The organism is Brucella sp. TWI559, from assembly GCF_039674265.1.
GTDB classification, from domain to species: Bacteria; Pseudomonadota; Alphaproteobacteria; order Rhizobiales; family Rhizobiaceae; genus Brucella; species Brucella chromiisoli.
On sequence record NZ_JBDJNE010000003.1, the window covers coordinates 169,935 to 285,277 of the forward strand.

Consider the following 115,343-nt stretch of genomic DNA (forward strand, 5'->3'; position numbering starts at 1 on the left):
TGCTTTTCAACTTCGCAGGCAATCTCGTGTTTTTCGATGATTTCAAAAACCAGCTTGGGCGCATTGCCGAGCACCTCAAGCAAACGGTCGCCATATTTTTCGCCCAGCACGCCCGGCAAGTCATCCGGCATAACCCACATGCCGGCATTAACCAGACCAACATTGCGGCCCGAACCGCCATAGCCGATCTCAATGCCTTCCAGCACGATTGCCTTTGTGCCTTTCTCGGCCAGATGCAACGCGGTCGAAAGCCCGGTAAATCCGCCGCCAACAATCACCACGTCGGCAGTCAGATCGCCCCTAAGTGCCGTGGTTTTCGGTGCAGCCGGTGCGGTCTTTTCCCAAAGGCCATGAGAGCGCGGATCATTAAGCATGGAGAGACAACCATTTCATATAACGAAAAACAAACGGCTTTTACCGTCCCAACTATTTCACGCGCCGGAAGTCTCAAGAACAGCAATATTTCTGCAACAATTCATGCCGGTTGGGAATGAACTACCCCAAAGCAATTGGGTTGCTCACCTGCCCCCCAATCCACTGGCAGAAAACCTGTGTCAGCGGATTTTCGAGTTTGCCTTCCGGGACAACGAGATAGTAATCATTTTCGGTCCGCATCGGCTGCTCGAAAAGCATGACCAGTTCGCCATTACGCAATTCCTGCTCGATCAGATAAAGCGGCAACAGCGCAAAGCCTAGACCTGCAAGTGCCGCCCCAATCACCATCGAAAACTGATCGAAACGGTGGCCACGATAAGCGGACTTGCCTTCAACGCCACAACTTTCAAACCATTGCGCCCACATTTTGGGCCGCGTTGCGAGATGCAGCAGCGGCTCATCTTCCAACTCTTCCGGCGTTGCCGGATGCCGTGCTTTAAGAAGACTCGGACTTGCCACAGGCACAATCACCTCTGAGCAGAGAAAAGTGCAGGTCGCATGTGCCCAGACCGGCTGACCATAATGGATAGCCAGATCAAACGGCTGTTCTTCAAAGTCGAAAACACCAGAGCGTGAAGCCACATTGATGGCAATGCCGGGATGTTTTTCGACGAAATCCGGAATACGCGGCATCAGCCAGCGTGTGCCAAAAGTTGGCAAAGTCGCTATGCTGAACGAGGATGTCGACTGTGCTGACGCCATGGCGCGCAGCATCGTGTCTTCCGTCTGGTTGAGCAGCCGCCGCACTTCCGGCAGAAATTTTCGTCCTGCATCCGAGAGAAGAATACGCTGGCGAATGCGCTCAAACAGCAGCACACCCAGCTGACTTTCAAGATCCTTGATCTGGCGGCTGACGGCACTTTGCGTGAGATTGAGTTCATGTGCGGCTTGCGTAAAACTCCCGTGACGGGCTGCACACTCAAAGGCTTGCAGCGTGGCAATATCAGGGATCAGTCTCCTGCTCAGCTTCATTCCAATCTCGCATTAACATAGTTGCTTTCGTCGCGATCATAACCCCAAAACGGCTGATATGATACATTTTCATCATAATCGCGGTATGTTTTTTGAAAATCGACATACCAGTTAAGCAGACGGTCCAACTTCTACGGAAGCTCTTGCAATGAACGCGCAGAAATTCGTTTCGCCGGACGCCATTCGCTCCGCCTTTTCGGCAGCCATGTCGGCCATGTATAAGGAAGAAGTGCCTGCTTATGGCACGTTGATGGAACTCGTCTCCGATGTGAACGCAAAAGTTCTCGCAGACGACAAGCATCTGCATGAGCGTCTGACGGAAACAGACTCGCTCGAACGCATTTCCGAAGAACGTCACGGTGCCATTCGTTTGGGCACTGCCGATGAGCTTTCCATGATGCGCCGCGCTTTCTCGGTCATGGGCATGTTCCCGGTTGGTTACTACGATTTGAGTGCCGCTGGTGTGCCAGTGCATTCCACCGCCTTCCGCCCGATCGACGATAGCGCACTCAAGCACAATCCGTTCCGTGTTTTCACCTCGCTCCTGCGCCTTGATCTGATCTCTGATGAGAAGCTGCGCGAAGAATCGGACGACGTTCTCGCGAAGCGCCAAATCTTCACGCCGGGCGCAATTGCGCTTGTCGAGAAGGCGGAAGCCAATGGCGGCCTTGATGAAGCTGACGCGAAGACCTTCGTTGCAGAAGTGCTCGAAACATTCCGCTGGCACGATCATGCCAATGTCAGCGCCGAGCTGTACCACCGCCTCCACGATGCGCATCGCCTGATCGCCGACGTTGTTTCCTTCAAGGGACCGCACATCAACCACCTGACACCACGCACGCTCGACATCGACGCCGTGCAGGCCCAGATGCCGGATCGCGGCATTAATCCGAAGGCAGTTGTCGAAGGTCCACCAACCCGCAAATGCCCGATCCTTCTGCGCCAGACCTCGTTCAAGGCCCTGGAAGAAGAAGTTTCGTTCGTCAACGCAGACGGTACCTGGACCCCAGGCTCCCATACTGCCCGTTTCGGTGAAATCGAACAGCGTGGCGTTGCCCTGACGCCAAAGGGCCGTGCGCTTTACGACAAGCTGCTCAACGACACCCGCGCCATTGTCCGCCCAGCGCCTGATGGCTCGAATTCGGCTGAATATGTTAAGGCACTGAGCGACACCTTTGCCGCTTTCCCGGATACATGGGCAGGCATTCGCGAAGAAGCGCTTGGCTATTTCGCCTATTCGGTCAAGGATGCCGCACGTCTTGCAGCTTTCAAACCCGATACCGATATTGAAACTCTGATCGAAGGCGGCGCAGTCCAGTTCGATCCGATCATCTATGAAGACTTCCTACCGGTCAGTGCGGCTGGTATCTTCCAGTCAAATCTGGGCGACGACGATGCGCAGGATTTTGTGGAAAGCCCGAACCAGAAGCGTTTCGAGGAAGACCTTGGCGCCAAAGTTCTTAATGAATTCGAGCATTATGCTCGCATCGAACGCGAATCCATTAGAGCTGTACAGGCCCGCCTGAGCGGTCTTGAAGCAGCAGAATAACTAAGCATTTCCAGCAAAAGTGCGAAGCGGTTTTGCGTCGGACAATGCGTAAATATAAACAACGAGAGCAGTAACTACGAACCCGCTCTAATTTAAACTGCTCTCGTGATTAAGCCGGTTAAGAGGATAAACATGAACACCACTGTTAAAAAGCTCGACGTGAAAAAAGAAGCCGCAGAGCTGCTTTCAAAGCTTGGCGTTGACGCAGCCCTTTACACGTCGGGCGACCTCGCTGGCTTCAGCCCGGTCTCCGGTGAGCAGATCGCATCGGTCAAGACCCACAGCAAGGACGATGCAGTCAAGATCATCGACAAGGCTGATGAAGCATTCCGCGCATGGCGCACCGTTCCAGCGCCAAAGCGTGGCGAACTGATCCGCCTCCTGGGTGAAGAACTCCGCGCTTCCAAGGAAGATCTCGGCCGTCTCGTTTCGCTTGAAGCTGGCAAGATCCCTTCGGAAGGCCTCGGCGAAGTACAGGAAATGATTGACATCTGCGATTTCGCAGTCGGTCTTTCGCGTCAGCTCTACGGTCTCACCATCGCAACCGAACGCGCTGGCCATCGCATGATGGAAACCTGGCATCCGCTTGGCGTTGTCGGCGTTATCTCGGCCTTTAACTTCCCTGTTGCTGTCTGGTCGTGGAATGCTGCGCTGGCCATCGTTTGCGGCAACTCGGTTGTCTGGAAGCCTTCGGAAAAGACTCTTCTGACCGCTCTTGCCTGCGACGCAATCTTCCAGCGCGCGCTCAAGCGTTTCGGTGAAGCGCCAGAAGGCCTTGCGCTGCTTCTGCTCGGCGACCGTGAAGTTGGTGAAGTCCTCGTTGACAGCCCGAAGGTTCCAGTTGTTTCGGCAACCGGTTCGACCCGCATGGGCCGCGAAGTTGGCCCACGTCTTGCAAAGCGTTTTGCGCGTGCGATCCTCGAACTCGGCGGCAACAATGCCGGTATCGTCTGCCCATCGGCAGATCTCGACATGGCACTGCGCGCCATCGCTTTCGGTGCAATGGGCACCGCTGGTCAGCGCTGCACCACACTGCGTCGTCTGTTCGTGCATGAAAGCGTTTACGACGCACTCGTCCCACGTCTGCAAAAGGCTTATGCCAGCGTTACCGTCGGTTCGCCACTTGAAACGACAGCTCTGGTTGGTCCATTGATCGACAAGATTGCTTTCGACAACATGCAGAAGGCGCTCAAGGAAGCAGCCGCTCACGGCGGCAAGGTACAGGGCGGCGAACGCGTCGAAACCGGCCATGAAAACGCTTACTATGTGCGCCCGGCAATCGTGGAAATGCCAAAGCAGGAAGGCCCGGTTCTCGAAGAAACCTTCGCACCGATCCTGTACGTCATGAAGTATTCCGACTTCGACGACGTGCTAGCGAGCCATAACGAAGTTGGCGCAGGCCTGTCCTCGTCGATCTTCACACTCAACCTGCAGGAAGCAGAACGCTTCCTTTCGGTTGAAGGTTCGGATTGCGGCATTGCAAACGTCAATATCGGCACTTCGGGTGCTGAAATCGGCGGCGCATTCGGCGGCGAAAAGGAAACCGGTGGTGGCCGTGAATCGGGTTCCGATGCGTGGAAGGGCTATATGCGCCGCGCAACCAACACCATCAACTACTCGAAGGCTCTGCCGCTCGCACAGGGCGTTTCCTTCGACATCGACTAATCGGTCTCACGATAGATAAAAAGAAACCCCGCTTTTGGCGGGGTTTTTTATTGAGCATAACCAATTTCTCATATTGTGGATAATACACAATAGTTGCATTGCAACAAGTCTGCGCCTCCCGAATAAGCACCAGCATGTTTTCTTATTCACTGCGGGGCGGCATGTCTAAATCGACTTTATCTCTTCTGCTTGGTATTTTGTTCGGCTCTCTTATTTTAAGTGGTTGCAATACCAGCTCGGACCCTACAGCGCTTAACAAAAGCGCGATTGAAAGCGCGCGCAAGACGGAGGGCTATGTCGCTGCGAAAGGTGCTGCAATCGTCGCTCGCGTGACGATTAATGGTAAAATATGCCATCAGGCGAACATTCAATTGCAACCACTGGAGAACGGCCTGTTGGTGCCGCATAATGTTACGAATATCGGGCAAAATTTCAGCTTCGCTGATCTTGGTAAGATTACTCTCAGGATGGCTACCTTGAACATTCCTGGTGTTTTCGACGTATTGGATAGTCAGGATATTCGCGTGTCATTCCAGCCGATAGCACCAGGCGAATATGGCATATCGCGCATCATCTGTAGCTGGGACGCCAATCATCGAAGCGTACTTGAAGCCAGCAGTCGCGGCTTCTTTGGACTGGGCGCGAAAAAATCGCTTGTACCATTGCAACTTGACGGTAAAATTTCGATAAAAAGGGGAGAGATTGTCGACGCTGGCGTTCTTAACATCATCTCCAGCAGCAAGGGACGCGCTATAATTCTGGCATCGCCAGCACCACAATCATATCGCGACACCATCAAACGAAATTTGCCGGAGCTGTATCCGAAAATCACATTCCGACAGTTTAGCCATTAAAGTCTAAACCGGACAATACATGAAAGCATTTCCAGCAGAAGTGCGCAGCCGTTTTGCTGGAAATGCGTAAAAACAATAAGATAGAGCGAGCCAGGCGATCCGATTAACCGCGGCACGCTCTAATCTATCATTTATAAGAGATTCCATCTGACCTTAAATTGATCCAACGCCAGTGCTCATCTCTTAACCCGAAACAGGGTGCCAACAGCCGTCATTAGACGAGTAGCACATACCACGCTCACCCGTCACATCATCATCGTTAGCTGCTTCACACTCGTCCTGTGAGCCATAAAGACATTGGCTATCGAAAGCTAAGTATTTATTTTTGCTGACGCAAAATTTCCATTATAAAGCACCCGCGATGCATTTATAGCTGATGTATTAAAAGTACTGGATGGCACTATGTGCGTGATATTTTCCTGATTCGCATAAACAGGGGTGGAAGCAATCAATGTCAACATTGAAACAATAGATAAAAAATAATTTTTCATAATTTCCTCTTACACATAACATAAATTTTTTATGAATTACTGCTCAAGACATCAATAACAATTTTTCTTCACAACTATTGTAAAAAACCTTCAATAAAAAAGCGACCTATTAGGCCGCTTTTTAAGAGTTATTCAGCTTGGATTTCACCCCACGCGCTCAGATGCGAACGACCCGGGGCTAGCCGGGAAGACGACGGTACGATTGCCGTTGAGGAATGAACGATGATGAATATGCGCGTGAACGGCGCGCGCCAGAACCTGCGCTTCGACATCACGGCCAATGGACACGTAATCGGCAGCACTTTGCGCATGCGTCACGCGCGCCACATCCTGCTCAATGATCGGACCTTCATCAAGATCGGCAGTCACATAATGCGCTGTCGCGCCAATCAGCTTCACACCACGCTCATAAGCCTGCTTGTAAGGGTTTGCCCCCTTAAAGGATGGCAGGAAAGAATGGTGGATATTGATGATCTTGCCCAACATTTGCTGGCAAAGCTGATCGGACAGAACCTGCATATAGCGCGCCAGAACCACCAGTTCCGTGCCCGTGCTCTCAACAATATCCATCAGACGCTGCTCGGCCTCTGGCTTGTTAGCTTTGGTCACGGCAATATGATGGAATGGAATGTCGTGATTAACAACGACCTTCTGATAATCGAAGTGGTTGGACACAACGCCCACAATATCGATCGGCAGCGCACCGATCTTCCAACGATAAAGAAGATCGTTAAGGCAATGGCCAAAACGCGACACCATCAACAGCGTCTTTGTACGGTGGGCATCGTCGTGAAAATCAAAATCCATTGCGAAGGGCGCGGCTATTGCTCCAAATCCTTCGCGCAAGGCTTCGAGTGCAACACCTTCTTCGGAAATAAAGCTGACGCGCATGAAGAAGCGGCCGGTGTCCAGATCGTCGAACTGGGCGCTGTCAATGATGTTACACCCCTTACCCGCAAGATAACCCGAAATAGCAGCAACAATACCGCGCGTGGATTTGCAGGTGACGGTCAAGACAAAATTATGCATCGGAATTCCTCTATTACGCAGGCATAACCACACCGTCCGTTCTACTGTACGATAAGGTGCCAACCATGCCAGAATGCGTAATGCACTGACCGGATTGCGCTATCAAGTCGATAATGCGTTAAGACCTCAAGAAGTGGAGTTAAACCGTCGATGTCACCTTGTTCAGATGACGCGGCTTATCTGGATCATACCCCTTGCGGCGCGTGACCGCCTCAACAATCCGATAATAATTAATGAGCGAAACCAGCGGATCAAGATGACCATTCCCGGTAGATGCAGAAGGCACCCGATGGCCCGGAACGTCGGCATCGCCGAATGAAACAAGGTTTGCACCAAAGGACTTAAGCCTGTTGAGGGCCTGAATGCTTGTTTCAAGCGCCTCATCCTGCGGTATGAACGATAGAATCGGAAAGCCTGGCTCCACCAGCCGCATCGGTCCATGCATCAGCTCTGCAAGCGAGAACGCCTCCGCGTGAATATTGGCCGTTTCCTTCGCTTTAAGCGCCGCCTCAAGCGAAATGGCATAGGCTGTGCCGCGTCCGCCCGTGAACAGTGATTTTGCCTCGACCAGCAAGTCTTCCACCACCGCACGGCCTTCCGGCCTTGTTGCAGCCAAGGCTTCCGGCAGGCGGCTCAAACCATCTTCCAGTCTTGTATCTTGGCTGGCTGCGGCCACCACACCCGAAAGGGCAGCAACAGAGGCAATGAAGGACTTGGTCGCCGCAACGCTTTTCTCTTCGCCCGCATGAAGAGCGAGCACAATATCAGCCCCTTTTGCAAGCGGGCTATCGGTCACGTTTACAACGGCAACAGTCGTCGCTCCTCCATGCTTTGCAGCATCCTGCACCGCAATGATGTCCGGGCTTGCCCCTGATTGCGACACAGTGAAATGCAGCCCCCCCTTCAATCTGAGTTTCGCGCCATAAACGGAAGCCACCGATGGCCCGACAGAGGCAACCGGAATGCCTGTGGCAATCTCCATCAGATACTTGAAAAATGTCGCTGCATGATCGGAAGAGCCACGTGCAGCCGTCGTAATGACTGCGGGCGATTTTTCAAATAGCCGTCCGATCTCAGCAAATGTCCCGGCCTCTGCTGCAAGAAGTTTCGCCACCACGGATGGCGACTGTTCGGTTTCTTGCAGCATCAGGGATGGAACAGTTTGCATGCTTATTCTCCGGATACGTCTTCAGACTCATATCAATGTTGTGGCTGCGGCCCCACCTCTGTTTGATCCGGTTCCTTGACGCGGAACCATGCCACGTAAAGGGCCGGGAGAAACAGAAGCGTAATCGCCGTCCCGGCAATGATTCCGCCCATCATGGCATAGGCCATAGGCCCCCAGAAAACTTCTCGCGCAATCGGAATGAGCGCCAGACTTGCAGCTGCAGCGGTCAATGCAATGGGCCGCATACGATGCTGGCTTGCCTGCACAACCGAATCCCACGGATGCATACCCTCGCTGATATGTTCTTCCACCTGCACGATCAGAATAACCGAGTTACGGATAAGAATGCCGATCAGCGCCAGCACGCCAAGAATGGCAACAAAGCCCAGCGGCTTCCCGCTCGGAAGCAAGGCTGCAACCACGCCAATCAGACCAAGAGGCGCAACTGCAACCACAAGAAACAAGCGCTGAAAACTCTGCAATTGCAGCATCAGAACTGTTGCCATGACAAACAGCATCAGCGGCACAACGGCGATAATCGGCCCCTGACTTTTGCCGCTTTCTTCCACTGTACCCGCCGTCACAATCGAATAACCCGCCGGCAGATTTTCGATGAATTTATTCACCGCAGGCTGCAATTCACTCACAATCGTATCCGGCATTGTATTGTCATTAATACCGGCAGCAACCGTGATGGTTGGAATGCGCGAACGGCGATAGACCACCGGCTGCTCCAGCTCATAATGGAAGTTGGCAATGGCTGCGAGTGGCACGGAGCTGCCGTTGCCGGTTGCGATTTGCAGGCTCTGCAATGTGTCGATGGAATCGCGTTCGTGTTCTTGCGCCCGCACGATGACATCAATCAGATAGATGGAATCACGCACCTGCGTAATCGGAATGCCACCCACCACGCCATTGAGCGTCGTGGCAATATCCTTGGACGAAATGCCAAGCTTGCGCGCCTTGTCCTGCATGACATCCACACGGATAACACGGCCGGGTTCATTCCAGTTGTAACTGACGACACCCAATCGCTTATCTGCATTCATGATGCCGGCAAAGTCCTGCGCGATACCACGCAATTTCTGAATATCAGGCCCGGAGATGCGATATTGTACCGGGCGCCCAACCGGCGGGCCCAGTTCAAGGAACTTCACATACGTATCCGTGCCGACATAATCCTTGCGCAAGGCCTCATCAAATTTTGCCTTTAAACGATCGCGCGCCTCCACGTCCTTGGCAACAACCACCATCTGCCCGAAATAGGGATTGGCAGGTTGCACATCGAAGGAAAGAATAAAGCGGATCGCGCTCTGCCCGATATAAGTGCTCCAGTGATCGACGTCCGGATTATCCTTGAGCATCGTCTGCTCAAAGCGCTCCATCTGCGCCTTGGTATCGGCAATTGAGCTGTTTTGCGGCAAGGTCCAGTCGATCACCAGTTCGGGACGGTCAGACTCCGGGAAGAACTGACGTTCAATAAAGCCCATTCCAAAAACCGAGATGACAAACAAGGCAATCGTCGTCAGAATCGTGATCCACTTATGACGCATCGCCAAAACCAGCGTCTTCGAAAAGGCCTCAAAGAAGCGGCCACGCTTTTCTTCATGGTGCTTCATCTTTTTGGGCAGGAAAGTCACACCCAGAAGCGGCGCAAACAACACGGCCACAATCCAGGAAACAATCAGCGAAACAGCAATCACGACAAAAAGCGTATATGTATATTCACCGGCCTGACTCGTGTTGAGGCCAATCGGTATAAAACCCGCAATCGTCACAAGCGTGCCTGTCAGCATTGGGAAGGCCGTATGCGAATAAACATAGGTCGCAGCCTTGTTGATGGGATCGCCATGCTCCAGCCGCGCTACCATCATCTCAACCGCAATCATCGCATCATCGACCAGAAGTCCCAGCGAAATAATCAGCGCCCCAAGCGACACACGTTGCAGCGAAATATCCATCAACGACATGACAAGGAAGGTGATCGCCAGCACCAGCGGAATGGAAAGCGACACGACAAAACCTGCACGCAGGCCAAGGCTGATAAAGCTCACTGCAAGTACGATGACAACGGCTTCAAACAGCGCTTTGGTAAAGCCGGAGACGGCATCCTGAACAACTTCAGGCTGATCGGCAACCTTGAAAACATTAACGCCAACCGGCAGTTCAGCTTTCACCTGTTCCATCATCGCATCAAGTTTTGCACCAAATTCCAGCAGATTGCCATTTGGTTTCATGCCGATGCCAAGACCAATCGCATCTTGGCCATTAACCCGAAAAATCGCTGATGGCGGATCGACATAGCCGCGCGTAATCGTCGCAACATCGGACAAGCGAAAGAAACGATCATTCACGCGCAGATTGACGGCTCGCAGATCATCTTCAGAGTTGAACTGGCCGCTCACCCGTACGCTGATGCGTTCTGGCCCCGCCTGCACGACACCAGAGGGCGTGATCGCATTCTGATCCTGAAGCGCTTTGAGAATTGCCTGCTGATCAAGACCAAGGGCTGCGACTTGCCGCGTCGAGAATTCGAGATAAATTGCCTCATCCTGCGCACCGATCAGCTCAACCTTACCGGCATTGGGAATGGTGAGGATTTTTGTGCGCACATCTTCGGCATAATCGCGAAGCTGCCGCATCGACAACCCGTCAGCGGTGAAGGCAAAAATATTGCCGAATACATCACCGAACTTATCGTTGTAATAAGGCCCATAAACGCCATCAGGCAAACTTGGCTTGATGTCATCGAGCATGTGCCGCACTTCAGTCCAGGCTTCTGCCACCTGCTTCTTGCGCACTGTCGATTTAAGAAACACAAACACAACCGACTTGCCAGCCGTTGTCACGCTGCGTGTGTAGTCAAGCGTATCAAGCTCTTCGAGCTTCTTTTCAAGCCGGTCTGTGACCTGGTTCATCGTCTCATCGATGGAAGCACCTGGCCAACTTGCCTGAACGACCATCGTCTTGACGGTGAATTCCGGATCTTCGGCGCGACCGAGGTCGAGATAGGACACAAGCCCCGCGACCAGAAACACCATCATAAAATACCACACCAGCGAGCGGTGGTTCAGCGCCCAGTCAGAAAGATTGAAACCTTTTTTCACAGGCTGCTTCCCCTTGCATCCAACTGGACTTTTTGACCTTCTTCAAGCTGGTGCACACCAGCCGTCGCCACATAGCTTCCCACCTCCACATTGTTTGCCAGAAAACTGTCGGCGCGGCGCTCGACAAGCTCAACCTCGTGAAGACTTACAGTTTGCGTTTTTGGATCAATTACCCAGATTGCAGTTTTTCCGTCTTTTTCAAACAATGCCTGTATCGGCAAAGTGACATGATCTTTCTGAGCGCTTGCAAGCCCTGCCCGAATTGTTGCGCCAAGGCGGAAACCTTCCGGCGGATTATCAAGCGCAATCCGAACACGGCGCGTGCGGGTCTGCGCGTCTGCTTGCGGCGCCACCTCGCGCACTCTGCCAAGACCTGTCACGCTCGGATCCGCCTGCAACTGAACATGAAAAGGCGTACCGGCCGCAAAATAATCACGCATACTGTCGGGAATATCGAGAACTGCTTCGCGAATATCGGGGCGTGCAACCGTCATCACGGCTTGTCCTGCGGCCACAACCTGACCAACTTCTGCATTGGTGGCAGAGACGACACCATCAAAATCCGGGCTCAAAACAGCATACCCACGCTGATCTTCCGCCTTGCGTAAGCCTGCCTGCGCTTTTTCAAGTCCGGCTTCAGCACTGTCACGCGCCTGCTTTGCTGCATCGTAATCGGCTTGCGAAATGTTATTGCCCTTAAGCAGAATATGCAGGCGTTCTTCGCTACCGGCAGCATTGGCAAACTGAGCCTGCGCGCTTGCAAGGTCGGCTTTTGCCGATTGCACCGCAAGATCAAGCGTCGCAGGATCAAGCATGGCGACCGTCTCGCCTTTTTTCACCAGATCGCCGATACTAACAGGCCGCGCAATGATGCGACCAAGCACCCGAAACGCCAGATTTATTGAATAACGCGGCTCAATGGAACCGGCAAAGCTGGTTTGCGTTTCAGGCTTTGACGCAGCAATTGTGTAAAGCACGGGACGAACAGGCTCAGTCCCTGCTGTTTGATCGTCCTCCTTGCCACAGGCTGCAATTGTCAAAAGTGCAGCGAAAAAAACGAAGGCGCAGCAGAGTTTCAGCATCGGTTTCATTGCGCGCCCGCTCCTTCCAGACCCTGCATGATCTCTGTCTGGGCACCAGAACGCAGCAATTGCGCGCCCTTGGTGACAACAAGGTCTCCGGCATTCAGACCAGATGCAACAATCACCCGCTCCTTTTCAAACGCCAGCACCCGAACAGGAGCCAGCGTTGCAAGCTTGGTCTTCTTGTCCACCCGCCACACAGCCGTTTTCCCGGCATCCGATGTCATCACGCTCCACGGCAAAATGAAAACCTGCTGACCATCCATATGAACCGTGCCGGTCACAATCGCGCCGAGTGCCATTTGCGCTGGCACCTCTGAGATACCAACCTTCACGCGCACAGTGCCTGTCTGCGCATCGACCACCGGAGAGATTTCACGAATACTTCCTTCGGTTTTAACATTTTCATCGGAAAGCAGGCCCAGTGTCACGCCCATGCCAATTTTGGCATGGTTGACCAACGTTTCCTGAACATCGAAAATCGCGTCACGTGCACCGTCTTCGGCAATTGAAAACGCGGTTTGTGCGGCCTGCACAACCTGCCCGCTCTCCACATTGCGCGCGGTTACAACACCGGCAGCCGGAGCGCGAAGCTCTGTGTAAGACAACTCGTCACGCGCATTGCTCAACTGGCTTTCAGCATTGGAAAGCGTACTTTGTGCCGTGCGTAAAACCTGTTGTGCCTGATCAAACTGGCTGCGCGTGGTAAACCCCTGCCCCAGCAAAGTCTGCTGACGTTTAAAACTGGCTTCTGCCTGAACGAGCTGCGCTTTTGCAGCATCCTGCGAGGCTTGTGCAACGCGCATATTGGCCTTTTGCTCGGCATTATCGATCCGGGCAAGAACCTCGCCTTTATCAACATGCTGACCAATCTCAACAAGGCGCTCGACAACCTGTCCATTCAGGCGAAAGGATACATTGACCAGAGAACGGGCAGCAACAGCCCCCGACAGCGTCAATTGCGGCTGGTAATCGACCAGCTTGCTTTCAATCACAGCGACCGGAATCGTTCCGCTCATTTCAGAATGCGCCACAAAGCCCGAAGCCAGAACCGCAGCGGCCGCAATAAGGACACGCGCGATTGCTTTGCACACCCTCCGCCCACCATGAACAAGGAGAAGAACTCTTGCGGCCATTTAACGATTCTCACTGTTTTTTCGCAGGCACAATGCAACCAAAAGGTTGCCGTTAAAAGCAGGCTTTATAAACATAATTAATGATAGAAAATTATAATTGCACCTCTTCGACAAGCCGGTGACCGACAGCGCTCAGCTCGTAACGGGTGCGTTGCGTTCGCTCGTCTCTTTGGCGGATGCGAAGAGAGCCGCCCTCTGCACCAAGCGTCACAAGCTCCCGCAACACAAGCGCATGCGCAACGCCAAATATCCGTGAAAAACTGCGGCTGTCCGATGCAATATCGCGTGCTGCGGCAGCAAGAATACCCGCGCCGAGCCGTGAAATTTTACCTGATGCCGCCTCAAGTGCATCGACCAGCGCCATATAATCGGCTTCTTCGCTCACGCGCGCACCGCCTGCACAGGACGAAATGACACGATAACCGATTTTGATGTCGGCGTATCGCTTCCGTCACCTGCACTGCCAAGTGGCACAAGGACATTCATCTCGGGATAATAACCGGCAATACAGCCACGCGGTATATCATAAGGCACAAAGCAGAAATTGCGCGCGACCCGTTCAATCCCATCATCAAAATCACCGACAATATCGGCCCGATCACCCGCTTCAACGCCAATATCCGACATATCGGCAGGGTTCATGAACACGACCTGTCGTTCGCCGTAAACGCCGCGATAGCGGTCATCCATGCCATAAATGGTCGTGTTATACTGGTCATGGCTGCGGAAGGTTTGCAGAACATAACGCCCCGGCTTATCACGTGCCTGCTGGTGCTCAACGGCTTCCGGCAGCGCACCGCTCCAGAATGTCGCCTTGCCTTTGGGCGTTGCCCATTCGAGTTCGCGCGCGCTGTTGCGCAAATGAAAGCCGCGCGGCACGCGAACGCGCGCATTGAAATCATAGAAATCAGGCAGCACCCGCGCTATATGATTGCGGATCAGATCATAATCATCAGCCAGTTCAAGCCAATTAACCGGCTTTGGCCCCAATGTTGCATTGGCCAGACCGGCAATGATCGCAACCTCTGAACGCAGCAACGGCGATGCGGGTTTATTAATGCCCCCCGATCCATGAACCATGCTCATGGAATCCTCAACAGTCACAATCTGCGCAACGCCTTTGGAATTGAGATCAATTTCCGTGCGTCCAAGGCATGGCAGGATAAAGGAATCCTCTCCCGGCACAAGATGCGAATGATTAAGCTTGGTCGCGATATGCACGGTCAGCCTTTGACCGGATAATGCCTTGGCAATCATCGGGCTGTCCGGTGTTGCGCGCGCAAAATTGCCACCAAGGCCGATAAATGCCTTTGCCGAGCCATCAAGCATCGCACCAATCGCGGCCAGCACATTGTGCCCCGGCGCACGTGGTGCGCTGAAACCAAATTCTTTTTCAAGCGCATCAAGAAACGCTGCTGACGGCTTTTCATTGATGCCAACCGTGCGATCACCCTGCACATTGGAGTGGCCGCGAACAGGGCAAAGCCCGGCACCGGGCTTACCGATATTGCCGCGCAACAGCATGAAATTGGTGATTTCACGGATCGTGATCACCGAATGGCGGTGCTGCGTAATGCCCATCGCCCATGTGCAAATAACCTTGTCAGCCTGCATATAAATGCGTGCTGCGTGTTCAAGCGACGGACGCAGCAAACCGGACTGGTCTTCAATTTCCTCCCAGGTCGTCGCATCAACAGCCTTGCGATAGGCTTCAAACTCTGCCGTATGTTGTGCGAGAAACGCCCGGTCGAGAACCGAAGGCTCTCCGGCGGCAAGTGCTATATCATCGGCGGCAAACACAGCCTTTGCCATGCCGCGGAATGCCGCAAGATCACCCCCAAGACGCGGTTGATAATAGTCGCTTGCAATGGCTTCGCTGCCGCCATGCATCATTTCAAGTTTGTCCTGCGGATCAGAGAACCGCTCAAGGCCACGCTCGCGCACTGGGTTGAACACCACAATCTGCGCACCACGCTCCGCTGCGCGACGCAGATCGCCCAGCATCCGCGGATGGTTGGTACCGGGGTTCTGGCCGACCACGAAAATCGCATCGGCCTGCTCGAAATCTTCAAGCAGAACCGTCCCTTTGCCAACACCAACCGATTGCGTCAGAGCCACACCGCTGGCCTCGTGGCACATGTTGGAGCAGTCGGGGAAATTATTGGTGCCATAAGAGCGCACAAAAAGCTGGTAGAGAAAAGCGGCCTCATTGGAAGCACGGCCCGATGTGTAGAATTCAACCCGATCAGGGCTGTCAAAGCTTTTGAGAATATTGCCAATGGCAGCAAAAGCCTCATCCCATTCAACGGCTTCGTATGTATCAGTCGCCGCGTTGTAACGCATCGGATGCGTAAGGCGGCCCGTGTTTTCCAGCGCATAATCCGTCCATGCGCGCAGTTCGGACACCGTATGCTCGGTGAAAAATTTCGGTGTTGTGCGCCGCTCCGTCGCTTCCCAAGCGACAGCCTTCACGCCATTTTCACAAAACTCAAAGGAAGAGCCGTGTTCCGGGTCGCCCCATGCGCAGCCGGGGCAATCAAAACCGTCAGGCTGATTGGCCTTGAGAAGGGCGCGCGCACCTGTCAGCGGTGCACCGCTGGCCAGCAATTGCTTGCCACAGCTTTTCAACGCACCCCATCCGCCGGCAGCACTCGACTTCTTGCCAATAAATCTGGTGTCGTGAGTTTTGCTCATTTTGCTATCCTCGACTGCACAGCGTTTCAGCCCAACCTTTTATGTACAACAATGCTATTTTTTTCAGGCTATTGACCTTCAATATGCGTCAAAAATGGCCGCTAATTCTCACAAGCTTATCTGTACGTCATAGCATATGGCATCGATATCTCAGTCACAAAAGCCAGTAGATAGTATAGTTGAAAGAGAGATGTGATCAAATAACCGAGAGTGAACAACCAACGCCTGTTGGATCGCTCTTGATTTCCCTGAAACAATCAGTCATTCGACTGGTAAACAAAACTGACCACAAAGGGAGAGACCATGCCCAACATCGTCGAGATCGCTGATCTGAAGCGACTTGCCAAGCGCCGCGTCCCAAAAATGTTTTTCGACTATGCGGATTCAGGGGCTTGGACGGAATCGACTTATCGCGCCAACGAAGCTGATTTTGCGAAGATCAAGCTTCGCCAGCGCGTGCTGGTTGATATGACCAACCGTTCGCTTGAAACGACGATGATCGGCGAAAAAGTCTCAATGCCAGTGGCAATTGCCCCGACAGGCCTCACCGGCATGCAGCATGCAGACGGTGAAATGCTGGCCGCACAGGCTGCTGAGGCTTTCGGTGTTCCTTTCACCCTTTCAACCATGAGCATCTGCTCAATCGAAGATGTGGCCTCTGTGACCAAAAAGCCTTTCTGGTTCCAGCTCTACGTCATGCGGGATCGCGAATTTGTCAAAAACCTGATCAGCCGTGCCAAAGCGGCTGGTTGCTCGGCTTTGGTGCTGACACTTGATCTGCAAATCCTTGGCCAGCGCCACAAGGACCTGCGCAACGGACTTTCCGCGCCGCCAAAATTTACCCCAAAGCATATCTGGCAGATGGCGACCCGGCCCGGCTGGTGCATTGGCATGATGGGCACACAGCGCCGGACCTTCCGCAACATCGCAGGCCATGCAAAGAATGTAACGGATCTGTCCTCCCTTTCTGTATGGACGAATGAACAGTTTGATCCCCAGCTCAACTGGAACGATGTTGCATGGATCAAGGAACAATGGGGCGGCAAGCTGATCCTCAAAGGCATCCTTGATGTGCAAGACGCACAGATGGCAGCCAAAACCGGTGCCGACGCCATCATCGTTTCCAATCATGGTGGCCGCCAGTTGGACGGTGCCGCTTCATCCATTTCCATGCTTAAGCCGATTGTCGATGCGGTCGGCGACAAGATCGAAGTGCATATGGATGGTGGCATCCGCTCCGGGCAAGATGTGCTCAAAGCGCGTGCGCTCGGTGCTCAGGGTGTCTTTATTGGCCGTCCATTCCTTTACGGACTTGGTGCCATGGGCAAGGAAGGCGTTACACTCGCGCTGGAAATCATCCGCAAGGAGCTCGACATCACCATGGCGTTGTGCGGCAAGCGCAACATCGATGATATTGATCATTCAATAATAAAATCGGCGGACTTCAAGTAAAAAATATAGACACCGTATTTTAAAAAAACATTTAAAAACAAACAGATAACGCGGCGGTTTGATTGCATCAGATCGCCGCTGCGAAACTTATTCTTTACAACCCGCACTACATATTTAGCACTCCCTAATAGAAAGTAACATTAACTTAAGCATATTCATTTACCATCTTCAGCTAACGGTTCTGGGGCCGACATTGGTTTATTTTGGAGTTGGTTAGATGAAAAATGTTTCCGCGATTGCGCTCATGGCATGTGGGATGCTGATCGCTGTAAATGGAGCGCACGCAGCTGACATTATTCTTGACGATCCGGTTGTTGCGCCGGCTCCATTGCCTGTCGCTGCGGGTTGGTACATTCGCGGTGATATCGGCTATAATTTCAAAAACAAGACTGACGGCGATTGGGCCTTCTGGAATCAGTTTGACCCACATTATCGCGGCATTGATGACAATCTGCGTTATGACGATTTCAAACTCAAAGGCGGCGCTTCATACGGTCTCGGTGTTGGCTATCGCTTTAATGAAATGCTGCGTACCGATGCCACACTGGATTTCTTCCGTGCCGGCATCAACGGACGGACCGCCTGCCCAAGCTACATCAAATCTGCCAAGGGCTTTAATCCCGTCGAAGACAATTGCAATTACGAAGATAACTCGACAGCAAATATCTGGACAGCCATGGCCAACGCCTATGTTGATCTTGGCAAGGTTGGCGGCCTGACACCTTATGTCGGTGCGGGGCTTGGCGCAGCATTCGTCAAATACGACACATGGAAAACCCATGAAGTTTGCGCGGGCTGCTCTTACACAAGCGATAAGGACGGACTGGACAGCTGGCGTTTTGCAATGGCTCTGATGGCCGGTGTCAGCTACGATCTCACCGACCAGCTCAAACTTGATGTTGGCTATCGCTATCTGCGTGTCAATGGCGGCAAAGCTTATGCGTTCGATGCGGCAGATCAGAGCACAAACCCTTACGGCAATGCGGTCGGCCCCGGCGCAACAGGCGCACAGGCACGCGATAACGGCTTTAACCTCCATACTGTCCGCGCCGGTCTTCGTTACGAATTCCGCTAAAACAAGCGTATGATCATCACGAAAAGCCCGGCCCTGCGCCGGGCTTTTTCATGCACGACTTGTGGGCGCTTTTGACAAAAGCACGGTGCGGATCGCAAAGCTCGAATGAATGCGCGCAACGCCGGGGAGCCGCGAGAGAATTTCCTTATGAATGACTTCATAAGAAGCCGCATTCTCTGCCTCAACCCGCAGAATATAGTCGGCATCCCCCGTCATGAGATAACATTCCTGCACTTCAGGATGGCGGCGCACCGCCTCTTCAAAGCGGTTGAGATATTCTTCCGTCTGCCGGTCCAGCGTGATGCGCACAATGGCGACAAGCCGCTCATCGCCGCCTGAAGACCCGACAATGGCGGTATATCCGCGAATGACACCGCTTTCCTCCAAAATCTGCACGCGCCTGAGACAGGCCGACTGTGACAGCCCCACTTCGCCTGCAAGCTGGCTATTGGTCATACGACCATCGCGCCTGAGAGAGCGGATGATATTGCGGTCTATGCTATCCAGTATGGCCATGCAGAATCTTCAACTCAAAAGCTAATAAGTGCGCAAATCATGCAAAAATTCGCATATTATGCGAAAAATTGCAAAAACATTCGAATAGTCTTCGACTATCATGATCGCTATTGTTTTGGAGGCAATCCATTATGGCCTTTGCTTTCCGCAACAATCAGCTTTTTGGGGGGAAGCGGATCAGTCCTGTTCATCCCGCAATCATTTGAGTGAACTGGAAATGACCGATATGTCGATGCATTTTTCCCAGACCGAACACGACCTTGCTGCGGGTGGCATATTAACGATCGACCTTGCGGCTCTGCGTCATAATTATTCGACAATTTCCAGTCGCATCGCCCCCACGCGCACCGCCGCTGTGGTGAAGGCTGATGCTTATGGCCTTGGTGCAAATCGCGTCGCACCGGCTTTTTATGAAGCAGGCTGCCGCGATTTCTTCGTCGCCCATCTGGGCGAAGCCATTTCGCTCCGGCCTTTTCTCAATCCGGATGCAACGCTTTACGTGCTCAATGGCCTTCAACCCGGCACAGAAGCTGCCTGCGCACGCGAGAAAATCCTGCCGGTTCTCAACTCGCTGGAACAGATTGAAAACTGGTCGGCACTGGCTGCAAGCTTGAACGAAAAACTGCCCGCTTTGCTGCAAATCGATACCGGCATGTCGCGTCTTGGCCTGTCGGCCAAAGAACTTGACCAACTGGTCAATGACCAGCATCTGCTCGACCATATCGATGTCAAATTTGTCATCAGCCATCTGGCGAGCGGCGATGAGCCGCAAAATCCGGCCAATGCCCGCCAGCTTGCAGCCATGAATGCAGCGCTCGCGCGTCTGCCAAAACTGCCCGTGGCATTTTCAAATTCCGGCGGCTGCTTCCTTGATCAGATTTATCACTTCAATCTCGCTCGTCCCGGTGTCGCCCTTTATGGCGTCGGCCCGGACGCCCGCGAAAATCCAATCCGCCCCGTGCTCGAACTATCCGCACGCGTCATTCAGGTGCGCGATATCGACAAGGGCGCAGCGGTCGGCTATGGCGGCACCTTTATCGCAGAAAAACCCATGCGCATTGCAACCATTGCAGTCGGCTATGCCGATGGCTGGTTCCGCTCTTTGAGCAACAAAGGATCGGCCTTTTATGATGACACGCACCTGCCGATTGTCGGGCGCGTTTCGATGGATTCCATCACGCTTGATGTCACGGCCCTGCCGGAAGACACGCTCAAGCTCGGCAGTCTGGTTGAACTCGTCGGCCCGCATCAACGGCTTGAAGATGTGGCGCGGGATTGCGACACAATTCCTTATGAAATTCTCACATCATTAGGCCACCGCTATGCCCGCGTTTACAACGATAGCGAAGCCGGCACACACGCATAATAATAAGAGGCGAACATGCATATCATCATTCTGGGCAGCGGCGTTGTTGGCGTCACAACGGCCTATTATCTGGCCAAGCTTGGCCACGAAGTCACTGTCGTTGACCGTGAAGAAGGCCCTGCGCTGGAAACAAGTTTCGCCAATGCCGGTCAGGTGTCGCCAGGCTATGCTTCACCTTGGGCCGCACCCGGCATTCCGCTGAAAGCCGCAAAATGGCTGTTTCAGAAACATGCGCCGCTGATTCTGCGCCTGAGCTCTGATCCAAAGCAGTATAGCTGGCTGTTGCAGATGCTCGCCAACTGCACAGAGAGCCGCTACAAGGTCAATAAAAGCCGTATGGTCCGCGTGGCCGAATATAGCCGTGATTGCCTTATCGCGCTGCGCGATGAGACTGGCATTCAATATGACCAGCGCATGCAGGGCACCTTGCAGCTGTTCCGCGAACAGTATCAGCTCGACGGCATCGGCAAAGATATTGAAGTGCTGCGTCAGGATGGCGTGCCGTTTGAAGTGCTCGACCGCGAAGACTGCGTGCGCATTGAGCCTGCTCTGGCGCGCGCCCGCGATAAATTCGTCGGCGGCCTGCGCCTGCCAAATGATGAGACCGGAGACTGCTTCAAATTCACCAATGAACTGGCGAAAATTGCCGAAGGCCTTGGCGTCAAGTTCCGTTTCGGCGTCGATATCAAATCGCTTTTGCTGACAGGTGGAAAAGTCTCCGGTGTCGAAACGTCGGAAGGCATTCTGACAGCTGATCGTTATGTTGTGGCGCTCGGCAGCTACACGCCCGCACTGGTCAAGTCGCTTGGCCTGAACGCTCCAATCTATCCGGTCAAAGGCTATTCGATCACCGCTCCGATCATCAATGAAGAACTGGCGCCGGTCTCGACCGTGCTTGATGAAAGCTACAAGATTGCCATCACCCGCCTTGGCGACCGCATCCGCGTGGGCGGGATGGCCGAAGTCTCCGGCTTTACCAAAGATCTGCCGGCAGCACGTCGCGCAACGCTTGATCTGTCGGTGAGCGACCTGTTCCCCGGCGGCGATCTCAAGGCTGCAACCTTCTGGTCGGGCCTGCGTCCCATGACGCCGGATTCAACGCCGATCATCGGCGCAACCCGCTACGAAAACGTATTTATCAATGCGGGCCACGGCACACTTGGCTGGACCATGGGCCCCGGCTCCGGCAAGCTTCTCGCAGATCTTATTTCCGGCAACAAACCGGACATTCAGGCCGACGATTTAAGCATCGCCCGCTACTCATAAGCTGAACACTATCAAAAACTTGGTGGTGTGCAGGCGCTCACCACCTCGCAAGCCACCGGTCCCACGCATTTGAACCGATGCGGTAGCTTGCTTGAGAAATAATAGGCATCACCCGGGCCAAGAATGCGGCGCTCGCTGCCGACCGTCACTTCGATGCGGCCGGAAATGACGATTCCCCCCTCCTCGCCTTCATGCATGAGCAGAACCTTGCCGGTATCCGATCCAGGTTCATAACGCTCTTTGAGGATTTGCAGCGAACGCGCAAAGAGGTGATCACCCACCTGCCGATAGGAAATCGGCCCCTTGCCGATCTCCACCAGCTCATCCGCCTGATAGAAAACCTTATGCGGCGCATCCGGTTCCAGCGCGAAAAATTCGGCCATTCCGATAGGAATTCCATCCAGAATGCGCTTTAATGCACCAACTGATGGATTGGACTGATTGGCTTCGATCAGCGATATGGTGGAATTGGTCACGCCAGCCCGTTTTGCAAGCTCTCGCTGAGACAGATTCTGCCGCATGCGCACATAGCGAAGCCTGCCACCAATATCGATGCTCATCGACACGTCCTCTTACTGTTTATGATGTTCGATATATCACAAACTTCCATTTCGAAGCACGAAATTTCAATGCTTTAATTTTCATAAGAAAAGGACTTGTTGCCTTCGAGAAAGCATGTCCTGTTGGTCGAAAATAGGAGGTTCTAATGCTTAACAACACCAACGCGCCAAGCCTTGATAACTTCTGGATGCCGTTCACAGCGAACCGCCAGTTCAAGGCCGCTCCACGCCTGCTCGCAAGCGCTTCGGGCATGTATTACACCGATGTCGACGGCAATCAGGTTCTCGATGGCACGGCTGGCCTTTGGTGCTGCAATGCCGGTCACGGCCGCAAGCGCATCACGGAAGCCGTCGAGCGCCAGATCTCGACCATGGACTTCGCGCCAACCTTCCAGATGGGCCACAACATCGCTTTCGACTTTGCTGAAAAGCTCGCAGCCATGGCGCCCGGCGGCCCGGATGCCAAGCTGGACCGCGTGTTCTTCACCAATTCGGGCTCGGAATCGGTTGATACCGCTCTCAAGATCGCCATCGCCTATCAGCGCGCCATCGGTCAGGGCACCCGTACCCTCGTGATCGGCCGTGAAAAAGGTTATCACGGCGTTGGCTTCGGTGGCATTTCTGTCGGCGGTCTCGTCAACAACCGCCGCGTCTTCCCGCAAATCCCTGCCGACCATATGCGCCATACGCTTGATGTTGGCCGCAATGCATTCTCCAAAGGTCTGCCGGAGCACGGCATTGAGCTTGCAGACGATCTGGAACGTCTGGTTCAGTTACACGGCGCAGAAAAGATTGCCGCCGTCATCGTTGAACCAATGTCCGGTTCCGCCGGTGTCGTTCTGCCACCAAAGGGCTATCTCGAACGCATCCGCGCAACCGCTGACAAGCACGGCATTCTGGTGATCTATGATGAAGTCATCACCGGCTTCGGACGCCTCGGCACACCATTTGCTGTCGATTATTTCGGCGTCAAGCCTGATCTCGTCACCACCGCCAAGGGCCTGACAAACGGCGCAATTCCAATGGGTGCTGTCTTTGCAAGCCGTGCGGTGCATGACGCATTGATGACCGGCCCGGAAAACGCCATCGAGCTGTTCCACGGCTACACCTATTCCGGCCATCCGGTTGCCTGTGCTGCCGGTCTCGCAACGCTTGAAATCTACGCCGAAGAAGGCCTGCTTACCCGCGGCGCTGAACTGGCCGAGCATTGGCAGAACGCACTTCATTCGCTCAAAGACGCACCAAATGTCATCGACATCCGCAACTTGGGCCTCGTTGGCGCAATCGAACTGTCGTCACGCGAAGGCGCCATCGGCGCACGCGCTTACGATGTCTTTGTCGATTGCTTCAAGAAGGGTCTCCTGATCCGCGTCACCGGCGATGTGATCGCGCTTTCGCCACCGCTCATCGTGGAAAAGGAACAGATCGACACCATCGTTTCCATGATTGGAGATGCGTTAAAACGCGCGGCCTGATCACCACCCAGATTAAGCCGCAACTTGGCCGCCGCTTTCCCCTGCGGCGGCTTTTTCATGAATCACATTCTTCGTTGAAGTCGATAAACCGTTCTGAAACCGATTATTTTAGCGCACCATTCTTAAAAGCAGGCCAAAGCTGAAATAACATTACGTTACATGCCTGTCTTTGGCTCTTTGGCGCTTTCCAAATTGCACTCTCACGCATGCCGCCAGTCGCCGGCCCCCCTCCTTGAAAACCTCACATCACCTGAAAATAGATGTTTCACTTGAAGCATTGAACGCATAAGAAATTGCTGCGATGTTGTTCGCAATTTTCCCATCTCAGGACAGACCATGGCTATTTCAGCAGCACTTGAAAACCGCATCGTTTACGTGAATGGCGAATATGTTGCCGCCCGCGATGCCCGTATTTCCATCTTTGACCGTGGCTTTCTCTTCGGTGACGGCATTTACGAAGTGACCGCCGTGCTTGACGGTAAGCTGGTCGATAGTGATCCGCATATGAAGCGCCTGCGTCGTTCAACCGGTGAAATTGGTATTCCGATGCCGATGAGCGAAGATGAGATCGTCGAGATCGAGCGCGAACTGATCCGCCGTAATAATCTGACCGAAGGTCTGGTCTATCTTCAGGTCACGCGCGGCGACGGTCGCGACCGTGATTTTGTCGCCAAGGGCTTGAAGCCATCAGTCGTCCTGTTCACTCAAGTTAAGGCCCTTGCCAACAGACCGGAAGTCGAAACAGGCATCCGCGTGCTGTCACTTGATGATCTGCGCTGGAAACGCTGCGACATCAAAACCGTCTGCCTTCTGCCGCAGGCGCTCGCCAAAGAAATCGCAAAGAATGCCGGTTGCGATGAAGCCTGGATGCTGGAGGACGGATTTGTCACCGAAGGCGCATCTTCAACTGGCTATATCGTCACGCAGGACGATGTCATCGTCACCCGCCCCAACTCCAATGCGGTGCTTCCGGGCTGTACACGCCTGTCGCTGTTGCAGCTCATCGCTGAAACCGGCATGACGCTCGAAGAGCGCGCTTTCACGCTTGATGAAGCCTATGCTGCGAAAGAAGCCTTCATGACCAGTGCGGGTACGTTCGTAACGCCGATCTCGTTTATCGACGACAAACCAATCGGTGGCGGCAAACCCGGTCCGGTGGCGCTCAAGCTGCGTGAGATCTATCTCGACCACGCGCGCCGCACTGCAATCTGAAAATCATAAATCAAGTTGAAAACAGATCGGGCCGGAACTGAGTTCCGGCCCGACTGGCTCACGCCTCCCTCTCCCAAAAGGGCGGAGCAAAAGCGCGAAAACGCGCTTTTTCTGAGCATTTTTCCGCGAAAAGCGACGTTCAAAATGTGATTTTCACGGCAAGCTCGTGTTCATAATATGGCCAATTCATGGCAAGCCCCTATTTTAGCGGCGTTGGTTGTAAACATCGATGCACACAGCGCCCAGCAGAACGATCCCTTTGATGACCTGCTGATAGTCGATCCCGATACCAAGAATCGACATGCCGTTGTTCATCACACCCATGATCAGCGCGCCGATCACAGCCCCCGTCACACGCCCCACACCACCATAAGCCGATGCGCCACCGATGAAGCAGGCAGCAATCACATCAAGCTCAAATCCAAGACCGGCCTTTGGTGTCGCCGTGTTCAGACGTGCTGCAAAAACCAGACCGGCAAGGGCTGCCAGCACACCCATATTCACAAATGCAAGGAAGGTCAGCCGCTCGGTCTTGACGCCCGAAAGCTTCGCTGCATGGCGATTGCCACCGACCGCATAAATCTGACGACCAATAACCGTGCGGCTTGTGAGAAACGCATAGGCCGCGATCAAAACAGCCATGATAATCAGCACGTTAGGCATGCCGCGATGCGACGAGATCAGCAGCGCCAGATAGGCGATGCCTGCAAAGAACAGAATATTCTTGACCACAAACAGGCCGAACGGTTCTGTCTCGACCTCATGCGCAATATGACGTGCACGCGAGCGTGTGTTCTGCCAGACGATAAAACCAGCAAGAACCAGACCAAGGATCAGCGATGTGAGATAAATACCGCCTGTCACACCAATGAATTCAGGAATAAAGCCTGACGAGAGCTTCTGAAACATCGGTGGGAATGGACCGACCGACTGTCCGCCGAGCACCGCCAGCATCAACCCCTTGAAAACCAGCATGCCAGCAAGTGTGACGATAAAGGACGGGATATTGAAATAGGCAACCCAGAAGCCCTGCATCGCACCAATAATTCCACCGGCAATCAGGCACAGAATGGCGGCAATTGGAAACGGAATTCCCCATCGCACCATCATCACAGCAGCCAGCGCGCCGATGAAACCACACACCGATCCGACCGACAAATCGATGTGCCCGGTCACAATAATCAGCAACATTCCAAGCGCCATGATGACGATATAACTGTTTTGTAACACGAGGTTAGTCAGGTTCAGCGGCTTCATCAGCACGCCGCCGGTAACAATCTGGAAAAAGATCATGATTGCAATCAGCGAGAGCAGCATTCCCGATTCACGCAGATTATTCTTTAAATAGCGCCCCACGCTGCTTGGCGCCTTCTGACCGCCCTGGATAACGTTCTCGCTCATTGTTGTTTTCCTTTGTTCTGCATGATGGCGCGCATGATGTTTTCCTGCGTTGCTGCCTCGCCCGCCACTTCGCCGACGAAAGCGCCCTCGTGCATGACGACAATGCGGTCGCAGATCCCGATCAGCTCCAGCATTTCGGATGAAATGACGACCACGCCCTTGCCGCTGTCAGCCAGTGAATTGATGATTGTATAAATGTCGTATTTCGCACCCACATCGATACCGCGCGTCGGCTCATCCAGAATGAGCACATCCGGTCCGGTGAACAGCCATTTCGACAGCACCACCTTCTGCTGGTTGCCGCCTGAAAGCGTGCCGGTTTCCTGATAAACATTGTGGCAGCGAATGCTCATTTGAGAGCGGTAGTCGTTCGCGACCTTCATTTCGCGAATGCTGTCGATCACCCCCTTGGGGCTGACGCCGCGCAAATGCGCGAGTGATATGTTGCGCGAAATATTTTCGCCCAGAACAAGGCCCAGCTTCTTGCGGTCCTCAGTCACATAGGCGAGACCCGATTTGATGGCGCGGGCAACGCTCGAAATATCAACCGGCTTGCCATGCATGCGCACATCACCGGAAATATTTGTACCCCATGAGCGTCCGAACAGGCTCATGGCAAATTCGGTACGACCCGCACCCATAAGGCCAGCAATGCCGACGATTTCGCCCGCTTTCACTTTGAACGACACGTTTTTAACCGAGTGACGTTCCGGGTGCAGCGGATGATAAACCGACCAATTGTCGACCTCGAAAATCACATCGCCGATCTTCGGATCACGCTTTGGATAGCGGCTTTCCAGATCACGATCGACCATCTTGCGGATAATGTCATCTTCCTCGACTTCGCCCGCATGACAATCCAACGTCGCAACCGCGCGTCCATCGCGCAGCACGGTAATCTTGTCAGCCACTTCGCGAATTTCATTGAGCTTGTGCGAAATCAGGATCGAAGTGATGCCCTGCGCACGAAATTCTTTCAGCAAGGCCAAAAGCGCCGCACTGTCGGTTTCATTCAGACTTGCCGTTGGTTCATCAAGAATGAGCAAGCGTACCCGTTTGGAGAGCGCTTTGGCGATTTCAACAAGCTGCTGTTTGCCAACACCAATATCCGTCACCAGCGTATCAGGCGACTCCGTCAGTCCGACTTTCTTCAAAAGCGTCTTTGTGCGCTGATAGACTTCGTTGCGATCAATCACACCGTAAGAGCCGGGTGGATTGACGAGAAAAATATTCTCGGCAATCGACATCAGCGGCACCAGTGCAAGCTCCTGATGGATGATCACGATGCCAAGCGCCTCGGAATCATTGATGTCGCGGAAATGCCGCTCCTCTCCGTCAAAGACAATCGAACCGTCATAACTGCCAGAGGGATAAACACCCGACAGCACTTTCATCAGCGTGGATTTACCCGCACCATTTTCACCCACAAATGCGTGAATTTCTCCCGGCATTACCGTGAAATTGACGTCACTCAACGCCTTCACAACGCCGAAAGATTTGCTGATGCCGCGCATTTCCAGCAGTGGTTTACCGGCACTATCCGGCTGTCCACTGTTCTGCTCAAGCGGGACAGAATTGGTTACGTTCATCGCTCGCTCCCATAACGAACCTGCCATGCCACCACTCCCAGTTTTATCGCCTTCAAAAAGACAACGCTGTCAATCTGTTGGCCTAACCCAGTTCGAAAACTGGGCGGCGGGGATGATGGCATTAGAGCAGGCATGCCGGACGCACTTGTTTTGCGGCGCGTCCGGGCACAAAATTTACTGGATCTGATCTTCTTTGTAGTAACCGCTATCGACCAGAACTTCCTTCCAGTTCGACTTATCGACGATCACCGGCTTGAGCAGATAGGACGGGACAACCTTGACGCCATTGTCATAGGTCTTGGTGTCGTTCACTTCCGGCTCTTTGCCGCTCATCGCAGCGTCAACCATATCAACGGTGACCTTGGCGAGTTCGCGGGTATCCTTGAAGATTGTCGAATTCTGTTCGCCAGCAAGGATCGACTTGACCGAAGGCACCTCCGCATCCTGACCGGAAACGGCAGGCATCGGCATGTCGCCGCTGCCATAACCAACGCCCTTAAGCGACGACAGAATACCAATTGAAATGCCGTCATAAGGTGACAGAACAGCGTCAAGCTTCTTGTCGGAATAAAAGGCCGAGAGGATTGAATCCATACGTGCCTGAGCGGTTGCCCCATCCCAGCGCAGCGTTGCGACCTTGTCCATACCGGTCTGGCCGCTGCCAACAACAAGCTTGCCGCTGTCGATGTAAGGCTGAAGAACGGACATTGCGCCATTATAGAAGAAATAGGCGTTGTTATCGTCAGGCGAGCCGCCGAACAATTCGATATAGAAAGGGCCTTCCTTGTTCTTGAGATCAAGTGCCTTTTCAATCGACTGTGCCTGCAACACACCAACCTGGAAATTATCAAAGGTCGCATAATAGGACACATTCGGTGTGTCGCGGATCAGGCGGTCATAGGCGATAACCTTGATGCCTGCATCATTGGCCTTTGCCAGAACATCGGACAGCGTGGTGCCATCAATTGATGCCACGACCAGAACCTTGGCACCCTTGGTGACCATGTTTTCGATCTGCGCCAGCTGGTTCGGAACATCGTCTTCCGCATATTGAAGATCGGTCTTATAACCGCGCTCCTGAAGCACCTTGACCATGTTATCGCCGTCAGCAATCCAGCGCGCCGACGACTTGGTTGGCATAGCAACGCCAACAAGACCCTTGTCCTCTGCCTGTGCAAAGCCGGTAAAGGCAAATGCAGCTAATGCTGCCGCCAGTGTGAATGATTTTATGCCTGCCATTGGTTCACTCCCATCGTAGGACAGGCTTTTAAGGCCTGCCATTCTCCCAAACTTCCGCTACCGCCATCTGGCTATGCGGAATTCCTCCAAAACAAGTCACAACAGCACTCAGCCTGCGATCTTGTCCCATGCCTCAACTGCACGCTGCGCGCGGTCGCGAACCTCAGCAGCAGTCAGTCCAGCCTTATAAAGACTGGAACCTAGTCCAAAACAGCGCACGCCCGCGCCGACATAAGTGGCAAAATTATCTTCCGATACGCCACCCACAGCACCCACCGGAATATCTTTTGGCAAGACTGCACAAATGGCCTTGATGCCATCGGCCCCCAGCACACTCGCCGGGAAGAACTTCAACGCCGATGCGCCTGCATGAATGGCGCTGAAAGCCTCAGTCGGCGTGAACACGCCGGGCATCGTCACCATGCCATGATGGGCCGCGCGGCGAATGACATCCGGCTCGACATTGGGGCTGACCAGAAGCCTGCCGCCGACATCATGAAGCCGATCCACGTTCTCAACCGACAGCACGGTGCCAGCACCGATCAGCACATTGCCCGGCGCGAGCTTTGCAGCTTTCTCAATGGAGACAAACGGCTCCGGCGAATTGAGCGGAATTTCAATCGCCTCAAAGCCCGTCTCAATCAGAGTGGAGACAATGGCTTCGGTTTCTTCCGGTCGAATGCCGCGCAGGATAGCCACCAGCGGATAGCGAAGCTTCGGCCATGCGATATGATCGATCATTGCGCACCTCCCGCAAATGCATGTCGGGCGGCCATGAACAATCCATCGCGCACGAGTTCATCGGCTTCGATGCGAACCACTGTCACACCGGCAATCTCAAGTGCAGAAGCATAAAGCGCGCCCATCATGCCGTCGGAAAGCAGCAGAACTTCATGAGGTTTTCCGAACAATGTGCGGCCACCGGCAACCTCCAGCCCGATCAGCAGACCCGACAGACGTGCAAGCTGATCGGTCGGCTTATAGTCATGCACCAGCCAGCCAGCACGCACCGTAAAGAGCGCGTTGGCGATAAGCTCCGGTGTTTCAAGCGAAGCTTTCACGCCTCTAGCAAAGGCTTCGCTCTTTGGGTCAACCGGTCCGGCCCCTTCAAGCGCACCGGAGAGAACCGACTTGTCTTTGAGAAGCGCAAACAATTCACCCGTCATGAAAGAGCGATAATCGTTGAGCTTGCCATCTGCAATCTGAACCCATTTGGCGTGCGTTCCGGGCATTACTACCACGGCATCCCGCGTACCGCGATGTACCAGACCAAGCAGCTTGGTTTCCTCGCCGCGCATCACATCCGGCGCATCGACGCTCCGCCGTGCAACACCCGGCAGCATGAGGACGGGGCGCTTTGCAGGCACGCGAACCGCAGCAGCAACGACGCCTTCAAGCCCAGCGGGCAAGCTCATATAAGGTGCTTCGATCCAGCCAGTGCGCGAACCCGCCATGCCGCAGATCACCACCGGCAGATCATCCGGCGCACCAAGCTTTGCCAGATGCTGTTCAAGCAGCGTTTCAAAGCCCGTTTCTTTTGCAGAGATCAGCCCGTCATCACCACGGCTTTCATTGAGCACGTTGCCATCAACATCCAGCGTCCAGAGGCGGAACCGGGTTGTACCCCAGTCCGCAACTGCCGCAAATGGTGTTTTCACTCCCAACATCAATGGTTATCTCGTGGCAGGCCACGCGTATGCGCAATGTCCTGATACTTGACCGCGTTTTCGAGAACCGCACCCGTTTCCATCTGACCAACAACCGCGCGCTGAATTTCCTGCCACGGCGTCTGGCTTTCCGGATATTTATAACCACCGGCAGCTTCCAAAGCCTTGCGGCGTTCGGCCAGCTCGTCATCCGAAATCAGAATATCCGCCGTACCACGACCAATATCGATGCGGACCCGATCACCCGTCTTGAGGATGGCAAGGCCACCGCCAGCGGCTGCTTCCGGCGACGCGTTGAGGATCGACGGCGAACCCGACGTGCCCGACTGGCGACCGTCGCCGATGCAAGGGAGCGAACTGATGCCCTTCTTCAAAAGATAATCAGGCGCGCGCATATTCACGACTTCTGCTGCCCCCGGATAGCCAATTGGACCCGCACCACGCATGAACAGCACCGAACGCTCGTCAATTTCGAGCGACGGATCATCAATCCGGTGGTGATAATCTTCCGGGCCATCAAACACAATCGCCTTGCCTTCAAAGGCATTCGGGTCTTTTTCGTCTGTGAGATAGCGATTGCGGAATTCTTCCGAAATAACGCTCAATTTCATGATCGCCGACGAGAAGAGATTGCCGCGCAGCACGCGGAAACCGGCATGTTTCTTCAATGGCTGGTCAAAGGTCTTGATGACATTGCTGTCTTCAATCGTAGCATTTTTGCAGTTTTCACCGATGGTCTTGCCGTTGACAGTGATCGCATCCTCATGAATGAGGCCCTGCCCCATCAGCTGATTGACGACTGCTGGCACGCCGCCCGCGTGGTAGTAATCTTCGCCGAGATATTCGCCCGCTGGCTGGAGATTGACCAGAAGCGGAATTTCCTCGCCATATTTCTGCCAGTCATCGACGCTCAGCTCCACGCCGACATGACGTGCCAGTGCATTGAGATGGATCGGCGCATTGGTCGAACCGCCAATCGCGGAATTGACGCGGATCGCATTGATAAAGGCTTCCTTCGTCATGATGTCAGTTGGCTTGAGGTCTTCATAAACCATTTCCACAATGCGGCGGCCGGTCAGATAAGCCACTTCCTGACGATCACGGTAAGGGGCCGGAATCGCCGCCGAACCCGGAAGCTGCATTCCGAGTGCTTCGGCAAGCGAATTCATCGTCGTGGCCGTACCCATCGTGTTGCAATAACCGGTCGATGGTGCGGAAGACGCAACCAGCTTTACAAAGCCCGCATAGTCGATCTCACCCTTGGCGAGCAACTCACGCGCCTTCCAGACGATGGTGCCCGAACCCGTGCGTTCACCCCGGAACCAGCCATTGAGCATCGGACCAACGGAGAGCGCAATTGCCGGAATATTGACGGTCGCAGCAGCCATCAGGCAGGCAGGCGTGGTCTTGTCGCAACCAATGGTCAGCACAACGCCATCCAACGGATAGCCATAAAGCACTTCAACGAGGCCGAGATAAGCAAGGTTGCGATCAAGGCCCGCAGTCGGACGCTTGCCGGTTTCCTGAATCGGATGGACCGGAAATTCGATCACGATGCCGCCCGCTTCACGCACACCTTCACGCACGCGATTGGCAAGTTCCAGATGATGACGGTTGCACGGCGAAAGATCAGAACCCGTCTGCGCAATGCCGATGATCGGACGACCGGATTGCAGTTCTTCCTGACTGAGACCGTAATTCATGTAACGCTCAAGATAGAGCGCCGTCATATCAACATTGTCCGGGTTATCGAACCATGCGCGTGAGCGAAATCTCGGTGCTTTCGGCGTAACGGGCTTATTCATTTCATTGTCCTGCATGGGTAAGAGACCGCCGCGCGGCCCCAATTCCTAGTCTTCAAAAGATTCAACGGCATGGCGCTTTCCGAGAAGGAAAGCATCGGCAACATGGGTCAGAGGTGCTAGGTCAACATCGCTCTGCCCTTCGCCAACCAGCTTCACAAAATTCTGGTAAAGACGCTGATATTCACGATCAGGCTCCGCCATTTTTTCCGTGCCTGCGATCGTCAGCCGACTGCCGCCATGACTGAGAAGCAGCGTTCCCTTGTCTGTCTCGACCCGAATATCCCATGTCTGCGGACCCGTCTGGCGCCAGTCGAGTTCAAAGGAAACCGGCACGCCGCCTTCCGTTTCAAACGCGAGATCAGCGGCAATCGGTGCCGCCCGATTTTCTGGAAAATAGAGGTCGGACTTGGTGAGAAAAAACCGTTCCGGCAGAATATGCGTCACGATTGAGAGCGCATTGATGCCCGGATCGAACACACCAAGACCACCCGGCTCCCAGATCCATTGCTGGCCGGGATGCCAGTGGCGCACGTCCTCTTTCCACGACACCGCAACAGATTTGATTGCGGCATCTTTCAGAAATCCGCGTGCCGGTTCAACGGCTGCGGCTTCGCGCGAATGCCAGGTCGCATAAAGCGTAACGCCCTGCTTTTCAGCAAAACGCGTCAGCGCCTGCACTTCCGAAATCGTCGCGCCCGGAGGTTTCTCCAGCATCACATGCTTGCGCGCCGCAAGGGCTGCATAAGCCTGATTGAAACGCCCCTGCGGCGGCGTGCAAAGCGACACCGCATCGATTGCAACATCACTCTCAAGCAGCTCTTCAATGTCATGGAACGACGGCAACCCATCAAGACCCGCATTGCGGCTGGCAATGGCTTTGAGTTCAATGCCACTCGTCGCTTCAATCGATGGCAGATGCTGGTCGCGGGCAATCTTGCCAAGACCAACAATTGCCAGATTGATATTGGACGCCACTGTCATCTCAAAGCGCCTTCACGGCAATATCTTCGGCTTTCGCCTGCGCCAGCCTGTTGACCAGCGGATAACGGAAAGGCTTTGCGGAAATTTCGAACTGGTCGCCGTTTTCCGTCTTAACACCTTCCGAAAACGACAATGTCGCCGTGCCGAAGAAATGCACATGAATGTCTCCCGGACGACGGAACAGTTCATATTTGAAATGATGATGTTCCAGATTGGCGATCGTATGCGACATGTTCGCTTCGCCCGACAGAAACGGCTTTTCAAAGATCACCTGATCGCCACGCTTGATCCGCGAAACACCCTCAACATGATCCGGCAGAGCGCCCACATAAAGCTCTGGCCCCAGCGACGCCTGACGCAGCTTTGAATGCGCCAGCCACAGATAATTCTGCTTTTCGATCACATGATCGGAAAACTCATTGGCGAGGCAGAAGCCAAGGCGGAACGGCGTACCGTCCGGGCCGATCAGATAGATGCCTGCGAGTTCCGGCTCTTCACCGCCATCCTCGGCAAAAGCTGGAGAGACGAGTTCACCGCCCGTCGCGACCAGCGCCGACCCATCGCCTTTGTAAAACCATTCCGGCTGAACGCCCGTCTCACCGCGCTTTGGTTTACCGCCTTCAACACCCATCAAAAACATGCGCATCGAGTCGGTCGGCTTTTCAGCGGCCTGTGCTGCCTTGTGCATCTTGTCACGACCATCCGCCGAACCAAGATGTGTGAGGCCTGTCCCTGCAACAATAAAATGCGCGGGATCTTCATGGGTAATAGGCAGGTCAACCTGACCATCAGCAAGTGCGGCATCAAGATCGACAGCTTCACCTTTGCCATTACGCTCAACCTGCTCAGCAAGGCTAATGCCCGCAGAGATCGCCGCCCATGCCAGTTCGTAAGTCGTCGTCACGCCATTGACGATATGGGCCGCGCCTTCATCATCGCAAGCGGCCACACGTGTTTCTCCGCGCAAGTCGCGGATTTGTACCAGACGTAACATTAAACCTCCCATTTTCCGCAAAACGCTTGCGGAACATTCTTCTCGACCGTTCAAAAACACAGGTATGCGGATGAACGGCTCCTTCTCATTAATATGACTATTTCGGCAAATACCCACTTGTCAAGCAAGGGAAACACAGCGCGCACCACCCCCATACCAAGACCATTGCCGCCCCCTTAATAAACGCATGATTTCACTATTAAATTCGCCATCATGCACGTTTGTCGCACCCCCAATTTTCAGCGAATATACGAAATGTACTTGCCATAAAGTAATATTATATGCTTCATAAACACGAAGGCTGGGAGAGCCTTTTTATTGGGAGGACTTAATATGAAACGCAGTCTGACGGCTCTGACAGCCGCATTTTCATTCGCTCTGATCTCAAGCGCATCCGCCGCTTCCCTGACGGTCGGCTTCTCGCAGATCGGTTCGGAATCGGGCTGGCGCGCCGCCGAAACAAGTGTAACAAAGCAGGAAGCTGAGAAGCGCGGCCACACTCTCAAATTTGCCGACGCACAGCAGAAGCAGGAAAATCAGATCAAGGCCGTTCGCGGCTTCATTGCACAAGGCGTTGATGCCATCCTGATTGCGCCGGTTGTTGCAACCGGTTGGGATGCGGTCCTGAAAGAAGCCAAGGAAGCCGAAATTCCGGTCGTGCTTCTCGACCGCCAGATTGATGCACCGGAAGATCTCTATCTCACCGCTGTCACCTCCGATCAGGTCCATGAAGGCAAGGTTGCGGGCGACTGGCTGGTCAAGGAAGTCGGCGACAAGCCTTGTTCGGTCGTCGAGCTTCAGGGCACGACAGGTTCTTCTCCGGCGATCAACCGCAAGAAGGGCTTTGAAGAAGCACTTGCAGGCCACGATAACATCAAGATTTCCCGCTCGCAGACTGGCGACTTCACCCGCACCAAGGGCAAGGAAGTCATGGAAAGCTTCATCAAGGCCGAAAATGGCGGCAAGGACATTTGTGCAGTCTACGCGCATAATGACGACATGGCCGTCGGCGCCATTCAAGCCATTAAGGAAGCTGGTCTCAAGCCCGGAACCGACATTAAGGTCGTTTCAATCGATGCCGTGCCGGATATTTTCCAGGCAATGGCCAATGGCGAAGCCAATGCAACGGTTGAGCTGACGCCAAACATGGCAGGTCCTGCTTTCGACGTCATTGAAGCACTCAAAGCCAATGGCACTGTTCCGCCAAAATGGATCCAGACCGAATCCAAGCTTTACACACAGGCTGACGATCCAAAGGCCGTTTATGAAGCCAAGAAGGGCCTCGGCTACTAAGCCTCAGATCACACCTTCATGCCTCCGGGCCGCTTCTCATCGCGGCCCGGAGCGGTTCTGCAAGATGCGAACGGAAGACTGCCATGGCTCGCCCCGACATCGCTGCGCGCGAGACGCCAGCAACGCCGCTTCTTGAAGCGCGCTCAATAACCAAATCCTTTCTCGGAGTAACTGCGCTTGATCACGTCGATTTCGTGCTCAATCGTGGTGAAATACACGCGCTGCTCGGCGAAAACGGGGCAGGAAAATCAACGCTTATCAAGATATTGACTGGCGCCTATCATGGCTTTGACGGTTCGGTTTTGCTTGATGGACAAGAAATTGCGCCAGCTTCCGTTTCAGAAGCGCAGACGCTTGGTATCGGCACGGTCTATCAGGAGGTCAATCTCTTGGAGAACCTGACCGTTGCCGAAAACCTGTTTCTGGGTCGTCAGCCACGGCGTTTCGGTTTCATCGACCGGCGTCGCATGGAGACCGACGCGGCCACCCTGCTCGCCCGTTACGGCCTCACCATTGATGTCGGCGCACCACTGTCCGCTTATTCGGTGGCGATCCGACAGATTATCGCAATCGCTCGCGCGGTGGATGTTTCCGGTAAGGTGCTGGTGCTGGATGAGCCGACCGCCAGTCTTGATGCCCGCGAAGTCGAGATGCTGTTTGGTGTGCTGCGTCAGTTGAAAGCCGAAGGCCTCGGCATCATCGTGATTACGCATTTTCTGGATCAGGTCTATGCCATTGCCGATTGCGTCACCGTACTGCGCAATGGCCGACTGGTTGGCAGTCGCAATCTTTCAGAACTACCGCGCACCGATTTGATCTCAATGATGCTTGGCCATCAGTTGCAGGAAACCGTCCGCAGACACCTGACGGAAGAAGCAAGCGATAACGGGACTGCCCCCATTCGCTTTTCAGGCTTTGGTAAAAAAGGCAGTGTTGCACCATTCGATCTTGCCATCAAGCCGGGTGAAGCGGTCGGCATTGCAGGCCTTCTCGGCTCTGGCCGGACAGAAACCGCATTGCTCATGTTCGGCGTCGATCAGGCAGACAGCGGTGCACTCACGGTTGATGGTAAAGATACAAAGCTGCCCTCTCCTGTTGCAGCCATTGCCGAACGCTTTGCCTTCTGCCCGGAAGAGCGCAAAACCGATGGCATCATCGGCGATTTTTCGGTGGCAGAAAATATCGCGCTCGCCATACAGGCAAAACACGGCTGGTCGAAGCCGATTTCCTCACGCGAAAAAGCAGCGCTTGCAGAGCGCTATATCAAGGCGCTGGATATCCGCCCCGCAGATCCAGACAAACCGATCAAGTTTCTATCGGGCGGTAACCAGCAAAAGGCCATTCTGGCACGCTGGCTGGCCACCGATCCGCGCCTGCTGATTCTGGATGAACCAACCCGCGGCATAGACATCGGCGCCCATGCGGAAATTCTCAAACTCATCGGTGAACTCTGCACCGAAGGCATGTCTCTGGTGATTATTTCATCCGAGTTTGAGGAGCTTGCAGCCGTGGCAAACCGCGTTGTCGTGCTCTCAGACCGCCGCCATGTGGCAGAACTTTCGGGCGCAGAAATCACCGCCGACAATATCGTGCGTGCCATCGCCGAGACCGGAAGCATAAAGGAAGATGCAGCATGATGGCGCGTATTGGCAAAAAACTGAAAAGACTAAGCCCACAGCTCGCAGCCCTTGCGCTCATTCTGATTGTAAACACCATCATATCACCGGGCTTTCTAGGTATTTCTTTTCAGAACGGGCGCCTTTACGGAAGCCTGATCGATATTCTGGTACGTGCTGCGCCCGTTGCCATTCTCGCCGTCGGCATGACACTGGTGATTGCGACACGCGGTATTGATCTGTCGGTCGGCGCGGTCATGGCAATCAGCGGCGCTGCGGCTGCATCGCTCATCGTTTCTGGCTATCCGCTGGCGATCGTCATTCCCGTGGCACTCGGCGTGGGTCTGCTCTGCGGTCTGTGGAACGGCTTTCTTGTCGCCGTTTTCGATATCCAGCCGATCATCGCAACACTGATATTAATGGTGGCTGGGCGTGGCATCGCGCAGCTTATCACCGAAGGCGCAATCCTCACCTTCAACAATGATTCCTTTGCAACTCTTGGCTCCGGTTCGTTTCTTGGCGTGCCGGTGCCGGTGCTGATCTGGATATTGGCAGGCCTTGTCGTCGGGCTTGTCGTGCGCTCGACAGCGCTTGGCTTCCTGATTGAAGCAACCGGCATCAACCGCCGCGCCGCCATGCTGGCAGGCGTGAAAGCCCGCTTTCTTCTGTTCAGCGTCTATGCAGTATCAGGCCTTTGTGCAGCGCTTGCCGGACTGATCGCAACCGCCGATATTCGCGGCGCAGATGCCAACAATGCCGGCCTCTGGCTTGAACTCGATGCCATTCTGGCGGTCGTCATCGGCGGCACATCATTGAATGGCGGACGTTTCTCGATCATGGCATCGCTGCTCGGCGCGCTGATCATCCAGTCGATCAATACCGGCATTCTGATGGCTGGGTTTCCGCCAGAATTCAACCTCATCATCAAGGCAGGCATTATCGTGATCGTACTCACGTTCCAGTCGCCTGCAATTGCTGGCTTCTTCACCTTCCTGCGCGCTGAACGCAAAGGCAATACAACCAATACAAACCAACATAGCCAACAGGGAGCACGGCAATGAGAGTGCTTCGCAATCTGCCTTTCGTCACAACGGTCGCGATTTTCCTGCTCGCCTATGCGGTCTGCGTGATCCAGTTCCCGAACATGCTGTCAACACGAGTGATCGGTAATCTTCTGACGGACAATGCCTTTTTAGGTATCGCAGCCGTTGGCATGACCTTTGTGATCATCTCCGGCGGCATCGACCTATCAGTCGGATCAGTCATCGCCTTTACCAGCGTTTTTGTGGCAGTCCTTGTAGGACATGGCGTGCATCCGTTGATAGCCTTTGGCCTCATTCTGGTGATTGCCGCAATGTTTGGCGCGTGGATGGGTATGATGATCCATTATCTCGGGATACCGCCTTTTGTGGCAACGCTTGCAGGCATGTTTCTCGCACGCGGAGCGGCATTCCTGATCTCGACACAGTCTGTGCCGATTTCGCATCCATTCATCGAAACCTTACAGGGCTTTTACTTCAGGCTTCCCGGTGGTGGCAGACTGACTTTTGTCGCCATGCTGATGCTGGCTGTCTTCATCATCGGCGGCATCATTGCGCATCGCACACGCTTTGGCGCAAACATCTATGCGCTCGGCGGCAATGCGCAATCGGCGGAACTGATGGGCGTTCCCATTGGCCGCACGACAATCGGCATCTATACGATGTCGGGCATGCTTTCCGGCTTGGCAGGCATCGTTTATACGCTCTACACATCATCCGGCTATTCGCTGGCAACCGTTGGAGTGGAGCTTGACGCCATTGCATCGGTGGTCATCGGCGGCACACTTCTCACCGGTGGCGCCGGTCTGGTGGCAGGTACGTTCGTCGGTATTCTGATACAGGGCCTCATACAGACTTATATCGTTTTCGATGGAACGCTGTCTTCGTGGTGGACAAAAATAGCAATCGGTATCTTGCTGTTCCTGTTCATTGCGCTACAGCGAGGACTTGTATGGTTTTCCGATATAAGACTCGCGCGTCAACGCATGAAGGAGGCCTGAATTGGGATTACTGGAAACGGCCATAACCGGACGCAAGCGCCATAACAGCCACGCCGTTGTCGTGGGTGAACTGGGGCGCGGCATCGTCGCAGGCACCATTCCCGAAGGCTCGATACTTCCGGGCGATAACGAATTGTCGCTGCGCTTTGGCGTTTCCCGCACTGTTCTGCGCGAAGCGATGAAAACGCTGTCTGCAAAACGCCTGATCGAACCAAAAGCCAAAGTTGGAACCCGTGTGCTCGGCGCAAGCAGCTGGAACTTTTTTGATCCTGACGTGCTGACATGGCGGTTTGAAGCAGGCTTTGATGAGGTCTTTGTCGATCATCTGGCGGAAATGCGCATGGCGCTTGAACCCGCTGCCGCCGCCGCTGCCGCAAAAAATGCAACCAGCGAGGAACTTGTTGAGCTTTATGCGCTTGCTGCGAAATTTGACGACCCCATGCATACGCCAGAATCCATCGCTAAGGTCGACCTTGAGTTTCATCTGGCAATTGCCCGCATGTCAGGCAATCCATTCATGCGTTCCGTGAGCAGCCTGATTGAAGCAGCGCTTGCAATTTCGTTCCAGTTATCGTCTCCGGCAAGTTCACCCGAAGGCATTGCAGAATGTGCCGCCAATCACATGCGCATTGCTCATGCAATTGCCTCGCGCGATCAGCAAAAAGCACGTGCTGCGATGGAAAGCGTGATCGCGCTTGGCGTTGACCGTATTCGCGAAGAAATCTGATTACGTGACGTTGAGATCGAACTTCGGATCGCCGCGCAACGTATTGCTGACGGTGCAGATTTGCTCGGCCACCTCTGCAAGACGATGCTTTTCATCTTCCGTGAGATCGCCATCGAAATGAAATGTTACAGCGAATCGTTCGATGCGTGACGGGCCTTCATGTGCCTTATCGCCTTTTACCTCCACCCGAACATGGTCAAGCTTTTCACGCAATTCGAGCTTGGTCGCAGCAACACGCGCGCTGAGCGCCATGCAGGCTGCAAGTGATGCATAGATCAGATCGAGCGGGTTAAAACCCGGCTGGCTGACGCTGGTGACAATCTCCACCGCGCCGCCTGTCGGCGTTGTGATTGTCGGCAGCTTGCCATGTGGCATTTCCGCAACCGCCCCGGTTTCGCGGGTTCTGAATTTCAGTTCACTCATCACAAAAGCCTCCAATACATCACACAACACCTATCATTTCAAACGATCAATCAAGGCCATTGCAGCTTGTGGGTTGTGCGCCTTATGGCCGCTGATGACATAAAGATAAACATCGCGGGCAACGTTATCGGGAAGCGGCGGCGTGATGGTTTTAAGACTATCGGGCACATGCCCAACCGCAATTGCTTTGGCCCGCTCTGCCCAATGGTCAAGATCCGCCTCGCTGTAGCCGAGCTTCTGGCCTTCCTGCGTACCCATGATGCGCAGATAGGCAAAAGGCGCAGTCATATCAGCAATTTCCACGAATTTGCTGTCGCCCGCAATCACCACCGCAACGCCATATTCCCGCAGCAGCGCGATGAAATCCGGCGAGTTGAAACTGTCGTGACGCACTTCGACCGCATGGCGCAGATCGCGCCCATCGACACGTTTTGGCAGAAGCTTGAGAAAAGCTTCAAAATCGGCTGGATCAAACTTTTTCGTGCCCATGAATTGCCAGTTGATGACGCCAAGCTTGTCTTTGAGTTCAAGCAGGCCACCGGTCACGAATTTCTCGATGCTCTCTCCCGCCTCGGCCAGCACCCGCCGATTGGTCGAAAAGCGCGGCGCTTTCAGCGAAAAAACGAAATCATCCGGCGTTCCATCATGCCATTTGGCAAAAGTCGTGGGCTTTTGCGGACCATAATAGGTGCTGTTGATTTCAATCGAAGTCAGCTTGCTTGATGCATATTCGAGCTGGCGTTTTTTGGAGAGCTTTTCCGGATAAAAACTCTTGTCCCACGCCTCAAAAGCCCAGCCGCCGATACCCACACGGATTCTGCCTGAATTTGTCTCACGCATTTCATCCATACCTTCGCGACATGAGTTCATCAGCTTTGCTCATCATATTTAGGCTGTTTTCACAGCCTCCGCTATGCTGTTATCACTTTGCTTTACTGGAGGAGTAAACAAATGTCGGAAACAAAAGATCCGATCGTTATCGCCAGTGCGGTACGAACACCGATCGGAAGTTTTCAAGGCGCGCTCAAGGGGGAGAGTGCAACTGCACTTGGCGCTGTCACAATCAAGGAAGCGGTTCACCGCGCTAATCTTAATCCTGATCAGATCGACGAAGTGCTCATGGGCTGTGTCTTGCCCGCAGGGCTGGGACAGGCACCCGGACGTCAGGCCACAATTCATGCCGGTCTCCCGCAATCTGTGCCCTGCTCGACCATCAACAAGGTTTGCGGTTCAGGCATGAAGACTGTCATGCTGGGGGCTGATCTCATTTCCGCAGGAAGTGCGGACATTGTGGTCGCAGGCGGTATGGAAAGCATGACCAATGCACCTTATTTGCTTGAAAAAGCACGCAGTGGCTATCGCATGGGCCACGGCAAAATCTACGATCACATGTTTCTCGACGGTCTTGAAGACGCCTATGACAAAGGGCGCGCCATGGGAACATTCGCGGAAGAAACAGCAGATCACTACCAGTTCACGCGTGAGCAACAGGACGAATTTGCCCTCCGCTCACTTTCGCGCGCACTCAAGGCAGCTGAGGCGGGTTCTTTCGCACAAGAGCTGGTCCATGTTGCAGCGCTTGACCGCGACGAGCAGCCAACCCGCGCAAAGCCCGAAAAAATACCAAACCTCAAGCCTGCCTTCCGCGAAGGCGGCACGGTTACAGCCGCCAATTCTTCATCGATTTCCGATGGTGCGGCATCGCTTACCCTGATGCGCCTGTCCAAAGCCCAAAAGCTGGGCGCAGAACCGCTTGCCATTATTCGCGGCCACGCAAGCCACGCACAACAGCCCTCGCTCTTCACCACGGCCCCGATTTTTGCGATGAAAAAACTCTTCGACAAAACCGGCTGGACTGCACGCGACGTTGATTTGTTTGAAATCAATGAAGCTTTCGCTGTGGTTGTTATGGCTGCAATGCAGGAACTCGACCTCCCCGCCGACAAGGTGAATATCCATGGCGGTGCCTGCGCTATGGGCCATCCGATTGGCTGCTCTGGCGCACGCATCATCGTTACCCTGCTTCATGCCATGAAGCTGAACGATCTCAAGCGCGGCATGGCTTCAGTCTGTATCGGTGGCGGCGAAGCAACAGCCATTGCTGTTGAAACAATATGAGGGGGAAAATGGATATTGAAGGAAAAATCGCCATCGTCAGCGGTGGTGCATCGGGCCTTGGTGCCGCAACCGCACGTGCGCTTGCAGCCAAAGGCGCGAAAGTTGCAATCCTCGATTTCAACATTGACGGCGCCAATACAGTGGCAGCCGAAATCGGCGGCATCGCCATTCAATGCGATGTTTCAGACGCTGCAAGTGCTGAGGCCGCATTCAAGGCAATCGGCGAAAAGCTCGGATCACCACAGATTCTTGTCAATTGCGCGGGCGTAGCACCAGCAAAGAAAATGCTGGCGCGTGATGGCAGCGTCATGCCGCTTGATGATTTCCGCAAAGCGGTTGAGATCAACCTGATCGGCTCGTTCAATCTGCTGCGGCTGTTTGCCGATGTCGCCTCCAAAAGCGAAGCCCTGCCAACGGGCGAGCGCGGCGTTGTCATCAACACAGCATCGGTTGCAGCCTTTGACGGCCAGATCGGCCAGACGGCCTATGCAGCGTCTAAAGGCGGCATCGTCGGCCTAACATTGCCTGCGGCACGCGAACTTGCCCCCCTTGGCATTCGTGTGTGCGCCATTGCACCCGGTATTTTTGAAACCCCCATGCTCAAAGGCCTGCCGCAGCCTGCACAGGATGCGTTGGGCCAGATGGTTCCTTTCCCCCCGCGTCTGGGTCGGCCAGACGAATATGCGGCACTCGCGCTGCATATTATCGAAAACAGCATGCTCAACGGCGAAACCATTCGGCTCGATGGTGCGCTGCGTATGCCTCCGAAATAGAGCGCATGCGCGCCAAAGTCGTTCAGACATTTTGAGAGTAGGGAAATGCATAAAACCTCAACAAACAGCAACATGCGGACCGGTGGCCAGATATTGGTGGATGCACTCGGCATTCACGGCGTTGACCGCGTTTTCTGTGTGCCCGGCGAAAGCTACCTTGCGGCGCTCGATGCTTTCCATGACGTCAGTGACCAGATCGATCTTATCGTCTGCCGTCAGGAAGGTGGGGCTTCTTACATGGCCGAAGCCTATGGCAAGCTGACCGGCAAGCCCGGCATCTGCTTTGTCACACGCGGCCCCGGTGCGACGAATGCCTCCGTCGGCGTTCATACCGCGTTTCAGGATTCCACACCGATGCTTCTGTTCATCGGGCAGGTTGCAAGCGATCAGGTGGAACGGGAAGCATTTCAGGAAGTTGATTATCGCCGCATGTTCGGCCAGATGGCCAAATGGGTGGTGCAGATCGATGATCCCGCCCGCATCCCGGAACTGGTCAGTCAGGCTTTCCATCGCGCAGTCAACGGACGCCCCGGCCCTGTGGTCATCGCTCTCCCCGAAGATATGCTGACCTCACACGCAACCGTCAGCGATGCGCCCGCTTACAAGCATGTCGAAATGCATCCGGGAAGCGATCAGCTACAGGACATGAAAGCACTTCTCGAAAAAGCCGAGCGGCCACTGATGATCGTGGGCGGCGGCGGCTGGAATAGCCAAGCGGTTCGCGACCTGCAAACATTCGCTCAAAACATGTCGCTGCCTGTTGCAGCATCCTTTCGTTGCCAGGATATGTTCGACAATCATCATCCACTTTATGCCGGTGAAATGGGAACGTCGATCAGCCCGAAACTCGCCGCCCGCGTCAAAGATTCCGATCTTTTGCTGGTGGTGGGTGCACGCCTTGGTGAAATGACCACGCAGGGCTATGAACTGATCAATATCCCTGTGCCAAAGCAGAAGCTCATCCATATCCATCCGGGTGCGGAAGAGCTTGGCCGTGTCTATCACGCTGATATTCCGATCAATGCCAGCATGGCTGCCTTCACCAAAGCAGCCTCAAAGCTTGAACCTATCTCTAACCCTCGGTGGAAAGCATGGGCTGAAAGCGCCAAAGCCGATTACCGTGACAATCTGAAAACGCCGACAATTCCCGGTGACGTTCAGATGGGTGAGATCATGGAGTGGCTGCGCGCACATCTCGCCGATGATGCCATCATCACGAATGGCGCTGGCAATTATTCGGCATGGCCTCATCGCTTTTATCAGTACCGCACCTATCGCAGCCAGCTGGCACCAACCAATGGCTCCATGGGCTATGGTGTGCCAGCTGCCGTTGCCGCCAAGCTGACCGCACCAGAACGCACAGTCGTCTGTTTCGCCGGTGACGGCTGTTTCCTGATGAATGGTCAGGAGCTTGCAACGGCTGCGCAATATGGAGCCAATGCGATTTTCATTGTGGTCAATAACGGCATGTATGGCACGATCCGTATGCATCAGGAACGCACCTATCCGGGCCGCGTTTCCGGCACTGGCCTTGCAAATCCCGACTTTGCAGCGCTTGCCCGCGCCTATGGCCTGCATGGAGAAACGGTGGAAAAGACCGCAGACTTTGCGGAAGCTTTCAAGCGCTGCGAGCAATCGGGTAAGCCGGGGCTGATTGAAATCCGCATCGACCCGGAAGCGCTTTCGCCCAAAATGACGCTAAGCCAGATGCGCGAACAGGGATTAGCCAAACAGAGATAACGAGTCTCTTTTGCTTTCGACTTCAAGCCGAGTTTTCACCATCATGAAAACTCGGCAAGATCCCGCAGGCGCCGATTCAATCCATTTAAATGGCGCGAATCCCCCTACCGTTCGGAGATATTGCCGTGATGTCACGTATGAACAGGTCTTAAAGCAGACAATACAACTTTAGTTTATATCGATACAATTTACAGTAGACTTCATCGCTCAAGTCGCACATAAACCGCCCGGGTTGCAATGGGAGGGGAAATTGCGAACACTTAATCTTTTTATTATTGGTTTTGGCTTTAGCGCACTTGTCATGACCTGCATTTATGCACTTGTTGGTGGATTACATTAAGATTGAAGAAGGCTCTCGCCTAAGAAGCTTGCCGAGGCTTCGCGCACTGCTCCAAGCATAAAATCACTGATCACTCTGATACGCGGTGCGGCCATAACATCGACATGGCAATTCATCCAATATTCGCGCTCAAGATACATTTCCTTTGGCAGAACCGGCACAAGTTCAGAATATTGGCTGGCAATGAAAAATGGCAACACACACAGCCCATAGCCTGTCAATGTTGCCACCAGTTGCGCATGAATGCTTGAGCCTTGATAATTGCAACGCTTTCCAGGCAAAATTTCACGCATGTAATCAAGACCGGGTGTAAACACCATATCGTCTATATAGCCGATAAAAGGATGCTGGGTCATATCTTCACGCGTTTTGATCGCTGAATGACAATTCAGATAATCGCGATGCCCATAAACAAACAAACGATAGGGCGTGAGTTTTTCACTGTGATAAGGCCCGGTACGCGGCATATGCAGCGTGATCGAAAGCTCCGCCTCACGCCGCGATAGCGACATGATTTGCTGGATCGTCACAACCTCCACCGAGAGGCTGGGATAGGACTGCGCCAGCACCGGCAGCCGATCCGCCAGAAAGAAATTGCCAAAACCTTCAAGAGTTGAAAGCCGCACCACACCCGACAATGCCGAAAAACTGCCCGTCGTCTCTGTCTGGAATTTCAGCGCCTCTCGCTCCATCACTTCCGCAGGCTCAACCAGTCGCTCGCCCATCGGCGTTAAAAGATAGCCGCGCGGATTGCGCTCAAAAAGCTTTGTTGCAAGCGCTTGCTCCAGACGATCAATGCGCCGCAGAACCGTAACGTGGCTGGTGCGTAATTGTCTTGCGGCAGTCGAAAGCTGGCCGGTGCGCGCGACCGCGAGAAAATATTGCAGATCATCCCATGAAAACTGCCGCAACGTTTCCTCCTTAAAGCTTCTGTACATTTTTGAACAGACACTGTTCAAAAATTGCTATTCTTGTACGCATTTGTCAATGCTACCGTCCATAGGACAAGCCCGCATGGAGGCCCTAAAGGAGGAACGAGCCGGGCGGAAGCATATGGGTGCCTAATCATGAGGAAGATTGGCCACCCTGTCTGAAAAGACGGCTTCAAATAAGCATTCCGTCCGACTTTGTCGCGACGATCATACGTTTTTGGGAGGAACACTGAATGAAACTTTTTGCACTTGCTACGGCTGCACTTTTTGCTGCAACCGCAATTTCATCCGCAGCGGAAATATCAGACGGCAAAGTCAAAATCGGCATTCTGAACGACCAGTCTGGCGTTTATGCTGACTTCGGCGGCAAATGGTCGTATGAGGCGGCAAAAATGGCTGCTGAAGATTTTGGCGGCACTGTGCTGGATGCGCCGATTGAAATCATCACTGCCGACCACCAGAACAAGCCGGACGTTGCAGCCAATATCGCCCGTCAGTGGTATGATACCGAACAGGTCGATGCCATCATGGAGCTGACCAGCTCCTCCGTGGGTCTCGCTGTTCAGGCACTTTCAAAAGACAAAAAGAAAATCACCATCAATACAGGTGCCGCGACATCGGAACTCACAGGCAAGCAATGCACACCTTACGGTTTCCACTGGGCCTATGACACCCATGCGCTGGCGGTCGGCACAGGTGGTTCGCTCGTCGAACAGGGCGGCGACACATGGTATTTTTTGACGGCAGACTATGCCTTCGGCTATTCGCTGGAAGAACAGACATCGAAATTCGTTGAATCCAAGGGCGGTAAAGTTCTTGGCTCGGTTCGCCATCCACTGAGCAGCACCGATTACTCTTCCTTCCTGCTACAGGCACAGGCATCGGGTGCCAAGGTCGTTGGCCTTGCCAATGCCGGTCTTGATACATCCAATGCGATCAAACAGGCTGCGGAATTCGGCATCGTGGCCGGTGGCCAGCGTCTTGCGGCTTTGCTCTTCACGCTTGCGGAAGTGCACGGACTGGGCCTTGACGCGGCACAGGGCCTGACGCTCACCGAAGGTTTCTACTGGGATCGCGACGATGAATGGCGCGAGTTCAGCAAGCGCTTTTTCGACCGCACCGGCCGTATGCCGAACATGATTCAGGCAGGCACCTATTCGGCGGTTCTTCAGTATCTGAAAGCCATCAAGGAAGCAGGCACCGACGAGACGGAAGCTGTCGCCAAGAAGCTGCATGAAATGCCGGTCAATGATGTTTTTGCCCGCAACGGCAAAGTCGGACCCAATGGCCGCATGATCTATGACATGTATCTCATGGAAGTGAAAAAGCCTGACGAAAGCAAGGCGCCATGGGACTACTATAAGGTGCTGGCCACCATCCCCGGCGATCAGGCTTACATGAAGCCGGAAGAAAGCGGCTGCCCACTGGTCACACAATAAGAGGCTAATGGGATGAACACAGCAACTCAAAATGCCACGGCTCTGCGAGAAGCAGAGCCGTCAGGGGCGGTTCTTTCGGCGCGCGGCCTGGGCAAGTCGTTTGGCGGCTTTCATGCGGTGAAGAATGTCGATCTTGATGTCGAGCACGCCCGCGTTCATGCGCTGATCGGGCCCAATGGCGCAGGCAAGACGACCGTTTTCAACCTGCTTACCAAGTTTCTCCAGCCAACAAGCGGCGAGATTACGTTGCTTGGCGAAAGCATCACCAAAACCAATCCTGCCAAAGTGGCGCGGATGGGTCTGGTGCGTTCGTTCCAGATTTCCGCAACTTTTCCGCATTTGACTGTGCTGGAAAACGTCAAGGTCGCGCTTCAGCGTCCGAGTGGTCTGGCCACGCAATTCTGGCGGCCTTTGTCGGCACTTGACCGGCTGGATGCACAGGCGGTTGAACTGCTGGAGCGCGTCGGTCTTGCCGATGCGCGTCATGCGCTGGCCGCCGATCTTTCTTATGGCCGCAAGCGCGCGCTTGAAATCGCAACCACACTTGCACTTGATCCGAAAGTGCTGCTGCTCGATGAGCCAATGGCCGGCATGGGGCACGAAGACGTGCACACAATTGCCGCCCTCATCACCGATGTCGCAAAAGATCGCGCGGTGCTGATGGTCGAACACAATCTCAAAGTGGTGGCCGACATCGCCCACCACGTCACGGTGCTGCAACGCGGAGAAATCCTCGCATCGGGCACTTATTTAACCGTTGCACAAGATGAGCGCGTACGCACCGCTTATATGGGAACCGAACATGAATAGAGGCCAACCCCTGCTTTCCGTGCGCGGGCTCAATGCCTGGTATGGCGAAAGCCATGCGCTGCACGGCGTCGATCTCGATATCTACCCCGGTGAAACCATCACGCTTTTGGGCCGCAATGGTGTTGGTAAGACCACAACGCTGCGTGCGATCATGGGTATTATCCGCAAGCGCTCCGGCACGATTACACTGGATGGCAAAGACATTCTGCGCGTACCGCTGCATCGCATTGCCCGCACGGGTCTTGGCTTTGTGCCGGAAGAGCGCGGGATCTTTGCAACGCTCAACGTGCATGAAAATCTGCTGCTGCCACCGGTTGTCGCCAAAGGCAGCGGCGCCATGTCACTCGATGAGATTTACGAACTGTTCCCCAATCTCTATGAGCGCCGCAACAGCCCCGGCACCAAGCTTTCGGGTGGCGAACAGCAGATGCTGGCCATTGCCCGCATCCTGCGCACCGGCGTGAAGGTGATGCTGCTTGATGAGCCGACAGAAGGGCTTGCACCCGTCATCATCCAGCGCATCGGCGATGTGCTGGTCGAGCTCAAGAAACGCGGCATGACCGTGCTTCTGGTCGAGCAGAACTTCCGCTTTGCCGCCAAGGTCGCGGACCGCTTTTATCTGATGGATCATGGTGTGGTGACGGAGAACTTTCCCACCGCTGAGCTGCCCGAACGTATGGCAGCCCTAAACGAAGCTCTGGGGGTCTGAACCAATGACAATGATCTTCGGCATCCCTGTTCAGGCACTTCTTGGGCAGTTGCTCGTGGGCCTTATCAACGGGTCTTTCTATGCAATTCTGAGCCTTGGCCTCGCCATCATCTTCGGGCTTTTGCGCATCATCAACTTTGCCCATGGCGCGCAATATATGCTTGGCGCCTTTGTCGGCTATCTGCTGTTGAGCGGCCTTGGCATCGGCTATTGGCCAGCGCTTATTCTGGCTCCGCTGATCGTGGGTCTGGGCGGCGCCATCATCGAGCGGGTTGCGCTTTCAAGGCTTTATAATCTCGATCCGCTTTATGGGCTGCTGTTTACCTTTGGTCTGGCACTCGTGATCGAAGGCACTTTCCGCTATTATTATGGCGCCGCCGGTCAGCCCTATGCCGTGCCGCCATCCCTTGCAGGCGGCAATAATCTCGGCTTCATGTTCCTGCCCAACTATCGCGCATGGGTGGTTGTGGCGTCACTCGTCATCTGTATCGGCACCTGGCTTTTAATCGAAAAAACCAAGCTCGGCGCTTATTTGCGTGCAGCAACCGAAAACCCCACACTGGTTAAAGCCTTTGGCATCAATGTGCCGCTGCTTCTCACCTTCACCTATGCTCTGGGCGCAGCCCTTGCTGGCTTTGCCGGAATTCTGGCAGCACCCATCTATCAGGTCAGCCCGCTGATGGGCTCCAACATCATCATCGTGGTTTTTGCCGTGGTCGTGGTTGGCGGCATGGGGTCGATCTTAGGCGCGATCATCACCGGCTATGTGCTCGGGCTGGCCGAAGGTCTGACCAAGGTGTTCTATCCTGAAGCCTCCAGCATCGTCATCTTCGTTATCATGGCTATCGTCCTTCTGGTGCGACCCACCGGACTGTTCGGGAAGGAGGCCTGATATGACTGATACCGCTCTTAAAGCAACGGCTGCACCGCACGCGGCAAAGGCACCCGCCCTCAACAGCCTCTCGGCGATCGTTTTGGCTGTAGCCCTCATCGGCCTGATCGCAGCCCCGTTCATGGTCTACCCGATCTTTCTGATGAAGATGCTGTGCTTTGCGCTGTTTGCCTCCGCCTTCAATCTGCTGCTTGGCTATACCGGCATTCTGTCGTTCGGCCATGCGGCTTTCTTTGGCGGCGCTGCCTATGTGACGGCCCATGCGGTCAAGGAATGGGGTGTCACGCCCGAAATCGGCATTCTGCTCGGTATGCTCACAGCCGCAGGCCTTGGCCTCATCATCGGCTATCTCGCCATTCGCCGTCAGGGCATCTATTCAACGATGATTACACTTGCACTGGCGCAGATGTTCTTCTTCTTCTGTCTGCAGGCGGCCTTCACGCATGGTGAAGACGGGTTGCAGGGCGTGCCACGCGGCTATCTGTTTGGCATCATTGATCTCAACCAGCCGATGAACATGTATTATCTGGTGCTGGCACTCTTCGTGATCGGAGTCTTTGCGATCTGGCGCATCATCAATTCGCCGTTCGGGATGATCCTCAAATCGGTGCGTGAAAACGAGAACCGCGCCGTGTCGCTGGGCTATTCCGTCAATCACTACAAGCTTGCAGCCTTTGTGATGTCGGCAGCGCTTGCTGGCCTTGCAGGCGGCATGAAGGCACTGGTCTTCCAGTTTGCAACGCTGACCGATGTGGGCTGGCAGATGTCGGGCGAAGTGATCCTGATGACGCTGCTTGGCGGTATTGGAACGCTGATCGGCCCAATCGTCGGTGCAGCCTTCGTGGTGGCTTTGCAAAACTACCTCGCAACCTCCGACTTCCCCGTCACAATCGTCACCGGCATCATCTTCATGGCCTGCGTTCTGCTCTTCCGCAGAGGCATCGTCGGCGAGTTCTATGCCTCGCGGCTTGGAAAGAAATTGTTCGGATAACCGACGGAGCCGCCTGTTCATAAGATAGCGGCTCCACTTTTTACTGGATATGAAATCATGACCGACACCTACGATTACATCGTGGTTGGCGCGGGCACGGCAGGGTGCGCGCTTGCGAACCGGCTTTCCGCAGATAAGAACCGCTCCGTGCTGCTGCTTGAAGCCGGTGGCAAAGACAATTACGCGTGGATTCACATCCCCGTCGGTTATCTCTATTGCATCGGTAACCCGCGCACCGACTGGTGCTTTACAACAGAAGCAGAACCCGGCCTGAACGGTCGTTCTCTGGGCTATCCGCGCGGCAAGGTGCTTGGCGGATGTTCCTCAATCAACGGTATGATCTATATGCGCGGACAGGCACGCGATTATGATTTGTGGCGCCAGGCCGGTTGCGACGGCTGGGGCTGGGACGACGTGCTGCCCGTCTTCAAAAAATCCGAAGACTATTTTGAAGGCGCGAGCGAATTGCATGGTGCGGGCGGTGAATGGCGCGTTGAAAACGCACGTCTGCACTGGGATATTCTGGATGCTTTTCGTGATGCAGCGGTTGCGGCCGGAATTCCAGCAACCGACGATTTCAATCGCGGTGACAATGAAGGCGTGTCCTATTTTAAGGTCAACCAGAAACGCGGTATTCGCTGGAACACGGCCAAGGCCTTTCTGCGACCGGCCCTTGACCGCCCCAACCTCTCTGTTGAAACCGGCGCGCATGTTCGCCGCATAGAGATCGAAGAATTACGCGCAACCGGCGTGACTTTCGATCAGAACGGCACAACCCGAACCGTCAAAGCAAAGCGCGAGATTATTCTGACGGCAGGCTCTGTCGGCTCGCCGCAGATATTGGAGCTTTCCGGCGTGGGACGGGGCGATGTACTGCAACAGGCAGGCATTGCGCCTAAACTCGAACGCAACCAGTTGGGCGAAAACTTGCAGGACCATCTGCAACTGCGCTGCGCTTATAAAGTGACCGGCATTCCAACGCTCAATGAAAAGGCCAGCAAGCTTTTCGGCAAAGCCATGATCGGCCTTGAATATTTCCTGCGCCGTTCTGGTCCCATGTCGATGGCACCCAGCCAGCTCGGTGCTTTCACCCGCTCAGACCCGTCCTATGAAACAGCCAATCTGCAATATCATGTGCAGCCATTGAGCCTTGAGAAATTCGGCGAGGCCGTTCACCCCTTCCCGGCCTTTACCGCATCGGTCTGTAATCTGCGCCCCGACAGCCGCGGCTCAATTCATATCAAGTCCCCCGATCATCGGACCCAACCGTCCATCCGCCCCAACTATCTGGCAACGGAAAGTGACCGCCGCGTTGCAGCCGACGCCATCCGCCTCACCCGCCATATCGTAGCACAGGCACCTTTGCAGAAATATCGCCCGGAAGAATTCAAGCCCGGTCCGTCTTACGAAACACAGGAACAGCTGGAGAAAGTGGCAGGCGATATTGGTACCACAATTTTCCATCCCGTCGGCACATGCCGAATGGGCGCGGATGCAGAAGCAATTGTCGATCCGCGTCTCAGACTAAAAGGCATTCAGGGGCTGCGCGTGGCCGATGCCTCGGTCATGCCCACGATCACCTCCGGCAACACAAACTCACCCACTTTGATGATTGCCGAGAAAGCGGCGCAAATGATTATCTCAGACAATCGTTAGAACCAGATTCTGGTCAATGCCGTGAGCGGAAATAGCAATCCGCTCACATGCCTGTGAACGCAATTTCAAAATCGCTGACTCGCACGAATCAGAAATAATTTTCCTTGTTTATTGCCGTACAAACAGGAATTATCGGCCTTAAGGTGGGCAGGGGGAGAAAGATCATCTAACATGATCACTTTCCGGGACCGGCTCTCCAAAAAACTTGAGACAAGGAAATTAAAAATGTCGTCAGTCCTTTCCCGCTATTCGCTGACCCGCCGCGCGGGTCTGAAAGCTGCTCTCTTCACCGCAGCAGCCCTCACCCTTGGTTTTGCAGCCGCGCCAAGCCACGCAGAAGACAAGACCATCAAGGTCGGCATCATGGGCGGCGAAGATGAAGACGTCTGGAAAGTCGTTGCCGAAGAAGGCAAGAAGCATGGCCTCATCATCGAACGCGTGACATTCAATGATTACAACCAGCCAAATGAAGCGCTGGAACGCAAGGAAATCGACGCGAACGCCTTCCAGCACAAGCCTTACCTCGACGAACAGATCAAGCAGCACGGTTACAAGATCAGTGTGGCCGGTTACACCGCTGTCTGGCCAATCGGCATCTATTCGCGCAAGATCAAAAACCTTGATGAAATCAAAGAAGGCGCGGTTATCGGCGTGCCGAACGATCCATCGAATGAAGGTCGCGCACTGCGCGTGCTTGAAGAAAAGGGCCTCATCAAGCTGAAGCCAGATGCAGGTATTCTGGCAACCCCAATCGACATCATCGAAAATCCAAAGAAGCTTGAAATCAAGGAACTTGACGCCGGTGTCGTTGGCCGTTCGATTGATGATCTGGATGTCGCCATCGTGAACAACGACTGGGCCGCCAAGGCTGGCCTGAAGAAGGAAGAAGCGATCGGTTGGGAATCCAAGGAAAACAACCCATACAACAACTTCATCGCGGTCCGCACTGAAGATGCAAATGCTGACTGGGTAAAGAACCTTGTTGCCTCCTTCCAGAATGACGCAGTGAAGGCAGAGCTTGACCGCGTTTACAAGGGCACAGGCATTCCAGCCTGGAATTAATTCCTTAAAGCGCCTTAAAGACCGCGCCGGAAAAAGCTTTTCCGGCGCGGCTTTTATTGACGTACGCAAAAAAATTGCCCAAAAGCATCGGCGCGCGCTTGATGAAAAGCGTCCATGCCCTTTGGCGTCATTTTCCTTGAAGCCTTATCGATTTAGCAAGTCGCGGTTTTAACGCGGCATAAGAAACAGAAGACACGACCGTGACCATTGAACCGCCACCAGCAACATCCGCGCCCATCGTCGCCATGAAAGACGTGCGCCGAATGTTCGGCGAAACACCGGCAATCAATGGCGTCTCTCTTTCCGTCGCACGCGGCGAAATCCTCGGTATCATCGGACGCAGCGGCGCGGGTAAATCCACGCTGATTCGTTGCGTCAACGGCCTTGAAAAGCCGGACAGCGGCTCAATCCAGATTGAAGGCCGTGAAATCACCAACCTTGATGAAAACGCGCTGCGTCCTGTGCGCCGCCGCATCGGCATGGTGTTTCAGCACTTCAATCTCCTGTCCGCCAAGACCGTCGCGCAAAATGTTGCCCTGCCGCTCAAAATTGCCGGTATGCCAAAAGCCCAACGCATCAAGCGCGTGGCAGAGCTGCTTGATCTCGTCGGTCTTTCCGACAAGGCCAAGCAATATCCGGCACAGCTTTCCGGCGGCCAGAAGCAGCGTGTCGGCATTGCGCGTGCACTTGCTGCCGAACCCGCCGTTCTGCTTTCTGACGAAGCCACCTCGGCACTCGATCCTGAGACAACCCAATCAATTCTGGCGCTGCTCAAAGACATCAACACCAAGCTTGGCCTGACCATTCTGCTCATCACCCATGAGATGGAAGTCATCCGCCGCATCGCCGATCGGGTGATCGTGCTAGATCATGGCGCAATCGCCGAAGAAGGTCCGGTCTGGAAAGTCTTTGCCAATCCGCGCTCGCCCATCACGCAAAGCATGTTGCAGGTGCTGGAGCCGGAACTGCCTGTCGTGTGGCGCGAGCGCCTCGACAAGACCGGCGATCTTGCCATTCTTAAGGTCAAGCTTTCAGGCGATGCCGCCAAAAGCGCATTTTTTAGCGAAGCAACGCTTGCGACAGATATTGCGCTGCAACTGATCCATGGCGGCATGGATACCATTCAGGGCGAGCCGGTTGGAACCATGTTCATTGGCCTGCCCACGCAGGACAAAGCAAAACTGGACGCCGCACTCGCCTATCTCAACACCCATGCAGACGCCACGGAGGTTCTCGGCTATGTCTCAGGCAATGCTTGATCTTCTCTGGCGCTCCTTCTGGGAGACCATCATCATGACCGGCTTTTCGAGCCTGATTTCGCTCGTCGTCGGCCTTCCGCTGGCTCTCATCATGATTCTGACCGAACGGGGTGGCCTTGCGCAAAATCTGACAGTCAACACCATCCTCGGTGCCATCATCAATGGCTTCCGTTCTGTGCCCTTCATCATTTTGCTGGTGGCACTCATTCCGGTGACGCGTTTTGTTGTCGGCACATCAATCGGCACGTGGGCGTCTATCGTGCCATTGTCAATCGCAGCCATTCCCTACTATGCGCGTATCGCTGAAGTCTCGTTGCGTGAAGTGGATAACGGCCTGGTGGAAGCGGCCCGTTCAATGGGCGCAAACCGCTGGACAATCGTGCGTGAAGTGCTGGTGCCCGAAGCGCTACCGGGCATTATCGCAGGCTTCACCGTCACCATCATCACGCTTATTGGCGCGTCTGCAATGGCTGGTGCCATTGGTGCGGGGGGCTTGGGTGATCTGGCTATCCGCTACGGCTATCAGCGCTTTGAAACGCAGATCATGATTGCTGTGGTGATTATTCTCATCATTATGGTGTGCGGCATTCAGCTGATCGGCGACTCTCTCGTCAATCGTCTCGACAAGCGCAACCTGCGCTCACGCAGCTAAATTTTAACTGGCAGGGGGTTAGCGCAGCCTCCGCCGGAAACCTGCTTCCAGCGTGTTGCCGTCGGGATCGAAGATGAGAGCCGCATAATAGCCCATCTCTTCGGGCCCCTGATAGGCTGGCTTGCCGCTCTCAATGCCACCCGCCTGGACCGCTGCACGAAAAAAAGCCTCTACATCCTCACGGCTGCCTGCAGTAAACATCAGAAGAAGATGGTTGCCCGGCTTGCCGTCAGGCGCGTCTGCATCCGGTTTCCGGCTTTTATGGATCCACAAAAATGGCACAGGCGCCCTTTCCCCACCATTAACGAAGAAACCTCGGTCTGCGTGGGAAATAACCGCCAGCCCAAGCATGGGCATGCAGCTTTCATAAAAAGAAAGGCTGCGGCGAAGATCTCTAGTTTCAAAGCCAATATGATCGAAAAGCGACATACAGCTATTATATGTCGCCTTTAAATAAAGGAAAGCAGCACCCCCTATTTTGGAGAGTACCGCCCTTATTATTATTCACAAAGAAATGATCAGCTGCGCGTGCGCGCCAGACCAGCCTTGGCAGGCTGATAATTCGGATCAAGCTGCGTGGCGCGCAAGTAAGAATTGGCAGCCTTGGCCTTATCACCACGGTGTTCGTAAACCAGCGCCTGATTGGCCCAGCTCTCAGCGATATTTCCATCAAGCGTAATGGCTGTATTGAAATCGTCAAAAGCATTGTCGTAGTCGCCCAGAGCAACATAGGACAGGCCGCGACCATTATAAGGTTCCGGTGCAGTGGAATTAAGCGAAATGGCTTTTGAGAAATCTTCAATCGCCTGCTTATGCTGCCCCTTGGCCTGATAGATCAAACCGCGATTGTGATAGGCGCGTCCATCTGTGGTCTGAAGCGCAATCGCCTGATTAAAGTCGCTCAATGCCTGATCAAGGCGTCCGGCCTGCCGATAGACATTACCGCGCCCGATATAAGCGGCATCATATTGCGGATTGATCTGGATCGCCCGGCTATAATCCTGCGCGGCTTTACCGCTGTCACCCATATAACGATAGATCAGCGCACGGTTTGCATAAGCCTGATAGAAATTCGGGTTGAGTGCAATCGCCTGATCGAAATCGCGCAGCGCCTCCTTGTAACGGCCAGCTTTGCCATAGGCAGAGCCACGCACATTATAAGTTTCAGGATCACGCGGATTGCTCTGAATGACGCTGGTCAGCGAACTGATGTTCTCACTTGAACCCTGCGCACGATCAATCGAAGTCAACACATTGTTGGAGGAACTCTGACAACCGACAAGGCCAAGTGCCAGAACGGCAGTTGCAGCCAACAGGCTGTTACGGGCAAAAAAATTCCCGGACGAATGCATACCCTTAAAGCGCATTGGCAACGGCAGTGTTCCTTTCTGCATGAGCGGAGCAAAGGAGCCTATCTTCAACTTTGTCCCCGGCTGCTTTAACAGCCACAATATTCTCATTCTATCGCACAGGAGAAGGCGGCAGGCAAAACCGCCGATCAACCCAACTGACGCAACAAGCTCAACGCCACAATAAAGGTCAGTATATGGCAGTCCGCTGACACTTCAAAACGACATGTCTTATCGCGTGAAGTGGCTCAAAACACCAACCCGATGTTCAGACATGCAAAAACCGGCGCGAGCCATAAGCTGCACCGGCAAGCAAAAGGCGCTACAAATGCAGCGCCAATTTCAGGTCACTTAGCGAGCTGCGGTACGACCGCCGCCGATAAGACCTTCACGCTGTGCGCGCTTACGAGCCAGCTTACGCGAACGGCGAACGGCTTCAGCCTTTTCGCGGGCGCGCTTTTCAGATGGCTTTTCATAATGGCCACGCATCTTCATTTCGCGGAAGATACCTTCGCGCTGCATCTTTTTCTTAAGAGCGCGGAGAGCCTGATCAACATTGTTATCGCGGACGAGTACCTGCACGTGTAATCCCGTATCGGTTAGAATTTCGATTGAGCCTGAGGCATTAAGGGCGTCTCTTAACGAGTTCCAGCTGATAGAGTCAACTGTATAAACGCCGAAAGGCTCCCAAGCTTCGCAACATAAACGCTGCAAATTGGGGCTGGCTTTACCAGATAGTCCGGCTTTTGTCCATATCAAGATAAAGCTTTGCCCGGCGTTCCGCATAAATAATGGACTCACGATAAATTATAGTGACGAAATCGCACCCAATAGGCTAGAGAGCCCCCACCTTCCGCACAATTCAGCCTCATTGCTCCACGATAGAAGCAATCCGGCAGTTCATAGCCTTTTCCCCTCGATTGATTCCTTCGCATCATATTCATGTCCCCACGCAAACGACTCGTTATTCAATTCACAGGCTATGAGGGCCTGCACCCCAAAGCCGTCCGCGTGCGTCATGCGCTCGCGTTGAAAGATTTTGACCGGTTATGGAAAGCCAAAACAAAACTGTCGCCCATGACCGACGAGGCGGATGATTGCGGAACGCTGACCGCTCGAACAAAAGGCAATGGATGGGAGACGGAAACGGAATTCTGCCAGTTTGGCACTGCGGATGTCTTTGATGATTATGCGGCACGCTCCACGCCAAAACGGATGCTTACCGGCTTTCGCGCTTTCATGAATATCTTATCTACAGGCACCCTGCTTCGCTATCTGCTAACCAGCTGGCGCTTTGTCATGTTTTTCCTATGGCCGTTTCTGCTGTCCATCCTCATCATAGCGATTGCAGCTCTGATCGCATCAGCACCAATGCTTGCAGGTTTCCCATCCTGGAATCTCGTCTGGTCGCTGCCGCTTGCTGCTGTGATTGCGACCTTGCTCGTGCGCTGGCCGGGCGACCGATTCTTCATGTCTTATCTGCTGGATGACTGGTCGGCAGCCTATGACCGCATTTATGGTCGCAATGACACGCTTATTGAGCGCCGCAAAGCGTTTGCCGAAGCGCTCAAAAAGAAAATCGAGCAAAGCAATGCCGACGAAGTGATTATTGTCGGCCACAGCCTGGGTACAGTACCTGCGGTTGAAGCTCTGGCGGATCTTCAGCGAGAGCGGCCTGACCTGCTCACAAAGCAGCCTGTGTCGATGCTGGCCATCGGCTCGTGCCTACTGATGATCGCACTGCACCCAAAGGCCCGGGCTTTGCGCGAAGACATGCGCGTGGTGATGAACGAAAGCCCTGTGCTCTGGTCGGAATTTCAGGTTCTCACCGACATCATCCATTTTTACGGCTCTGATCCGGCCAAAGCATTGAAAATAAAGACTGAGAACCCGCCGCTCATCCATCGTATCCGCTTCAAGAACGTGCATAGTGAAAACCGCTACAAGCGTTCAAAAGGCAATTTCTTCCTGATGCATCTGCTTTACATGCGCGGTGCTGAGAAGAAGAATTTTTACGACTTTGGCATGTTCCTGCATGGCCCCTTCTTTTTCCGTGATCTGATGACCACCCAAAAAGACAAAGCCGCCCCTCTCGATGAAGAAGGACGACTTATCAATCCATAAGAACAGACGGATCAAGCCTTGGACGGCTCAACCACAGCAATGGTGAGCCATGTCGCGGTGAGTGCTGGCTTGACCATATTCTCGACTTCCAGCGTCACTTCGTAATGATTGACCACGCGGCCTGAGGGACGAATATCGGCATCAGCGAGCTTGAACCGCGCGCGCACCCGCGCACCGGTCTTCACCGGTGACATGAAACGCACTTTGTCGAAGCCGTAATTAATCCCCATCGTGGCACCTTCCAGCATCGGCAGCGCTTCAAATGCCAGCGTCGAAAGCAGCGACAAGGTCAAAAAGCCATGCGCAATCGTGCCGCCAAATGGCGTTTCCTTGGCAGCACGTTCTGGATCAACATGGATGAACTGATGATCATCCGTTGCATCCGCAAACTGGTTGATCATTTCCTGCGTGACTTCACGCCACTCGGAACATCCGATTTCCGTGCCAATCGCCTCGCGCAACTGGTCGAGCGTAATTGCGTCCTTCATGCCCTCAAACTTTCTGCTGAACTCAGACTCTCTTGTTATCCATTAATGAGCACACGGCAAGACTGTGGATCAGGCTGCGGCCAGTATTTCACGTGCAATATCATCCCAATGGCCAAAAACCTGTTGCGCGCCCTTGGAAGACAAACGTTCTGCATGCCCTTCATAGGTATGCCCGCCGCCCGTATAGCCAAAGGCTGTCATACCGGCTGCAATCGCACCCTCAACACCAAAGGGCGAATCTTCGATCACGACACACCGCGCCGGATCAATTCCCATTTTGTCGGCGGCAAACAGGAAAAGATCGGGCGCTGGCTTCCCGCGCTTAACCATGCTGGATGAATAGACTGCATCGCCAAAATATTGATCAATGCCTGTCTTTTTCAAACTGAATGCAATGCGCTCAGGCTGCGAGGAGGAGGCAACACAACGCTTATAGGGCAGCACTTTCAGAAAATCGGCGATTCCCACCGCCGGCTGCAAATGCTCAGCAAAAAGGGTTTTGGTTTCGGGCCAGAACTGGCTCAAAGCCTCATCTGGCAAACGATGGCCCGTCAGATCAGCAATCATCGCTAATATGTCAGCCTGCTTCATGCCGATGCCTTTGGCGACGGTTCCTTCCGGCAAAATCATGCCGTGATTGGCATAAACCTGCTCAAACGCGCGACAGGAAAGTGGTTCACTATCGACAAGAACACCATCGCAATCAAAGATAACGAGGTCGAAGGAAGATGCATTGCTCATAAAGGCTCCGGTAAATTGCATATTTTGTCGCGCCGATTTGAGATGCGCGTTTGTCTCTTTCGATATAGAGACTGTTCGTCGATTGCGCATCTATAACAACAGAAGCGTGACAAAATTATCGCGGAGACTCTCATGACGACGAATGTGGCACTGGTTGGACTGGCGCGGGACTTGCAGGCACGCGCAGAAACAGGAAAACCAATCCGCATCGGCCTCATAGGCGCTGGCGAGATGGGCACAGATATCGTCACACAGGTTGCCCGTATGCCCGGCATCGAAGTCGGCGCGCTTTCCGCGCGTCGTCTGCCGAACACATTCAAGGCTGTGCGCACTGCCTATGGTAACGAAGACAACGCCAAAGAAGCCAGCACTGAAAGCGCTATGACCAGCGCCATTGAGAGCGGCAAGATTGCCGTCACCGGCGACAATGATCTGATCCTTTCAAATCCGCTGATTGATGTCATTATCGACGCAACAGGCATTCCGGAAGTGGGCGCTGAAACCGGCATCAAGGCGATTGAGCACGGCAAGCATCTTGTGATGATGAATGTCGAAGCCGATGTCACCATCGGACCTTACCTCAAGGCACAGGCCGACAAGCAAGGCGTGATCTATTCGCTGGGTGCCGGCGACGAACCCTCCTCCTGCATGGAACTGATAGAGTTCGTTTCAGCGCTTGGTTATGAAGTGGTCTCTGCTGGCAAGGGCAAGAACAACCCGCTCAATTTTGATGCCATCCCTGATGATTATCAAGAAGAAGCCGACCGCCGGAACATGAATGTCCGCCTGCTGGTCGAATTCATCGACGGCTCAAAAACCATGGTCGAGATGGCAGCCATTGCCAATGCAACAGGCCTTGTTCCAGATATTGCTGGTATGCATGGCCCCCGCGCCAGCATTGACCAGTTGAGCAGCACGCTCATCCCTCAGGCGGATGGCGGCGTTCTCAGCAAAAGCGGCGTGGTCGATTATTCCATCGGCAAAGGTGTTTCACCAGGCGTATTCGTTGTGGCTAAGATGGACCACCCGCGCCTGAATGAACGGCTTGAAGACCTGAAAATCGGCAAAGGGCCCTATTTCACCTTCCACCGCCCCTACCACCTTACATCGCTTGAAGTGCCGCTGACAGTCGCGCGTGCAGTCCTATACGGCAAATCCGACATGGTGCCGCTGCCAAAGCCGGTGGCGGAAGTCTGCGCGGTGGCAAAGAAAGATATGCGGCCGGGCGAAAAACTCGATGCCATCGGCCAGTATTGCTATCGCTCATGGATCATGACGACACCGGAAGCACGCGCCGCGAAAGCCATTCCGTGCGGCCTGCTGCAAAATGGCACCGTCACCGCATCGATCAAGAAGGGTGAACTCATCACCTATACCAATGCAGTACCGCAACCCGGCTCAAAGATCGCCGAGCTACGCGCTTTGCAGGACGAAATGATCTACAAAATTTAACTTAGATTCTCTTCAGTAGGTGGATTTTATCCTACGCTCAATCAATTCGGGCTAATTTCCTCACTAACTTCAAGAAAAGTACTATTTTGAATGGAAAAGGCATCAAGGATGTATAATACATCTTGATATTTTTTCTTACTAAATAAATCACATCCATCATCAATCAATTTTTTCATAACAACGACACGGTTATAAATTGAATCAAAAATGTCATCATTTGATTGATTTGCTTCTTCAACAATTAAAAATTTTTTTTGATATGTATATAGGATATCAAGAAAATCATTTACACATTTCGAATCAGACTTTTCTACACCGGAATTAATAATATAGTTTAAATGTTCAATAGATAAACCTAATGATAAATGTGATTGATAGCAGTCTTTCACAAAAAATAAATTTTTCTTAGTCTTGCTTTCAAATAAATTATTTATATCACCAATATATTTCTTCATATTTAATAGACCCTGATGCGCTTTTGCATACGAACCTGGCACAGATTGGCCAGATTTTAAAATAAAAGTATAATATGATGATTGACTCATGTAATATTTTATTTTCTGATCAATATTTATTTCTTCTGGATAAATGCTTTTAAGGTCTTCAATATTTCCCGATAGAACCCCACCAAATGGCCTCTTGAATAATTCAATATTACTTTGAATAGTTCCATCATCATACTTTATAACGCACAATGGAACAAAAATAGCTAAAGCAAAATTTCCATAATCCGAAATTTTATCTAAATTCTTGTAAAGTAAAGACAATATATTCTCCCTTTTTTATTAGAGAGAATACGTTTTTAGAAATAAAATTTTAAGCTGTAATATATTACATTTTAAGACAAGCAAGGTAGATTCACCGCCTTGCTTATCTCGTCAACTCAATAGTCAAGCGCTCTCACGTACATGAGCACCGGAAGCGCAGAACCGCGCCATTTGCAGGCTGCCAGAACCCGAATATCAAAGGCCTAGTGATCGAGAGCCTTAACTATGCTTTCGACCATCTTTTTCGCATCTGCAAACAGCATCATGGTGTTATCGCGGAAGAACAGTTCGTTTTCCACGCCAGCATAGCCTGAACCCATGCCGCGCTTGATGAACAGAACCGTACCGGCCTTATCGACATCAAGAATCGGCATACCGAAGATCGGCGATTGCGGGTCGGTCTTCGCTGCCGGATTGGTCACGTCATTCGCGCCAATCACGAAGGCAACATCAGCCGTCGCAAATTCCGAATTGATGTCTTCAAGTTCGAACACTTCATCATAAGGTACGTTGGCTTCGGCCAACAGCACGTTCATGTGACCCGGCATACGACCGGCAACAGGGTGGATTGCGTATTTCACTTCCACGCCTTCGGCTTTCAGCTTATCAGCCATTTCACGCAGCGCGTGCTGTGCCTGTGCCACCGCCATACCGTAACCCGGCACGATAATGACCTTGGATGCGTTCTTCATGATGAAGGCTGCATCATCTGCCGAACCCTGTTTGACCGGACGCTGTTCCACTTCGCCGCCACCACTTGCTGTCACGTCACCGCCAAAGCCACCCAGAATAACCGAAATGAACGAGCGGTTCATGCCTTTACACATGATGTAGGACAGGATCGCACCCGATGAGCCGACCAGCGCACCAGTGATAATCAGCGCCAGATTGCCAAGCGTGAAGCCAATGCCTGCCGCAGCCCAGCCCGAATAGGAGTTGAGCATGGAAACGACAACCGGCATATCCGCGCCGCCAATCGGGATGATGATCAGCACGCCGAATACCAGCGCCAGAATAACGATCAGCCAGAACACGAAATGGCTTTCGGTGTTGGTCAGAACAGCAATCAGGATCACAATTGCAGCAGCAAGGGCCGCATTGATGACATGGCGTCCCGGCAACATGATCGGCTTGCCCGACATGCGGCCATCAAGTTTCAGGAACGCAATAATCGAACCGGTAAAGGTGATTGCACCAATCGCAACACCGAGCGACATTTCAATCAGCGCCTGACCGTGGATTTGACCCACTTCGCCAATGCCAAAGGAATGCGGTGAATAAAGGGCTGCGGCAGCAACGAGAACAGCGGCAAGACCGATCAGCGAGTGGAAGGCCGCCACAAGCTGCGGCATGGCCGTCATCGCAATGCGGCGCGCAATCACGGCACCGATACCGCCACCAATGCCAATACCAAGAATGATCATCACCAGACCGCCAAAGCTTGGGCGTGCCAGCAGCAGCGTGGTGACAATGGAAATACCCATACCGATCATACCATAGGTATTACCCTGACGGCTGGTGGTTGGGTGCGACAGGCCGCGCAGTGCCAGAATGAACAGGACACCGGAGACGAGATAAAGGAAGGCTGCGAGATTAACGCTCATGATGGCTCAGCCCTCACTTTTCTTTTTTCTTGTACATGGCAAGCATGCGTTGGGTAACGAGGAAGCCGCCGAAAATATTCACGCTGGCAAGGATGAGCGCGACAAAGCCGAAGCCGGTTGCCCAGCCCGAAAGCGACAGGCCGACTGCAAGAAGTGCGCCAACCACGATCACCGATGAAATGGCGTTGGTGACAGCCATAAGCGGCGTATGCAGCGCAGGCGTCACCGACCAGACAACGTAATAACCGACGAAAATCGACAGAACAAAAATCGCAAGGCGGAAGACAAACGGATCGACCACTCCACCGGAGGCGGCATGGGCTGCAGCAGCGGCTGCATCACCTAAACCGCCTGCATTTTCCGCTGCCTGCCTTACGGCCTCTGCCGCCTGATTGAGGCTCTCAAGAGCTTTTTCGAGTGCTGTATCGGACATTATGCCTCTCCTCCATCAGCAGAAGTTTTTGCAGCTTTTGCGGGCGCTTTCCGGGTTCTCTTCGCTACAGGCTTTTCAGCAGCCGCTTCCAAAGCAGGTGCCTTTGGCTTCGCAGCTGTTTTTGGCTTGGCGACCTTCTCAGCCACGACTGCCGGCGCTATTTCGGCTTCGGCCTTGGCAAACGCCGGATGCACGACCTTGCCCTCATGGGTCAGAAGCGTTGCCTTGACCAGCTCTTCCTGCGGATCAATTTTCAGAAGCTTTGCTTCCTTATCGACCAGCGTTTCGAGGAATGCGTAAAGATTGCGCGCGTAAAGCTGCGAAGCAGTCGCTGCAATCCGGCCCGGTACGTTGAGATACCCCACAATCTTCACGCCGTTAACTTCCGCAATCTGTCCGGCAACAGCACCTTCAACATTGCCGCCGCGTTCAACTGCCAGATCGACCAGCACAGACCCCGGACGCATGGCCGCAACCATTTCCTTTGAAACAAGACGCGGGGCGGCACGACCCGGAATAAGTGCCGTGGTAATGACGATATCCTGCTTGGCAATATGGTCAGCAACAAGTGCCGCCTGCTTCGCCTGATATTCCTTCGACATTTCCTTGGCATAGCCGCCGGAGGTTTCCGCCGCCTTGAATTCCTCATCCTCGACAGCGATGAACTTCGCGCCAAGCGAAGCCACCTGCTCTTTTGCCGCCGGGCGAACATCGGTTGCAGTCACAACCGCACCCAAACGACGAGCAGTCGCAATCGCCTGAAGCCCTGCAACGCCCGCCCCCATGACAAAGACACGGGCAGCAGGCACGGTGCCAGCCGCCGTCATCATCATCGGCATAGCACGGTCATAAACTTCCGAAGCATCAATGACAGCCTGATAGCCAGCCAGATTGGCCTGCGATGACAACACGTCCATCACCTGCGCGCGCGTTATGCGTGGCATGAATTCCATCGTGAATGCCGAAATTCCAGCCTTGCCAAGTGCTGCCACAGCATCTTCGTGGCCGTAAGGATCAAGCATCGCAAAAAGCGCTGCACCCGACTTATACCCTTTAAGCTCCGCATCATTCGGTCGGCGCACTTTCAGGATCACGTCTGCCGCTTTGGCATCCGCCGCAGTGCCTATGCGCGCACCCGCAGTGACAAACTCGGTATCAATGATACGCGATTTTTCGCCTGCGCCTTTTTCCACCACGACATCAAAACCAAGCGCGATGAATTTCTTCACCGTCTCGGCAGATGCCGCAACGCGGGTCTCGTTGGGATCACTCTCTTTCGGAATGAATATAGTCTGGGCCAACTGGTTTCCCTTTCGTGGCTTGATCCGGCGTCACAGCCGGGCGGAATTCAGGGCATCCGGGAAGATACCCCATCAAATTATCAAACAAACGACATGCATAAAGCCCCGGCGAGGCGCAAACGGCACCTTACCAAGGCATTCGATCAAATCACGCGATTATTCCGGCTTTATATCCTTAGAGGATGAACCAGGCAGCAACGCAGATAAGGACAAAAAGAACGGATGCGGCGAAAGCACCACCCGCAAAAAAGCCGAACGCCATGGAAGCCAGAAGCGCAACAAGCGCCACGGTGCCCCATTTAAATACGCTTGTGAAACCGGCATAAGTTTTCTCATGCTCGGAATAATCCATCTTCGCGCCAAGTTCAGCCGGGGCTGCGGTATGATGTTCTGCCATTTTTAGTTCCACCCATTGAAATATTTTGACTATTCTTAGCCACAATATTCTCAATCTTCAACGCGCATTCAACATGAACCGGAGCGGCTTACCGCTTTCCTGCCCGGCCCATTGTCGCAGCGCCCCTCGACCCGCATAGCGCGGCTCCTGCACTTACCTAACGGCATCTTTCAAAAAGTGCTACATTTAAATATTTAAGGCAATTTTCAAAAAGATTTAAATAATCAAATGCAATAATCGTGCGTATGAAGCATTATACGCCAAGCCCCGTATATTTCGCCGTCGGCAGAATAGTCAGCGGGCCAACGCCATTAACCAGCTCACCAAACATAGCGCGCCGCTCGTGTGGTTGCGACTTGAAAAAAGGAAAGCGGACAGCAACGGCATCGCGAATATTGCGAATGGGAGCGGCTCCCAGCCCGACCCGGATCCCATAGCCCTCGTGCTCACGCGCTTCGGCCATAACACTTGTTCCGAAAATGCGTTTATAGAAGGCCATGTGCTCTGGTTTGACCGATGCAAGACATTGATCGGCTTCAAAATATTCCGATGCCATTGCAGCAATGCGCAGTGTGACATAGGGAATGGCCGGATATTCGCTCAAAAGTTCCGGGTCGGCTGCAAACCGTGTGGGATCGACAAAGCTCATACCCGCGTTGAGCAGCGGATCAAGAATATCCGGAAAAAGCGCATAGCTTGTGCCACGACGATGATCTGGCGTAATGTGATGAATACGCAATGTGCTCACCAACTGCCCATCAATATGAATACCGAAAACAAACGCATGGCTGTCGCAATCCACATCATCGACAATCGATGGCACGTCTGCTTCATGCATCACATTCGCACTGCGGTAGGAGCGATAACGCAGACGCCCGATCTCTTCGAGATCTTCGGCATGCACAATCCTGCGATATTCCACCCGATCCAGAAACTGCAATAGCTGCCGCGCGAAATTGGATAGCGGTGGTTGGCCACCGGAGACAGCTTCATTACTCATTCAAATCGCATCCGCACCCCGTCAAATCAGTGCGCAGAATAAGGTGCTTTATAAGCGTGTAAAGGTATAAGTTCGCGTTTTCTCACAGTCCGGTCAAAGATGGAGCGAACTTCTCGCCATATCACAGGATTTGACAGGGCAATCTTGGTCTACTTCGGCATCGAATGGCTGATAAACAGCCATTCGAGCACGCTTTTAGCGAGCGCCTAAAGCGAATTGGCCAAAGATTGAAACATGTGAATAGTCTCATCTTTCATAGCTTGGCCGTCAATATTGTAGTTTGCATAGGCAGATGTCTTGACGATCACCACATTTTTCACGGGGTTTACATAGATGAATTGTCCATAAATACCCACACCGCAGAAATCACCCTCAGGCTCTGCCGGAATCCACCACTGATAACCATAGCCATAAGCTATTTTACCGGAAGGCATCCGACGTCCGGGCATGAGATAAGGCTCATCCGGCGTCACTGAATCATGAACCCATTGTGCAGGCACAAGCTGCTCACCACGGTAATTGCGTCCCTCATTCATATAGAGCAACCCAAATCGCGCATAATCGCGAAGCACCGCATTCAGGCCACCCGCGGCAACAACCTCTCCCTGAGTATCGGCCAGCCAATAGGCATCAGCTTCCGCTCCAAGCCTCGACCACAGCCTGTCCTGAAAATATTGTTGTATTGGCACACCTGTTGCATGTTCCAAAACCAGAGCAAGCACCTGTGTGTCGGCAGATACATATTCATTGACTGTCCCCTGCTGCCGCTCACTCTTGAGGTGGGCCGTGAAATCCACAACCGAGCCGGTCAGAATCTGTATGACATAGCGGACAATATCCGAATTCAGATCGCCATAGTTTTCATTAAAACCAATGCCGGATGACATTTGCAGCACGTTTTTAACGGTAACGCCCTTATAGCCACCTTCTTTAAGCACCGGCACGTAATGATCGACCGTTTCATCAAGCTTGATCTTCCCATCCGCAACAGCATTGCCAATCAGAAATGAAACAAATGACTTTGAAAGAGACATCGCAATGGATTGCGTCTTTTCCGTATTACCGCGATCATATTCCTCATGCACAATCACGCCGTCTTTGAGCACAATAAATCCGGTCGTATCAGTGCGCTTGAGAAAATCCGCAACATTGCGCGTCTCGCCCTTGTAAGTGTAGGTTTCCGGCAAAGGGCGCTCTGCTACCGGCAACACACTCACATCAGCCGTATGAGGCACGCGAACGGAGGGATATTTTTTATAAAGATTGCGAAAATTCTCATCAATCACATCGGGCTTGAATGTTTGAGCATACTGATATACCGCCCAATATTCATGTATTTTCTTCCAGAAAATCGCAGATCCAACTCCAACCACAATAATAATTAGAGCTAAAACATATAATAAATAACGAAAATAGCGCCTCATAGTCTCCCTCGCATATTCTCAAATCAACAATAGTGATTCGAATGATACTCTATAAAACTGTCGCGTTATGACAATTTTATATCATCATCATTCCATCATTATTGAAAATCACTATAACTTGTGAGGCTATGCGGATGAAAAATCTTACGCGACGGTGTGCCCAATATCGTGATGCGCGATCGCTTTGGCGGACGAAGAACGAATTTCATCAGCCGGCACAGGCTTACCCAGAAGATAACCCTGAACAAGGTCGGCACCGGCAGCAACGCGGACCAGAGCCAATTGCTCTTCAGTTTCAACGCCTTCAACAGTCACAGCCAGCCCCAACTCGTGCGAAAGCTGCGTAACACCGCGTAACAGCATGAGAGAGCGGCGGTCGGTTGCAATATCCCGCACAAACGAGCGATCAACCTTCACCTTGGTCAACGGCAGGCTGTTGAGGTAGCTGAGGCTGGAGTAACCCGTTCCGAAATCATCCAGCGCAATATTGATGCCACCATTTTTGAGACGCTGCAAAACAAGCGAAGTCTGGTTGCGATCAGCAATAATTGCGCTTTCCGTTACCTCGACTTCAAGCTGTCGGGCAGGAAGCTTCGACTTCTGTAACGCATTGGCAATGTCGCGGGCAATATCGCTGTTCTTGAGGTCAATCGCCGAAAGATTGACGGAGACGCCAATACGATCACCCCACGACATACAGTCCTGACAGGCTTGCTCAAGCATGAAACGTGTTATCTGCGAAATGATCCCGATTTCCTCTGCCAGCGGAATGAACTCCATTGGAGAGATCGGTCCAAGCACCGAATGCTCCCAGCGTGCAAGCGCTTCATAAGCGACCACACGCAGTGACTGCGCACTGACAATCGGCTGATAGACCACCTTGATTTCACGGTTGGCAATCGCCTGTCGCAGATCAGCTTTCAGCTTCTGACGACCGCGATATTTGGTGTCCATGGCACTGACAAACAGCGCCCATTGTCTGCCTTCGTCACCCTTTGCTTCATAAAGTGCAAGGTCGGCATTCATATGCATGCTGGCAATATCGCATTTTGCGACAGTTTCAGTGGCAACACCTGCACTGATCTCCATCTGAATCTGATCACCATTGAGATCATAAATGCCGCTCACAACTGCAATGATATGTTCCATCACAGGCGCGACTTCAGCTTCACTGTCGAGATTGAAGACAAACACAACAAATTCATCGCCGCCAAAGCGTGAGGCGACATAACGCTGCGGATCAAGCAGGCTCAACCGCTCGGCAAAGAGCCTGAGGAACGTGTCGCCGACATGATGCCCAAGCGTATCATTGACATGCTTGAAATGATTGATGTCGATAACAATGAGGGCCGCAAGCGTATCGGAATCTTTTTGCGAGAGCAGCGAACGCACCATCGTTTCGAAGTAATTGCGGTTTGGAAGGCCTGTCAGGCCGTCGAAGCGCGCCATATGCTGAATGCGCACTTCCGATTCAACGCGTTGCGTCACATCTTCAAACATCAGCACCACACCGGCATTTGATGTCTGGTTGGCGACGCATTCGATGTAGCGATCATCCGCAAGCTGAAAAATGTCACGCGATTTGCGACCCGCCAGAAGATCGCGCATACGCGCTCCGATATTGCTCAGGTCATTATGCGGAAACAAGCCCTGACGGATGCAATAACGCAGCAAGACTTCAAGTTTACGCCCTCGCAGCTTTGTGTGTTCCGCAATCTTCAACAAGGCTTTTGTTTTGTGATTGATCACCGCGATGCGTTGCTGCGCATCAAACATCAACAGACCTTGCGGCATATTGTTGAGTGCCGCATCAAAACGACTGGCCACCACCGACAGACGCCGCTTACCCATCACGGCTGCGAAGAGAAATTCGCGCAATCCGTTGGCCATCTGAATATTGGACAGAAAATACGGAATCAGCAGCAGGCCAATCACAATATGAAAGGGAGTCCCCGCAAGAATGAGACCCGCCAGCACGGGCAACAGCGTACAGGCCGACATCAGCGCAACGGCCTTTGCCGACGCATAATTGCGCCCCACAATCGAAACAACAGAGGCAAGCAGAATGGTCAGGCTTGCAAGTTCTGCAAAGGAATCGCGCAGCACATAGCTTGAGAAGAAGCACAGCATTCCAAGCGTGAGACAAACCAACGACGCACCGACAAGATAACGTGCTTCCCACTTGTCGAGATCAGCATGCGTGAGATTGCCAAGTTTTGCCTGGTCAAATTTATGCATGTCAAAGAGGCGGCCAAGGGCAATAATTGTAAAAAAGCCAGCAAAGCCCAGAAAACGCCAGTCAGCAGTTTTTACGTAAATGACGACACACGCCACAACATGGGCGAGCAGACCAAACCATAATGTTGTACGGTTGCCATATAGCGACCGCAAAAATGATAACCGCACATCGACGGGTATCTCAGGTTGAAGGCTTCGCCACATTTCGTTGATCGTACCCCTTTCAGAAGGGATAATATGCCACCAATCATTTAAAAATATCTTTCGTAAAATTAAACCACAAGCTGTTATTACAACAATCAGCAGCTGTATTTTATTTTTAAGCAAGAAAAATTAAAAGCGCGCCCCTCAAATCAAGAATACAACCCTGAGATATTATTCCAGAGCATTCTGAATATTTGGAAATGCCATTTCCTTTTACCAGAAAGATGCAAGCTGTACAAAAGCGCTGTAGAAATCACTACCAGAAGACCACCGAGCGAAACTCATGGACCAAATTTCACGTATTTTACAGATTAAATAACCGATCACATTAGAAGAACTTAATAAGCTCCTTAAAGAGTATGACCACCGTCGATTGTAATCACCGAACCTGTCATATAACGGCTGGCTTCTGAAGCCAGCATAAGCACCACGCCGTCAAGGTCCTGCATCTCGCCTAAACGCTTCATAGGATTAGAGGCCTTTAAATAAGATGCGATTGGCCCCAAAAGATGTTGCTCATTGATTCGCGTTGGAAACCAGCCCGGAGCGATGGCATTGACCCGTATATCATAGGGTGCAAGTTCGAGCGCCAATGCACGCGTCATTTGCGTCACACAGGCCTTGGACATCGCATAGCCTGCGGTACTTTTTTGCGGTCGCTCAGCAAGTATGCTGGTCGTATTGACGATTGCACCGCCCGCGCCGCGCTTGACCATGCGCCTTGCAACATCCTGCGCAGTGAAAAACGCTCCCGTTACATTTACATTGAACATATGCGCCAGCATACCCGGGGTGGTGTCGAGCGCGCGCGCAACATGAGCAACGCCGGCATTATTGAAGAGAACATCTATCGGGCCCAGAACCCGCTCCGCTTCGTCGAATGCTGCACTGATTTCATCTGGCTGCGTCACGTCAGCAACAACACTGAGCACCATACCATCGCAAAGAAAGACATCGCTGTCTTCACTGCGTGAAATTGAAACGATGTGCGCCCCGTGGTTCGCAAGCACCCGAACCATCCGCCGCCCCAGACCGGAAGATCCTCCGGTAACCGCAATCACCTTGCCGGCGACGGAGAAAAGTTGATTGTCAGTCATTTGCCCCCCAAAGACGCCAATCTATTCAAACTATTTAAAGCAGGATCAACTTTGTGTGACCATAGGGGCAAGATAAAAAATACTTGTTATCAATAGAATATGAGGCTCCATTAGCCCTACAATCTTCTTCATCAATTATAGACATTACTGATATACGTTACTATATGCACAGCAAGAAGCCTTTCCCTGGATTTCAATCAACATGAAAAACGCAGTTCGCCCCCTCATCGCAATGCCCACCGATGTAAAGCCATTTGAAAACTACATCTGGCATTCCGCGCCTGAACAATATCTGGCGGCTGCAATTGATGTCGCGGAAGTCACGCCTCTCCTGGTGCCAAGCTTTGGTGCAAAGATGGATACGGATACGATTCTTGCTGGTGTGGATGGCCTGCTTGTCACCGGCTCAAAATCCAACGTCAATCCAGAACTTTATGGCGTCGAACCCAGTGAAGCTTTCGAGCCTTACGACAAGGCGCGGGATGCAACTTCGCTTCCATTAATTCGCGCAGCAATTGAAAAAGGCGTCCCGGTTCTGGCCATCTGCCGCGGTATTCAGGAACTGAATGTGGCTTTGGGCGGCACGCTCGCCACCGAGATTCAGGAGCTGGAAGGCCGTATGGATCACCGCGCACCACAATCAGACAGCCAGGCCGAACGCTTTGCACTCCAGCATCCGGTCAAAATTGCGCCAAACTCCTGTCTGGCCGAAATTCTCAAATCCGACAATGTGACGGTCAATTCGGTCCACCGTCAGGCGATCGACAAACTGGCACCGGAGCTTGAAATCGAAGCCATAGCCGAAGACGGAACAATTGAAGCAGTCTCGGTGAAAAATGCCAAGGGCTTCGTCGTCGGTGTTCAGTGGCACCCGGAATATTGGGTTCAGTCCGATGCACCATCACGCAAAATTTTTGAAGCCTTTGGCGATGCCGTGCGTGCGCACAATGCGCAACGCACACCGCAATAAATCAACCTTTTTTGACGTGTGCAGTTTCCGGCACGGGCGTCAAAGCTTCGCCCTTGTCGAACCATGAAATCAGGTTGTCGATTACCAGATCGGCCATGCCCTGACGCGTCTTTTCCGATGCTGAGCCGATATGCGGCAGCAAAACTGTGTTCGGCGCATCAAGCAGCGCCTGCGGAACATTTGGCTCATCTGCAAATACATCGAGACCGGCTGCGGCAATTGTTCCGTCATTGAGCGCTTGCGCAAGCGCATCTTCGTCAACAACTGAACCACGACCGATATTGATCAGCACACCTTCTGCTCCAAGCGCGCTTAAAACATCTGCGTTCACAGCCTTTTCAGTTTCTGCACCACCCGGCGCCACCAGAATAAGCGTATCGACAGCCTGCGCAAGCTCAAGCAGACTTGGATAATAAGCATAGCTTACATCATCGGCTTTGCGACGGTTGTGATAGGAAATCGGCAGACCAAAAGCCTCAACACGGTGCGCAACAGCTTTACCGATGCGGCCAAGACCGAAAATGCCAACCTTGCGCCCCCGCAACGACAGCTTTGAAAGCGGATAACGACCCTTTTTCACCCACTCGCCAGCACGCAAAAACGCTTGCGATTTGGACAATTCGCGAACCGTATCGATCAGCAGACCAATGGTCGTGTCCGCAACTTCATCTGTCAGAACATCGGGTGTATTGGTGACCATTACATGCTTCTTACCAGCGTGTTTTGCGTCAACTGCATCGTACCCGACACCAAAATTTGCAATAATTTCAAGATTTGGCAGTGCATCAATCAGTTCTGCACTCACCGTTGACATACTGGCAATGCCTTTGACATTACCCGCCCAACTTGCTTCCACCAATGCTGCATCCCCCTGAGGAATACGCTTGACATGGAACTCGCCTGAAAGCCGCTGCACGGCATAATCGTTGAAATTACCGAGCACCAGAATGGTCGCTTCACGTTGGGCCATGGGCGCTTTCCTTATGTTCAAAAAAAATCAACGGACCAGAGGAACTGGCCCGGTTAACAAGACAGATCAAACCTGTTTAGGCTTGGACGTCGATTGCCTGATATGCAGTTCTGGCTTGATCAGTTCCTGATCATGCGAAACGTCAACGCCGTTCAACTGATCAAGCAAAGCGCGCGCCGCACGGCGACCGACTTCGCGCTGACCATTCCACACCGTTGTCAGTGCGGGTGTCGCAATGGCCGCCTCTTCCAGATCGTCATAGCCGGTAACGGAAATATCTTCACCCGGAACGAGACCTGCCCGTGCAATTCCGTTCATCAAACCGATGGCGGTGAGATCATTCCAGCAGACGGCAGCAGTCGGCTTGTCTTTGAGCGCAAGAAACTGCGGCGCGACCTCAAAGCCAGCCTGCTTGGTGCGCGGCCCTGAAATGCGCCATTCCGGCTTCACTTCCAGCCCGGCTTTCTGCATTGCTTGCAAATAACCCTGATAACGATCGCGGCCCGTCGACGTCTGGTCCGTACCACCAATCATTGCAATCCGCGTGTGACCGAGCGAAATCAGATGGTTGGTTGCAAGACCAATGCCGTAGGCATCATCCCCGCGGAAAACCGGCGCGTGAACGCCTTCGACACTGCGCGCGATCAGCACAACCGGCAGGCCGTTATCTTCCGCAAGCTGAATATCTTCCGGCGGCGTGCCGATAGCAGGCGACATGATGACACCATCCGCGCCAAGCTGAAGCAATGTATCCATAAAGGTGCGCTGCTTTTCCAACTGATCATAATGATTGGAAAGAATGAATGTCTGCCGCGAGCGATCCAGTTCCGTTTCAATAGACCGCAAAATTTCGGCAAAGAACGGGTTCATGATGTCATGCACAACAACACCGACAATCCCTGAGCGCGATGTGCGCAGGCTCGCAGCCCTGCGGTTATAGATATAACCGATCGCGCGGGCGTGTTCTTTGATTTTTTCACGTGTCTGGTCTGCGACAAGCGGGCTGTCGCGCAATGCCAGCGAAACGGTGGCTGTCGAAACACCAAGCGCATCTGCGATGGTCGAAAGCTTGATTTTTTGAGCCAAATCGCCTCCCCGAATGATCTTCCTGCAATCACAACAGGAATGGCTTCAATCAGTTCAAAGAGAGAAGCGGCCATCCCATTTTAAAATGGTTATGCCATTGCAATCATTGAATTGAAAGTTTTTTCAGCGACTTTCCAAGGCAGCGCACTCATTCTATATCGTCATCATCGAGAGTATCTTTATCGACTTCATCGATAAGCCTTGCAACGCCGCGTGCAGCAAGATTGTTTTCCATGCGCCCAAGCATCTTAAGAAACGCTTTGCGCTCCTTCTTATCAAAGCCCTTCAGCATGTCTTTTTCAGTCTTCTTGATAGACTTTTCAATAATGCGGATCGCTTCGACACCCTGTGGTGTGAGATAGACATGCGATTGGCGCTGGTCTGTCTCAGAAGCCCGTTTGACCACAAAGCCCTGACTCTGCAACCGGGTAATTGTTTTGGTGATTGTCGGTGGACGCACGCCAAGACGCTGGGCCAGAACACCCGGCGGCAAACCATCTTCCGATGCCAGTTGCAGCATCAACGCATCCTGACCGGCATAAAGACCAAGCTCCAGAAGACGCGTAGCCAATACGGTTCGTGTAAGACGCGCCACCGACTGCATCCGGTAAAGCATCACTGCCTTGTTGTCCTTACTCATCGCCACCTCGCCCTTGGTCACCCGACTAATAAAGTGCAATCTACCGTAAAATATTGTCCGACTTATGAACCTCTAAACACAGATAATAAATCGAAGCAGCCTTCGAAGTTATGAAGAAAACTCAAAAAATCTTATGCAATTCGATGGATAACATCGCACGAGTTTTTGAACGGCGAAACCAAAATGTCGGAATCAGACAACCGTTTGCTGTTTTAATCGATCACCTTTAGACTCATGCTGTTCGTTTAAAAATATTCAGTACGGAGAGAAATATGCGTAACCCGCGCGACCAGAACAGCGACATGATCGTCGTCCTGCCCCTTGGCGCTCACGAGCAGCACGGCCCTCATCTGCCATTTGAAACAGATACGATCATCGCTGAAGGCATTGTCGCGCGCGTCAACGACGCATTGCCCGCCGATCTCAACGTCAATTTCCTGCCTGCGCAGCCGGTTGGCTATTCCATTGAACATATGGACGTCGAAGGCACGCAAAGCCTTGCCTTCTCGGAAGCCGTCAATCAATGGATCGGCATCGGGGAAAACCTTCATGCAGGCGGCATTCGCAAGCTGGTCATGCTCAATGCGCACGGCGGCAACGCACCGCTGATGACAATTGTTGCAACCGAGCTTCGCACCCGCCTTGATATGCTGGCCGTAGCAACAAGCTGGACGCGCTTCGGGCTGCCGGAAGAGTTGATTGCGCCGGAAGACAAATCGCTTGATATTCATGGCGGTTTTATCGAAACCTCGGTCATGCTGGCACTGCGTCCCGATCTGGTTGATATGTCAAAGGCCCAGCACTTCGCCAATGCGCAATCCGACTTTACAAAAGAATTCAAGCATTTGCGTGCCTATGGACCGCATGCTTTCGGCTGGAAGATGCATGATCTGAATACGCAAGGCGTTGCTGGCAATGCAGCAGTTGCAACCGCAGAGGCTGGTGAGAAAATCCTCGCGCATGCCGTCACAGGCTTTATCGAGCTTCTGCGTGATGTCGATCAGTTCGACCTTTCGCGCTTTTCATCAGATCAATTGGCGAGAACGTGATCGCAAGCCATGTAATAATATAGCGTTGCATATAGCATTCAGCCGTACCTTCCCTTATATGAAATAACCGATCTGAAGCCTCGGCAGCGTTCATGTGCGCGCACCCGAAGGCAGCAACTTCAAGAGGCATGAACAATGAGCCAGGCTGAAGCCCAAACTCAGGACAAGTCGATCACAGACGCTGGCAAAGAAGCTGGGCGTATTCCCGTTACCGTTCTGACCGGATATCTGGGTTCGGGTAAAACGACGCTTCTCAACCGCATCCTCACCGAAAATCACGGCAAGCGCTATGCGGTTATCGTCAACGAATTCGGCGAAATCGGCATCGACAATGATCTGATCGTTGAGTCGGACGAAGAAATCTATGAAATGAACAATGGCTGCATCTGCTGCACCGTGCGCGGCGATTTGATTCGCGTTGTGCAAGGCCTGATGCGCCGTCCGGGCCGTTTTGATGCGATTATCGTTGAAACAACCGGCCTTGCCGATCCGGTTCCTGTCGCGCAGACTTTCTTCATGGACGACGATGTCCGCGCCAAAACGGTTCTTGATGCCGTTGTCGCTCTGGTTGATGCAAAGCACCTGCCCCTGCGCCTCAAAGACAGCCGCGAAGCAGAAGACCAGATTGCATTTGCCGATGTTGTTCTCATCAACAAGACCGATCTGGTCACGCCGGAAGAACTGGCCGCTGTTGAAGCCACTGTTCGCGCGATCAATCCGCACGCGATCATTCATCGGACCGAACGCTCTGCAATCGCGCTGGACCGCGTGCTTGATCGCGGCGCTTTCGATCTCAAACGTGCGCTTGAAAACGATCCGCACTTCCTTGATCACGACCACCCGGATCACGTTTGCGGCCCTGATTGCGATCACGATCACGGCCATGAACATCACCACCATCATGGTCACGACCATGACCATACCTGCGGTCCAGACTGCAATCATGATCACGGGCATGATCACGGGCATGACCATCACCACCACCATGATCACGATCATCACCATGCATCGCCGATCCATGATGTAACAGTGACATCCGTATCGCTGCGTGCGGGTGAGATTGACCCGGCGAAGTTCTTCCCCTGGATTCAGAATATCACACAGACACAGGGTCCAAACATTCTGCGTCTCAAGGGTATTATCGCGTTCAAGGATGATCCGGACCGCTACGTGGTTCAGGGCGTCCATATGATCATCGAAGGTGATCACCAGCGCGCATGGAAACCGGAAGAAAAGCATGAAAGCCGTCTCGTCTTCATCGGACGTCAGCTCGATGCAGCTGCGCTCAAAGCCGGTTTTGAAAACTGCCAATCTCAGTAAAATTGGACTCTGATGCCTACAGTTGCCCCGCTCGACCTTGATGGTCATTGCCTTTATGCACGCTTTATCAGCGGCAATCCCTTCTTTGCTCTAGCCGATGGCACTGTCCACCGGCTGGACAATGGCCACCAAACCAGCACCGCTCATGACGGCCTTCTCAGTGCAACGCTGACCTTTGACGGCAAAGCGCTGCTAACAGGCGGTGAAGATGGCCGCGTTTGCCAGACCGCATCGGATGGTACGGTCACGGAACTTGCAAAAGTGCCACGCAAGTGGATGACCGCAGTTGCAAGCGGCCCCAGCGGAACCGTGGCTTTTGCCTCTGGCCGCTCGGCATGGGTGCGCCCATCCAATGGCAAAGCGCAGGAGTTTGTGCAGGAACGCAGTGTCGAAGGCATTGCTTTTGCGCCAAAAGGTCAGCGTCTGGCAATCGCACGCTACAATGGTGCAACCTTGATCTGGACCGGCACAGAAGCAAAACCTGTCGAACTTGAGTGGAAAGGCGCCCATATCGACGTGATTTTCTCGCCAGACGGCCGCTTCCTGATTACGTCGATGCAGGAAAATGCACTGCATGGCTGGCGTCTGGAAGACAGCCGACACATGCGCATGACCGGCTATCCGGCCAAGGTCAAGGACTGGTCATGGAGCGTGAAGGGCAAATGGCTTGCCACCTCCGGTGCACCGGCTGCAATCGTCTGGCCTTTTGCCGGCAAAGACGGCCCGATGGGCAAGGCTCCGCTGGAACTTGGCCTGCGCGGCGACAGCATGGTCACGGCTGTTGCCTGTCACCCGATCGAAGACATTGCAGCCATCGGTTATAATGACGGCATGATTCTTCTGGTGCGGTTTGAAGATCAGAAGGAAGTATTGCTGCGTCGTGGTGGCAAAGGTGCCATCACCAGCATGGGCTGGGACAATCAGGGCAGCCGTCTGGCATTCGGCTCTGAAACGGGCGATTGTGGCGTCATAGATATAACAACCACCTGAACAAGGTCGTTAAACAAGAGGCCCCGATTGGGGCCTTTTGTTATTACTTCGCTTTCATCGTAACGGTTGCCCCACCGTCCGGACCCAGCGACGCAACCCATTGACTGATTGCAGCCGCATCTTTTTCACCAAGCATATGATCAGCCTCGATTGTACGGGCATCAACCTTCGCACCGCCAGAGCGCAACAACGCTGAAAGCGCCGGCGCAAATGGCGAATAAAGCTTGTCTTCCTGACCTGTAATCGTCAGCACACGCGCTTTGCTAAGATTGGCAACCGGCACATTGTCGAGAACCGGCATTGACCGCATCAGCACAGCCCGCTTCACCAGATCCGGGTGCAGCATCATCGTTGCAGCCAGAAGATTGGCCCCGTTGGAGTAACCAACAAAAGTCGCATGCGGCAGATCCAGCTCTTTTTCGTCGGCAAGACGCGAAAGGAAGGTCACGAATGCATTGGCTTCCAGTTTCACATCTTTTTGGTCAAACTTGACCGGTGTAAGGCGCTTGTACCAGCGCGTGCCGCCATCCTGCATGACACGTCCGCGAATACCCAGAAGCGTTGCACGTGGCCAGATTTTGGAAGCCATCGGCACAAGACTTGCTTCATTGCCGCCCGAACCATGCAGCAGAATAACCAGCTCATTGGAGACATTCTCAGGCTTGTAGAAGCGATAAATGAAGCGCTTGCTACGCGAAAAATTATGTTCGGGAGTTGTTTCAGCGTCCATCTTTTTATCGCGCATCGTTACGCCCTCACCAAGCTGGGGAGTGCCAATTTCATTTTTCATCGAGGCGGGAATGCCCCTGACAGCCAAGCTCTGGGACTTGCTCACAACCTTAATCGGCTTGGGCAACCCTTCAGCAAGGGCGGTCCCTGTTGTTGCTGTAAGCGCCATCATCATGGCAGCTATAAACGTCTTCTTTACCATAAGCTCAACTTGCCACTGATATGTTAACGAAGGTTTTAAGACAGCTCCACCCGAGTGCGTTACACCCTCTGCCATTTCTGCATAGCAGCTCCTTAACAACATTGATTAAGCAAGATTGTGACAAAAACACGGAAAATTACCGATTGTCACATTCGTGTTACACATGCATCATCATCAAAAAACTGCGAGCATAAAAAAGGGGTATAAAAAATCCATGTTTTTGACGTGTTTAGCGTAACAATAAGCATCACAAACAAAAATGCGTGCGCCTTTTGCGTGGAAAATGCGACAATGAAACCGTTGGAGCCTTTCCTCTGCTTTCATCAAAGCATGAAAGGCTCACGACGTCTGCGAATTATCCTGACAACAAGGATTTCATTATGAGCAGTTTCAAACCCGGCCGTTATTCGTCTGCCCATCTTGGTTCAAGCGAAGTGACGCCAAAGAATATCTATCTGCGTCGGCGAGAATTGTTAATCGGCGCAGGCGCTCTTGCTGCAACAGGCTTGGCTTCAGCGGCTTTCGCGGACCCATTAAAGGCAGCGGCTTCCGTCTATAAGGTCGATGAAAAATTGACACCCAAAGAGGCCGTTACAACCTACAATAATTTCTACGAATTTGGCACAGACAAGAGCGACCCTTCCGCCAATTCCGGCAATTTCAAACCACTGCCGTGGCGATTGAAAGTCGATGGTTTGGTTAAACAGCCCAAAGAATTCGACATGCAGGAACTGATCGCCAAAATGCCGCTTGAAGAGCGCATCTACCGGATGCGTTGCGTTGAAGCTTGGTCCATGGTCATTCCTTGGATTGGCTTTCCGCTGGCAAGCCTGCTCGCGCAGGTCGAGCCGTTGGGTTCTGCAAAATACATAGCCTTTACGGGCGTGGTCCGCCCGGAAGAAATGCCCGGCCAGACAGGACTGTTTCAGGTTTTGAACTGGCCTTACGTCGAAGGCCTGCGCCTTGATGAAGCCATGCATCCGCTCACGATCCTGTCAGTCGGCCTTTATGGCGAAACGCTCCCCAACGCCAATGGCGCGCCCGTTCGTCTCGTCGTGCCATGGAAATACGGTTTCAAGGGCATCAAATCGATCACCAAAATCAGCTTTGTTGAAAAACAACCGCCGACATCATGGCAGCAGCAGGCCGCCAATGAATATGGCTTCTATGCCAATGTGAACCCTGATGTGGATCATCCCCGCTGGTCACAGGCAACAGAGCGGCGTATCGGCGAAGGCAGTTTCTTTGGCTCCAGCCGGCGCCCCACCCTGCCCTTCAATGGCTATGCCGAAGAGGTTGCTTCGCTTTACGATGGCATGGATCTGCGGAAAAATTACTGACATGGCACCCACAAAAGCCAGATCGGCGCACATCACAGAATTGAAAATATGGGGCCTTTATGGTCTCGGGTTCGTTCCGGCTGTCTGGGCGTTTTATTTAGGTGCAAGCAATCAACTTGGCGCTGATCCTGTCAAAAGCTTCGAGCATATGCTTGGGCTTTGGGCGCTCCGCTTTCTGATTCTGACGCTGCTTGTCACACCCATCCGTGACCTGACAGGCATCAGCTTTTTACGGTATCGCCGGGCACTCGGATTGCTCGCCTTTTATTATGTGCTGATGCATATGGCCGTCTATATGGTTCTGGATCAGGCTCTCAATATTCAGGTGGTTATTGCCGATATTATCCGCCGCCCCTTCATCACCATTGGCATGATCAGCTTTGTGCTTTTGATACCGCTGGCGCTCACCTCCAACATGTGGTCAATCCGCAAGCTCGGTCGGCGCTGGATCACATTGCACAAACTGGTCTATATAGCCATTGCCGGTGGCGCGCTCCATTTCCTCATGTCCGTCAAAAGCTGGCCCGCAGAGCCAATCATCTATGCAGCAATTGTCGCAGTACTTCTGCTATGGCGTGTGGCACGTCCCTTTACCAAACCGACCAAACAAATAAAGCGCTCACAACAGACAGCGGCAATACTCAAGAAATAAGCGCGCTGCTGTTTTTCTTTAAGTTTTAATCTGGCGGATAAATTGCCCGCAACAAAGGATTAGCAATGACATAACAATGCAAATCATGCCAGTATCGCCACAGTTTTGATAAACGAAGCTGCCGGCGAATATGGGATGTCCATGTCTTCTAAAGTAAAATCCAAGTGCTTACGCTTCGCAGGCAAATTCGTCTTCATCCTATTCGTTATAATCTTTACAATCTGGTCAAGCTTCGGGATGTGGTTTCAGCTGCCCTTTGGCAACGCTGTGCGCGGCTCAATCATTACAGCCTGGATTGCCATTGCGCTTTGGGTGATTGCAGGCGAGCGGCAAATCTTTTGCCGCCGCAAACGGCTGCTTTTCTGTCTGCTCGCACTTGTGTTTCTGGGTTGGTGGGCCACCATCCGCCCCTCGCTTGACCGCATCTGGGCGCCTGATGTCGCCCGCACTGTCACTGGTAAAATTGCTGGCAATCATGTCACGCTTTTCAATGTGCGTGATTTCGACTGGCGGACAACGGACGATTTCACACCAAACTGGAAAGACGAAACCTACGACCTCGACAAAATAAGCTCCGTGGATGCATATCTGTCCTACTGGACAGGCCCGGCAATTGCGCACACCCTTTTGTCGTTCGGCTTTGAAGATGGACGCCACGTTGTCTTCTCGGGCGAAATCCGCAAAGAGCACCACGAAGTCTATTCGGCGATCGGTGGTTTCTTCCGAGAGTTTGAACTTGCAATGATCGCTGCCGAAGAAAGCGACATTATTTTCCTGCGCACCAATGTGCGCGACGAAGACGTCTATCGCTATCAGATCGATCTGTCACCGGCAGCGGCAAAAGAACTGTTTCTCTCCTATGTAGAACGCGCCAACGATCTGGCCCAACAACCCAGATTCTACAACACTGTGGTTACGAACTGCACGACCATCATTTTCCAGATGGTGCGCGTGCTCGATCCGGGCATTCCATTCGATTACCGCATTCTTCTGTCTGGATATCTGCCGGATTATCTTCACGAGCATGGCTGGCTCAAGGACCAGGGCACGATAGAACAGATAAGGGAACGTGCATCGATTGATGCAAAGGCGCAGGCAGGCGGCCGCGAAAACTATTCAGAGCGCATACGCAAATAGAAAACCCCGCTCGCGCAGGGTTTTAAATCAATCAGCAAATTGCAATCTATCAGATTGCAGCCGTAATGATGATTTCGACCTTGTAATCAGGCGTTGCAAGTGCTGCTTCACCGGTCGCGCGGGCTGGCGTGTTGGCCTTGTCGACCCAGCTATCCCAGACCGCGTTCATTTCGCCAAAATCCTTCATGTCTGCAAGCCAGATGATGGCCTGAAGAATCTTCGACTTGTCCGAACCTGCGGCCGCGAGAAGACGGTCAACTTCAGCCAGAACAGCCTTGGTCTGATCGGTCACGCTTTCGCCCGGATTTCCAACCTGCCCAGCGAGATAAACGGTATTGCCGTGAACAACGGCCTGGCTCATGCGTGGTCCGACTTCGATACGACGGATGCTCATGGTGAACTCCTCTCATGACTGCTGCGGAATTGACCCGCATGTAAAAATGTTGCGCATCCTTATGAAAGCCTCCGCCCGCTTTGGCAATGCTGAACTGCTGATACGCTTGAGATTTCTTGCCGGACGATTGACTCTTCAGGCACCTTTCCCTATAAGCCGCAGCACGTTCGCCCATGGGGGTTAATGGATGGCTTTCGCTGTCTTCCTTTTGGGTTAAGAACCAGCTCCTGTTCAATAGACAGAACCAAGAAGGGCCGCACACCGCGGTATTAAATAAATGAAGCGCACTTTCCAGCCATCAAACATCGTCCGCAAGCGTCGTCACGGTTTCCGTGCACGCATGGCAACTGCTGCAGGACGTAAGGTTCTTGCCGCTCGCCGTTCGCGCGGCCGCAAGCGGCTTTCCGCTTAATCTTTCCCCGCGCGACCAGCGCGGTGAATAAAGATATGAAAAAGCAGAAACAAATACTCCGCCTTCGCAAGAGAGCGGAGTTTTTGTCTGTCAGGAATGGTGAAAAACGGCGTGGTCCACTGTTTCTTTTGGAGGTCCGGGAACGGTCTGAAGAAGAATCTAAAGCCGCGAAAATCGGCGAAAAACCCCGCGCAGGCTTCACCGTCACCAAGAAAAACGGCAATGCAGTGGTACGAAATCGTATCCGTCGCAGGTTAAGAGAAGCGGTTCGTTGTCACGTAGGGAGTGACATGGCGCCTTCTACAGACTATGTGATCGTAGCACGCGAGCAAGCACTCACTGCGCCCTTTTCGCAGCTCACCGCAGAACTCTCCAAACGCATAAAAGCGACGGATGGACGGCGGAGTGAAAAGAAACGCCGAACGGAAAGACCGGAATCAGGACCCGTCAATGGAAAATAATCGTAATTTCTTCATCACCATTGCCCTGTCCATCCTTGTATTGACTCTGTGGCAAGTGTTTTATCTGGGCCCGAAATCGGAAGCCCAGCGGGAGCAAACACGTATTGAAGAGCAACAGCGCCAGACCCAGCAGGCAACCCAAAGTGGTGCAGCTGGCGATACCCCGCAGTTGCCCAATACAGCTTCCGGCACAGTTCCGGGTCATAGCGATGGTGCAGCCGCAGCTGGAACACTCACCCGTGAAGCTGCTGTTGCGCAGTCGCAACGCGTTGACATCGATACGCCCTCCCTGCGCGGTTCGATCAACCTGACCGGTGCACGTCTTGATGATCTCTATCTCAAGAAATATCGTGAAACGGTCAATCCAGATTCACCTGAAATCGAACTGCTTGCGCCATCTGCACTGAAGCAGGGCTATTTCGTCGAGCTCGGCTTCACAGGCAATGAGACAACCGGAACTGTTCCCGGCCCCAATACTGTCTGGACGGTTGAAGGCAACAACAAGCTGACGCCATCGTCGCCGGTTACACTGACTTACACCAACGACAAGAACATCACCTTCAAGCGCGTCATCTCAGTCGATGATGCCTATATGTTCGAGGTTGATGACACGATCACAAACAACGCAGGCGCGCCGGTTTCGCTGGCCTCCTATGGTCGCGTCACCCGCTTCAACCAGCCTGAGCACGCAAGCGCAACCTATGTTCTCCATGAAGGCCTGATCGGCGTCATGGGCCAGGACGGCTTGCAGGAAATCAAATATTCCAAGGTTGAAGACGACAAGGACATTTCGTTCAAGGATGTCACTGGCGGCTGGGTCGGTATCACCGACAAATACTGGGCGGCGACGCTCGTTCCACCTCAGAATGAAAAATTCACCGCGCGTTTCTCGCACTTTACCGATGGACGTCCGCGTTATCAGTCCGATCTTCTTGGCGCACCAATCACGATTGATGCCGGTCAGTCGCAGACGATCAAGAACCATGTTTTCGCTGGTGCGAAAGTGGTTCAGGAAATCCAGAACTACGAAACAAAGCTTGGTATCAAGCAGTTCGAGCTGCTGATCGACTGGGGCTGGTTCTACTTCATCACCAAGCCGATGTTCTACCTCATCGACTGGATTTACAAGTTCTCCGGCAATTTCGGCGTCGCCATTCTGGTTGTCACTGTTCTGCTCAAGGGTCTGTTCTTTCCGCTTGCCAACAAGTCGTACAAGTCGATGGCACGCATGAAGCTGGTGCAGCCTAAAATGACGGAAATCCGCGAAAAATATGCGGATGACAAGATGAAGCAGCAGCAGGAAATGATGCAGCTTTACAAGCAGGAGAAGATCAACCCGCTTGCAGGTTGCTGGCCGGTGCTGGTTCAGATTCCGGTGTTTTTTGCGCTCTATAAGGTTCTCTACGTCACCATTGAAATGCGCCATGCGCCGTTCTTTGGCTGGATTCACGACCTTGCGGCACCAGATCCAACATCGATCTTCAATCTGTTTGGTCTGTTGCCTTATGCAGTGCCAGCCTTCCTGATGATCGGCGTCTGGCCAATCATTATGGGCATCACCATGTTCCTTCAGATGCGCATGAACCCAACGCCTCCAGATCCAACACAGGCGATGATCTTCACCTGGATGCCAATCATCTTCACGTTCATGCTGGCATCGTTCCCGGCCGGACTTGTGATCTACTGGGCATGGAACAACACATTGTCGATCCTCCAGCAGGGCTTCATCATGAAGCGTCAGGGGGTAAAGATCGAACTCTTCGACAATATCAAAGCCCTCTTCAAGCGAAAGCCAAAAGAGGCGAAAAAGTAAAAAGACAAAAGCCCGGTCGTAAGATCGGGCTTTTTTTGTGCTCCATCATGCTCAGCGGTTGACAATGCAGCGCATAGCATTGATGCGTGTACTTAATAAAAGACACGTATCAGGAAGACCACATTGAGCGATCAGGATAAAAAGCAGGCAGCCGCCCAGTTAGCAGCAGATGCAACCCGCGCAGCACACGCAGCTTTGGTCGAAGAAGGGCGCCTGCTCTTCAAAAAATCGTGGATCTTCATTCGTGGTGTGCCTTCGATGAAATTCCTGCCACCAGAAGGTCCGGTTGAAATTGCCTTTGCAGGTCGTTCCAATGTTGGCAAATCATCGCTGATCAATGCGCTTGTTGGCAAAAAGGGCCTTGCCCGTACATCCAACACGCCGGGCCGCACACAGGAACTCAACTATTTCGTTCCCGATGGTTATTCCGGCGAGAATGGTGATCTGCCACCGCTCGCTCTGGTCGACATGCCGGGCTATGGTTTTGCGGAAGCGCCAAAATCCCATGTCGATGCTTGGACGCGTCTCGTATTCGACTATCTGCGTGGACGCACCACCTTGAAGCGCGTTTATGTGCTCATTGACTCGCGCCACGGCATCAAGAAAAACGACGCCGAAGTGCTCGATCTGCTCGACAAGGCTGCCGTTTCTTATCAGATCGTCCTGACCAAGATCGACAAGATCAAGGCCGCAGGCATTCCACGCCTGATCGAAGAAACCAACGCACTCACGAAAAAGCGTGCGGCATGCTTCCCTGGCATTATCACAACCTCATCTGAAAAAGGCTTGGGCCTTGATGAGTTGCGCGCAGCCATTGCGCTCGTCGCAAAGCAATAAGTGACGGCAAATGCCTGCGAAGCGCGTAAGAGCTTCGCAACGGCACGCATCTTGCTCCAATAACCGGTTTCTACTTTTGCGTATGCGCTCTAACTGGGGCACACAGTGGGCTGATGGTTTAGCCTCTGATTAAGCCGCTCAAATCGCGTGGTGGTGTTCGCACCATCGCGCATGATGTGAAGAACATAAATGCTGTCAAAATCATCGCCACGCCACTTGGGAACGATGGTTTTGTCGCCCCCGTTATCCGTTAAAAGCCCTTCGGCAAGCTTGGCGATCTGCTTGTGCTCCCAGCTGATCAGCACCGTCTTGCCAGCATATTCTGGCTGCTCAAGCACTTTCTGCAACGCTCTGATATCCTGATAGCCAAAACGCGTGTCTACAGGCATTCCAAAGGCGATCGCTGTCGGCTCAATCGTGGCGAGCGGACGATTATAAGCGTAGCTTACGCCCTTATCCTCCTTCATCTGTGCAGGGTCGGGCGCAAAAATCACATCCGGCTTGCCAAATTTTTGCGCGATCACCGCAGGCAGTTTCAGCGACCGGTTAAGCCCCTGACAATTGAGTTGTCCAAGGCCCTGCTCCGGCTTTTCGCCATGGCGCAGCATGATGATCGTTTCTGTGGTCGATGCCGCCTGCGAAGCACTGATACCCGCCAGCAAAATCAAAGACGTAAAAAATACGCGTCGCATAAAATTATTCCATTCAAGAATATGCAAATGAGCAATCTTCTAACGCTCACAAAAGATTTTAATGCGGCGATCTTTCGCAACGCATTCAAATTATCGCGAACAAAAAACGGAAAACCGTTTTACACCGCACCGCATATTGCTTAGAAAAGCCTGCCTCTCTTGCCTCTGTCGCCAGCCATGGAAACCGCGATGACGACTCTTGAAAATCCTGAAATGCAAGCGCAACTCCTGTCCGCAGCCCTGCCCTATATGCAGCGCTATGAAAACAAGAATGTCGTCGTCAAATATGGCGGCCACGCTATGGGCAACCCGGAGCTGGGCAAAGCCTTCGCCCGCGACATAGCGCTTTTAAAACAATCAGGCATCAATCCGATCGTTGTTCATGGCGGTGGCCCGCAGATTCAGGCCATGCTGACCAAGCTCGGCATCGAATCGCGCTTTGAAGGCGGCCTTCGCGTCACCGATGAAAAGACGGTTGAAGTGGTGGAAATGGTTCTGGCCGGTTCCATCAACAAGGAAATTGTCGCCCTCATTAACGCTGAAGGTGAATGGGCTATTGGTCTTTGTGGCAAAGACGGTAATTTGGTTTTTGCGCAAAAAGCGCACAAGACAGTGCTCGACCCGGATTCCAACATTGAAAAAGTGCTTGATCTGGGCTTTGTCGGCGAACCCGCCGAAGTTGACCGCACACTTCTCGATCTTTTGGCGCGCTCCGAAATGATCCCGGTTATTGCGCCTGTGGCTCCGGGTCGCGATGGTCACACCTACAACATCAATGCCGATACATTTGCAGGCGCTATTGCTGGCGCGCTGGCTGCAACACGCCTTCTGTTCCTGACGGATGTTCCGGGTGTTCTCGACAAGGATAAGAACCTGATCAAGGAATTATCCGTCGCCGATGCACAGGCGCTGATCAAAGACGGCACGATTTCCGGCGGCATGATTCCGAAGGTAGAAACCTGTATCGATGCGATCCGTCGCGGCGTTGAGGGCGTGGTCATTCTCAATGGCAAGACACCGCATGCGGTCCTGCTCGAACTTTTCACCGAGCATGGCGCCGGCACGCTGATCGTGCCGTAATAAAACCATGACCAACCAACCCGACGCTCCAGCCTTTGCCCATGTCACTGACTGGATATTCGATCTCGACAATACGCTCTATCCGCATGCAACCGATCTGTTTTCGCAGATCGACGTGCGGATGACGAGCTATGTCGAGACCCTCCTGAAATTGCCGCGGGAGGAAGCGCGCAGGATTCAGAAGCAGTTTTATCTGGAATATGGCACCACGCTGAAAGGCCTGATGGAATGCCATCAGATTGATCCCGACGACTTTCTCAAAAAGGTCCACGACATTGATTACACATGGTTGAAACCGGACCCGGCACTGGGGGAAGCCATTCGCGCCCTGCCCGGCCGCCGTTTCATCTTCACCAATGGTGATCGCGGCCATGCAGAACGTGCAGCACAACAGCTCGGTATTCTCGATGATTTCGACGATATTTTCGACATCGTTGCAGCAGGCCTGACGCCCAAGCCAGAGCGCGTCACTTATGATCGTTTTCTTGGGGCATTCGGCGTTGATGCACAAAAGGCTGTGATGTTCGAAGATCTGGCGCGCAATCTTGTTGTGCCAAAAACATTGGGCATGAAAACCGTGCTGGTGGTTCCAAACAATTTTGAACCCACATTCTCCGAAATATGGGAAAGCGATCCCGAATTCACCGATCAGGTCGATTATGTCACCGACAATCTGACCCAGTTTCTACAAACCATTATTACAGAGCGATAAAAAATGCCCGGCTGATAACAGCCGGGCTTCTACATTCTTATTCAGAGATTGTAGAATTTTTTGATCTCATCCCATGCTTCGTCCGCAGTCTCAACAAAAGTCAGCAGCTCAATATCCGCAGGCGAAATTGTGCCTTGCTCTGCCAGAAACTCGATATTGATCGCCTTGCTCCAGAAATCTTTGCCAAACAGGATGAGCGGCATACGCTCCATACGGTCTGTCTGAATCAGCGTCATCGCTTCAAAGAGTTCATCCATCGTACCGAAGCCGCCGGGGAAGACGCAGACGGCCTTTGCACGCATCAGAAAATGCATTTTGCGCAGCGCAAAATAATGGAAGTTGAAGCAGAGTTCTGGCGTTACATACGCGTTTGGTGCCTGCTCATGCGGCAACACGATATTAAGGCCAATGGTCGGCGCACCAACATCGGCGGCACCGCGGTTGCCAGCCTCCATCACGCCCGGACCGCCGCCTGTGACAATGATGAATTCACGATAATAGGTGGTTGCCGAATATTCCGAGCAGATGCGGGCAAATTTGCGCGCTTCTTCATAATAGCGCGCATTGGCCTCAAGGTTTTTTTTCTGCACTTCGTTCTTCGCAGCCCAGGCTTCACCGCCCGGCTCCGGAATACGTGCGCCGCCGAACATGACAACCGTAGACTTGATGCCGCGATCCGCAAGGATCAGTTCTGGTTTAAGAAGCTCAAGCTGAAGCCGGACCGGACGCATGTCGCGTCGGGTCATGAAGTCATCGTCCATAAAGGCAAGACGATATGCCGGAGCTTCGGTCTGAGGTGTCTGAGGCACAGTGCGCGCCTGTTTAACGGCTTCCTCAGAATTGGGGAAAGGCGTCCAGCCGGACTTCTCCATTGGGTTCATGCTTGCCTGCTCCTTCAATTTCAATGCGTATTGATGCCTTAGCATCAATTTGGGCGCTAAATTCTTAATCTGGCCCAACCGCGTTCAGTTATTTCCCACAATATCGCGATTGACCCATATGTTCCCTTCGCTTAATCACTTCTGTGACAACTGCCGACCAAAAGACGGCAGCCGCTTATCCTGCCATTTTATGGAGACCGCCCTATGACCAAGCCAGATTTCGCCTCCCTTGAAAAGGTCATCGAAAAGGCTTTTGACGAGCGCGATGGCATTAACACGACAACGCGCGGCGAAGTGCGCGATGCTGTTGAGCAGTCGCTGCTTATGCTTGATCGCGGTGAAGCGCGTGTGGCAGAAAAACAGGCGGACGGCAACTGGCAGGTTAATCAGTGGCTCAAGAAAGCCGTCCTGCTTTCTTTCCGTCTCAACCCGATGGAAGTCATCAAGGGTGGCCCCGGCCAGTCTTCCTGGTGGGACAAGGTTCCTTCCAAGTTCGACGGCTGGACAGCCAATGAATTCGAAAAGGCCGGTTTCCGCGCTGTTCCAAACTGCGTGGTCCGTCATTCCGCTTACATCGCGCCCAACGCGATTCTGATGCCGTCTTTCGTCAACCTCGGCGCTTATGTCGATGAAGGAACGATGGTCGACACCTGGGCGACTGTGGGCTCCTGTGCACAGATCGGCAAGAACGTGCATCTTTCCGGCGGCGTCGGCATTGGCGGCGTTCTGGAACCAATGCAGGCAGGCCCGACCATCATCGAAGACAACTGCTTCATTGGTGCGCGTTCGGAAGTCGTCGAAGGCTGTATCGTTCGCGAAGGTGCCGTGCTCGGCATGGGTGTGTTTATTGGTAAGTCGACCAAGATCGTCGACCGTGCGACAGGCGAAGTCTTCTACGGCGAAGTCCCACCATATTCGGTCGTTGTTGCTGGCACCATGCCCGGCAAAAACGTCCCGGGCGAAAACTGGGGGCCAAGCCTTTATTGCGCCGTGATCGTCAAACGCGTCGATGAAAAGACCCGCTCCAAGACCTCGATCAATGAATTGCTGCGCGACTAATTTGCCTGCATGACCAAACCAAAAAGGCGAAGCCCGAAAGCTTCGCCTTTTTTTTAAGAATAATCCGAAAGCACTTCGACGACTGCCAATGCAGGCAAAGTCAAACGCTCAATCAGGAATGCCTCAATGCCAGTCCCCTTGCGGATAGCTTGCAGGTGAAGCATCGCCAAACCGATGCGCTGATCCATCGTGACGATGGAGGCGGTTCGCGCGGCTGGTGTTATGGTTTCCACTATTAATGGATGCAGGTGCAGTATAATCCACATCCCTCTTCATGGCAGAAATGGATGGATTGCCAGGGAGAATGTTTAATTTATCCTGGGCGGCCATAGCGGGCGGTTCACCAACGAAAGGATTTTCAGCGTAAGCAGCTCCCGCGCTCAACGTTAGGGTGAGGATGGCAATCGAAATTTTTTTCATTTTTCAAACCTTTTAAGTAAAAAATTCAGATATATTTAATCAATTAAATTACTATACTTTTAAAAAAACATATATTCAGTAACAGCAATATTTACGGACAGTATTTGATGCGGGCCGCCTTGATAAAATTGACAAGGCGGTCCGCAAACAAGCTCTCAAATTTAGTTCTGGTAGCTTGATGGCGATGCATCACCAAAACGATGTGCGGAACCATCGCTATAGGTCTGCGTGTGAATGGAAGCAGGAGCGGTGTAATCGACGCCCTGTGTTGCCACTGGCGTACGATCATTTGCATAAAGATCAGCTGGTATACCAACATTTGGGTTTTCAGCGAAAGCGGCACCGGCGCTCAGAGCAAGAGCGGCTGCAGCAAGAACGAACTTCTTCATTTTCATAGTCCTTCTATCCCCCCATCGGATGGCAATTCGCCTTTCCTTTCGGGGACGTCAGGATGGCAAGCAGCCATCCTCCGGGGAGATGTGTTAAATTCTCTATCTTCTTGATCAATCTATGAGCACCTTGGGAGGGCGTACTCACGATGTGATCGACTGGCTATGACACGATAAAATCGAAGCCCCATAACCAGATTTTTGATCAAATGCTTAGTTCTGGTAGCTTGATGGCGATGCATCACCGAAGCGGTTTGCAGAACCATCCTTATAGGTCGAATTGATCGACGCAGGTGCCGAGTAATCAACACCCTGTGTTGCAACCGGCGTACGGTCATTTGCATAAAGATCAGCTGGTTCACCAACATGTGGGTTTTCAGCAAAAGCAGCACCGGCGCTCAGAGCAAGCGCAGCAGCAGCAAGAACAAACTTATTCATTTTCTATCTCCTTAGTCACATGACGACGTTCTGCGCATCGTCCTGATGCACCTCAAATGGGTGACAGTGGGAGAAAGTTCCAGTCACAAAAATGTTTTCTTAATCACACATTCGTGCAAACAATTTTTTCACCATCAACCGGTTTTCTAAAAAATACTCTTTATAAACAATTATTTAAATCATATATCAGCATTCACGCAACTGTTATAAGGGTATTTTTGTTCATTTTTCCTGAACAGTCTGTTTGCAATCACTGTATATTAATATCGAACAATAAAGCTCATTGGCGACAATTTGGTGGCTGAACGTTTCATCCTCGACATGATCCGCAAATCAGTTTTGACAGCGTTTGAATGCTTTATCCGCGCGCACCCAACCGGAAAAATAATAGGGCCGCACAATGCGACCCTGTCCATTTTCTTCAAAAGATAACTGCCTTTTGCAAAGGCAGCTACCCCATATCAATTATTAGCAACCGTCATACCTCGGCCTGCAATCGACACCCATTGACCGGAATTGCCCGGCGACTGCATCTTGATATAGCGATATGATGTCTTCTCCAGCGGCAGCACTTCCGAGCGCATATTGTCGAGAATAAAGTCGCCATGATCCGTGCGCACGCTCAGCACAATATGCGCCTCGCTGCCCTGAACCATGGTAATCAGCAACTGCGACGCGCTGATACCCTTTGCCAAAAGCTTGGCACGCTTTAAAAGCACATAGTCTTCACAATCACCCTTGCCATTCTTCGGAATAGTCCAGTAATCGCGCTTACCGTAATTATCCTGATCGGAAACCGGCTTGATGGCAGCATTAACGGATGCGTTGACGGCTTGCAGCATCTTCATGCGATCAGGTGTCAGCTTCATAGGAGCCTGCACACGATGTGAACCGCAATCACGCGGGTTACGCTTGCAATAATCAAGATGGCCATAGGGAATGCTGGTCAGTCCACCGGCTTCACTCCATTGCGCAGCTTTGGCCGGTAAAAGTGACGCTCCGAAAATTATAGCTGCAGATGCACAAACCAGTAAACGCATGGCAGATTCCCATTTTTAAAATGTCGCCAGAAACAATTTCAAGTGACAATTCCCCGGTTGACCGGCCCATTTTCTGGATCTCGCTATCAACCTTTTTTTAACTAACGATGACAAAGCCCCTCTGGTCAAGGAAATTTCATTCGCAAATTGCAACGGCCTGAGAAAAGCTGCGATTTTTACACACCCTCGAACTTGTTTATCGAAAGAGGCGATTGCTATTTCATCTGAAAGCTTCCCGATCTAATCTCAGGCCCATACGATTCCCGGAACAAAGCATCGACATCATGAGCCTTCCTACCAATCCCGCCGATAACCTCGCCGCTCTCATCCGCTGCCCGTCCGTAACGCCCGCTGAAGGTGGCGCGCTGACGGCCTTAGAAGCGATGCTTGAGCCAATGGGCTTTTCCATTCAGCGCCCGGTCTTCACGGACGAAGACACGCCGGACATTGAAAACCTTTATGCGCGCAAATCCGGAAATGGCGCTCATCTAATGTTTGCAGGCCACACCGATGTCGTGCCTCCGGGCAATGAAAGCGACTGGAAACACCCGCCTTTCTCTGCCGCGATCGAAGACGGCATCATGTATGGCCGTGGCGCAGTCGATATGAAGGGCGGCATCGCCTGCTTTGTGGCTGCTGTTGCGCGCCATATTGAAAAGCATGACAGCCTCAAGGGCAGCATCTCCTTCCTCATCACAGGTGATGAAGAAGGACCGGCCGTTAACGGCACCGAAAAGCTGCTGCAATGGGCCAAGGACAGGGGTGAAACCTGGGACGCTTCCCTTGTTGGCGAACCAACCAACCCGAACACCCTCGGCGACATGATCAAGATCGGGCGTCGCGGCTCGATCTCCGGCACAATCACAGTGCATGGCGTGCAGGGTCACGCTGCTTATCCGCATCTGGCAGAAAATCCGGTTCGTGGCGTCACCACGCTGATCGACGGCCTGCTTTATCCGGCTTTCGATGAAGGCACGGCTGATTTTCAGGCCAGCAACATGGAAGTGACAACGGTTGATGTGGGCAACACGGCAACCAACGTCATCGCCAACAAGGCAACCGCTTCCTTCAATATCCGCTTCAACGATTCATGGACCGCAGACAGCCTGAAGGCCGAGATCATCTCGCGCCTTGAAAAGGCTTCGCGCAACGACCGTCTGCGTCCGGGCCGGGAAGCCCCAATCAAGTATGAGCTGACATGGCGCGAGAACCCGAGCCACGTGTTTCTCACCCGCGACGAAAAGCTGATCGGCACACTGACCGCTTCTGTGGAAGCGGTCACCGGCAAGCGCCCGGCGCTTTCCACGTCAGGCGGCACATCGGACGCGCGTTTCATCAAGGATTATTGTCCGGTGGTTGAATTCGGGCTTGTCGGACAGACCATGCACATGGTTGACGAACGTGTCGCCTTGTCTGATCTTGAAGGTCTCACACAGATTTACGAACGATTCATCGCTGATTTTTTTGGCTAGAGGAACGCCATGCCCAGTCTGGATGATGTTTTCAGATATTTCACGGGCGTCTGGAAGATGATGCTTGGCCGCAAGGACGGCCTCGCATATCTCGACATCTCCGCAGAAGATTTCTGGACATCTTTCTATGCGATTGTCGTCGCTCTTCCGCCGCTTTTAGCAACATGGGTTGCCTATGCGGCGGATCTGACCGCAGGGAGCGATGAGGCAGGCATACGCCTTGCCATCGTCATGCGCGCCGCATTTGTGGATGTTGCCGCATGGGTCATCCCACTCGCAATCGTCGGGATGCTTGCCAAACGGATTGGCATTGCAAAGCGCTATGCAGCCTATGTAATCGCCATCAATTGGGGCAGCGCCTTTCTCGCATGGCTTTTCGCGCCAATCACACTGCTGCAGCTGTTCTTTCCGGGTTTTCTTGATATCGCGACACTGTTTGCGCTGGTGCTCTTCACCATCTCGATCATCCTGAGCTACCGGCTGACCTTTATCGTGCTGCAACGCCCACACGCTTATGTGGCCCCGTTCTTTGCCTGCATGTTCTTCGGCTCACTGTTTATCACAGTGTTCCTGCAACAGCTTTTTGGCATTGGGATTGGTGCGAACAGTTTTTAAAACGGAAACGGGTAATCAACGCCGATCAGATAGAGGCCATAGGGCGGCGCGACCTGACCACAGGCTTTGCGATCTTTGGCCTCGAGTGCGGCCTGCAAATCATCAGCCGTCCAGCGGCCAACCCCCACTTCCATCAGGCTTCCCGCAAAGGAGCGCACCTGATTATGCAGGAACGAACGCGCTGAAACGCGCATTTCGACATAATCGCCATTGCGCGTGACATCGAGCCGGTCAAGCGTTTTGATCGGGCTTTTTGCCTGACATTGCGTTGCGCGAAATGTCGTAAAATCATGTTCGCCCAGAAGCCGCTTGGCAGCCTCATGCATCGCTTCGTGGTCAAGGCGTTTCTGCACCCACCAAACGCGCTGATAATCAATCGCCAGCGGCGCACGACGATTGTGAATGCGATAAAGATAGTGCCGGGCACGCGCCGAAAAACGCGCGTCAAAAGCATCCGTCGTCTTCTCGACATTGAGAATGCTGATGCGTTCATCAGCCATCACCAGATGCGCATTGAGCGCATCGCGCACTTTCGCAGCACCCCAATCTTTTGTCAGATCGACATGAATGACCTGCGCGCTCGCATGAACGCCTGCATCAGTGCGGCCTGCCGCGCTCAATGTCAGATCTTCGCCGCAGAACTTTTTAAACGCCTGCTCAATTGCGTTCTGAACAGCATGGCCATTTTCCTGCCGCTGCCAGCCGACATAAGGCGTGCCGTCATATTCGACAGTGATCTTGTAACGAGGCACCGCTCAGAGAACCTTCGTCACTGTTGCACCACGCAAAAACTCCTGCGCAGGCAAGGGCTTCCCGCCTGAACGTTGTAGCGTGACGAGCCGCACAGCACCCTCGCCGCACGCGATCGTCAGGCGATCGTCAAGTACAGTGCCCGGAGCGCCGCTTCCCTCGCCCAATGTAGAGCGCTGGAGTTTGACACGTTCAACCGCGCCGTTGATTTCCATCTCGCACCATGCGCCCGGAAATGGAGCAATGCCACGGATGGTGTTGTGAACGTCCTTAGCAGGCTTCGACCAATCGATCCGCGCCTCGGCCTTATCGATCTTGGCGGCATAAGTCACACCTTCTTCAGCCTGGGGCTGAAGTGCGAGACTTTCGCGCTCAAGCGCACCAAGCGCACGCACCATCAGATCGGCACCGATCATGCTGAGACGATCATGCAGCTCTCCAGCTGTCATGTCCGGCGTGATCGCAACTTTTTCGGCCATGGCGACAGGACCGGTATCAAGCCCCGCATCCATTTTCATGATCATCATGCCGGTTTCAGTGTCGCCCGACATGATGGAGCGCTGAATGGGAGCAGCCCCGCGCCAGCGCGGCAGAAGCGAGGCATGACCATTGTAACATCCAAGGCGCGGCGCATCGAGAATTGCCTGTGGCAGCAGAAGGCCATAAGCCACGACGATTGCCACATCCGCTTCAAGGCTCGCAAAAACGTCCTGCTCTTCGGCGCCTCTCAGGCTTTTCGGTGTGAAGACCGGAATGCCGAATTCCTCGGCCTTTTCATGCACCGGCGACTTTGTCAGTTCCAGTCCGCGACGGCCAGCCGGACGCGGTGGCTGCGAATAAACAGCAACGACATCATAGCCCTGTCCGATGATGGCTGTGAGGATTGGCACGGAGAAATCCGGCGTCCCCATAAAGATAATCCGCATCACAAAGCCCTGTTTGACGCGCGCTGGCTGGCGAGCTTCTTGAACTTCTTGATGACCATATCGCGCTTGAGCTTGGAGATATGATCGATAAACAGTATGCCATTGAGATGGTCGATTTCATGCTGCAAACAGGTCGCCATCAGCCCATCGGCTTCTATCGACTTTTCCTTGCCATCCGCATCGAAATAATTGACCGTGATACTCGCAGGCCGCTCGACCTCCGCATAATAATCCGGGATCGAAAGACAGCCTTCTTCATAGACGCTGCGTTCGTCTGATGAGGCGACAATCTCCGGATTGATGAAGACATGCGGCGCCTTGGGCTCGTCTTCCTTGGCAAGATCAATGACAAGCATCTGCAGAGGTTCGCCCACCTGAATGGCGGCGAGGCCAATGCCCGGCGCGTCATACATCGTGTCGAGCATGTCGCCGGCAAATTTGCGCAACTGATCGTCAAAGCGCTCGACAGGCTTGGAAAGCTCGCGCAGGACGGGATCGGGAAGGATGATGAGCGGTTTAATAGACATGCGCTTCACGTAATCGCTTGCGCAAGAATCGTCAATTGTAACTTGCAAAATGTTCTTGTTTTGATCTCATCAAGACGACACGAATCAGTTAAGCTTGTGCAATGGAAAACCAGAATCTCTTGAACGAACCGCTTTTGCAGCTTGGTGCAACCTCTTTCACGCTGGGAAATATTCTCCTTGCGGGCATTGTTGTGCTGGTCATTTGCCTCGCTATTTTTCTCATTGCGGCAGCGCGTTCTGCGCGTCTCAGAGCTGTTGCGGAAGCGCAGGCTGAAGACCGTGCGCGCGATGCGGAATATCGCATGGCGGAGATTTTGAAGGCACAATCTGAAATGCAGGGTCGCATGCAGACCATGGCCGAAGTTTTTGGCTCACGGCAGGCGGAGCTCAATCAGTCGATCCGCGAACGGCTCGATGGCATGACCCATCGCATCGGCCAGACCATGACCGAGCAGACCCGTTCGACCCATGAAAACCTCGCAAAGTTGCAGGAGCGTCTGGCGGTTATCGACACGGCGCAGAACAATATCCAGTCGCTCGCCGGTCAGGTGGTGCAGTTGCAGGCAATCCTTGCCAACAAGCAGACGCGCGGTGCCTTCGGCCAGTCACGCATGGAAGCGATCATTGCCGATGGTCTGCCGCAGGGCGCTTATGAGTTTCAGGCGACACTGTCCAATGGCACGCGCCCCGATTGCCTTGTCAGGATGCCAAACAACGCGCCATCACTGGTCATCGACGCGAAATTCCCGCTTGAGGCATGGAATTCCATGCGCGAAACGGAAGCGCCGGAAGCACGCAAGACAGCCGTGACACAGTTCCGCCGTGATATGGAAGTGCATATCAAGGATGTTTCCGACAAATATCTGATTACCGGCGAAACACAGGACACGGCTTTCCTGTTTGTCCCATCGGAATCCATTTTTGCCGATATTCATGAGCATTTTGAAGCGCTGATCCAGCGCGCGCACCGGGCGCGGATCGTCATTGTCTCGCCATCGCTCCTGATGCTGTCCATTCAGGTTATTCAGGCGATCTTAAAAGATGCCCGTATGCGCGAACAGGCGCATGTCATTCAGGGTGAAGTGATCCGTCTGATGGAAGATGTGGGCCGCCTTGATGAGCGTGTGCGCAAGCTGCAAACCCATTTCTTGCAGGCCAACAAGGATATTGATGACATTCTGGTGTCTTCCAATAAAGTCACCAAGCGCGGTGCAAAGATTGAAGCGCTTGAATTTGGCCCGGCACCGGCTGAAGAAACACCGCGCAACCCGACACGTTCAGCAGAGAACTCAGGCAGTCAGCTGCATCTTCGCGTTGTTGACGAAGATTAGGACACTTCCAGCAAAACCGTTTCGCGCTTTTACGGAGGATAATGCGTAAAAGCAGGCAGATAGGACATAAGTCCTGTCGGCGTGAAACGAGAATCGATGAAGCAATGCTTCAAGTAAAAGGGGCATGTGAACGTGTTCACATGCCAGGTTTTATGGAAGTGCACCCCTGCTCGAAGAATGGCATTCTCACCCACCGCGTGATCGGCGCGGTGGGTAGAGATTATTCGATTGAAATCAGGTGAAACTCTCTCAGCAATGCCCCAATCTCGGTAGAGTCGAGCTTTTTTATCAATAGCTTTCGGAGAAATTCGGGACCGGGAATACCGACCCGTTTGCCGTCTCTGAGAGGACCAATCGCGGCGAGCAGCGTGCGAATATCATAAGTCGAGTTAAAGACCTCAGGCACACCACGTTCGACATTGAGCAATGTATAGACTGCCTCCATGGGGGTGCGCACGGAATATTCCGTCGTGAAAACGCAGTCCCGCTGCTTTGATTCAGCAAACTGACCGATGAATGCGAAGTTGACCGCCCCCTCCGGTACCACATCCGGCCGGTCTCCGGCCTGACGTGGCATAAAGAACGCGGTGATATAAGGCATCATCACCGGCACAGTCCGTGCGCCTGTTGCAGCCAGTTCCGGGATATCCTCGACCGGCACACCGAGGTGATAGAGCCATTCCTGGGTAATTTCTTCACCCGTACATTCCTGCATCGGCTTTTTCACATAATCGCCGGGCCGATCAACAAACAACGCATAGACCCAAGCAACAATCTGATCCCTGGGTTGTTTTTTGAAATGCGGCTGGCGGCTCACGGTCCAACTCATCAACCAACTGGAATCCTTGACGGTCACGATGCCAGCCGTCACGACCTTGCCGCTGAACGGATCGCGCTTGGCGATCTTCGCAATATATTCAGGAATGCGTTTATCCAGCGTGGTGACTGTCGCCGAGGCCCATTTGGTTTCGGGGATATGGGCCCCAAACACATCAGGGCGTCCGAAGGCGGAATCCTTGGCCGCTATGCGCCGCCAGAGATCCCAGGCCGGAGCTGGCCCCTCGTTCAACTTCGCCGGGGTCTTGTGATCCCCATCATCGGAATTCTCCGTCAGCGAGCCGATGGTGATGAAAACGAGATCGTCAGCCCCAAGATCAACACCGCCTTCAACACCCTTTTCGATCCAGTGGATCCGCGTTGCCTGTTTGCGGTCCGGCTGAATATCGAAATCGACATCCGTGACCTCAACGCCATAGCGAAATCTGACGCCCTGATCCGTCAGCCACTTCACCAGTGGCAGAACCATGGATTCATATTGGTTGTAGCGATTGAATTTAAGGGAGGAGAAGTCTGACAGACTTCCAATGTGATGGATGAAACGGTGCAGATAAAGCTTCATTTCCAGCGCTGAATGCCATTCCTCAAAGGCGAACATGGTGCGCCAGTAGAGCCAGAAATTACTCTTGAGAAAATCTTCACCCAAGACTTCATTGATACGCTTGTTCTCTACTTCTTCGCGCGTCGCCAGAATGATCGAGAGCAGCTCTCTCTGTGCCCTGTCGTTGAGCGTCAGCAGTGCTTTGTCGGGGACATCCTGCCCCTGTTTCTGGGTAACGCGTTGCAGCGAAAAATTCGGATCGTCCTTGTTGAGCCTATAGAATTCATCAAGCACGCTGGCATCTTCAATTTCCAGCGACGGGATGGAACGAAAGAGATCCCAAAGGCATTCGAAATGTTCCTCCATCTCGCGACCGCCGCGGATGACGAACCCCTTTTCGGGTACATCAAGCCCATCAAGTGCGCCACCGGGCAAATCAAGTTCCTCAAGAATCGTAATACGCTCACCGGCGATGCCACCATCCCGGATCAGGAAGGCCGCCCCCGCAAGCCCGGCAAGACCGGAACCGACAAACCAGGCCGTCTTCTTATCCGCGCCTTCGGGCTTGCGGGGACGAACGAAGGCTTCATAGTTTCCGCTGCTGTAATGCATGGTAGAGTATTCCTTCTCGCTTGTGTCTGTTGGGTGACGTCAGGCCTGTATCCTTGCGGTGAAAGGCAAAGCACGGTTATCGGGGAGGCACCACATGTGTCTCCCGTTCGGCGGCATCGATAAAGCTACGCAAAAATAATGTGATTGTCGCTGCAATGAGCGGCGGACGTTCCATGCTTTCCTGCACGGCCAGCCCGTTCGCCAAAGCCATAAAACCGGCAGCCAATTGCGCGCAATGCGCTGGCGCAACTTTGCCGGCGCGTTTGAACGTGCGCCTGATCAGTTCGGCGATACGCTTCTCATGCTCCAACCAGAAGTGAGCATAGCTTGCCGCAAATGTCGGGCTTCTCAATGCATGAAGTTGAAGTTCGATTGCCAGGATCGACCAGTTGCGGTCTTTGTCAAATTTCTCGCACCAGAGTTCCAGCGCATCAAGAACTTGCTCGATACTGTGATCTTCGTTTCCGACGATGGCTTCAAGCTCCTCGTCTTCAAATGCGGTATGCCTTTTCAGAATCTCAAGGAGCACCGCCTCTTTGCAGGGAAAATTCGAATAGAAGGCACCTTGTGAATAGCCCGCCTCCTCAGCAATATCCCGCAGTGAAGTCCCCGCAAAACCAGATTTGATAAAAAGCTGTGTTGCGGATTCGATGAGCCGCTCCCGCGTCTGCATCTGGGCCTCCTGTCGGCTCAGTCTCTTTTTTCTGGGTGTCGGTGTTATGGTGTGCGACCTCGCTGTAACAAAAAGAATATTCAGTAAATACTAATATCAAACGCTATCTGAATTGCCATTGATTTTAATCAATGTACTTGGCCATTAAAACGGTCTATCTTTCGCTTGCAGTTCATACTGGAAGGCTGAGCGAAACGATAGCGGGGCAGGCAATGGCGATCCAGATAGCAGTGCTCAGAGAAACAAAGCCCGGAGAAAAACGCGTTGCCACGGTGCCGATAGTCGCCACGCGGCTCGCACGACTGGGCGCAGCGGTAACATTGGAAAGCGGCGCAGGCCATAACGCGACCTTCGCGGACACAGCCTATCAGGATGTGACCTTCGCGGATAGCGCTCAAGCTCTCGTGGCAAATGCCGATATTGTGCTGGCTGTCCAGCCGCCCACGGTCGAAGTGGCAAAAGCCATGAAACCGGGCGCCCTGCTCGTCTCTTTCCTCTACGCAGCCGAAAATCCGGACCTTATCACAGCCTTGCGCGAAGGCAAGATCACAGCCTTCGCGATGGAACGCATCCCGCGCATCAGCCGGGCGCAATCAATGGACGCACTGTCTAGTCAGGCTGCGCTCGCGGGTTATTATGCACCGCTACTGGGCGCGGTGCACATGCCGCGCATCCTGCCGATGATGACGACCGCCGTAGGCTCACTGCGCGCAGCAAAAGTTCTGGTCATGGGGCTGGGCGTGGCTGGGCTTTCGGCGCTGGCGACCGCACACCGGCTCGGTGCCATCACCGAAGGTTATGATGTCCGTCCCGAGACCGCCGAACAGGCGCAGTCGCTGGGTGCGAAATTCGTTGATACCGGCATTGATGCACGTGGTGAAGGCGGCTATGCGCGCGAATTGACGGCGGACGAAAAAATGCAGGTGCGCCAGGTCGTGTCACGTCACATCGCCGAGGCTGACATGATCATCACGACGGCAGCGGTACCCGGTCGGCGCGCGCCGATCCTGATCGCGGCAGACCAGATTGCGGCGATGAAGCCGGGTGCTGTGATCGTCGATCTCGGCGCTGAAAGCGGCGGTAACTGTGAAGGCACGCAGCCCGGCCAGACGATCAACGTGGGGCCGGTGACAATTCTGGGGCCGCTTAATGTGCCTTCGGCGCTCGCCCAGCATGCCAGCGAACTTTACGCCAAGAATATCCTCAATCTCGTTACGTTGCTTGTGAAAGACGGGGCTATCTCGCTTGATTTTGAAGACGAGGTCATCACCGGTGCCGTTGTGATCCATGACGGAACTATCCGCGATGCCACGCTGCAACAGGGGACAAACGGTGTGGCTTCACCCAGCGCGGAGACTGCGAAATGACAATCGACACATCAATGACCTGGCTGATTGCACTCTATATTTTCATGCTGGCGGCGTTCACCGGCTACGAAGTCATCAGCCGTGTCCCCTCAATCCTGCATACCCCGCTGATGTCGGGTTCGAACTTCATCCACGGCATCGTTGTCGTCGGTGCACTCCATGCGCTGCTCAATGCGACCACGCCTTTCGCACAAGTCGTCGGCTTTCTCGGCGTCGCGCTCGGTGCGGCCAATGCCGCTGGCGGCTATATTGTGACCGACCGTATGCTCGCCATGTTCAAGTCCAGTGGAAGCGGGAAAAACTGACATGCTTATTCAGCACATCCTAGGGCTGAGCGGATTGGCCGCCGCTGGCTTGTTCATTTTCGGCCTCAAGCGGATGTCCTCACCGGTGACAGCGCTCTCCGGCATCGTTGTAGCTGGCATCGGCATGGTGGTGGCAGTCGCAGCCAGTTTCCTGACAATCTTTGAAATCTCGCCCGAGGTCGCACCGCACCGCGGGGTCAATCTGATCCTCGCCGTTATAGCTCTGTGTCTGGGTGGCGGCTGGGCTTACCTGCGTGGACGTAAGGTCGAGATGACAGCCATGCCGCAGATGGTCGCGCTCTACAATGGCATGGGCGGCGGCGCAGCGGCCGCAGTCGCTGCGGTCGAACTGTCGCGGCACGGAGCGCCGGCACCGGTGATCCTGTCTGTGACCGCTGCTGGCGCGCTGATCGGCTCTATATCGCTGACGGGATCAGTGATCGCCTGGGCAAAACTCGACGGCAAGATCAACAAGCCCTGGCGTTTTGGCGGGCAGCGCCTTGTCAACGGCGCGCTGTTTCTGGCCACTCTTCTGCTCGGTATTGCCCTCGTGGTGTTCTTCAACACGTCGTATTTACCCCTGCTGGCGGTGCTGTTCTTCCTGGGCGCACTGGCATTCGGCATCATGATGACGCTGCCGATCGGCGGGGCCGACATGCCAGTGGTAATCTCGCTTTACAATGCTTTCACGGGTCTTGCCGTGGGGCTTGAGGGCTACGCGCTGCAAAATCCATCGCTGATGATCGCGGGCATGGTGGTCGGCTCAGCCGGCACATTGTTGACCGTGTTGATGGCCAAGGCGATGAACCGCTCGCTGACCAATGTGCTGTTCTCGAATTTCGGCGATGCCGCAGTTCAGGGCAATGCCGAAACCCACGGCGAAATGAAAAGCACTGATGCCAGCGATGCCGCCATCGCCATGCGCTATGCCTCCAGTGTCATCATCATCCCCGGCTACGGACTTGCCGTCGCTCAGGCGCAGCAAAAACTCTACGAGTTCGTCAAGCTGCTTCAGGCGGCAGGTGTCGACGTGAAGTTTGCGATCCATCCAGTCGCAGGCCGTATGCCCGGGCACATGAATGTGCTGCTGGCTGAAGCCGGTGTGCCCTACGATATCATCTTCGACATGGAGGACATCAACGCCGAGTTTGCCAACACCGATGTCGCGCTGGTTATTGGTGCCAACGATGTGGTCAACCCCGCAGCCCGTACTGATAAGTCCTCGCCGATTTACGGTATGCCCATCCTTGATGCCGACAAGGCTCATCAGGTCTACGTCGTCAAGCGTGGCCAGGGAAAGGGCTACTCGGGCGTGGAGAATGTCCTCTTTTTCAACGAGAATTGCAGCATGGTCTACGGCGATGCGCAGGCCGTGCTGACGCAAATGGTTCAGGCGGTGAAGGATCTTGGCGCCTGATCTCTTAAAAGAACGCAACACCCTCACTCACAATGGAGAATGGCAATGGCATATGCAACCATAAATCCCTACACTGGAGAAACCGTTGCAACGTTTCCCGACGCGACCGATGCGGAGGTCAATACGGCCCTCGACAAGGCGGATGCAGCCTTCCTGAAGTGGCGTGACACGCCATTTGCGGAGCGTGGGCGCATTCTCCAGAAAGCTGCCGACATTTTGCGGCGCGACAGCGATGCCTTTGCGAAATTACTGACGCTGGAAATGGGCAAGCTCATCTCCGAAGCGAAGGCGGAAGTTGAACTGTCGGCCAAAATCTTCGAATATTACGTTCGTCACGCCGAAGAATTGTTGAAGCCCGAAAAGCTGCCGGTGCTTGATCCCGCAGAAGGCGATGCAATACTGGTGCATGAGCCGCTGGGCGTCCTGCTGGCCATTGAGCCGTGGAACTTCCCCTATTACCAGATTGCGCGCATTCTTGCGCCGCAGCTCTCGGCTGGCAACACGCTCATCCTCAAACATGCGTCAAACGTCCCGCAAAGTGCGGCAGCCTTCGAAAAGCTGATGATGGACGCAGGCCTGCCGGAAGGCGCTTTCAAGAACCTCTATGCAACACGCGATCAGATCAACAAGATCATCAACGATCCGCGCGTTCACGGCGTGGCGTTGACGGGGTCAGAAGGCGCTGGCTCCGTGGTCGCCGCCGAGGCCGGCAAGGCGCTCAAGAAATCGACAATGGAATTGGGCGGTGCCGACGCCTTTGTCGTTCTGGCCGATGCCGACATGCCCAAAACGATCGACTGGGCGGTGTTCGGCCGCCACTGGAACGGAGGGCAGGTCTGCGTTTCTTCCAAGCGCATGATCATCGTTGACGAGGTCTATGACACTTTTCTGGATGGCTATCGCAAGGGTGTTGCGAAGCTTGTCACCGGCGACCCATTCGACCCAAAAACCACACTCGCACCGCTGTCCTCGCAAAAGGCGGCAGACGATTTAAAAGAACAAATTCGCAAGGCGGTCGAGCTGGGTGCGAAGGCCGAAGAAGTCGGCCCGGCAGTGCCCAATCATGGTGCCTTTGTACAGCCAACCATTCTCACCGATGTCCATGAAGGCAATCCGGCGCGCTACTGGGAGTTCTTCGGCCCGGTTTCCATGCTGTTTCGCGCGAAGGATGAGGAAGATGCCGTCCGCATCGCCAATGATTCACCCTTCGGACTGGGCGGTTCTGTCTTCACCTCAGACCCCAAGCGGGGCGCGGAAGTGGCAAAGCGGATTTCAACCGGCATGGTGTTCGTCAATCACCCGACCAAAGTGGAAGCTGACCTGCCATTCGGCGGCATCCGCCGTTCGGGCTATGGCCGCGAATTGCTGGGTCTCGGTCTGAAGGAGTTCGTGAACCACAAGCTGATTGATGTCGTCGATATCGACGCACACTTCTAAGCCCGATCTGCCGACACGGCAGTCCATCCATTCAGACTGCCGTGTCAAACGTCAATTCAAGGAGAAGCACCATGTCACTGGACAGCAAAAAAATTCTCGTCACCGGCGCAGCACAGGGTATAGGCCGCGGCATCGCGCTTAGACTGGCCAAGGACGGCGCTGACATCGCGCTTGTCGATCTGAAGGCCGACAAGCTGGAAGCAGTAAAGAAGGAAGTGGAAGCGCTCGGTCGCAGGGCAAGCACCTTTTCTGCCGATGTCAGCAAGCGAGATGACGTCTACGCTGCGATCGACGATGCCGAAAAGCAACTCGGCGGCTTCGACGTCATGGTCAACAATGCTGGCATCGCCCAGGTCAACCCTATCGCAGATGTTCTGCCGGAAGAGGTAGAGCGCATCTTCAAGATCAACATTGAGGGCGTGCTCTGGGGGATTCAGGCGGCAGCGGCCAAGTTCAAGGCGCGCAAGCAGAAGGGCAAGATCATCAACGCCTCTTCCATCGCTGGCCATGACGGCTTTGCCATGCTCGGCGTTTATTCGGCGACCAAATTTGCGGTGCGCGCCCTGACACAGGCGGCAGCCAAGGAATATGCCAGCGCTGGCATCACCGTAAACGCCTATTGCCCCGGCATTGTCGGCACCGACATGTGGGTTGAGATTGATGAGCGTTTTTCCGAGCTCACCGGCGCGCCAAAGGGCGAGACCTACAAGAAATATGTAGAAGGCATTGCGCTCGGTCGGGCGCAGACGCCCGAAGACGTCGCGGCTCTCGTCAGCTTCCTGGCCAGCAACGATTCCGACTACATCACCGGCCAGGCGATCCTGACCGATGGTGGTATCGTTTATCGTTGATATAACGCGCGGAGGTTGCCATGCATGCAATGGTCCTGAATGCTATCGGCACGCCACTCGTCTGGACCGAGCTTCCAGATAGGAAGCCCGGCCCGGGTGAGATCCGCGTGAAGGTTTCAGCCTGCGGCGTCTGCCGCACGGACCTGCATGTCGTGGATGGAGAACTGCCCGATCCACATATCCCCATCATTCCGGGCCATGAGATCGTCGGGCGGGTTGATGCGCTCGGTGAAGGTGTAACAGGGCTCACGATCGGCGAGCGAGTCGGCATACCTTGGCTTGGGCACACCTGTGGCGTGTGCCCATATTGCCGTACTGAACGGGAAAACCTCTGCGATGCACCGCAGTTCACCGGCTACACACGTGACGGCGGTTATGCGACCGCAGTCGTGGCCGATGCGCGCTTCGCCTTTTCGCTGGGCGAGGAGGGTGAGGATGCTTCCCTCGCGCCACTGCTTTGCGCAGGTCTGATTGGCTGGCGCTCGCTCGTCTTGGCCGGCAATGCGAAAACGCTGGGCTTATACGGCTTCGGCGCCGCCGCTCACATCATCGCACAGGTCGCACGCTGGCAGGGACGCCGTGTTTATGCCTTCACCAAAGCGGGCGACACCGCCACGCAGGATTTCGCCAGAAATCTCGGGGCCGTATGGGCTGGCTCATCCGAAGACAGCCCACCGGAGCCTCTGGATGCCGCGATCATATTTGCTCCCGTTGGCAGCCTCGTTCCGGCGGCGCTGAAGAATGTGCAAAAGGGAGGCCGTGTCGTCTGCGCTGGCATTCACATGAGCGATATACCAAGCTTTCCCTATTCTCTGTTGTGGGAAGAACGGCAGGTTGTCTCGGTCGCCAATCTCACGCGGCAGGACGGCATCGATTTCCTCGGGATTGTCCCGAAAGCAGGCATCGTCACCAACGTCACCACCTATCCGTTACGCGAAGCGAATAAGGCGCTCAATGATCTGCGCGCCGGCCGTTTCGAAGGCGCCGCTGTGCTCATTCCCTGAAAACGCGGTCGAAAGAGCCTGTCATGCTTGAACAACGATTGGATGCACTCAGAAAAGCGATTACAGTGCTTGATCGCGGCGAGTTCCATTTCTTTGAGATCTACGGTGAAGGGTGGAATGATCTATATGTCGGTACAAAGGTGAAACTCGGCCGGGAGTTTCTTGATCGCGTGCGCAACGGGCAATTCGAAGGCGTCGAGGACACCGGCAGGAAAGAAGCGGGTGGCCGCATCTATCGTAAAATTTGAGAGTTAGGCGCGTTCCCAATGATCCAATCAAAACAGGAAATGCTTTAATCGGAGCAAGTCCATTGTATTTACTTCGATAACGTGAGAACCCGCCGCTTATGCGATAGGGGTGTTGGTATCGTGGGTTGCAGGACACGCAACATCCGATACCGACCTTCACTGGAGGTTTCAAATGAGCCGCTCTTTTCACAGCAATCGCATCTTGAAAGAAAGTTTTCGCAAATATTCAAGACATTGATGCCATCACCAGCGACTTATCACACGGCCAGAAAACCACCATCGACTGGTAAAGTAGCCCCTGTGACCATTGCGCTGTCGTTGCTTAAAAGAAGCGCAATGGCCTGCGCAACATCTTCGGATTGCGCAAAACGATTGACCGGATGGCGCACCATCATGGGTGCGCTTTTTGCAGGGTCGCTCCAGGCTTCAACCGCTAGTTCGGTCAATGTGATTGTGGGGGCCACCGCATTGACACGGATACCATGCGGTCCCAACTCCTTAGCGAGAACTCGCGTTGCACCTTCAAGGCCTGCCTTGGATGCGGCATAGCACAAGTGATCCTGAAAACCGCGATGGCCGGCAATAGATGTAATATTGACGATGGCGCCACCGCCGCCTGCTGCCACGCGCATACGGGCAAACTCCTGACACGCAATCAGCGCTGCGCGCAAATTGATGCCCATAACAGCCTCATAACCGGCATCCGTCATATCAAACACGCTTTCAAGCACATTGATGCCTGCGCTGTTAATGAGATAATCACATGCTCCCGCCTCGCGGATCGCGTCACGCGCAGCCCGCGCATCAGACAGATCAACCCGTATCGAACGCCCTCCGATTTCACCAACCAAACTGTCGAGATCAGACTGGGTACGGCTCAGTGCGACCACTTCCGCGCCACGGCTGGCCATCAACTGCGCACATGCACGACCAATACCTTTGCCTGCTCCTGTCACAATGACGGATTTTCCAGAAAACTGCATAGAAATAACCTCTTCGGCGTGATTTTACCGCCTGATGTTGAATAATGGATTATGCAGACAGCGCTTGTGCCATGCTCTGGCGTATGTCGCGCGCGCTCCCCTGCAATGCCAGAAAAGCCCTATAACGTGCATCGTGCACGGCACTGATGCGCACTTGCGGGAGGCACTGCGTGCCAACGCGCGACATGGTCGACATAGCCGTTTCCATATCTGCAAACAGCCCTGCGGCCATTGCGCCCAAAATTGCCGAACCAAGCAGGACCGGCTCTTCACAATCGATCACCTCGACAGGCAGACCTGACGCATCAGCCAGAAGCTGACGAATGAGCGGATGGGTACCTGCGCCACCGCTGACACTGATGGCTTCGACCATTGCACCATTTTTGCTTTGCGTATCAATGATCTGACGCAGGCCATAGCCAAGGCCGCAAAGACCCGCAATATAAAGTGCAACAAGGGAATCCACCCCTGTCTCCATGCCCTGCCCGACAATAACAGCGCGCGCATGCGGGTCGGCAAAGGGCGCACGATTGCCCAGAAATTCCGGCACCACATGCAATGTATCAGCGAGCCTGACGGCCTCGCTGGGCGAATTTGCCAGCATCAATGCTCTGTCGCCAAGCCATTGCGGCAAGGATTTGCCTTCGGCTTTTGCGAGCATGCCTGCTTCAAGTGCTGCCGGATGACATTGCACAAGATGATCAATCGCTGCCCCCGCAGCCGATTGTCCACCTTCATTCAGCCATTTGCCTGGCAACATCGCCGAATAATAAGGCCCCCATACGCCGGGAACGAATGCCGGTTCAACTGTCGTTGTCATGGTGCACGAAGACGTGCCGAACACATAAGCGAGACATTTCACAGGATAAGCAACGCCATCCCGTGCTCCCACTGTTCCCACACCACCGGCATGGGCATCGATCAGCCCTGCCCCAACAGCAATGCCAGCGACAAGTCCCATCGCGGAGGCGGCCTCTGGGCTCAATCCGTGACCAAGCGGCGTGCCGGGCGCAACGATCGTCTGTCCTATACGGCTAAAACCATCGTCTGCCAGATCACCCAGTCCGATAGCACGGAAATATTCCGCATCCCAGCGCCCTTCATGCGCGAGATAAGTCCATTTACATGTGACGGTGCAGGATGAACGCTCAAGTGCACCGCTTGCCTTGAATGTCAGAAAATCCGTGAGATCGAAAAAATGCCGTGCCTTCGCATAGGTGTCGGGATTGTTTTCCCGCAGCCACAGCAATTTAGGTGTCTGCATTTCAGGCGAGATACGTCCGCCGACATATTTGAGCACATCATGGCCGCCTGCATTAATCCGCTCAGCCTGTGCGAGCGCGCGATGATCCATCCATACGATAACATCGCGTTTGCTCTCGCTGCTCACTGGCAGCGTTTTCTCACCTTCGCCAAGAACGACAAGCGAACAGGTGGCATCAAAACCAATGCCTGCCACCTCACCCGGATCGATAGCGGCGCTTGCAACACTTTCACGCACGCTTTCACAAACGGCACGCCATATCTGCTGACTTGATTGCTCGACGAAGCCGCGATCATCCCGATAAAGATCGAGCGGTCGTTTGGCTGTCGCCAGAAGCTTGCCTGAGCGATCAAAAACACCCGCACGGGCGGACCCCGTGCCGACATCCACGCCAATCAGATATTTTGGGACCATTGGAAACACCCTCCGTGAAACGCGATTATACCCGATCAAAGTTGGTCGGCAGCACCAGCATATCGCGAATCGTGACTGTGCGCTTGCGTGTCAGCATATATTCAACCGCATCCGCCACCTCACTCGGATCGATCAGGCTGCCCGATTCCTTGGCCTTGCGCAGGTTTTCCTCAGGCCAGTCGGCCAGCAGGGCCGAAACCACTGGACCCGGCGACACCTGAGCCACACGGACGCCATGCGGGATCATCTGTCGGCGCATTGTCTGCACAAAGCAGGTCACCGCCCACTTGGACGATGCATAAACCGGCTCCCAATAGGTCGGGTAATGGCCTGCAATCGAGCAGGTCACAATGATGTCACCTGTCTTGCGTTCAATCATATGCGGCGCGACAGCATGAACATTTTTCATGACCGCATTGACATTGAGATTGAGCATCTGATCAATGGCTTCTGCGGTTGTCTCTGTCAGATCACCACCAATATAGGTGCCTGCATTGCAATACAGAATATCGATATGGTCGACCTTTTTCAGGATTTCAGGCACCATCGCAGCGCAGCTTTCGGCATTCAACAGATCCGTCACTTGTACGATAGCCTTCTCGCCCAACTCACCCACCAACGCATTCAGCGCTGCTTCATTGCGGTCCACCAGAACGACCGTGGCTCCTGCGGCAAGCAACGTTTTGGTCGTAGCCAAACCAATACCCGAAGCAGCCCCCGTAATGACTGCAGTCTTGCCTTGAAGCGATTCCGCCATTTTATTCTCCTGTGTATGCACCGGACTGTTTCCGGCAAATTTCATAATGATTAGCGCCACTCGCGCCCGATATAGATCGCAAGCAGGATGATGCCGCCTTTGATCACATCCTGAAGATACGGATTGATGCCCATCAGGTTGAGGCCATTGTTCAAGATACCCAACAGGATCGCGCCAATCAGTGTGCCAAGCACCAGACCACGACCGCCGGCAATCGCAGTGCCACCTAAAACAACTGCCGCAATGGCATCGAGCTCGAAACCCATGCCCGCATTCGGTTGACCACTCATCAGACGCCCGGTCAGAATAACTGCGGCGAGAGCCGATGTGAGACCAGAGATCGCGTAGACGGCAAGTTTGACGCGCAATGTTTTCACGCCCGAAAGCCGCGCTGCGGTCTCATTGCCGCCCAGCGCATAGACATGGCGACCAAAAGCAGTGCGTTCGAGCAGCACCCATGCAATCGCGTAGATGATAAACATAATGATAACCGGCACAGGGATCATGCCGATGCGCCCCACACCAAACCATGACACCCAGCTCGGCAGGCCGCTGATCGGATAACCGCCGGAATAAATAAGACCAAGACCACGCGCCATGCCCATAGTGGCAAGCGTCACGATAATTGCCGGCATTCGCCCCCATGCAACAAGGACACCATTGATGGTGCCAATCGCAAGCCCGATGAGCAGGCCAAGACCAAGGGCAGCACTTGCCGGAATCCCGGCATGCACCATGAGGCCCGATGCAAGCGTTCCAACCAGCGCCATGACCGCGCCAACGGACAAATCGATACCGCCAGTGAGGATGACAAAAGTCATACCGACCGCCAATACAGCGACGATAGAGACCTGCCGTAACACATTGAGGATGTTCGGCACGCTGAAGAAATTGTCGCTGGCAAGTCCCATCAGGACGGAGACGACGATCAGGCCCGCCAAGGGCAATATGAGCGGCGAATGCAGCCAATGGCGCAGTGAAAAGCCGCTCTTCTTTTCAGCTGTGGCAATATTTGCATCATTGGACATAGTGCGGCTTCCCCGTTGTGGCTTGGGTCATGATTTCCTCAGACGTGATTTTTTCACCTTCGAGCGTTGCGACGATACCGCCGGAACGGAACACGCAGACCCTGTCTGACATGCCGATGATCTCCGGCAGTTCGGAAGAAATCATGATGATCGAATATCCGGCATTGGTGAAAGCGCGCATGAGGGCATAGATTTCTGCCTTCGCACCGACATCAATACCGCGTGTGGGTTCGTCAAAAATCAGCACGCGCATGTCATGATTGAGCCAGCGCGCGATGACCACTTTCTGCTGATTGCCCCCCGAAAGCGTATCAATGCGCGCATAAGGTCCCTGCGCCTTCACCCGCACCTGCTGCATGGCAACTTGTGTGGCTTTGAGCTCTTTTTTAAGGTCGACAAACCAGTGCAGGCGGCGATATTTGCCGTAATTGTTGAGGGAAATATTTTGCAGGATCGAGAAGCTGGTGATCAGCCCTTGCTCTTTACGGCTTTCCGGCAAAAGCCCGATACCGTTTTCAAGCGCCTGATCAGGGCCGGAAAGCCGCGTCGCCACGCCATCCAATTTCATCTTGCATTGAACAGACGCATGTGCGCCGAGCATGGCCAGAACGCTTTCCGTCCGGCCTGAGCCGACCAGCCCGGCAAAACCCAAAACTTCGCCCTTGCGCAGGCTAAAGCGCGAAACGGGTCCGCCTTTACGCAATTGTAATTCTTCCACATCAATGATTACCGGCGCTCTCACATCAATGTCGGCTTTGGGTGGAAAACCGGCTTCCAGACGACGCCCGACCATCATCTCGACCAGGCGGTCATTATCGACATCACAGACATCACAGGACTTGATATAATTTCCGTCGCGCAGAACCGTAATCCGGTCGCAGATCTCAAAAATCTCTTCAAGATGATGGGAGATAAAAATAATTGCCACGCCCTGACGGCGCAACTCGCGCATCACTTTGAAAAGGTGCTCAACTTCGGATGGAGTCAATGTGGCCGTCGGTTCATCGAGAATAAGAATGCGCGCATCAAGTGCCAGTGTTTTGGCGATTTCGACAAATTGCTGTTCTGCCACAGAAAGCCGGTTGATCGGCACGTCGAGCTGCACATCCACGCCAAGCTTTGCCATAATTTCGCGCGCACGGCTGCGCATGGCCGCCCGGTCGAGAAGCCCGAGGCGATTGCGCATTTCACGCGCCAGAAACATGTTTTCGACTGCATTGAGATACGGAATCAGGCTGAATTCCTGAAACACAATACCGATGCCAGCTCGAATGGCATCGTCGTAGTCGGCGAAATGGCGCTCTTTACCGTCAACCCGGATTTCACCCTCGGAAGGGCGCAGGATACCGGAGAGTATCTTCATCAGTGTAGATTTGCCCGCACCGTTCTCCCCGAGAAG

Annotated in this window: 109 protein-coding genes (2 of these 109 cut by a window edge); 52 read left to right on the forward strand and 57 right to left on the reverse strand. The window is 53.6% G+C overall.

Annotated elements, in window-relative coordinates:
• Together ABE530_RS06575 and ABE530_RS06580 are read right to left on the reverse strand one after the other, a co-directional pair.
• On the reverse strand, positions 1-374 hold the 5' end (the start) of the coding sequence (locus ABE530_RS06575; RefSeq protein WP_499694009.1) for an NAD(P)/FAD-dependent oxidoreductase. 910 nt of this gene lie to the left of the window's left edge; 374 of the gene's 1,284 nt are visible here — the first part of the coding sequence; its start codon is at positions 372-374; the stop codon falls past the left edge of the window.
• 121 nt (positions 375-495) lie between these two features.
• Positions 496-1,407, reverse strand: a complete 912-nt coding sequence (locus ABE530_RS06580; protein WP_323054556.1) for a LysR family transcriptional regulator — start codon at positions 1,405-1,407, stop codon at positions 496-498.
• 148 nt (positions 1,408-1,555) lie between these two features.
• Here ABE530_RS06580 and hglS point away from each other — a divergent pair, with 148 nt between their 5' ends.
• The 3 genes from hglS to ABE530_RS06595 all read left to right on the forward strand — a co-directional run bounded on the left by hglS (position 1,556) and on the right by ABE530_RS06595 (position 5,475).
• Positions 1,556-2,956: a 2-oxoadipate dioxygenase/decarboxylase HglS gene (hglS, locus tag ABE530_RS06585; protein ID WP_499694010.1), complete on the forward strand. Its 1,401-nt coding sequence runs from the start codon at positions 1,556-1,558 to the stop codon at positions 2,954-2,956.
• A gap of 132 nt (positions 2,957-3,088) precedes the next feature.
• On the forward strand, positions 3,089-4,621 hold the full coding sequence (gene amaB / locus ABE530_RS06590) for an L-piperidine-6-carboxylate dehydrogenase (RefSeq protein WP_499694011.1): 1,533 nt from the start codon (positions 3,089-3,091) through the stop codon (positions 4,619-4,621).
• A 161-nt stretch (positions 4,622-4,782) separates the two neighbouring features.
• Entirely contained in the window at positions 4,783-5,475 is a 693-nt protein-coding gene (locus ABE530_RS06595; RefSeq protein ID WP_499694012.1) for a hypothetical protein, read from the forward strand.
• A gap of 635 nt (positions 5,476-6,110) precedes the next feature.
• Here ABE530_RS06595 and purU read toward each other — a convergent pair.
• The 7 genes from purU to ABE530_RS06630 form a co-directional block, all read right to left on the reverse strand.
• The gene (gene purU, locus ABE530_RS06600) at positions 6,111-6,995 is read right to left on the reverse strand and encodes a formyltetrahydrofolate deformylase (RefSeq protein ID WP_265985649.1); all 885 of its coding nucleotides are present in this window, start codon (positions 6,993-6,995) and stop codon (positions 6,111-6,113) included.
• A gap of 139 nt (positions 6,996-7,134) precedes the next feature.
• Positions 7,135-8,163, reverse strand: a complete 1,029-nt coding sequence (locus ABE530_RS06605) for an SIS domain-containing protein (protein ID WP_499694013.1) — start codon at positions 8,161-8,163, stop codon at positions 7,135-7,137.
• A 32-nt stretch (positions 8,164-8,195) separates the two neighbouring features.
• A complete protein-coding gene (locus tag ABE530_RS06610) occupies positions 8,196-11,270 on the reverse strand; it encodes an efflux RND transporter permease subunit (RefSeq protein WP_265985651.1) in 3,075 nt (1,024 codons plus the stop codon).
• Positions 11,267-12,361, reverse strand: a complete 1,095-nt coding sequence (locus ABE530_RS06615) for an efflux RND transporter periplasmic adaptor subunit (protein ID WP_499694014.1) — start codon at positions 12,359-12,361, stop codon at positions 11,267-11,269. Before ABE530_RS06615 ends, ABE530_RS06610 begins: the two co-directional genes overlap by 4 nt.
• On the reverse strand, positions 12,358-13,488 hold the full coding sequence (locus ABE530_RS06620) for an efflux RND transporter periplasmic adaptor subunit (protein ID WP_499694015.1): 1,131 nt from the start codon (positions 13,486-13,488) through the stop codon (positions 12,358-12,360). The genes ABE530_RS06615 and ABE530_RS06620 overlap by 4 nt, the downstream gene beginning before the upstream one ends.
• Before the next feature lie 91 nt (positions 13,489-13,579).
• Positions 13,580-13,852: a hypothetical protein gene (locus ABE530_RS06625; protein WP_265985710.1), complete on the reverse strand. Its 273-nt coding sequence runs from the start codon at positions 13,850-13,852 to the stop codon at positions 13,580-13,582.
• Between the two features lie 17 nt (positions 13,853-13,869).
• A complete protein-coding gene (locus tag ABE530_RS06630) occupies positions 13,870-16,182 on the reverse strand; it encodes an FdhF/YdeP family oxidoreductase (RefSeq protein ID WP_499694016.1) in 2,313 nt (770 codons plus the stop codon).
• A gap of 303 nt (positions 16,183-16,485) precedes the next feature.
• Between ABE530_RS06630 and ABE530_RS06635 the strand changes: the two genes are divergently transcribed.
• Both ABE530_RS06635 and ABE530_RS06640 read left to right on the forward strand, forming a co-directional pair.
• The gene (locus tag ABE530_RS06635) at positions 16,486-17,634 is read left to right on the forward strand and encodes an alpha-hydroxy acid oxidase (protein ID WP_499694017.1); all 1,149 of its coding nucleotides are present in this window, start codon (positions 16,486-16,488) and stop codon (positions 17,632-17,634) included.
• Between the two features lie 217 nt (positions 17,635-17,851).
• Positions 17,852-18,709, forward strand: a complete 858-nt coding sequence (locus ABE530_RS06640; RefSeq protein ID WP_499694018.1) for an outer membrane protein — start codon at positions 17,852-17,854, stop codon at positions 18,707-18,709.
• Between the two features lie 48 nt (positions 18,710-18,757).
• Here ABE530_RS06640 and ABE530_RS06645 read toward each other — a convergent pair whose 3' ends face one another.
• Entirely contained in the window at positions 18,758-19,225 is a 468-nt protein-coding gene (locus ABE530_RS06645; RefSeq protein WP_499694019.1) for an Lrp/AsnC family transcriptional regulator, read from the reverse strand.
• A 217-nt stretch (positions 19,226-19,442) separates the two neighbouring features.
• Here ABE530_RS06645 and alr point away from each other — a divergent pair, with 217 nt between their 5' ends.
• Together alr and ABE530_RS06655 are read left to right on the forward strand one after the other, a co-directional pair.
• Entirely contained in the window at positions 19,443-20,591 is a 1,149-nt protein-coding gene (gene alr, locus ABE530_RS06650) for an alanine racemase (protein ID WP_499694020.1), read from the forward strand.
• Positions 20,592-20,606: 15 nt separating this feature from the next.
• Positions 20,607-21,857, forward strand: a complete 1,251-nt coding sequence (locus ABE530_RS06655; protein WP_499694021.1) for a D-amino acid dehydrogenase — start codon at positions 20,607-20,609, stop codon at positions 21,855-21,857.
• An 11-nt stretch (positions 21,858-21,868) separates the two neighbouring features.
• On the opposite strand, the gene ABE530_RS06660 is transcribed toward ABE530_RS06655, so the two are convergent.
• Positions 21,869-22,417, reverse strand: coding sequence for a cupin domain-containing protein (locus tag ABE530_RS06660; protein ID WP_007876209.1), 549 nt, complete (start codon positions 22,415-22,417; stop codon positions 21,869-21,871).
• A gap of 146 nt (positions 22,418-22,563) precedes the next feature.
• Here ABE530_RS06660 and aptA point away from each other — a divergent pair, with 146 nt between their 5' ends.
• A complete protein-coding gene (gene aptA / locus ABE530_RS06665) occupies positions 22,564-23,892 on the forward strand; it encodes an omega-aminotransferase AptA (protein ID WP_499694022.1) in 1,329 nt (442 codons plus the stop codon).
• Between the two features lie 336 nt (positions 23,893-24,228).
• Positions 24,229-25,104, forward strand: coding sequence for a D-amino-acid transaminase (locus tag ABE530_RS06670; RefSeq protein WP_499694023.1), 876 nt, complete (start codon positions 24,229-24,231; stop codon positions 25,102-25,104).
• 204 nt (positions 25,105-25,308) lie between these two features.
• On the opposite strand, the gene mmsB is transcribed toward ABE530_RS06670, so the two are convergent.
• The 8 genes from mmsB to araD1 form a co-directional block, all read right to left on the reverse strand.
• Positions 25,309-26,505 (reverse strand): multiple monosaccharide ABC transporter permease, encoded by a 1,197-nt coding sequence (gene mmsB / locus ABE530_RS06675; RefSeq protein WP_396997138.1) that lies wholly within the window; start codon positions 26,503-26,505, stop codon positions 25,309-25,311.
• Positions 26,502-28,094, reverse strand: coding sequence for a multiple monosaccharide ABC transporter ATP-binding protein (gene mmsA / locus ABE530_RS06680; protein ID WP_499694094.1), 1,593 nt, complete (start codon positions 28,092-28,094; stop codon positions 26,502-26,504). Before mmsA ends, mmsB begins: the two co-directional genes overlap by 4 nt.
• A 174-nt stretch (positions 28,095-28,268) precedes the next feature.
• Complete coding sequence (gene chvE, locus ABE530_RS06685; RefSeq protein WP_265985663.1) at positions 28,269-29,333, reverse strand: multiple monosaccharide ABC transporter substrate-binding protein; 1,065 nt, start codon at positions 29,331-29,333, stop codon at positions 28,269-28,271.
• A 108-nt stretch (positions 29,334-29,441) separates the two neighbouring features.
• On the reverse strand, positions 29,442-30,074 hold the full coding sequence (locus ABE530_RS06690) for a 2-dehydro-3-deoxy-6-phosphogalactonate aldolase (protein WP_499694024.1): 633 nt from the start codon (positions 30,072-30,074) through the stop codon (positions 29,442-29,444).
• The gene (locus ABE530_RS06695; protein WP_499694025.1) at positions 30,071-31,000 is read right to left on the reverse strand and encodes a 2-dehydro-3-deoxygalactonokinase; all 930 of its coding nucleotides are present in this window, start codon (positions 30,998-31,000) and stop codon (positions 30,071-30,073) included. The genes ABE530_RS06690 and ABE530_RS06695 overlap by 4 nt, the downstream gene beginning before the upstream one ends.
• Positions 31,000-32,805 carry an IlvD/Edd family dehydratase gene (locus ABE530_RS06700; protein WP_499694026.1) on the reverse strand — a complete coding sequence of 602 codons (1,806 nt, stop codon included), beginning with the start codon at positions 32,803-32,805 and terminating at the stop codon, positions 31,000-31,002. Before ABE530_RS06700 ends, ABE530_RS06695 begins: the two co-directional genes overlap by 1 nt.
• 45 nt (positions 32,806-32,850) lie before the next feature.
• Positions 32,851-33,786 carry a Gfo/Idh/MocA family protein gene (locus ABE530_RS06705; RefSeq protein WP_265985667.1) on the reverse strand — a complete coding sequence of 312 codons (936 nt, stop codon included), beginning with the start codon at positions 33,784-33,786 and terminating at the stop codon, positions 32,851-32,853.
• A 1-nt stretch (position 33,787) separates the two neighbouring features.
• The gene (gene araD1 / locus ABE530_RS06710; protein ID WP_499694027.1) at positions 33,788-34,780 is read right to left on the reverse strand and encodes an AraD1 family protein; all 993 of its coding nucleotides are present in this window, start codon (positions 34,778-34,780) and stop codon (positions 33,788-33,790) included.
• Positions 34,781-35,113: 333 nt separating this feature from the next.
• Between araD1 and ytfQ the strand changes: the two genes are divergently transcribed.
• The 5 genes from ytfQ to ABE530_RS06735 all read left to right on the forward strand — a co-directional run bounded on the left by ytfQ (position 35,114) and on the right by ABE530_RS06735 (position 40,457).
• Positions 35,114-36,073, forward strand: a complete 960-nt coding sequence (gene ytfQ / locus ABE530_RS06715) for a galactofuranose ABC transporter, galactofuranose-binding protein YtfQ (protein ID WP_139976961.1) — start codon at positions 35,114-35,116, stop codon at positions 36,071-36,073.
• A gap of 83 nt (positions 36,074-36,156) precedes the next feature.
• Entirely contained in the window at positions 36,157-37,710 is a 1,554-nt protein-coding gene (locus ABE530_RS06720; protein ID WP_499694028.1) for a sugar ABC transporter ATP-binding protein, read from the forward strand.
• The gene (locus ABE530_RS06725) at positions 37,707-38,750 is read left to right on the forward strand and encodes an ABC transporter permease (protein ID WP_499694029.1); all 1,044 of its coding nucleotides are present in this window, start codon (positions 37,707-37,709) and stop codon (positions 38,748-38,750) included. Before ABE530_RS06720 ends, ABE530_RS06725 begins: the two co-directional genes overlap by 4 nt.
• Positions 38,747-39,730 (forward strand): galactofuranose ABC transporter, permease protein YjfF, encoded by a 984-nt coding sequence (gene yjfF, locus ABE530_RS06730; RefSeq protein WP_499694030.1) that lies wholly within the window; start codon positions 38,747-38,749, stop codon positions 39,728-39,730. Before ABE530_RS06725 ends, yjfF begins: the two co-directional genes overlap by 4 nt.
• Before the next feature lies 1 nt (position 39,731).
• Positions 39,732-40,457, forward strand: coding sequence for a FadR/GntR family transcriptional regulator (locus tag ABE530_RS06735; RefSeq protein ID WP_265985676.1), 726 nt, complete (start codon positions 39,732-39,734; stop codon positions 40,455-40,457).
• Here ABE530_RS06735 and ABE530_RS06740 read toward each other — a convergent pair whose 3' ends face one another.
• Positions 40,458-40,880: an OsmC family protein gene (locus ABE530_RS06740; RefSeq protein ID WP_499694031.1), complete on the reverse strand. Its 423-nt coding sequence runs from the start codon at positions 40,878-40,880 to the stop codon at positions 40,458-40,460.
• A 33-nt stretch (positions 40,881-40,913) separates the two neighbouring features.
• Positions 40,914-41,720: a DUF72 domain-containing protein gene (locus ABE530_RS06745; RefSeq protein ID WP_499694095.1), complete on the reverse strand. Its 807-nt coding sequence runs from the start codon at positions 41,718-41,720 to the stop codon at positions 40,914-40,916.
• A gap of 111 nt (positions 41,721-41,831) precedes the next feature.
• Here ABE530_RS06745 and ABE530_RS06750 point away from each other — a divergent pair, with 111 nt between their 5' ends.
• From ABE530_RS06750 to ABE530_RS06760, 3 genes are read left to right on the forward strand one after another with little or no spacing between them, the layout of a single operon-like run.
• Complete coding sequence (locus tag ABE530_RS06750; RefSeq protein WP_499694032.1) at positions 41,832-42,998, forward strand: acetyl-CoA C-acyltransferase; 1,167 nt, start codon at positions 41,832-41,834, stop codon at positions 42,996-42,998.
• A gap of 8 nt (positions 42,999-43,006) precedes the next feature.
• Positions 43,007-43,771, forward strand: a complete 765-nt coding sequence (locus ABE530_RS06755; protein ID WP_499694033.1) for an SDR family oxidoreductase — start codon at positions 43,007-43,009, stop codon at positions 43,769-43,771.
• A 45-nt stretch (positions 43,772-43,816) separates the two neighbouring features.
• A complete protein-coding gene (locus ABE530_RS06760) occupies positions 43,817-45,511 on the forward strand; it encodes a thiamine pyrophosphate-binding protein (RefSeq protein ID WP_499694034.1) in 1,695 nt (564 codons plus the stop codon).
• A 336-nt stretch (positions 45,512-45,847) separates the two neighbouring features.
• On the opposite strand, the gene ABE530_RS06765 is transcribed toward ABE530_RS06760, so the two are convergent.
• A complete protein-coding gene (locus tag ABE530_RS06765) occupies positions 45,848-46,762 on the reverse strand; it encodes a LysR family transcriptional regulator (protein ID WP_265985688.1) in 915 nt (304 codons plus the stop codon).
• 254 nt (positions 46,763-47,016) lie between these two features.
• On the opposite strand from ABE530_RS06765, the gene ABE530_RS06770 reads away from it, so the two are divergent.
• The 9 genes from ABE530_RS06770 to ABE530_RS06810 all read left to right on the forward strand — a co-directional run bounded on the left by ABE530_RS06770 (position 47,017) and on the right by ABE530_RS06810 (position 56,253).
• Positions 47,017-48,222, forward strand: a complete 1,206-nt coding sequence (locus tag ABE530_RS06770; protein ID WP_499694035.1) for an ABC transporter substrate-binding protein — start codon at positions 47,017-47,019, stop codon at positions 48,220-48,222.
• Between the two features lie 12 nt (positions 48,223-48,234).
• Positions 48,235-49,032 (forward strand): ABC transporter ATP-binding protein, encoded by a 798-nt coding sequence (locus ABE530_RS06775; protein WP_499694036.1) that lies wholly within the window; start codon positions 48,235-48,237, stop codon positions 49,030-49,032.
• On the forward strand, positions 49,025-49,741 hold the full coding sequence (locus ABE530_RS06780) for an ABC transporter ATP-binding protein (protein ID WP_499694037.1): 717 nt from the start codon (positions 49,025-49,027) through the stop codon (positions 49,739-49,741). Before ABE530_RS06775 ends, ABE530_RS06780 begins: the two co-directional genes overlap by 8 nt.
• Positions 49,742-49,745: 4 nt before the next feature.
• Complete coding sequence (locus tag ABE530_RS06785) at positions 49,746-50,633, forward strand: branched-chain amino acid ABC transporter permease (protein WP_499694038.1); 888 nt, start codon at positions 49,746-49,748, stop codon at positions 50,631-50,633.
• A 1-nt stretch (position 50,634) separates the two neighbouring features.
• On the forward strand, positions 50,635-51,624 hold the full coding sequence (locus ABE530_RS06790) for a branched-chain amino acid ABC transporter permease (protein ID WP_499694039.1): 990 nt from the start codon (positions 50,635-50,637) through the stop codon (positions 51,622-51,624).
• A gap of 57 nt (positions 51,625-51,681) precedes the next feature.
• On the forward strand, positions 51,682-53,280 hold the full coding sequence (locus ABE530_RS06795; RefSeq protein WP_499694040.1) for a GMC family oxidoreductase: 1,599 nt from the start codon (positions 51,682-51,684) through the stop codon (positions 53,278-53,280).
• 225 nt (positions 53,281-53,505) lie between these two features.
• Positions 53,506-54,342: a MetQ/NlpA family ABC transporter substrate-binding protein gene (locus tag ABE530_RS06800; RefSeq protein WP_499694041.1), complete on the forward strand. Its 837-nt coding sequence runs from the start codon at positions 53,506-53,508 to the stop codon at positions 54,340-54,342.
• Between the two features lie 200 nt (positions 54,343-54,542).
• Positions 54,543-55,601 (forward strand): methionine ABC transporter ATP-binding protein, encoded by a 1,059-nt coding sequence (locus ABE530_RS06805; RefSeq protein WP_499694042.1) that lies wholly within the window; start codon positions 54,543-54,545, stop codon positions 55,599-55,601.
• The gene (locus ABE530_RS06810; protein ID WP_499694043.1) at positions 55,582-56,253 is read left to right on the forward strand and encodes a methionine ABC transporter permease; all 672 of its coding nucleotides are present in this window, start codon (positions 55,582-55,584) and stop codon (positions 56,251-56,253) included. The genes ABE530_RS06805 and ABE530_RS06810 overlap by 20 nt, the downstream gene beginning before the upstream one ends.
• An 18-nt stretch (positions 56,254-56,271) precedes the next feature.
• Here the strand turns inward: ABE530_RS06810 and ABE530_RS06815 are convergent, their stop codons facing one another.
• The 3 genes from ABE530_RS06815 to rpsU all read right to left on the reverse strand — a co-directional run bounded on the left by ABE530_RS06815 (position 56,272) and on the right by rpsU (position 58,184).
• Positions 56,272-56,682 carry a VOC family protein gene (locus ABE530_RS06815; protein WP_499694044.1) on the reverse strand — a complete coding sequence of 137 codons (411 nt, stop codon included), beginning with the start codon at positions 56,680-56,682 and terminating at the stop codon, positions 56,272-56,274.
• Positions 56,683-56,771: 89 nt separating this feature from the next.
• A complete protein-coding gene (locus ABE530_RS06820) occupies positions 56,772-57,647 on the reverse strand; it encodes a tetratricopeptide repeat protein (protein WP_265986543.1) in 876 nt (291 codons plus the stop codon).
• Positions 57,648-57,953: 306 nt separating this feature from the next.
• Positions 57,954-58,184: a 30S ribosomal protein S21 gene (rpsU, locus tag ABE530_RS06825; RefSeq protein WP_187544203.1), complete on the reverse strand. Its 231-nt coding sequence runs from the start codon at positions 58,182-58,184 to the stop codon at positions 57,954-57,956.
• Between the two features lie 360 nt (positions 58,185-58,544).
• On the opposite strand from rpsU, the gene ABE530_RS06830 reads away from it, so the two are divergent.
• Complete coding sequence (locus tag ABE530_RS06830) at positions 58,545-59,726, forward strand: alpha/beta hydrolase (protein WP_499694045.1); 1,182 nt, start codon at positions 58,545-58,547, stop codon at positions 59,724-59,726.
• Between the two features lie 11 nt (positions 59,727-59,737).
• On the opposite strand, the gene ABE530_RS06835 is transcribed toward ABE530_RS06830, so the two are convergent.
• Together ABE530_RS06835 and ABE530_RS06840 are read right to left on the reverse strand one after the other, a co-directional pair.
• Positions 59,738-60,214 (reverse strand): MaoC family dehydratase, encoded by a 477-nt coding sequence (locus tag ABE530_RS06835; protein WP_499694046.1) that lies wholly within the window; start codon positions 60,212-60,214, stop codon positions 59,738-59,740.
• A gap of 69 nt (positions 60,215-60,283) precedes the next feature.
• Complete coding sequence (locus ABE530_RS06840; protein ID WP_265986530.1) at positions 60,284-60,955, reverse strand: HAD family hydrolase; 672 nt, start codon at positions 60,953-60,955, stop codon at positions 60,284-60,286.
• A gap of 132 nt (positions 60,956-61,087) precedes the next feature.
• Here ABE530_RS06840 and ABE530_RS06845 point away from each other — a divergent pair, with 132 nt between their 5' ends.
• Complete coding sequence (locus tag ABE530_RS06845) at positions 61,088-62,407, forward strand: 1-deoxy-D-ribulose 5-phosphate reductoisomerase (RefSeq protein WP_499694047.1); 1,320 nt, start codon at positions 61,088-61,090, stop codon at positions 62,405-62,407.
• 41 nt (positions 62,408-62,448) lie between these two features.
• Here the strand turns inward: ABE530_RS06845 and ABE530_RS06850 are convergent, their stop codons facing one another.
• The 9 genes from ABE530_RS06850 to ABE530_RS06890 all read right to left on the reverse strand — a co-directional run bounded on the left by ABE530_RS06850 (position 62,449) and on the right by ABE530_RS06890 (position 72,872).
• Positions 62,449-63,174 carry a hypothetical protein gene (locus ABE530_RS06850; RefSeq protein ID WP_499694048.1) on the reverse strand — a complete coding sequence of 242 codons (726 nt, stop codon included), beginning with the start codon at positions 63,172-63,174 and terminating at the stop codon, positions 62,449-62,451.
• Between the two features lie 203 nt (positions 63,175-63,377).
• Positions 63,378-64,778, reverse strand: a complete 1,401-nt coding sequence (locus tag ABE530_RS06855; protein WP_265986527.1) for an NAD(P)(+) transhydrogenase (Re/Si-specific) subunit beta — start codon at positions 64,776-64,778, stop codon at positions 63,378-63,380.
• A 13-nt stretch (positions 64,779-64,791) separates the two neighbouring features.
• Positions 64,792-65,211 carry an NAD(P) transhydrogenase subunit alpha part 2 gene (locus tag ABE530_RS06860; RefSeq protein WP_499694049.1) on the reverse strand — a complete coding sequence of 140 codons (420 nt, stop codon included), beginning with the start codon at positions 65,209-65,211 and terminating at the stop codon, positions 64,792-64,794.
• Positions 65,211-66,512, reverse strand: coding sequence for a Re/Si-specific NAD(P)(+) transhydrogenase subunit alpha (locus tag ABE530_RS06865; protein WP_499694050.1), 1,302 nt, complete (start codon positions 66,510-66,512; stop codon positions 65,211-65,213). The genes ABE530_RS06860 and ABE530_RS06865 overlap by 1 nt, the downstream gene beginning before the upstream one ends.
• A gap of 175 nt (positions 66,513-66,687) precedes the next feature.
• Positions 66,688-66,909 carry an aa3-type cytochrome c oxidase subunit IV gene (locus ABE530_RS06870; protein ID WP_499694051.1) on the reverse strand — a complete coding sequence of 74 codons (222 nt, stop codon included), beginning with the start codon at positions 66,907-66,909 and terminating at the stop codon, positions 66,688-66,690.
• A gap of 253 nt (positions 66,910-67,162) precedes the next feature.
• A complete protein-coding gene (locus tag ABE530_RS06875) occupies positions 67,163-67,909 on the reverse strand; it encodes an N-acyl amino acid synthase FeeM domain-containing protein (protein WP_265986523.1) in 747 nt (248 codons plus the stop codon).
• Between the two features lie 206 nt (positions 67,910-68,115).
• The gene (locus ABE530_RS06880) at positions 68,116-69,333 is read right to left on the reverse strand and encodes a serine hydrolase domain-containing protein (RefSeq protein ID WP_265986522.1); all 1,218 of its coding nucleotides are present in this window, start codon (positions 69,331-69,333) and stop codon (positions 68,116-68,118) included.
• Positions 69,334-69,477: 144 nt separating this feature from the next.
• Positions 69,478-71,775, reverse strand: a complete 2,298-nt coding sequence (locus tag ABE530_RS06885) for a putative bifunctional diguanylate cyclase/phosphodiesterase (RefSeq protein WP_499694052.1) — start codon at positions 71,773-71,775, stop codon at positions 69,478-69,480.
• A 350-nt stretch (positions 71,776-72,125) separates the two neighbouring features.
• Positions 72,126-72,872: an SDR family NAD(P)-dependent oxidoreductase gene (locus tag ABE530_RS06890; protein ID WP_499694053.1), complete on the reverse strand. Its 747-nt coding sequence runs from the start codon at positions 72,870-72,872 to the stop codon at positions 72,126-72,128.
• A 202-nt stretch (positions 72,873-73,074) separates the two neighbouring features.
• Between ABE530_RS06890 and ABE530_RS06895 the strand changes: the two genes are divergently transcribed.
• Positions 73,075-73,842 (forward strand): gamma-glutamyl-gamma-aminobutyrate hydrolase family protein, encoded by a 768-nt coding sequence (locus ABE530_RS06895; protein ID WP_499694054.1) that lies wholly within the window; start codon positions 73,075-73,077, stop codon positions 73,840-73,842.
• A 1-nt stretch (position 73,843) separates the two neighbouring features.
• Here ABE530_RS06895 and ABE530_RS06900 read toward each other — a convergent pair whose 3' ends face one another.
• The 3 genes from ABE530_RS06900 to ABE530_RS06910 all read right to left on the reverse strand — a co-directional run bounded on the left by ABE530_RS06900 (position 73,844) and on the right by ABE530_RS06910 (position 76,538).
• Positions 73,844-74,812, reverse strand: coding sequence for a 2-hydroxyacid dehydrogenase (locus ABE530_RS06900; protein ID WP_499694055.1), 969 nt, complete (start codon positions 74,810-74,812; stop codon positions 73,844-73,846).
• 66 nt (positions 74,813-74,878) lie between these two features.
• Positions 74,879-75,898, reverse strand: a complete 1,020-nt coding sequence (locus ABE530_RS06905; RefSeq protein WP_265986518.1) for a LacI family DNA-binding transcriptional regulator — start codon at positions 75,896-75,898, stop codon at positions 74,879-74,881.
• 148 nt (positions 75,899-76,046) lie between these two features.
• Complete coding sequence (locus tag ABE530_RS06910; protein WP_499694056.1) at positions 76,047-76,538, reverse strand: MarR family winged helix-turn-helix transcriptional regulator; 492 nt, start codon at positions 76,536-76,538, stop codon at positions 76,047-76,049.
• A gap of 272 nt (positions 76,539-76,810) precedes the next feature.
• Between ABE530_RS06910 and ABE530_RS06915 the strand changes: the two genes are divergently transcribed.
• From ABE530_RS06915 to ABE530_RS06925, 3 genes are all read left to right on the forward strand, one after another.
• Positions 76,811-77,587: a creatininase family protein gene (locus ABE530_RS06915; RefSeq protein ID WP_499694057.1), complete on the forward strand. Its 777-nt coding sequence runs from the start codon at positions 76,811-76,813 to the stop codon at positions 77,585-77,587.
• Positions 77,588-77,722: 135 nt separating this feature from the next.
• Positions 77,723-78,907: a CobW family GTP-binding protein gene (locus tag ABE530_RS06920; RefSeq protein WP_265986515.1), complete on the forward strand. Its 1,185-nt coding sequence runs from the start codon at positions 77,723-77,725 to the stop codon at positions 78,905-78,907.
• 12 nt (positions 78,908-78,919) lie between these two features.
• Positions 78,920-79,897 (forward strand): WD40 repeat domain-containing protein, encoded by a 978-nt coding sequence (locus ABE530_RS06925; RefSeq protein ID WP_499694058.1) that lies wholly within the window; start codon positions 78,920-78,922, stop codon positions 79,895-79,897.
• A gap of 43 nt (positions 79,898-79,940) precedes the next feature.
• Here the strand turns inward: ABE530_RS06925 and ABE530_RS06930 are convergent, their stop codons facing one another.
• Positions 79,941-80,828, reverse strand: coding sequence for an alpha/beta hydrolase (locus tag ABE530_RS06930; RefSeq protein ID WP_499694059.1), 888 nt, complete (start codon positions 80,826-80,828; stop codon positions 79,941-79,943).
• Positions 80,829-81,208: 380 nt separating this feature from the next.
• Between ABE530_RS06930 and msrP the strand changes: the two genes are divergently transcribed.
• The 3 genes from msrP (at position 81,209) to ABE530_RS06945 (ending at position 83,957) form a co-directional block, all read left to right on the forward strand.
• Positions 81,209-82,168, forward strand: coding sequence for a protein-methionine-sulfoxide reductase catalytic subunit MsrP (gene msrP, locus ABE530_RS06935; RefSeq protein ID WP_265986512.1), 960 nt, complete (start codon positions 81,209-81,211; stop codon positions 82,166-82,168).
• 1 nt (position 82,169) lies between these two features.
• Positions 82,170-82,820 carry a protein-methionine-sulfoxide reductase heme-binding subunit MsrQ gene (msrQ, locus tag ABE530_RS06940; RefSeq protein ID WP_499694060.1) on the forward strand — a complete coding sequence of 217 codons (651 nt, stop codon included), beginning with the start codon at positions 82,170-82,172 and terminating at the stop codon, positions 82,818-82,820.
• Positions 82,821-82,961: 141 nt separating this feature from the next.
• The gene (locus ABE530_RS06945; RefSeq protein ID WP_499694061.1) at positions 82,962-83,957 is read left to right on the forward strand and encodes an Lnb N-terminal periplasmic domain-containing protein; all 996 of its coding nucleotides are present in this window, start codon (positions 82,962-82,964) and stop codon (positions 83,955-83,957) included.
• A 49-nt stretch (positions 83,958-84,006) separates the two neighbouring features.
• Here ABE530_RS06945 and ABE530_RS06950 read toward each other — a convergent pair whose 3' ends face one another.
• Positions 84,007-84,351 (reverse strand): RidA family protein, encoded by a 345-nt coding sequence (locus ABE530_RS06950; protein WP_265986509.1) that lies wholly within the window; start codon positions 84,349-84,351, stop codon positions 84,007-84,009.
• A gap of 277 nt (positions 84,352-84,628) precedes the next feature.
• On the opposite strand from ABE530_RS06950, the gene rpmH reads away from it, so the two are divergent.
• From rpmH to yihA, 4 genes are all read left to right on the forward strand, one after another.
• Positions 84,629-84,763, forward strand: a complete 135-nt coding sequence (gene rpmH / locus ABE530_RS06955; RefSeq protein WP_265986508.1) for a 50S ribosomal protein L34 — start codon at positions 84,629-84,631, stop codon at positions 84,761-84,763.
• Positions 84,764-84,798: 35 nt separating this feature from the next.
• Positions 84,799-85,224: a ribonuclease P protein component gene (gene rnpA, locus ABE530_RS06960; RefSeq protein WP_265986507.1), complete on the forward strand. Its 426-nt coding sequence runs from the start codon at positions 84,799-84,801 to the stop codon at positions 85,222-85,224.
• Positions 85,214-87,037 carry a membrane protein insertase YidC gene (gene yidC / locus ABE530_RS06965; protein ID WP_265986506.1) on the forward strand — a complete coding sequence of 608 codons (1,824 nt, stop codon included), beginning with the start codon at positions 85,214-85,216 and terminating at the stop codon, positions 87,035-87,037. Before rnpA ends, yidC begins: the two co-directional genes overlap by 11 nt.
• 123 nt (positions 87,038-87,160) lie before the next feature.
• The gene (yihA, locus tag ABE530_RS06970) at positions 87,161-87,874 is read left to right on the forward strand and encodes a ribosome biogenesis GTP-binding protein YihA/YsxC (protein ID WP_499694062.1); all 714 of its coding nucleotides are present in this window, start codon (positions 87,161-87,163) and stop codon (positions 87,872-87,874) included.
• Between the two features lie 89 nt (positions 87,875-87,963).
• On the opposite strand, the gene ABE530_RS06975 is transcribed toward yihA, so the two are convergent.
• Entirely contained in the window at positions 87,964-88,566 is a 603-nt protein-coding gene (locus ABE530_RS06975; protein ID WP_499694063.1) for a hypothetical protein, read from the reverse strand.
• Positions 88,567-88,755: 189 nt separating this feature from the next.
• Here ABE530_RS06975 and argB point away from each other — a divergent pair, with 189 nt between their 5' ends.
• Both argB and ABE530_RS06985 read left to right on the forward strand, forming a co-directional pair.
• Complete coding sequence (argB, locus tag ABE530_RS06980) at positions 88,756-89,646, forward strand: acetylglutamate kinase (protein ID WP_265986504.1); 891 nt, start codon at positions 88,756-88,758, stop codon at positions 89,644-89,646.
• Positions 89,647-89,653: 7 nt separating this feature from the next.
• The gene (locus ABE530_RS06985) at positions 89,654-90,358 is read left to right on the forward strand and encodes a pyrimidine 5'-nucleotidase (protein ID WP_499694064.1); all 705 of its coding nucleotides are present in this window, start codon (positions 89,654-89,656) and stop codon (positions 90,356-90,358) included.
• Positions 90,359-90,399: 41 nt separating this feature from the next.
• Here ABE530_RS06985 and ABE530_RS06990 read toward each other — a convergent pair whose 3' ends face one another.
• Positions 90,400-91,239 carry an LOG family protein gene (locus ABE530_RS06990; RefSeq protein WP_499694065.1) on the reverse strand — a complete coding sequence of 280 codons (840 nt, stop codon included), beginning with the start codon at positions 91,237-91,239 and terminating at the stop codon, positions 90,400-90,402.
• 204 nt (positions 91,240-91,443) lie between these two features.
• On the opposite strand from ABE530_RS06990, the gene dapD reads away from it, so the two are divergent.
• Positions 91,444-92,298, forward strand: coding sequence for a 2,3,4,5-tetrahydropyridine-2,6-dicarboxylate N-succinyltransferase (gene dapD, locus ABE530_RS06995; RefSeq protein WP_265986501.1), 855 nt, complete (start codon positions 91,444-91,446; stop codon positions 92,296-92,298).
• 123 nt (positions 92,299-92,421) lie between these two features.
• Here dapD and ABE530_RS07000 read toward each other — a convergent pair whose 3' ends face one another.
• The 4 genes from ABE530_RS07000 to ABE530_RS07015 all read right to left on the reverse strand — a co-directional run bounded on the left by ABE530_RS07000 (position 92,422) and on the right by ABE530_RS07015 (position 94,585).
• Positions 92,422-92,718 (reverse strand): hypothetical protein, encoded by a 297-nt coding sequence (locus ABE530_RS07000; RefSeq protein ID WP_499694066.1) that lies wholly within the window; start codon positions 92,716-92,718, stop codon positions 92,422-92,424.
• Between the two features lie 161 nt (positions 92,719-92,879).
• Entirely contained in the window at positions 92,880-93,107 is a 228-nt protein-coding gene (locus tag ABE530_RS07005; protein WP_265986499.1) for a hypothetical protein, read from the reverse strand.
• A 213-nt stretch (positions 93,108-93,320) separates the two neighbouring features.
• Positions 93,321-93,545, reverse strand: coding sequence for a hypothetical protein (locus tag ABE530_RS07010; protein ID WP_265986498.1), 225 nt, complete (start codon positions 93,543-93,545; stop codon positions 93,321-93,323).
• A gap of 461 nt (positions 93,546-94,006) precedes the next feature.
• Entirely contained in the window at positions 94,007-94,585 is a 579-nt protein-coding gene (locus ABE530_RS07015; protein ID WP_499694067.1) for a transglutaminase-like cysteine peptidase, read from the reverse strand.
• A gap of 284 nt (positions 94,586-94,869) precedes the next feature.
• Here ABE530_RS07015 and dapE point away from each other — a divergent pair, with 284 nt between their 5' ends.
• Together dapE and ABE530_RS07025 are read left to right on the forward strand one after the other, a co-directional pair.
• Positions 94,870-96,057 (forward strand): succinyl-diaminopimelate desuccinylase, encoded by a 1,188-nt coding sequence (gene dapE, locus ABE530_RS07020; protein WP_499694068.1) that lies wholly within the window; start codon positions 94,870-94,872, stop codon positions 96,055-96,057.
• Positions 96,058-96,066: 9 nt separating this feature from the next.
• On the forward strand, positions 96,067-96,672 hold the full coding sequence (locus tag ABE530_RS07025) for a hypothetical protein (protein WP_265986495.1): 606 nt from the start codon (positions 96,067-96,069) through the stop codon (positions 96,670-96,672).
• Here the strand turns inward: ABE530_RS07025 and truA are convergent.
• The 3 genes from truA to def are packed head-to-tail and all read right to left on the reverse strand — an operon-like array spanning position 96,669 to position 98,875.
• Positions 96,669-97,424 carry a tRNA pseudouridine(38-40) synthase TruA gene (gene truA, locus ABE530_RS07030; protein ID WP_265986494.1) on the reverse strand — a complete coding sequence of 252 codons (756 nt, stop codon included), beginning with the start codon at positions 97,422-97,424 and terminating at the stop codon, positions 96,669-96,671. The two genes, ABE530_RS07025 and truA, sit on opposite strands and share 4 nt — an antisense overlap.
• 3 nt (positions 97,425-97,427) lie before the next feature.
• Positions 97,428-98,348, reverse strand: coding sequence for a methionyl-tRNA formyltransferase (fmt, locus tag ABE530_RS07035; RefSeq protein ID WP_499694069.1), 921 nt, complete (start codon positions 98,346-98,348; stop codon positions 97,428-97,430).
• Positions 98,348-98,875: a peptide deformylase gene (gene def, locus ABE530_RS07040; RefSeq protein WP_499694070.1), complete on the reverse strand. Its 528-nt coding sequence runs from the start codon at positions 98,873-98,875 to the stop codon at positions 98,348-98,350. Before def ends, fmt begins: the two co-directional genes overlap by 1 nt.
• A 101-nt stretch (positions 98,876-98,976) precedes the next feature.
• Here def and ABE530_RS07045 point away from each other — a divergent pair, with 101 nt between their 5' ends.
• Positions 98,977-100,206, forward strand: coding sequence for a DNA recombination protein RmuC (locus ABE530_RS07045; RefSeq protein ID WP_499694071.1), 1,230 nt, complete (start codon positions 98,977-98,979; stop codon positions 100,204-100,206).
• Between the two features lie 220 nt (positions 100,207-100,426).
• Here the strand turns inward: ABE530_RS07045 and ABE530_RS07050 are convergent, their stop codons facing one another.
• Positions 100,427-102,196 (reverse strand): oleate hydratase, encoded by a 1,770-nt coding sequence (locus ABE530_RS07050; RefSeq protein WP_499694072.1) that lies wholly within the window; start codon positions 102,194-102,196, stop codon positions 100,427-100,429.
• Between the two features lie 76 nt (positions 102,197-102,272).
• On the reverse strand, positions 102,273-102,869 hold the full coding sequence (locus ABE530_RS07055; RefSeq protein WP_499694073.1) for a TetR/AcrR family transcriptional regulator: 597 nt from the start codon (positions 102,867-102,869) through the stop codon (positions 102,273-102,275).
• Positions 102,870-103,000: 131 nt separating this feature from the next.
• Between ABE530_RS07055 and ABE530_RS07060 the strand changes: the two genes are divergently transcribed.
• The 7 genes from ABE530_RS07060 to ABE530_RS07090 all read left to right on the forward strand — a co-directional run bounded on the left by ABE530_RS07060 (position 103,001) and on the right by ABE530_RS07090 (position 109,498).
• Positions 103,001-104,236, forward strand: a complete 1,236-nt coding sequence (locus ABE530_RS07060; RefSeq protein WP_499694074.1) for an NAD(P) transhydrogenase subunit alpha — start codon at positions 103,001-103,003, stop codon at positions 104,234-104,236.
• A complete protein-coding gene (locus tag ABE530_RS07065; protein WP_265986487.1) occupies positions 104,233-104,541 on the forward strand; it encodes an NAD(P) transhydrogenase subunit alpha part 2 in 309 nt (102 codons plus the stop codon). The genes ABE530_RS07060 and ABE530_RS07065 overlap by 4 nt, the downstream gene beginning before the upstream one ends.
• A gap of 1 nt (position 104,542) precedes the next feature.
• Positions 104,543-105,958 (forward strand): NAD(P)(+) transhydrogenase (Re/Si-specific) subunit beta, encoded by a 1,416-nt coding sequence (locus tag ABE530_RS07070; RefSeq protein ID WP_499694075.1) that lies wholly within the window; start codon positions 104,543-104,545, stop codon positions 105,956-105,958.
• A gap of 45 nt (positions 105,959-106,003) precedes the next feature.
• A complete protein-coding gene (locus tag ABE530_RS07075; protein WP_265986485.1) occupies positions 106,004-107,395 on the forward strand; it encodes an NAD-dependent succinate-semialdehyde dehydrogenase in 1,392 nt (463 codons plus the stop codon).
• A gap of 71 nt (positions 107,396-107,466) precedes the next feature.
• On the forward strand, positions 107,467-108,246 hold the full coding sequence (locus tag ABE530_RS07080; RefSeq protein WP_265986484.1) for an acetoin reductase: 780 nt from the start codon (positions 107,467-107,469) through the stop codon (positions 108,244-108,246).
• Positions 108,247-108,266: 20 nt separating this feature from the next.
• Positions 108,267-109,250, forward strand: a complete 984-nt coding sequence (locus ABE530_RS07085) for a zinc-dependent alcohol dehydrogenase family protein (protein ID WP_499694076.1) — start codon at positions 108,267-108,269, stop codon at positions 109,248-109,250.
• Between the two features lie 23 nt (positions 109,251-109,273).
• On the forward strand, positions 109,274-109,498 hold the full coding sequence (locus ABE530_RS07090; protein WP_499694077.1) for a DUF1413 domain-containing protein: 225 nt from the start codon (positions 109,274-109,276) through the stop codon (positions 109,496-109,498).
• A 257-nt stretch (positions 109,499-109,755) separates the two neighbouring features.
• Here ABE530_RS07090 and ABE530_RS07095 read toward each other — a convergent pair whose 3' ends face one another.
• The 5 genes in view from ABE530_RS07095 to ABE530_RS07115 are tightly spaced (at most 50 nt apart) and all read right to left on the reverse strand, a layout consistent with a single transcriptional unit that may run on beyond the window.
• Positions 109,756-110,481: an SDR family oxidoreductase gene (locus ABE530_RS07095; protein WP_499694078.1), complete on the reverse strand. Its 726-nt coding sequence runs from the start codon at positions 110,479-110,481 to the stop codon at positions 109,756-109,758.
• A 49-nt stretch (positions 110,482-110,530) separates the two neighbouring features.
• A complete protein-coding gene (locus tag ABE530_RS07100; RefSeq protein ID WP_499694079.1) occupies positions 110,531-112,159 on the reverse strand; it encodes an FGGY-family carbohydrate kinase in 1,629 nt (542 codons plus the stop codon).
• Between the two features lie 25 nt (positions 112,160-112,184).
• Complete coding sequence (locus ABE530_RS07105) at positions 112,185-112,916, reverse strand: SDR family oxidoreductase (protein WP_499694080.1); 732 nt, start codon at positions 112,914-112,916, stop codon at positions 112,185-112,187.
• Between the two features lie 50 nt (positions 112,917-112,966).
• The gene (locus ABE530_RS07110; RefSeq protein ID WP_499694081.1) at positions 112,967-113,944 is read right to left on the reverse strand and encodes an ABC transporter permease; all 978 of its coding nucleotides are present in this window, start codon (positions 113,942-113,944) and stop codon (positions 112,967-112,969) included.
• Positions 113,934-115,343, reverse strand: the 3' portion of a protein-coding gene (locus ABE530_RS07115) for a sugar ABC transporter ATP-binding protein (RefSeq protein WP_265985721.1). 93 nt of this gene lie beyond the right edge of the window; the window shows 1,410 of its 1,503 coding nt (coding positions 94-1,503); the start codon falls outside the window, past its right edge; its stop codon occupies positions 113,934-113,936. Before ABE530_RS07115 ends, ABE530_RS07110 begins: the two co-directional genes overlap by 11 nt.

Coding starts and splice junctions, on each gene's coding strand:
- ABE530_RS06580 (WP_323054556.1), bottom strand. CDS start 1,407: ATGAAGCTGAGCAGGAGACTGATCCCTGATATTGCCACGCTGCAAGCC.
- hglS (WP_499694010.1), top strand. CDS start 1,556: ATGAACGCGCAGAAATTCGTTTCGCCGGACGCCATTCGCTCCGCCTTT.
- amaB (WP_499694011.1), top strand. CDS start 3,089: ATGAACACCACTGTTAAAAAGCTCGACGTGAAAAAAGAAGCCGCAGAG.
- ABE530_RS06595 (WP_499694012.1), top strand. CDS start 4,783: ATGTCTAAATCGACTTTATCTCTTCTGCTTGGTATTTTGTTCGGCTCT.
- purU (WP_265985649.1), bottom strand. CDS start 6,995: ATGCATAATTTTGTCTTGACCGTCACCTGCAAATCCACGCGCGGTATT.
- ABE530_RS06605 (WP_499694013.1), bottom strand. CDS start 8,163: ATGCAAACTGTTCCATCCCTGATGCTGCAAGAAACCGAACAGTCGCCA.
- ABE530_RS06615 (WP_499694014.1), bottom strand. CDS start 12,361: ATGAAACCGATGCTGAAACTCTGCTGCGCCTTCGTTTTTTTCGCTGCA.
- ABE530_RS06620 (WP_499694015.1), bottom strand. CDS start 13,488: ATGGCCGCAAGAGTTCTTCTCCTTGTTCATGGTGGGCGGAGGGTGTGC.
- ABE530_RS06625 (WP_265985710.1), bottom strand. CDS start 13,852: ATGGCGCTGGTCGATGCACTTGAGGCGGCATCAGGTAAAATTTCACGG.
- ABE530_RS06630 (WP_499694016.1), bottom strand. CDS start 16,182: ATGAGCAAAACTCACGACACCAGATTTATTGGCAAGAAGTCGAGTGCT.
- ABE530_RS06635 (WP_499694017.1), top strand. CDS start 16,486: ATGCCCAACATCGTCGAGATCGCTGATCTGAAGCGACTTGCCAAGCGC.
- ABE530_RS06640 (WP_499694018.1), top strand. CDS start 17,852: ATGAAAAATGTTTCCGCGATTGCGCTCATGGCATGTGGGATGCTGATC.
- ABE530_RS06645 (WP_499694019.1), bottom strand. CDS start 19,225: ATGGCCATACTGGATAGCATAGACCGCAATATCATCCGCTCTCTCAGG.
- alr (WP_499694020.1), top strand. CDS start 19,443: ATGACCGATATGTCGATGCATTTTTCCCAGACCGAACACGACCTTGCT.
- ABE530_RS06655 (WP_499694021.1), top strand. CDS start 20,607: ATGCATATCATCATTCTGGGCAGCGGCGTTGTTGGCGTCACAACGGCC.
- ABE530_RS06660 (WP_007876209.1), bottom strand. CDS start 22,417: ATGAGCATCGATATTGGTGGCAGGCTTCGCTATGTGCGCATGCGGCAG.
- aptA (WP_499694022.1), top strand. CDS start 22,564: ATGCTTAACAACACCAACGCGCCAAGCCTTGATAACTTCTGGATGCCG.
- ABE530_RS06670 (WP_499694023.1), top strand. CDS start 24,229: ATGGCTATTTCAGCAGCACTTGAAAACCGCATCGTTTACGTGAATGGC.
- mmsB (WP_396997138.1), bottom strand. CDS start 26,505: ATGAGCGAGAACGTTATCCAGGGCGGTCAGAAGGCGCCAAGCAGCGTG.
- mmsA (WP_499694094.1), bottom strand. CDS start 28,094: ATGAACGTAACCAATTCTGTCCCGCTTGAGCAGAACAGTGGACAGCCG.
- chvE (WP_265985663.1), bottom strand. CDS start 29,333: ATGGCAGGCATAAAATCATTCACACTGGCGGCAGCATTAGCTGCATTT.
- ABE530_RS06690 (WP_499694024.1), bottom strand. CDS start 30,074: ATGATCGATCATATCGCATGGCCGAAGCTTCGCTATCCGCTGGTGGCT.
- ABE530_RS06695 (WP_499694025.1), bottom strand. CDS start 31,000: ATGTTGGGAGTGAAAACACCATTTGCGGCAGTTGCGGACTGGGGTACA.
- ABE530_RS06700 (WP_499694026.1), bottom strand. CDS start 32,805: ATGAATAAGCCCGTTACGCCGAAAGCACCGAGATTTCGCTCACGCGCA.
- ABE530_RS06705 (WP_265985667.1), bottom strand. CDS start 33,786: ATGACAGTGGCGTCCAATATCAATCTGGCAATTGTTGGTCTTGGCAAG.
- araD1 (WP_499694027.1), bottom strand. CDS start 34,780: ATGTTACGTCTGGTACAAATCCGCGACTTGCGCGGAGAAACACGTGTG.
- ytfQ (WP_139976961.1), top strand. CDS start 35,114: ATGAAACGCAGTCTGACGGCTCTGACAGCCGCATTTTCATTCGCTCTG.
- ABE530_RS06720 (WP_499694028.1), top strand. CDS start 36,157: ATGGCTCGCCCCGACATCGCTGCGCGCGAGACGCCAGCAACGCCGCTT.
- ABE530_RS06725 (WP_499694029.1), top strand. CDS start 37,707: ATGATGGCGCGTATTGGCAAAAAACTGAAAAGACTAAGCCCACAGCTC.
- yjfF (WP_499694030.1), top strand. CDS start 38,747: ATGAGAGTGCTTCGCAATCTGCCTTTCGTCACAACGGTCGCGATTTTC.
- ABE530_RS06740 (WP_499694031.1), bottom strand. CDS start 40,880: ATGAGTGAACTGAAATTCAGAACCCGCGAAACCGGGGCGGTTGCGGAA.
- ABE530_RS06745 (WP_499694095.1), bottom strand. CDS start 41,720: ATGCGTGAGACAAATTCAGGCAGAATCCGTGTGGGTATCGGCGGCTGG.
- ABE530_RS06750 (WP_499694032.1), top strand. CDS start 41,832: ATGTCGGAAACAAAAGATCCGATCGTTATCGCCAGTGCGGTACGAACA.
- ABE530_RS06755 (WP_499694033.1), top strand. CDS start 43,007: ATGGATATTGAAGGAAAAATCGCCATCGTCAGCGGTGGTGCATCGGGC.
- ABE530_RS06760 (WP_499694034.1), top strand. CDS start 43,817: ATGCATAAAACCTCAACAAACAGCAACATGCGGACCGGTGGCCAGATA.
- ABE530_RS06770 (WP_499694035.1), top strand. CDS start 47,017: ATGAAACTTTTTGCACTTGCTACGGCTGCACTTTTTGCTGCAACCGCA.
- ABE530_RS06775 (WP_499694036.1), top strand. CDS start 48,235: ATGAACACAGCAACTCAAAATGCCACGGCTCTGCGAGAAGCAGAGCCG.
- ABE530_RS06780 (WP_499694037.1), top strand. CDS start 49,025: ATGAATAGAGGCCAACCCCTGCTTTCCGTGCGCGGGCTCAATGCCTGG.
- ABE530_RS06785 (WP_499694038.1), top strand. CDS start 49,746: ATGACAATGATCTTCGGCATCCCTGTTCAGGCACTTCTTGGGCAGTTG.
- ABE530_RS06790 (WP_499694039.1), top strand. CDS start 50,635: ATGACTGATACCGCTCTTAAAGCAACGGCTGCACCGCACGCGGCAAAG.
- ABE530_RS06795 (WP_499694040.1), top strand. CDS start 51,682: ATGACCGACACCTACGATTACATCGTGGTTGGCGCGGGCACGGCAGGG.
- ABE530_RS06800 (WP_499694041.1), top strand. CDS start 53,506: ATGTCGTCAGTCCTTTCCCGCTATTCGCTGACCCGCCGCGCGGGTCTG.
- ABE530_RS06810 (WP_499694043.1), top strand. CDS start 55,582: ATGTCTCAGGCAATGCTTGATCTTCTCTGGCGCTCCTTCTGGGAGACC.
- ABE530_RS06815 (WP_499694044.1), bottom strand. CDS start 56,682: ATGTCGCTTTTCGATCATATTGGCTTTGAAACTAGAGATCTTCGCCGC.
- ABE530_RS06820 (WP_265986543.1), bottom strand. CDS start 57,647: ATGCAGAAAGGAACACTGCCGTTGCCAATGCGCTTTAAGGGTATGCAT.
- ABE530_RS06830 (WP_499694045.1), top strand. CDS start 58,545: ATGTCCCCACGCAAACGACTCGTTATTCAATTCACAGGCTATGAGGGC.
- ABE530_RS06835 (WP_499694046.1), bottom strand. CDS start 60,214: ATGAAGGACGCAATTACGCTCGACCAGTTGCGCGAGGCGATTGGCACG.
- ABE530_RS06840 (WP_265986530.1), bottom strand. CDS start 60,955: ATGAGCAATGCATCTTCCTTCGACCTCGTTATCTTTGATTGCGATGGT.
- ABE530_RS06845 (WP_499694047.1), top strand. CDS start 61,088: ATGACGACGAATGTGGCACTGGTTGGACTGGCGCGGGACTTGCAGGCA.
- ABE530_RS06855 (WP_265986527.1), bottom strand. CDS start 64,778: ATGAGCGTTAATCTCGCAGCCTTCCTTTATCTCGTCTCCGGTGTCCTG.
- ABE530_RS06860 (WP_499694049.1), bottom strand. CDS start 65,211: ATGTCCGATACAGCACTCGAAAAAGCTCTTGAGAGCCTCAATCAGGCG.
- ABE530_RS06870 (WP_499694051.1), bottom strand. CDS start 66,909: ATGGCAGAACATCATACCGCAGCCCCGGCTGAACTTGGCGCGAAGATG.
- ABE530_RS06875 (WP_265986523.1), bottom strand. CDS start 67,909: ATGAGTAATGAAGCTGTCTCCGGTGGCCAACCACCGCTATCCAATTTC.
- ABE530_RS06880 (WP_265986522.1), bottom strand. CDS start 69,333: ATGAGGCGCTATTTTCGTTATTTATTATATGTTTTAGCTCTAATTATT.
- ABE530_RS06885 (WP_499694052.1), bottom strand. CDS start 71,775: ATGTGGCGAAGCCTTCAACCTGAGATACCCGTCGATGTGCGGTTATCA.
- ABE530_RS06890 (WP_499694053.1), bottom strand. CDS start 72,872: ATGACTGACAATCAACTTTTCTCCGTCGCCGGCAAGGTGATTGCGGTT.
- ABE530_RS06895 (WP_499694054.1), top strand. CDS start 73,075: ATGAAAAACGCAGTTCGCCCCCTCATCGCAATGCCCACCGATGTAAAG.
- ABE530_RS06900 (WP_499694055.1), bottom strand. CDS start 74,812: ATGGCCCAACGTGAAGCGACCATTCTGGTGCTCGGTAATTTCAACGAT.
- ABE530_RS06910 (WP_499694056.1), bottom strand. CDS start 76,538: ATGAGTAAGGACAACAAGGCAGTGATGCTTTACCGGATGCAGTCGGTG.
- ABE530_RS06915 (WP_499694057.1), top strand. CDS start 76,811: ATGCGTAACCCGCGCGACCAGAACAGCGACATGATCGTCGTCCTGCCC.
- ABE530_RS06920 (WP_265986515.1), top strand. CDS start 77,723: ATGAGCCAGGCTGAAGCCCAAACTCAGGACAAGTCGATCACAGACGCT.
- ABE530_RS06925 (WP_499694058.1), top strand. CDS start 78,920: ATGCCTACAGTTGCCCCGCTCGACCTTGATGGTCATTGCCTTTATGCA.
- ABE530_RS06930 (WP_499694059.1), bottom strand. CDS start 80,828: ATGGTAAAGAAGACGTTTATAGCTGCCATGATGATGGCGCTTACAGCA.
- msrP (WP_265986512.1), top strand. CDS start 81,209: ATGAGCAGTTTCAAACCCGGCCGTTATTCGTCTGCCCATCTTGGTTCA.
- msrQ (WP_499694060.1), top strand. CDS start 82,170: ATGGCACCCACAAAAGCCAGATCGGCGCACATCACAGAATTGAAAATA.
- ABE530_RS06945 (WP_499694061.1), top strand. CDS start 82,962: ATGTCTTCTAAAGTAAAATCCAAGTGCTTACGCTTCGCAGGCAAATTC.
- ABE530_RS06950 (WP_265986509.1), bottom strand. CDS start 84,351: ATGAGCATCCGTCGTATCGAAGTCGGACCACGCATGAGCCAGGCCGTT.
- rpmH (WP_265986508.1), top strand. CDS start 84,629: ATGAAGCGCACTTTCCAGCCATCAAACATCGTCCGCAAGCGTCGTCAC.
- rnpA (WP_265986507.1), top strand. CDS start 84,799: ATGAAAAAGCAGAAACAAATACTCCGCCTTCGCAAGAGAGCGGAGTTT.
- yidC (WP_265986506.1), top strand. CDS start 85,214: ATGGAAAATAATCGTAATTTCTTCATCACCATTGCCCTGTCCATCCTT.
- ABE530_RS06975 (WP_499694063.1), bottom strand. CDS start 88,566: ATGCGACGCGTATTTTTTACGTCTTTGATTTTGCTGGCGGGTATCAGT.
- argB (WP_265986504.1), top strand. CDS start 88,756: ATGACGACTCTTGAAAATCCTGAAATGCAAGCGCAACTCCTGTCCGCA.
- ABE530_RS06985 (WP_499694064.1), top strand. CDS start 89,654: ATGACCAACCAACCCGACGCTCCAGCCTTTGCCCATGTCACTGACTGG.
- ABE530_RS06990 (WP_499694065.1), bottom strand. CDS start 91,239: ATGAACCCAATGGAGAAGTCCGGCTGGACGCCTTTCCCCAATTCTGAG.
- dapD (WP_265986501.1), top strand. CDS start 91,444: ATGACCAAGCCAGATTTCGCCTCCCTTGAAAAGGTCATCGAAAAGGCT.
- ABE530_RS07000 (WP_499694066.1), bottom strand. CDS start 92,718: ATGAAAAAAATTTCGATTGCCATCCTCACCCTAACGTTGAGCGCGGGA.
- ABE530_RS07005 (WP_265986499.1), bottom strand. CDS start 93,107: ATGAAGAAGTTCGTTCTTGCTGCAGCCGCTCTTGCTCTGAGCGCCGGT.
- ABE530_RS07010 (WP_265986498.1), bottom strand. CDS start 93,545: ATGAATAAGTTTGTTCTTGCTGCTGCTGCGCTTGCTCTGAGCGCCGGT.
- ABE530_RS07015 (WP_499694067.1), bottom strand. CDS start 94,585: ATGCGTTTACTGGTTTGTGCATCTGCAGCTATAATTTTCGGAGCGTCA.
- dapE (WP_499694068.1), top strand. CDS start 94,870: ATGAGCCTTCCTACCAATCCCGCCGATAACCTCGCCGCTCTCATCCGC.
- ABE530_RS07025 (WP_265986495.1), top strand. CDS start 96,067: ATGCCCAGTCTGGATGATGTTTTCAGATATTTCACGGGCGTCTGGAAG.
- fmt (WP_499694069.1), bottom strand. CDS start 98,348: ATGCGGATTATCTTTATGGGGACGCCGGATTTCTCCGTGCCAATCCTC.
- def (WP_499694070.1), bottom strand. CDS start 98,875: ATGTCTATTAAACCGCTCATCATCCTTCCCGATCCCGTCCTGCGCGAG.
- ABE530_RS07045 (WP_499694071.1), top strand. CDS start 98,977: ATGGAAAACCAGAATCTCTTGAACGAACCGCTTTTGCAGCTTGGTGCA.
- ABE530_RS07050 (WP_499694072.1), bottom strand. CDS start 102,196: ATGCATTACAGCAGCGGAAACTATGAAGCCTTCGTTCGTCCCCGCAAG.
- ABE530_RS07055 (WP_499694073.1), bottom strand. CDS start 102,869: ATGCAGACGCGGGAGCGGCTCATCGAATCCGCAACACAGCTTTTTATC.
- ABE530_RS07060 (WP_499694074.1), top strand. CDS start 103,001: ATGTACTTGGCCATTAAAACGGTCTATCTTTCGCTTGCAGTTCATACT.
- ABE530_RS07065 (WP_265986487.1), top strand. CDS start 104,233: ATGACAATCGACACATCAATGACCTGGCTGATTGCACTCTATATTTTC.
- ABE530_RS07070 (WP_499694075.1), top strand. CDS start 104,543: ATGCTTATTCAGCACATCCTAGGGCTGAGCGGATTGGCCGCCGCTGGC.
- ABE530_RS07075 (WP_265986485.1), top strand. CDS start 106,004: ATGGCATATGCAACCATAAATCCCTACACTGGAGAAACCGTTGCAACG.
- ABE530_RS07080 (WP_265986484.1), top strand. CDS start 107,467: ATGTCACTGGACAGCAAAAAAATTCTCGTCACCGGCGCAGCACAGGGT.
- ABE530_RS07085 (WP_499694076.1), top strand. CDS start 108,267: ATGCATGCAATGGTCCTGAATGCTATCGGCACGCCACTCGTCTGGACC.
- ABE530_RS07090 (WP_499694077.1), top strand. CDS start 109,274: ATGCTTGAACAACGATTGGATGCACTCAGAAAAGCGATTACAGTGCTT.
- ABE530_RS07095 (WP_499694078.1), bottom strand. CDS start 110,481: ATGCAGTTTTCTGGAAAATCCGTCATTGTGACAGGAGCAGGCAAAGGT.
- ABE530_RS07100 (WP_499694079.1), bottom strand. CDS start 112,159: ATGGTCCCAAAATATCTGATTGGCGTGGATGTCGGCACGGGGTCCGCC.
- ABE530_RS07105 (WP_499694080.1), bottom strand. CDS start 112,916: ATGGCGGAATCGCTTCAAGGCAAGACTGCAGTCATTACGGGGGCTGCT.
- ABE530_RS07110 (WP_499694081.1), bottom strand. CDS start 113,944: ATGTCCAATGATGCAAATATTGCCACAGCTGAAAAGAAGAGCGGCTTT.